We start from the raw sequence: 114,190 nt of genomic DNA, 5'->3' as shown, positions 1-114,190 counted from the left end.
GCCATAGCTCAATCCCAAACCTGCAAAAGCACAACGCTTAACCTCGCGTTAACGCAATTTCCCACTTAGGATGTAAAATTGAGTTAACTCGGCTCACCTTTTCGCCTTCCCCCTGCGGAACGCAACCCAAGGTTAACACCCATTCTGGGAGGAACAGCCATGCTGCGCAAATTCACACTTCTGTTTCTGGTCGCCTGCCTCACCGCCTGCGGCGGTGGCGTCATTGATATCCTAATTGGCAAAACGCTGATGATCTACTCCATCAACGCTCCCAGCCAAGCCCAAGTGCAAAGCATCGTCAACGTCACCGCCAAAGCTATCAGCAGCGGCGATATTGCAGACAACGACCTGGAATGGACATGGGACCAAAAAAGCGGCTCCGGCATCACAGAAGCCACTCAAGACCAAGTCGGCCACAGCTCCACCCTCCACTTCCGCGCACCTTCCTCCTCCGGCAACATCCGACTACGTGTCACGGTCAAGGGCAAAGGGCTTTCAGATAGCCAAGAGTTCACGATCTATGTATATGATTGATCAGACCTCTGCGTAAACACAATCTCACCACGACCATCCCACTCGCACACGCCCCTGCGAGCTACCGCCCCGCTCTCTGATTGCCTCAACGCCAAGGCGAAATCTTCCTAGGTCATGCTCAACCCACACGCCCGGACTCTTGTCATGCCCAACGCTTAGACCCACAGCCCAAGAATGGGATTCAGGAATCAGTGCCGATTCAATGGGTACATCAAGCGCGGTGAGGATCGCCCCTTCTGGACTACTGGCGATCACTCGGCGCCCGCCATCCTCATGCACCAGGGAGAGATTAACATCGAGGGGAGCCGGGTCACATCGGCAGCCAGTTTGGCTAGCGAAGGACGGAGGCTTTAGCTTGATGCTTACCCTGCGCTCTTCCGTCGCCCCAGCCGGGATCTTGTGTGGGGGCTTTGTGGGTATGGTCACGGATTTGCGTTCGGCAATCACTGAGCGATCGGATTGCCTCACTTGGGGGGCTGCAGTAACTGCCTCAGGCTTCGGTGCGGACACATGCAAAACAAATAAGAAAGCAGCCAACACCACGCCCAGCAGGAGAATCACCGCTCCGGCAAAATAAATACGTCGCAGGAGCTCAGAAGGCAAATTGAATATCATGACTGAGCCTTTCCACACCACGCGCGAAACTCACCCGCTTCTGCCTTGCGCCGTTTGATCAACCCTGTCCAGCGCCGCCCCCCTGCGTTATCCCACTTCTCGAACTGATCCGCCGCGCCCAGGCAATCGCCAGCGTTGAGCTTCTTCATCAGCGTGGAATAGCAGACATTCTGCGGGCCGACATTCCACGCGAAATCGACAAGCATTTCCCACTGGCGCTGGGTGATCGCCACCTTACGGCACTTATCGATCACTGGGGCAATGTTGGTCTGAATAATCTCAGCTTCTTCGTCCGCACACTCAGATTCTGTGTAACGGCGCCCCGGCTTCACCCAACCAGGCGCCGCACGATTTGTAACCCCACGGCATACCGTCCATAGCCCCGGTACAGCCGGGTCTTGGTAGGGCACATACCGCGTTCCTTCAAAATGCGCAGTGAAGGTAAGAAGAAAGGCAGAAACAATGCCGGTTACGCCTACTGCGATACTTACTGCGGGAGAGGCCTTGATCGCCACGCTAATCACCTCCCTTTTCTGAGTATTCAATGAAGTGCCCCTGCTCGGCGATATTCTTTGCCAATAGATAGGTCTTCTGCTTATAATACCATGTCATAATTAAACCAGCCACAGCAACCACCGCCCCCACCCCTCCTGCGTGATTGTCAAAAAACACGATGGTTGAATTCAATACCTCCGCGAACCATGTCAAAATAACACCAACCGCCATCGCCCATTTCGCCGCCAGCTCCTTCATATCCTTCTCCCGAAATAGCACATAACCCTACCCACCAATCACCCATCAAATGCCATCTAATTGTGAAACGATGCTCTGAATATATGCTGACACTTCATCAATAGATGTATTGTTTTCAATAATCAATTTTGCAGACACCCGTAAAGACTCTATTTTTGGGCTGACTACATTCAGCCATTGAGTGCCAGCGGCTACTATTTCAGACGCGCACTCTTTGTTACATATGCCTTTTGCATTTGACTCTGCATAAACATAGGGCCATGCTTCAGCGCTGGTCGGCGGATTGGAAGATGACAGTGCAGCCAGATAATCTTGCGCCTGAGCCAGCTTTGCCTGATACACCCACTCTTGCCCCACCCCTGTCGTCAAATAGCGTGATCTGGCACGGCTGGCGGCACCGTCGATGCGGCTTTTAGCTGCAGCTTTTGCTGTCTCAATGGAAACAATTACCGGACTGCATTCAGCTACAGTAGCAGCAATCCTGTACGAAACCTCACCATCATGTATCCCTACCTCTGCCTCATCGCCTGGAGCATTAACAGTGCGAGTTACATTTCCTGACGCATCTAAATATTCAATTTTATTCATCGCGCACATCCTGTGATATTAATCCAACCGTTAATAAGAATTCCCGTTATCAACGTGCCTCCAGGATACGTAAGTACCCCCCCATCAATAGATATGGATACAACATCGCCCTTTTTTAATACAGCAATCGCACTAAGAGTCAATGGAGATCCTATTTGCCCAAGAAAGCTGAACGAAAGGGAACCCACTGTAGATCCATTGACATTAATTCTTGCAGTACCCGATGTAATAGGATCTGTGTACAACACTTGTCCAGAGCTGGTATACCTGGTAGCTCCAGCACCTCCTATATTATATCCAGCAAGAATCGTGCAATTAATCGTTTCCCCGTCTGCCAATGAAGACGGCGCATAGGTAATTGACGTACCAATAACCGACCGAGGGACAACAATTTGTTCAGAGCCTATATTGATACGGTTTACCGCATTGATCGCATTGGCTGTCAAGCTCCCCGAGAACGTCCCTGTAGCAGCCTGGAGCGCACCGGCAAACGTACCCGTAGCCCCGGATAGAGACCCCGCAAACATCCCCGAATCTGCATAGACCGCGCCTTTGAATGTGTAGGTCGCATTGGCAGGATCAATCACAATCCGGTCAATGCCATTTGGATCACGCACTTGCAGGTAATACCTGAAGCCCGGCCCTACACCATTACCCTTTTGCTCCAGGATCAAGGCGCTATTACAGGTAGCACGGAATTCCTGGAAGTAGCCAGCGGTGGGGCTGGCGCACATAATGAACCCATCAACGCCATCACCCCACCATTTTGAGGATGTGCGGATGTAGTTCCAGCTTGACGACACAAGCTCAATCGCAGCGGCGGTGATCGTGCCTAGTGTTGCACTGATGGCAGACAGGGAACTCACTGCGATTTTGTCCGCAGAGACGGCCTTGGCCTGGAGCTTGTCCGTGGTCACTGCCCCTGCTGCGATCTGAGTGGCCGTGACACTGCCGTCGACAATCATGTCGGTGCCAGTGGCGCGGACAACCTCAAGCCAAACACTCGCAAACCCCGCTGTAACACTGGCAAATATGCAGGCGTTGAGATAGGAATAGCTTGGGTTGCCCGTCCAAATGCCTGTGTATGTTTGCAGTGTGCCCAAGCCCTCCGTATTAGATAGGCATGGGACATTGCCCAGCGATGTAGCGATGGTGTTGCTGCCCACCGGCCCAGGCTGCCCCCATGCCGAGCTTGGGAATAGCGCACAACACGCAAGCTTGCCCACAAAATCTGCACTACGGTAAATGCGCAACCGCACACGGTATGCTGCTCCAGCATCGGCAGGAATAGTCTGACTCACCGCCTCGACATAGGCGCCCGGTGTGATCTTGAGATACCGCCCCGGCATACCATCACCCGACGTGCTGTCACAAGACGTGCAGTTCGACGGCCATGCGGTCTGAGCACCGTGGAACCACCACGATGGCGAGTAAAACCCTTCATCGCGCACCATGTTGGAGGCGCCAATAAACACCTGATCGGCGGTCACTCTGAATTGTGACGTGCTCCCGTCGTTGTAGCTTTTAAGCCCAGAAATGTAGCCGTTTGATGAGAGCGTAACGCCGTAGCTCGCGGCAATCTTGCCTGCTGTCGCGTTCGCCGTCTGGGTCACTTGGCTGACCGCCTCCCATACTCCGTTTGAAGACGGTGCCCAAGGCGACGGCGCGGTTTGCGCATCAGCAGCACGCTCTAGCATCGGATGCACAACCCAACTATTGGCATCTGAATCGCCTGTGCCGTACTGGCGCAGGCAAACAACCCCATAAACGGCATTGGCGGGTGCGGTTGCGAATACCGAGACGCGTTTCCAGTTTGCAAGGCTCGTGCCTCCTATGGCACCTGCATTGTCTGGCGTGTGCGTCTCCGCAATCCACGCCCTGGATGCATCCAGCCATGAGATGTAGAGGTCACACTTCGAGCGGTGTGACGCCACCCAGCCTGATAGACAATAGCGTGCGCCAGGCTCAACACTGATAGTCGGGCCATTCACATCCTGTATGCCTGTCTGTACTCCGGGCCGCACGAATCCCAGGGAGTGCATGCCTGTCGGCAACCATGCTGGCGCAGACAAGTCACGGACTATCGTGGGCGTCGCATCTGTACTGACTTGCTTCCCCCCTACCACCCACCCCGCAATATCCACATCAAAACCAGAGTTGGGCAGCAGATTACCGCCACCGCTTAGGCTGGCCTGTACGGTGCTGATAGATGATGACAGCGCGGTATCAGCATTGGCTCGCGTGGTCTGTTCGGTCGTCAATCCCGCCTGTACAGTGCCGACCTGTGCGGCCAGCGTTGTGCGGGCGCTTGCCTCGGCTTGATCAGCAAACATACGAGCCAGCGTTTCAGTCTGAAGGCCAGCCATACTTGCGCCGGGGGCTTTGCGCCCGATGGCGATCCAGTCAAAACGCCAGGTGCTGCCTGTAGTGTCCTGAATCTTGATGGCGGTAATCGTGCTGTTGAGCCAGTCATTGCCACCGGCATCCAGCACCGAGGTATCCCACTCGATGACATTCACATCGCCCGTACCGGCAGTGACGACGGTAGAGTCTTTATCGAGTGGGGTGAAACCATGCGAAGCGGTTGAATAGTAGAGCGCCAGCGTTGCAGAACCCGAGCCTGTGACACGTTGCACACGTGCGCGGACGACTGAGTATTGAGCACCAGAGACAGAGATTGCCCCACTGGATAGATAGGTGCCATCCGATGTGCCGCTGGTCGAGGCTTGTATCCAGCCCCCTTGAGCGGTCAAATTGCTGCCTGTCCAGCCCTCGGCATCATTATCAAAATACCAGCATGCGCCTGGATCAAAGCCCCCGGCAACCCCTGCGGTCAAGGTGCTGATCTGCTGGGCAAGGCCTGTGTTTGCGGTTTGGCGCAGTGTGGCTTCGTTGGTGATGGCCGTGGCGCGTAGCGCCGCTTCGGCTGCCACCTGTGCGGCTACACTTCCGGCTGTGCTGGCCGGGGCATCTACGAGCGAAATACGATCCAGCAGAGTTTGATTGATCTGTGCATCGGCAATCTTGCCGGTAATGTCATCAGCATACACAGCAAAGGTGTATTTGCCTGTCGTAATGTCCCAAGTCGCCATCTTGCCGGTTTTGATGTCATACGCGGCCCAATAGGCGCCCCCCCCAGGTGGGTTTGATCCAGGGGCTGCAGTCACCGTGGATACGTCGGCAATCTTCTGTACGCCGTCTGCCTTGGCCGATACTGCCAGCGCGACCTCACTTGACCAATTGAGCGCATCCGGGCCGAACTGGTCATATTGGGTGGCACGCACATACCAAGTGCCTTTTGCCAGATTGACCGCTGATGCGGAAGTCTGCGGGCCGTCATAGATCTGTGTGGCGGCGGCAGGGTCAAATCCTTGGGTCTGGCTGATGCAGATGCGGGATGCCTTGTAGGCAGCATCCGTACTGGCGGCGAGTGACACGATCATGGAGGCCACCGTGTCTTGCACCGATACCGTTGGCGCGGCAATCTGCGCCTTAGTGGCGATCAGGACAGCGGCATCGGTACTCTGACCATTGACGGCCACCGCATACACCCGCAGTTCCACCGTGCGGCCAATGCCCCAGCTCACCAGCTCGGCAATCGTCGCAGAGAACCGGGTATTCGTGGTCGTGAGGCTCTTTTTGAGGGTGTTGTTCGACCACAGCTCAAGGTTGTAGTAGCTCGCTCCGGCGTAGGCGTTCCACTTGGCGGCAAAGGTAGTGCCAGTGAAGGGGGATTCCAGCACCAGACCCGCCACAGCACCCAGCGGTGCGCCTTTGACGACATAGGCCACGGGCGATACATCGGCCAGCGATTGCAAGGCAGCGCCATACTTGTTGTAGCTCAGGATCTTGATGTACAGCGTTTTGCCGATCATTCCGCTTTCATAGGGATAGCGGAATTGTGAGCCATCCAGGCGGGCGAACTGTGCGCCGGATTCGTGAGAGGTGATCTTTGATCCGTATGCGCCACGTCGGATGTTGGTGAGATCGTAGCGGCCCACTCCGGTGAGGTCTGCGCCCAGGTAGCCCAGCAGTTCGCCTCCCGCAGCGGTGCCCACATAGCATAGGCTTTGATACAGATCGCGCACGGCCTGAGTAACGGGCACCAACTGCCCACCACTGACCGAGATATCGATCGCCAGCGTGTTGGCGTTATCCGGGTCACTTGCATAGGGATAGGCCGCACTCAGAGTGCCGTGACGGGCTGCAGAGCTGACGGTGCCTGCAAGGCTGTAGGTAGCGTCATCCAGGCTCACCCATACCTGCGCGCCACCCCAGTTTGAACCGCCACTGGTCAGTAGCCAGACTTCAGGCTCGCCCGCCAGACTCACGGGCGGCTCAAAGATAACGGGCATATTGACATTGCCTGGGGCTACGTTGTAGTCTGTCTTGTAGCCCGATGTTGGCTGTGTCGTAATCTTCGTGCCGGTGGCGACACCAAAGGGCCATTCTTCTGCACTGATCGTCAGCTCGCCATCGTCTGATTCTTCGATGCTGGTCACGCGCAGTGGGTATTTGTCCAGATTCTGCGGGCCGAAAGTCAGCGTGATCAAATCCATGGGTTCCAGCAGACAAAAGCGCTGGTCTACGTGCAGCTCGACGGTACTGCGGATGTATAGATCACGGTTGAGTGTTGATGCTGCTACTGTTGCTGCAACGCTTCCGCGAGTGATGCAATGCAGGGTCATGCTATTGGTCTTGGCCCCATATTGATTGACATGCGTCAGATCAGAAGCCGTAACCGGCACCGTCGCATAATCCTTGCTGCGGTCGTAATACTCTACCGTCACCTTATTATTGGCATCACGTGGCTGGGCACGGGTAATGACTGGAGCCTCCAGCAAGTCATCTTCACCAATGTCATACACTGGTGTAACATTCGGCTTCCAATTGCCAATGGCCTCATCACCAATCGGCACAATCTTGACTACACCCTGTGAAGGTACAGCGACCGCCATCGTCGCATCTAATACTTGTTGAACATATTGGCGTGCCTCTTGCTGCGTATCCGCTACCAGAGAAATACTCAGGTCATTGGCCTCACACCACGCGCGATAATCGGTCAAGTCTGCCAAAGTATCAGAAGGCAAGCCCAAGCCTTCAACCGGATCAGTCCAGATATCCTGAATAACATCTGCAGGCGGCGCATCACCGTCAGTTGACGTAGCCCTTTCACCCACAATTTCAAAGGTCCATTGGGGCGAATTGTAGCTATCTCCCAAGTCATAATTGGCACATGCGGCATAGGCGATGCCAGAGTAACTAATCGCCTTGTTCTCATAATTCGAACTCAGGTAGCTCCAGGGCTTTTGCCCAAGCGCCCCCTTATTGAGAGAAAAGCCCAACTTGCTAGGCTCATAGCTTGTGTCATCAATCCATACCCGGCTCACACTGGCAATCGGGCCTGCACACAAGCCCAGGGCAAATGATGCAGAATAGGTATATGTAGACGTTCCACTGCCACCTCCACCCCCTTTACCTGCCTTAGACTTGTGCTCGTGGCCCTGAAAATCGCCGTACCACAACAAGTTGCTCGACACACGCGCTTTACCCCACACACGCGGAATCGTCGTACCGTAGGCAGACTGGGAGACGCGTAGCGACAAGACCTTGGAAGACTCATTGCTTGCTGCTGAAGAGCCACTATTCACAACGCCTCCTTAACTCTGAAAAATTTAACCTCACGGCCCGCAAATCGCCCTTGGTCAGCATCATCCATTGACACCCGTCCTGCATTGATATCCGCATGGATTACAGTAGGCCAATTCACCACAATCGCCCCATGTGCAAAACAACGTCCCCATTTGAAGAGTGCAATATCCCCCGCCTGTGGAGCATCCACTAGTTCAGCACGATTAAGCACATAAGACACAAAACGTTCTTCCGAACGGTGCATCATCCAGTCAGCAGGATAAGCATCTATCTCAAATTCAGGTACAAGGCCGAGCCCCTCGACAAACACCCCATATAGCAACTGCGCACAATCAACTCCTGCACCCATGATTCTGGCATGATGATGATAGGGCGTACCAAGCCACTTCGTAGCCTCCGCTACGATGCGATTCGCTTCACCCATCTCAATACGCAGTTTCTGGAGCTGGAATGAAAGGCTCCCCTCTGAAGTGGGCCGTATTGTCATACTTTTGGCAGCGAGCATAGGTCCCATCACACCCTGGCCAGATCACAAAGGAATCTCCTGGTGATACTGCGCGAGGCAAAGGATAGGCAAGCGTCATGACTCCACCCACAACATGCTGTTTCACCGTGCGCCGAGCACCCGCATTCAATCCCGAGGTAAATCGCAATTCTCCGCCATCAAAGTAACCTGCATCCTGTGTCAACGCAGTCAGGAGCCTTGACTGGGAACTCCCCGCCTGCAAAGCCCCAGTAACCTGATACTTTGTGCGAGACAAAGTACACCCCCCGTCAAAAATAGTACGATCACACGCAGGCTGGAACACAGCACGCGGAAACACCCGAGACAACTGTGCCAGCGTACTCTTCACCGTAATACTGATATCCTGCTCAATTTCCACCCCATCCACGGGGCCGGAAAAACGCATCACAGCACCAACAATCGACCCACCGGGTTGGGCGGCGTGGCCCCGATACAGCGTCACACTCGCCCCATCAAACGCACCATTCGCACAGGCTTCACGCCAGGGCAGGCCAAACAGAGTATCTTCATCCTTTGGGCGAATTTCCAGCTTCAAATCATCCGCGTCCAGGCCACGAGATACGCGCACACTGTCACGCTCAATCAAAGGACCACCGCCTTGATAAGTATTGCCATTGTATGAAACGGACAATCCAGCATTTGCATAACGCAGCACAGTGCCATCCATAAACAAAAATTCATACAAATCCACCGCCCAAAAATTGCGGGTTCCAAGCAAATCAATATGTGCCTTCGTAGTCGTAATCATGTTGGATACACCTTGCTGATAAACTCTACTTTCCCACTCTTCCACAATCCAGAGAAAATTTGCTCGAAGTCCAGCTTGTCGTCGGCAAACCGTACTGGAATCAGGTAATTTCCCGTCCAGCTCAACGCCGCTCCAGCTTCAGGAGCAGAGGTAAATTGCACCTGCCCCGTCGTGCCGATAACATAATCAGCTTGCTTGGTCAGTGCCACACCATCCTTCATGATCACAGGTGAGCCTGCTATTGCCCACACAGGCTCCAACCAAGTATTGATCGGGCGATTTAGCTGAAACAACGTGGCACTTCCGTCCCCCATGCCAAACTGTTGATTGCTTACCGAGTTGTACTCAGGATCCTGGAAAAGAAATGTGCCAAAACTACCCCGCTGGCTGTTGAAAAACGCCGCCAGAGTCGCCACTTCACCATCTGATGCACGTAGAATTTCAAATTGCAAAGAAAAGCGCCAACGTGGCCACGCCCGCTGCGCGATAGTGGTTTCAACTCCAGACCATGCTTCTTTGATACTTGTTTGCCATTCTGGCTGACGGTGAATAGCAATATCCATTCCTGGAAGTATAGGAAAAATGTTCATGCTCGATACCCATCCTTCACAGCTCCTTTCACGGCATCGGTAATTACTCGGCCATTATCGCGGAGCAGGCGTTTCACACTCTTGGCATCTACTGCAGAAATATGCACATGTGTATCTCCCCCCCCACCACCACCGTCACCCCCTGTTGCGATCATAGAACGCAGGGGATTGGCAATATGCGCAGGCAGCACCATTTCCTGCTCATGGAGTTGGGTCATGGGATTCACGCCAGCGGGAATGTCATACCCACCTGATGCGGACTTGACATTGCTGGCCAACGCAATAACGCCTGAAAACGCCGCCGCACTCGCTGCAATCGCCAAAACAGGACCTACATACGGTACCCCAACCATAGCCTTCCATGCCCCAGCCATCGCCTCCCAAGCAGAAGTAGTAATATTCTTGATCGCAGACGCAGCCCAGATAGCTACTGATTTTGCGGAAGCTGCAAGTTCTGCCGCCTCCCTGGTAGCAATCCCCGCCAATGTAGCTCCACTCTTGGATTCCTCACCCAACAACCACTCGACCGCCATTTTCTTGACATTACTAACAAACCATGAACGCACAGCAGAGACCGTATCCTTGTAAGCATTCTTCCACTTAAAATCACCCTTGATCATCTTATCGATGTGGGATTGCCACACGTTCCCTAGGTTCTTCTCCAAGTCTTTCATTGCTGTGGTAAGAAATTTGCCGCTGTCATTACTACCCTGCACCTTGATAGCTTTGAGCTTCTGCTGATGACCCAACTCCAGTTGCTCAACCTCTTTTGAAAGTTTATCGGCCTCCGCTTGATTACTATCCTTAGCCGCCAAGGCCATACGTTCCTTCAAACCTTTGAGCTTGATCTCATAGCGACGATTCTCAAACTGTTCCTCCAATTCAAGCATCTTTTTCTGATCAATGATTTTATTTTCAAGCTGAATTTTGGCAATACTCTCATCGATTTGAACTTCTCGTAAGGCATTTGCTTCTGCTTCAGTGGCCTTGCTGTCCTCGCCTTTATCGTCAGGCTGCTTCTTGCGGCCTGCAATTGCCTCCAATTCTTGCTTGTGGCTGATCTCCAGCAACATGATCTTCGCAAGAGCGCTCTTGTGGGCATCGGTCTTTTCCCCATATAATGCAGCTTCCTGCATGAGCGCCTTAAGCTCTATGGCATAACTCCGATTAGCAAACTCTTCTTTCTTTTCGAGAAGTTTTTCTTCAGTGATGAGTTTTAGCTCAAACTTCTTATTCTCCACTTCCTCTTCAAGCTTGATCTGCTTGAGAGAATCCCCCGTCTGAGCACTTTTTCCTCCCTCTCCTTTGCCACTTACCTTTTGCTTTTTGCCCTTGGTATTAGGCTTATCCGTAGGAGTAACAGTCGGCAGGAATACCTTTTCAATTTCACTATTAGTCTTTTGAGAGGATTCAACCATCTTTTTCATGGCTTCATCCCAGACTTGATTAATGCTATTGCAATGGCTCTGGAGGGCACTTTTAGCCCCAGAAAAATCGCCCCGAAGAGCCTTGCTAAAACTCTCTCCAAGCGCGACAAATATCTCCGACATGCTTTTGTTTGCAGCAACACAAACTTCCCATACCGTTACTACACCGTTGCGTAAATACCAGAACGCAGCAGTCAATCCACCCACTGCTCCACGAGTAACCGTCACTGCAGCCGGGCCAATAGAGGAAAACCAATCGCCCATTTCTGTCACAACAGGCATCACCACGTCCCCAATAGTCTTCTGAAGACCTTGGGTCACAGCATCCATGTTTTTCATGGATTCTTGATATTTCTCCTGCGCCTCAACATTTTCCTTCCCAACAACCAAGCCCAGACTTTCCTGCTGTTCACGAGCCTTCTTCAGGGTTTCATTGTTTAGCTGCATCAGACTGTCAGCTTCATTGATACTGATCCCGAGCAGCTTCTGGCATACTGCATTGCGATCCAGGCCCTCCTTATGCTGATTGATGACGGCAATAGCATCAACCAACACATCTTTCGCATCGCGCAAATGACCTGTCGAATCCCGAGTATGTATTCCCATGCCTTTCAAGGAAGACTCATTCTCATGAAGGGCCGAATTGATATTCTCTACTGACTTGACATAGCTTGATGAATCTCCATCAAGGCTTGAAATAGCAAACTTGAGTGTAGATGCCTCTGTTGTACTAATACCCAGCGTATGCCCAAGGTCAACCGATTCCTTAGTCATCTTCGCCGACATATCGGCAAACTGTTTCATGGCTTGATAAGCAGCCACAGCCATTTGTGCAAAAGCCGCGAACTGACCACCAACCAGCTTCAGAGCAGAAGATACGCCACCCGCAGCTGAACCGGTTTCACCCAATTGTGAACCAGCATTCCTCACGCCTGAGGCGGTAGACGTAATCTCTGTCCTTACCGATGTAGCCACCGTTTGTATAGAAGACAATTCAGTACTGCTCGACTGCGATGCTCTGCTCATAGTCGCCAACTGACTTGATGCAAGCTGTGCTGCATCACCAGCACCGGTGATCTGCCCTCGCGCAGATTGTGCACTTACTCCGACAGCACGCATTTGTTCGCTAGTTGAATTGGCCGTTGTCCGTGTAGACTCAAACTCAGTCTTCATGGTCACCACAGTCTGGGTCATCGTGCTCATCTGCGTTTTCGCCGCTTGTGCAGCATCGCCAGATCGGCGAACCCCTTCCGACAAATTGCCGGCCTCGCCACTGGAAGCTTCACCACAGGCCTCTGAGAAACTCTTGATGGACTCTACAAGCTCTCCGACCTTGGCTTCACTATCCCCTGAAACCACCTCAAATAGAGAGTTAAGTGACGAAACAACACCTTGGACAGACTCTCCAACTGAAGAACATGCTTCTTCACCAGCCTTGCCACCACCTTCAAGCGTTTCACCAACTTGGTCAAAAGCGTCTTTGACCTTGCCAGCCATCTCGGCAAATGATTCGTTAATGACGTCGTTGAGTTCTTTAACCTTTTCTCCAGCCTGTTCCAATGCCCCTTGTACTTCATTGGTATCCGCTGAAAGCTTAATCTCAATTCCGTTTTCTTCACTCATCAATTTTCAGCCCCTTAGCCTTCAACAAGGCTTCAAATGCATCGGCAGGCATCGGCGTGGCCGGGATCAAAGATTGATCCTGCAGGTCCTTGATGACAGGCTCCTGTTCTTTCGGCTTGATACCCAAATAGGCGGCCACCATCAGATGCAATGGTGGCAATTGCGCCCAATAACGATTCAATGCCTCCAGCCGAGGCAGATCGACGTTTTCGGCAACGTAATCCCACGTCCAGCCAGTCACGGCTATGACGTGGGCGTACAATTCACCCCAGTCCGTCAAACCCCCGGCTGAATTTCCCCCAACTTGTCGGCTTCCTCAGTACTGCGACGCTTCAGGCCGGAAATATCCATCACTGCTTCAAACACAATCGCCATATTGGCAACATCGATCAAATCAGCCACTTCATCACGCTTGAGATCCGGGTAGTTGCGACGCAGTGCAGAAAAAGCGGCATCAATCACAGTGGAAACCTGTGCCATATCGCTGACATCGCCACTAAAATTGGTAATGCGCGATTGCAGCTGTTCCAGAGCACCAAGCGCGATGGGTGGCACCACATAAGTTTGGCCACCCAACTCGACGGGAATCCCTTTTATTTTGACAATACTCATGAATTACTCCTGTACCCAGATAGTGCCAAGCTTGAAACCTGCTGCATCGGTAGAAGCGGAAAAATCAATTTCCGGAACACTGAAGTCATCGCTTTTTGCAGAGAACATATGCAACTTGGTTGATGTGATGGACTCCAACTCAACCAGACACTTCTTGCCCTGGTATTGTGCAAGGTAAGCAATCTTGATTTGCGGCGCCTGGCCCATTGCGATATTGTTAAGCGTAATCTGCTTGGCACTGGCCAGGGAATAGCTGTATGAATAGCTGCGATAGACCTGCAAGCCTGCATCGGCAGCGGCAAACACATAGTTACCGGAAGCATCCACACTGTACTGTCCGCTAACTGGCGAAGCTGCAACTTTCACCATGGTCTGACCATTGGCGTTGACTACACCCAGATCCTCGATGAAAGTACCGCTGTTCAATGGGGTAGTTGTAATCGTGTATGGCGTGGAGGAAGGAATAGCGATGCCGTTGGTATCAGCATACAGAGCTTTCATTGTGCCGGTGGCCATGTTGTTGCCAAAAAACAGGTTGTTCAAGGCCAGGCCATTGATCAAAGCGCCCTTCATTTTCCCGGTCGTCTTCACCTTGCCCATGGCCGTAGCAAGCGCATAACGATTCTGACCGTAAAATTCCTTGAGTTCACCCGAGAAGTCGAGCGAGAGTTCTTGCAGACCAGCAATGCGGATCGGCGTGGGATTAGTAATGACGTTACCCGCAGCATCGCGGATCATTTGGGCAAACAGCTCACCCGAGCCAAATGTCAATTGCATTGTATTACTCCTTGTAAGGAAAAATGTAGCCGCTGCATGCAGGTCAGCTAACTAGAATGACGACAGGCACAATGGCCACAGCCTGATCTCCCAGGCTACCTTCGTCGGTTTGGATTACCCCCTCGACCCGGCAGTGGGAAACACCCTCAACAGGCAAGGTACTGCGGCCTGTAATGGGGTTAAAATCACTTACCGCTACACATACTGAATCCAGCAGGGGATTAAGCACTACACCTGCCGGTATATCACCATCTGTACGCGCATAGAGATAGAACTTGGCGGTCATCCGCCAACGCGAAGGCTCACCAGTCAGCGTCACGACTTCTTCGCTGCCTTGCACCATAAAGAGAGCCGGTTGCGCAAGGCTATCCACATCGGCCCAGTGACGAAGACGTCGGCTGGCTGTCACAAATCCAGGGAGTTGTGACACACGCGACCATAGTGTGGAATAAATTGCTTCACGATTCATGATGAAATCACCTCGGCAATCCCCTCCTGCAAGGCATTAGTGAATATGCTTCGGGCCTGAGTCAGCGATACAGAAACGTCATTGGCAATACCTTTACCCTGCAAGCCCCGTCTTGCTTTGGCTTGAGCAAGTTTAGATTCCGGAGACTCCGCCGCTACAGCTTCCAGGCTGACAGGCAAGCTCAATTCACCGCAAACTTGGCTATGATCTGCGGCAACGCTTCGCAATTGGCTATCAAGGCTTGATGCTGTCTGTTGCATGCAGGCCTGTGAAATCTCCTGGATTCGTGAAGGTAGTTGCGCCAATCGCTCCAAGACCGCGTCATTTCCTGTAATAGATACCTGAATCATGTTTAGAACGCTGCGACAATACGATAGTTAGAAAGAATCCTGCGCGCAGAGGGTGTCAATTCATCGACAATATAGTTAATGGTCTCCCCAGCAAGTGCTTTGCTGCTGACATCCAGGTGATCACGGCGGCGAAACATCAACGCTACAGTCTCAATACACGCTTGCTGCATATCGGCAGGAATTGCTTCAAACCCTGCGGTGTAATCAACGCGCACGTTACTTATGCCAGATCGAAACACTAGATTTGTGAGTCGTATGGTGCGGCCGACAAGAGAAATTGCTTCTACAGGGGTCGATTGACCATCAATCGACACAGCCTCGACCGACTGAATAGGCGCATCTCGCAGAATCATGCAATTCGAGTTGTTTCCATTACGCCATTCGGTACGTGCCTCAAGCGTCAGCTTCCGCTGGCAGTAGTTCTCAATAGCCGCACTAGCACGCTCAATCAAGGCAACCAACAAAGCATCCTGAGACGCATTGGGCACAGCGCCCAAGCCCAGATAGGCCTTGACAGCATCCAAGGTGATCAGTGCAGTCATCGCAATCAGTCCGAGTCCGTCGATGCGGTTTTACGGGACCGGCTACGCACCGGTTTGTCTTCTGGTGCATTACCATAACCAAAGCCATACAATGTCAACGCAGCTTCGACAGGAACTGTAACAACGCCTTCTGCATCAACGAGGTATTCCTGCCCACCAAATGAGGCTGCGGTTACGCCATCTGGTGCCATCAGTTTGATAGTTTCCATATTGATCCTTACTGAAATGAAAACCCCGCACACGGCGGGGTTTATGGTTTAGACAGACGGCAATCAGCCGCCAATATTGGTGATCACACCGAGAGATGGCGGGAAATAGTGCTGCAGGACTTCATCTGCATAAACTCCATATTCATATTTTCTAGTCCGCAGAGGCCATTCAATCTGGTAGTAATCACGTCGGGTACGCACGCGACACATGTCCTGTACGCCATCCAGATACGCAGGCACGCGCGTGGTACGGAACAAAATGGTCCCCGAAGGCAGGTTCGGATGCACAATCAGATCAAGTACTTCACCGGTAATCGGGGAAAGATACTTACCCACATTGCGACCTGCCACTACATCGACAGCCGTGGCAGAATCCACCGTAAACATCACGTTCGGGTTGGCCGAACCCAGCACAAGATCCGTGATTTTCTTGAATTGACGCAAGTTCAAATAGATCTTGTCCGGTTGCAGGCGATACTTGTCATAGAAATTTGCTAACGCAGCATCGATTTCCACCACACGGCCGCTGCCAGCAGTAAGCGAAGTCCCAACACCGGGTGTGCCAGTAGAGAAGGTGTTGTAATACCCCCCGAGGTTGCTCTTACTGGCAATCGTCAACAAGCCATCAAACTCCAATGAACTGGTTGAGAAATCCGCAGCAGGCAAAGATGCTGCGGTCTGTGTACCAGTTGCCGGGGAATTTATGACAATTGAATTGATAGTAGTCACGGCTCCCAGCACCTCAGTCCCCGCCGCACCCCAATACCAAGCATAGGCTACCGCACCGCGCACCGGGGTGACAGAGGCTGAAACGGAAGCATTTGAGCCACTCACAGCCACGCTGGCTGCAGCACTCTTCTGTGCAGTACCCGCCCCTACCGTATCAGTACTGCCATCAGCATTGGTGCGCACAATCTGAGTACGGATCTGCGCATTGGCGGCATTGAATGCCCCCCCACTTTGTCCATTGTTGATGCCAGCGACATCCCAATAGGATTGCAACCCCAAAGCCACGCAGATCACAGACAGCGTTTGGGCACCGAGTGCCCCACCACTTGTGGAGGCACTCAGAGTTGGCGTGGGCGTTACTCCAAGCATGTTGGAGGTATTGCCTCCGAGCAGCAACATCTCCTCTTCAATCATCAAGCCTTCTAGCGTTTGGGCCACAGCCAGTGCTTTCACATCTTCAAACCCTTGTGCAGCATAGTCGGCCTCAAAGCTCACCGATTTTTCCAGACCAATCCCACGATAGGCGGCGAAATATTCCGCGCTGCTGTGTTGGGTTTGTGCACCTCGCTGCCCTTCACTGACCCCCGCACGTACCCGCGTGGTATTGATGCCGGTAATCGCCCGCCAGTTTGCCTGCGATGAGAACCCGCCTCCCACGCGAGGAATGGTATTACGTAGTGGGCATAGGACTGGGTAGAGCTTTCGAGACGGGGCTTCCAAGTCATAGCCCTGAATACCCGCCGTTGCGCTTCCAGGCTGGGTAAAGTTTTTGGCAATATCATTTGTTGCGTGAGCTTGAGAGGTTTTCACCAATTCCAACAGCTCATTCATCTTGATGGCGCCCATTGTTTCTCCTTTAAGTTGCCATTTGCATTTTTACATGCATCTGCCGGAATGCTCCGACGTTTGATCTCCCTCATGCAGACAGAAGGCGTTTCCCACTCTCGCAGCAATCACCAGCGGAGTGTGAAATCTCTTATCCAAAGCTTACCGGCCTTGCCTGCGCAGCCTTGACCAAAGTAGCCACCTCATCAGCCACACCATCGCTCTTCACGACCGGACGCGGGCCACGCGCCAGACCTATGCCATCTTCTGACTTACCCACGGCTACACCATGCAGTGCTACACGCGGTGACTCTGCCTTGGCGAGTAGATCGCTATGTTGCTTACGCAGTGTCATCAGCTCGGCAATAGAGGCTTTAAGCAAATCGTCCGCATCTGCATTGCGCGGCACGGCAATCGCTGCGGCCTTGGCAATCCGGGCTACGCGCTGGCGCTCGATAAGCGCACTTTTGCCAGACACTTCTTCCTTGACGTCCGGATCTTCCTGGTCTTGGCCTTCAGCACCTATGTCGTTTTCATCCTGTCCGATGTCTTCACGATCACACCCCAGCTCGGTCAGCGCATCCTGTACGCTTTGGCATGCCGCCATCAGCGCTTTCAATGCCTTTCGGGTTGAGCTGGACAATTCGGCCTGCGTATCGTCCTCGTTATTGACGGGCTCGGAATCTTTTCCCGCTACCTGTGTATCGGCCTTGAACATGGTGAATACTGCCTCGGGGTTGGCCGGGCGATCCACCAGCGAGACTTCGACCAAACGCAAACCAGTAATCAGATTTTTGTTGATCTCATCACGTGCTGTCACCTTGCCGCCAATCGAAAAACCCTTATACACACCGGATTCGACCTTCTTGACTGCAACGGGATCTACTACATGGGCGCCGAACCAAGTGCGCCCATCAGCCAGGACTTCAGCCTCAATCGCAGTACCCGCTGCAATCGGCTGATGCATTTCGCGTACTGCTCCGAACTTGAGATACTCTGGCAAAGCCGCTTTGATGGCCAAGGCACTGACTACTTCGCCGTCGGAATCGACCGTCTCTGTACTGGCATAACCCCAAACCTTAAGGGTGCCATCGTTCTGTTTCTCGGTTTTTTCAATTTTTGCGTATAAACGCATTTTCTATCTCCTAAATAAATGATGGAGTCAGGCTACAGCCTTAAATCTTTTTTGGCATCTTGTGGATACATCTTTGCCCATTGTGCGTCAGTCAGTGGTGGCAAGCCGATTTGGCTACGGGCTTCATCCGGATGCATGATTTTGGCACCCACATAACCAGAGAGAACCTGTTGTCGAACTTGTGGGCTGACGATGTCACCTTCTTGCCAAACGAATTCCAAATCCGGCTCGTCCAGACATTGCGCCAGCAGGCGATCAATGAGTGACTTTACCCACTGCTGCATCGGTGCAAGACCTTCCGCCAAGGATTGCTCACGATTGGTTTCTGCTACGGAACGATTGACCTGTGCTACAAATGGTGTGGCATCAATTGCAAAACAGTAGCAAACCACTCGGGCCAGCCATTCATCAAACATATCCTTAAGTGGAGGTTGTTTGACTTCATGGAAGTTCCTAGCTATTTCGCCGGGAACGAATTTGAGCTTACGACGGCTGGCCATGTCATCTGTGAGCAGCATATCCCAGTAATCTTGAAACTCACGAATCTGCTGTACCGACCAATCGCTCGGAACACCAGCCAGGGCATCCGGTACAGTGCCCTCGGTAAAGTAGTTCAGTGTGGAGATTTGACGCCGTAACGCAATATTGACGGTGTTGATCACCTGCTCCACAGGCGAGTATCCATATACCTTATGGGTACGAAGATTGCGGGGCTTGTAAATAAGTTCTTCTCGACTGTAGTCGACGACTGGCACACCTTTGAGGACTTGTTGGTAGGCAGCCCCTTCTTGCGGAGTACGCCCGGTGGCATCGATAATGCGCTTGATTGTTGCACCGTCAATCGGTTCCAGCGCATACAAACTACCACCATTCGTGCGCCTTACGTACACTGTGGGGGCATCAAGCACAAAGAGATCTTCAAGCAGCATGCGCAACCATTCGTCCCAGGTATGCTCACGGTCTGGCATCGAGAAAAACGTCTCTGCTTTACGGCAACGCGCATCTCCATGACTGCCGTCTTGGCGAACCCGGATCGACCACGGCAAGGCACAGAGTTGATCCTTTCGGGTCTCGATGACCAAACGTAGCAAATCGAAGTTATCGGCCAAGGCACGCAGTTGATCAAAACCAACAGCCTCTTCCGAACGAGGACGTATGCTGACGTTGTAACCTGTACGATAATCAAACTGCCGCCCCGCCACGCCTGCTTCCTCAGCCTGTTGCATATTCAATGCGGGGGCCATTGGCTGCATTGGGCCGAACCAGTCATTTGGTGCGGCACCTGTCAGGGCATAGCGCAGCCCGGTTGCAATGCGCGTAACAAGGCCTGGCTCAATGTTGGAGCCTTGTGTGTTGCGATATGTCATCTATCAATCCCTTCGTGATTGCGCCCGAATCCAGTCGAGCATGCCTGTGTTGGCGCCGATCAGTCCTGAGAATGCGCGGGCTAGTGCGTCTATCTGGTCGTCATGATTTCCATTCGGGAACAGCCGCATCTCGTTAATCAGCGCATCGTTCCACGCCGCACGCAGCATCAATACGTTGCCGACATTGATCTGAGCCGCCAGCGGTGTAGCGCGCGTGAATTTATCGCCACTCTCGGGCGAGCATTGCACTGTGTAGCCTGCCAAGGCACGCGTCAGGTAACGCACCTGTGTCTTGCCGGCTTGACCAGGATCTTGCGGAAGACTAATCCGTACTGCATAGCCATCGCGTTTGGCAGTAGCCAGCAACATGGCATCACGCTCTTCCGGCCCGCAGCGCACGCGCACCATGTCTGCAATCAGGTAGCGGCCATCGGGCAAACATCCAAGTTTGGCACCCACGGTGTAATCTCCCTTGGGACTGGCCGCCAAATCCCATCCGCGTAGCCATTCGATACGCTGAGCCGGCAGGGCATCAATGACTTCGATACGCTCGGGCTTGATGACTCCACCCTGGGGCGGCGCCGGTTGCTGCCGATATTGTCCGGCAAACGTGTAGGGCGCAACCTCTTCCATGCGCTGCAATGTCTCAGCGTCGTGCTTTTCTGGCCAGAGTGGAGTGCCATCGTCATTCCACACAGGCAAGCACAGATGTTCCCACACTTCACCATTGCCGCCTGCCAAAAGCCAACCCGCCAGATCGCGCTCATGCAATCGCTGCATGATTACGATGATGGGCATCTGTGGGCTATTCTTGCGGCTTTCCAGTGTATTTTGAAACCAGTCAATCACGCCTTGACGAATGACATCGGAACGTGCCTCATCCGCTTTATGCGGGTCATCTACAATGATTGCGCCGCCAAAACCTTCACGATGCTTGCCTGCACCAAATCCGGTAATTGCACCGCCTGCGCCGGTGGCATACATCACCCCACCCGCAGTGGTTTTCCAATGGTGCTGGGCGTGGCTGGAAAGTTGAAGATCAGGGAATATATCTGCATACGCCTCGTGCTGTACTAACTCGCGTATGTTGGCGCTGTTATGGATAGCCAATGGTGCAGAATAGCTGGTGTGGATGAATTCCGCATCCGGTGCCTGCCCCAGTGCCCAGGCGATAAAGTTGACAACAGCCAGCTCAGTCTTGGAGTAACGCGGCGGCATATTGATGATAAGACGCTTGCACTCGCCACGAAACACCCGCATGAGTGCATCGCACAAAATGCGATGATGCCGTGCACGCTGCCAGCGGTAACCCTTACGGCGCCAAAACATCCAACGTGCAAACTCATACAGATCTTGCCGCGCCCAGCCAATGGCGGCGAGCTGATCGGCGGGGCTAATACTTGTCGCGGACATTACGCACGGCCGCTTCCAGTTGTTCGGGGGTTACCATCGCATGTAACACCGCAGCTCCGCCCGGCCCACTCATTTCCACCGCTTGCATGACTTTGCCATAGCCACGGTCTAGCAGCTCACGTGCAGCGGCAATCCTTGCTGTCTCGCTCTCGGCGTGCGTCATCAGCTCGACCAAACGGGAGATAGCTTCTGCGCCATGCGTCTGGGCAAGCATGCGCAAATCTGCGCCAACGCTCTGCGCCACGCCCGCCGCGCGGCAGGTGGACTTTTTGCCTGTTGCCATGAGAATGCCTTGTTCTGGAAATGGAATCGGGGAATCAAACACCCGGCTACGCCGGGCGGGGTACGCTCTTTGGAACCCAAACAGCGTTAATAAAACAGACGTACAGAGATATGCGCGGAATCGCGCACAAAAGAAAACGCCCGGAACTCACAAGAGGTCCGGGCGCATTGATTAACACTATGGAATGAAGTATATCAGCGTACCTGGAGGGTAGCAAGAACTTTTAGGCGTTTTAAGTACGACATCCGATTAGCATCGCTAATAATACTTGGCCGCCCCTGCTATGTGTGGCTTCTGAAATTTCAGTCTTAAACGCATCACAGATGCGTGCTTGTGGTTAATCGATTAACCATCTACAGTGTAAACCTCATCGTTGGTCCACGAGGTAACTGAATGCTGTGGCTTGGAATTGTGATCGTCATGCTTGCAGGTTTTGTGCAAGGTGTAAGTTGTTTTGGCTTTGCACTGATTTCGCTCCCCATACTGAGCCAAATCTACCCTTTACAACTGGTCGTCCCACTCATTGTCTGCCTGAGCGCAGGAACGAATATACTGATCTTGAAAAACTGCTGGCGACAGATTGGATTGCAAACCATCCATCTACTGATAATCTCCAGCCTGCTTGCGGCCCCACTTGGCACACACCTTCTCCTCTGGATGAAAGCAGATGCGCTCAGGCTTGCAGCTACCACCTGTATCGCAGGTTTTGCTCTATTACAATTGCGCGGCAAGCAATATCCCATTCGTCGCCCGCGCCTTGCGCTTCTGAGTGTAGGTGCCTTGAGTGGCGCTTTGAATGCCAGCATCTCGCTGAGTGGCCCACCTGTGGCACTATTCCTGAACAATCAGGACACACCCAAAGACCGCTTTCGTGCATGTATCACTGCCTACGCATTGATTCTAAACTTGGTCACACTTGCCAGCTATCAATTCAACGGGCTACTCACTCCAGCATTTTTTGAACAGTTGAAGTGGTTGATTCCAAGCATGCTGCTTGGCACCTTCATTGGAGGAAGATGTGCCAGTTACTTCAGCGAGGCGTGCTTTAAACGCAGTGTATTAATGATGGTTATTCTTTTAGCAATTATCGGAATGAGTCATGCGCTCTATTCCCTGCTACCCAGCCTATTGAGCACCCACTATGGGTAATCATCTTGTGCTTATAGACGAGCGGCCAAGACAGCGGATAGATTGTCAAAACTTTGTATCTGCTTTAGCAGACTCTGCGCATCTTGGAGAGCGATGAGGTTCTTGCTTACGAAACTTTATGCCAGCGAATCATTCATCAGCGTGTCCAGCAACAAAAACTCATGTTTACATGCCGGGCAAGTCGCTTTGCCGAAAAGTGCCTTGACGCCCTCCTTCAAACTGAGCTGATTGGGAATTTTACCCAGTACTTGCACCACCCATTGATACGCTTCGTGATACGTGGACTCAGCGGGTTCGCCAGCAACAACCGGCAGACGTTCTGTGTCGGGAAAAACCACGGGGTCTTCTGCTGCCACCGTCAGCCCGTGCAATGCAGGCCAGATGTAGAGGTCCACCTTACATGTCGGGCAGGAAGTGGAGAATTCCTCGTCGGCAAATCCATCCAACACTCGTGCCAATCCTGGGTGACCAGCAAAGGCTGCCGCTGCTTTGAGTAGATAGAGGGCGCAGGAACTATTGCTGAATTCTCGTAGCGTGGCCAAGGTAAGCACTAATGCTTCTTCAAAAAATGCCTTTTTGATGTATGGAGTGTAAAACTCTGGAGTAAATTCCGCACTCTCACAAATAGCCCCCGCAAGCGTGAGCACGTCCACCTTGAATTCGGGCAAATCCTCGATTTGTACAGCCTGGGCAATTTTCAGCAGATGCGGGAGCGCCGCCACCGACCCTGTATAGATGGAGCCCTGGTGGCAGATGTAGGAAAATAGGTCGTCCAGCGGCTCGGCACGCCCAGCGTAAAGTTCCTCCAGCATGGCCGGCACTTCACTCGCCGTGCCATATGCTGTTTGCAGCTCAGCCCATTGGGGTGAATCCAGATCGATCATCTCAAAGGCCCTAACAAAGCAATCCTGGCACTGCAACGCGCTGGGCGCATCACAGACATGGAATTGATTTTGCGGGGATACCGAATTTTTGTCCATCCCCCGATTGTCGGCCAGCCAAAACCACAAGAAAAAGCGCCAGGATTTTTTGGAGCAATCCGGGCGCAGCGTCATATGCTATGCCCATTACTATAGCAGGCTTTTGTTCAAGACACGCCCTGCTGATACTTGTGCCAAACGTACAGCCCGCTTCGTTTGCGTCGAAGCGGCGCATCACCTAGGGATTGGCGGATCACCCACCCCAAAGGACAGTGATTCCCTAGCAAACCAGTATAAGATTCAAAGGAAGTGGATTCCACCCTAAAGGGCGTAACCGCCCCGCAAGACCAGTCTGAAAGGATTGAGGAGAGCCCGATGAAACCGTGGTCCATTCTAGCCTTTCTGCTGCTGTTGCTAGCACCGCCAAGCGTGCAGGCACAGCGGACCTTAGAATTGGTCACCTTCGACTACCCACCTTACATCATAGAAGAGAATGGCCAGGCCAAGGGCCCGGTGGTAGACGCGATCCGGGAAATCTTCAAGCGCATGCACCAGGGCACAACCATCCGCTTCTACCGTAGCCAACGTGCACTGTTGCTGATGGAGATGGCCAAAGTAGACGGGATGTTCACACTCAAGAAAACGCCTGAACGCGACCAAAGCATGCTATTCCCGGGCGAGGCTCTATTGGAGCAAGAGTATGTCATCTTCGTACCCCGTGACTCCAAACTGAATTTCGATGGCAATCTCGCTTCGCTCCAGAACATTACTTTGGGCGTGGCTGAAAAGGTTTCCTACGGCGCACGATTTGACACCGCAGTAGCCCAAGGAGCCTTCCCGCACCTGGAGGTGGCTTACAGTTTCGAACTCAATTTCAAGAAGCTGCTTGCAGGCCGGATGGACGCCCTGATCAGCAGCCGTACCATGGGTACGGCAATGTTGCGGCGCCTGGGCGGGCTTGAGCAATGCAAGGTCATAGGGCCACCTGTCGAAGTCGTTCCCAGTTACTTCGCGTTCAGCCGCAGACTTGGCAACGAAGAGCTGGCCAAACAATTCGACACCGTTGTACGGGCCATGAAAAAGGATGGCAGCCTCAAGCAGCTCCTTGAACTGCAATAAACGGTACGCACCAATTCTGAGAAGACCCAATCGCGGGCTCTAACCCCTACCATTTGTCACCCACGCATGAGATCATCTCCTCATGCGTCCAGAACCGGGACTCAACGCTCCTGCTGGCACGCATCAAAGGCCCACCCACTCAGCCCCCGGGATGAAACGCAGCATGAAGACGCGGCCATTGATCGCATGTATCGCCCTGTTCGGCGCTCTTGTGGCGCCTTGTACCCTGGCACAACCGCTGGAACTGGCCACGTTTGATTACCCTCCCTATATGGTTGATGGGAACGGCGGCCACAAAGGTATGGCCATTGATATCGTCAACGCAGTCTTCAAACACATGCAGCTCAATACTCACCTGCAGTTTTTCCCTGCACAGCGGGCAATGATGATGGAGATAGGCAAGGTCGACGCCATCTTCACCATCAAGAAAACCAACGAACGGGAAGCCATTTTGTATTTCCCCCGTGAGCCACTCTTCACGCAGGACTTTGTCATTTTTGTCCACAAAGACTCCACACTGAAATTCACGGGAGACCTGGCCTCCCTTAACCAAGTATCCATCGGCATCGTCAACAATGCCTCCTACGGCCCACGCTTCGATGCCGCCGTTGCCAAAGGCACTTTCCCCCGCCTGGAACTTGCCAACGACTTTGAACAGAACTTCAGAAAACTCCTCGCCCACCGCATGGAGGCAGTCGTCAGTAGCCGCGCTGTGGGCATCGCCATGTTACGCAAACTTAGGGCGCTTGATCAGGTCAAAGTCAGTGGTCCATCGGTGGAAGAACTCCCCAGCTATCTGGCTTTTCGCCGCACGCCCGTCAACAGCACGCTATCAAAACGCTTTGATGAAAGCATGCGTATCATGAAGGAAGATGGCAGCCTTGCCAAAATCCTCAAGCGATACGGGCCCCTTGGCTAACGATGTGCATTGGGCCACACGCGGGCCATACCCACATACAGGATAAGTTGCAAGGTGCCCAGGGCTACATCGCCCACTATGGCAAGTGGGTACAGCGCATAAGCGCCGATCTTCTTACCTGTATTGGAGTATTCCACCACAACCCTACCCGGCATGTTCAGGCGTGAAGAAGAAATAATACCTTTGTCATCCGCCATATAAAGCATCGGGCTGTGCTGTGCGCCCCCCGGCACTTCACTGGCAGGGGTGACAAAAATGTAAGCGCGTCCGCCTTGCGGCCCCAGTTGTGCCAACACTTCAGCGTTGCTGAGTGCATGCACATTCTGCTGCTGCAGCACGATAATGCGATGCCCTGGCCCGCCGGGTTGCGGGCGTACCTGTGCCGTGCACGGGGCTGCCAGGCGCGCGTCAGCAACCTTGTCTTCCACGCTCACTGGCTGCAGATTCTGCTGGGGCAGGCGAAAATCCACCATTGCGTAATACAGGCGCTGGCGCCCTACCTCCTGTGGCGAATCACCTGCATACACCACACACAAGGGCTGCACGGGTGCATCGTCAAACACCGGCATCGTATAGCTATACAGCATGTAACTTTCGCGCCGCTGGCTCTTGTTGATCATCTGCTGCACATTCCCACTGAAGCCTTCATCCATGCTGGCACAACCAGCCAATAGCGTGGCAAGGCAAAACACGACAACAGCGAATATAGGCACACTGCGAGCAAGACGCATCAAAAGTTCCACACCAGTACGGTACGCAAACGATCATCCCCGCCGATGCATGGGGTGTCAAGGCTTGCACGAGCAGCTTGCTCCACTGATTCAAGACCTAAACCGCTATCTACCAACACAAGCACCTCCACTCATCCATTAGCACGTAAAAAATATAAATAGGACTTGATGTTACCGATATCACAACTAAAATATCTTGGCCAACATGGCAAACAATAACCAGACAGGAGACATCCATGTTCCATGCACCAGCCCGCCAAGGGTTATGGGCGCTTGCGCTCGCCTGCTCGCTCTACAGCCTGCCCGCGTACTCGGTCAGCAGCACCGCGACCCGCCCGCAATTGACCAGTTCCAGCGCAGCCAACTACACCGTGGCCAAGTACATGGCCCAGGCAGGCACGCTTGGCTCACTGACTACCGACAACTGGGACCCCAGCAGCGGCGTGGGCGCCATCAGCAGCTTTACCGCCAACTATGCCGTTGCGGCGGACGGTAGCGCGACCTACAAGACAATCCAGGCAGCCATCAACGCAGCCGTATCGGCTGGGGGCAGTGCACGCAAATATATCAGTGTGAAGGCAGGTACCTACAAGGAAGTGGTCTGCGTCCCATCCTCCGCACCGCCCATCACGCTCTATGGCTTGGATGCCACCTCCGGCAACACCGTGATCGTATTTGGCAACGCCAACCTCACCCCAAAGTCCTCTGGCACGTCCACCCACGCCTGCGTGGGCAACGCCTCGGCTACTACCGTAGGAACATTGGGCAGCGCCACTTTCAATGTGGCGGCCTCTAATTTCCGGGCCCGTAACCTCAGCTTCAAAAACAGCTACGTAGAAGGCACCTACAGCGGCAGCAACCAGTCTGCACTCGCCTTGGCTGTTCGGGGTGACAAGGCCATCTTCGAGAACGTCAGCATCACTGGCAACCAGGATACGCTCTACATCGGCGGCTCCAGCTATACCACCGTCATTCGCGCCTACTTCAAGAGCAGCTTCATCCAGGGCGACACCGATTTCATCTTCGGCCACGGCACCGCCGCCTTCAATGGCTGCACTATCCAGTACACCGGCGCCCGGCTAGGCTCTGGCACTGCGAGCTACATCTTCGCCCCCAGCACTCGACCAGCCAACACCTACGGCTTCCTCGTCATCAACAGCACGCTCAACTACGCCGGCAGCGTTGCCAGCAGCAGCATCTATCTTGCCCGTGCATGGGATGAGGGCATTGGCAGCCTTTCAAATTATGTCAATGGCGCATCACCCAATGGTCAGGTCACCGTTCGAGACAGCAGCATTGCCGGCCATATCCGCCTGACTGCCCCATGGGGTAGCTCCACCGCCGGGCGCGCCTACTGCTCCAGCGGGTGCACCTATTCACCCAACCGCTTCTACGAATATAACAACAGTGGTGCGGGTAGCGGCAACTGATATACAGACTTGAGCAACACCCAATCAATGCCAACAGCATTGATTGGGTGATCTGCCACTAAACAGCCAGCGCAGCAATTTCGCTGGCACTCAATGCGCCACTGTAGATCCGCAAATCCTGCATACGGCCGTTGAAGTACGGGTCCGACGCATACTGCGCACGCCCCAGCCAGTTCTGCGTAGTATTGCCCAGTTGGAAGGGCGCCAGATCAATCGCCGTATTGATCGCAGTCGCAGCCGCTACCCCATCCACATACAACGTCCCAGTCGTACCCGACAATGTCAGCACCAGATGCACCCATTTGCCTGCGCTCAACGCACTGCTTGCCGTGATGCTCTGCTCACCAAAATTGGTCGTCCCCGTCACCGTCGCCCGCAGGGCCCCGGACCAATCGGCTGCGAACAGGCACCAATAGGCAATATCGCTGGAACCAAAATCAAAGATGCGGGAGCCTTTTGTCACACTGTTGGCATACACCCAGAGTGCCACTGTAAAATCCCCCAAGCCGGATAGCACACCATTTGGCAGCGCCAGATAGCCGCTACTACCATCCAACGACAAGGCTTTACTAGTGCTGCGCCCAGCCCCCCAAGCGGCTCCCCCGTTGAGCGTGGCATTCAGCCCGTTACCACTGCTATCGGCAGCAGTTGTGCCACTCCCTTCATTCAACGGCAAATGGAGAATCAACTCGCCCGGCAAAACCACCCGCACAACATTCGATGATCCGGTCTCGCCACTTGCAGTGCTACCCGTCACCACATAATACCAAGTGCCCTGACCCGGTGAATCCGTATGAGTACGCGGATCAGTATTGCCATGAGCAACCGTGGTAAACGGCCCGGCAGCAGACACTCCACGTTTGACATTATATGCTGTCGCGTTGGCGCAGCCCCACCACGACAGCAGCACCGCTCCCGCAGTGGGATACGCCCTCAACCCGGAAGGTGGCATCTGGGTAGCAAGCGCATCACGCGAATAGGCCAAGGTGCCAAAGCTGAGCTGATCACCATTCGTATTATTACCTTCAGGGCGCAAGTGAGCTGCCATTGTCGCCACCCAAGGTGCATCAACGCCCTTGCGGTGCACATAATGGTTGTAGATCGACTCCCAGCACGGACGCAGATTCGGTTGCCCCGAAGAGGATACCGATGTCATCGTTCCCTGCCGATTGCTATACGTAGAAAACGGTAATGTATAGTAGGCGCCGCTGGCATCCTGCAAATTGGATTTAGCCACGTACTCTGCGCCTGCCAGAAAACGGTTATTATCATAACCATACAAATCATCACCCTGGTTCCAGGCCATTTCGCACAGAGCAGCGCAGCAACTGATACTCAAGGTGGAATGCCCCTGGTCACGCCCACTTTCCTGCCACTGGCCAACATGCCCCGGATGGAACCTGTAGACCATGTGTGCGGCTGCACCATTGCCACGGCCCGTTTTGAAATAGCTGATGGCTTCGTTATAAATATCGCGCCGGTCGCAAAACACACCCATTGCCAAAATCCCGGCCATGGTCAGCAGATCCCATGATGCCCAGTAATTCGTGATGTTTGAGCCATTGTGGTTGAGCAGGAAATCATGGCTCAAAGGGTAGAAAAGTGTCAGCAGCCATTGCTGGAATTTCGTCACATCCGCAGTGGCCCAACCTGAATAGCTGCGCATGATTTCCGCCGCGTTGGCCCACTGATAACCATACAGACCCGCCGCAATGAAACGGTCTGCATTACCGGTGAGCGTCGTCATTGTTGAAGACCATGCATTCAGAAATTTCACTGCCTGCTCGGCATAAGCAGAATCCCCCGACACCTTCCAGCGCAATGCGGCCTGATAGGTACGCTCCATGTCATACACCATGGTGGCAAAATTCTGATCTGTACCGCCCCGGATAATGGTGACCTGCGGATTGGGGCTTTGCCCCAAGGCAGAATAACCACTTGAGGTCAGCGCGGCCCAGCCCTGTGTCCACGGCTGCTCGCCTGTCGCAATCTTGGCACGCATGCGGGTAAAATCAGCCTCAGTATGCAACAAGCCTGGATGGGTGAATCCTGCCGAGGAATCCAGACTCAGTGATGAACCGTCACTGCTTCCACCGCCACCGCAACCAGGCAACAACCCCAGCCAAGGCAGACTGACAAGCCCTTGCAACAACAAACGGCGCTGTGCAGAAGAGGGTGAAGCGTTTTGGGGTAATTCTGAATGAGTCATTTTGTTTACCGGCAAAGAATGCATAGGCAGGCCAGTTGCAGCCCGGCTGACAGATCGGTGACAAATATAAGCGATCAGTCACGCATTTGCCCCTAAGGGTATATTTCTACCCGACAAGCGGTGCCCACACATACAGCCTTCACACGGCGACACACATTGCCCACAAAGCGGTATGGCAATTATGGATAGGCGGCCTAAGCTGATTTGAGGAACGCTACAGCACCTTGCATTCAGCATGTCTATTCGTGTTACCGCCTCTGAAATCCACGTAAAAGAAAGGATAGCTTCCACCATGCACCTCAAAACCCTATTCACTGGCCTCTATCTTGGCCTACTCACCCTCATCTTGCCAGCATCAGCCCAAAACAAACCTCTGACTCTGGTCAGTTTTGACTACCCACCCTTCATGAACGTGCAAGAGGGCAAACCAGCCACAGGGTTAATGATTGAGGTTATCAACGAAGCCTTCAAGCGCATCGGCAAACCTTATAAAATGGAGTTTTACCCGTTGGCACGAGATTTCCAGATGCTGGATGCGGGTGAGGCCGATGCGCTTTTCACCGTGAAGAAAACTCCAGAACGCGAAACCAACTACCTGTTCCCAAAAGAATCGGTACTCTCCCAGGACTATGTGTTCTTCGTCCTGAAGGATTCTCCGGTAGAATTCAAGGGTGATTTGAAATCGCTGGCCAATGCTTCAATTGGCGTAGTCAACAAGGTCTCTTATGGCAGCGTATTTGATGCTGCCGCCCAGCGCGGGGACTTCAAAAAGCTGGAAGTTGCCCCCACCTATGAGGCAAACTTCAAAAAGCTCCTGGCCAAACGCATGGATGTAGTCGTCTGTAGCCGCATTCCGGGCTTCGCCTTCCTCAAGGAATTGAATGCCACCCAGCAGGTCAAGGTCATCGGCCCACCGATTGAAACCACGCAAAGCTACATCATGTTCAGCAAAAAAGCGGGGCCGGCCCTTGTCGCCGAGTTTGACAAGGCCATGGCTGCCATGCGCAGTGATGGCACCAGAGCAAAACTGGACAAGAAATATTCCGAATAGATTTCTCCTTTACAGGCCATCATACTTTATGGCAAAGAATCGTTCCTGCATCCAATATGCAGGAACGATTCTTCGTCTAGGCAGCACGCGGGCGCAACCAACCCCACACGTTATACAGCCAACCTCTCTCTGCTCTGCTGCTTGACTCATGCGTCCGGCGAGCTGATGACAACGCATCTTGCATATACAATTCAAGCAGGACGGAAAGATCTTCGCCACAACGCGGGCAACATGGCTCCGAACACACTTGAAACGCTGAGACCCCAACGGCAGCAGTAGAGGGCGCGGCAAGCGCAATCGGGGGCTCTGCCACAGCCGGGTTCTTTGCAAGCTCAGGCACAGCCAGCGCCAAAGCGGGGGCGGATACAAAAGCAGTCCGCACATCCCCAACTACTACCGGAGTGGAGGCTGCAGACAGATTATCATTGGAATCATTCACCGGCTCTCTCACCGCTTCACGTTGCGGGACCTCCTCCACCGTGGATACCGCCACACGGCTGAGCAACTCTTCCGCACGGGCGAGGTTGATATGGGTTTTATGCGGATCGAATTCCACGACAGGCTCTGGCGCAGGGGGAGCAATTCCCTCAGGGACAAGCACAAGCGGGTTGGTTACCGTGGAAAGCGCATCAAAGGCAGCTTGCTTCACCTCAGGCGCAGGGGACGCCGCCAAGGGGGGCTGCTCTTCGACGCCCGCCTGCATGCCGATCTGTCGCAAAGCACCCAGATAGCGTTCGGCTGTGACCCGATCCAGGTTCTTCTTGAGCACGGCCCTGCGCCCACAGAACACTCTTTCGATGGCATCGCCTTCCAGCTTCAAACGCTGCGCAGCAGCCCGTTTGACTGTTGCAGGATCGAAACCTTCAACAAGCACACCTTTGAAAACGATCCGGTACTTCGTTTCCATACCCAACTCCTTCACTCTGTAAGGGCCTGATTGCGATCAGGCTCAATTGGGCACAGTGAAACTGCTCCAAAGCTGCTGCACTTTTGCAGCCAGCCTCTGAACAGCCCTTGAACGGGGCCCCGTAATTTTCTACGCTTATTCTATAGGGGAGCCTCATTCAAACAGCGTAAATGATTGTTACCGACACGCCTGCACCAAGATAGTGTTCAGCCTCGCCCCATGCGTACAACCCTGCCTTTGGGCAGATTTTTGCCTGTAAAGGGAATGGCTACACCTACATAGTGGGCGCGAGGGCGGATGAGTTGTTCCTGTATGCCCTGCTCCAGCGCATGCGCCATGCAGAAACCTGGTATGCCCCCGATTAACTTCGGCCTCACTACACAGAATTATCGCCGCCACCGCACAGATTTTCTGGATTCGTTCTTCAGCCGGTTGGTTGAATATGACATATATATTGAGAACCAAAGCTTGGACGAAGCTTTTCCCGACGCGGCTGCCGAATCACAGGCATGGCCCCCTGTTTGAGCAAGCCCGTGATCTGGACAGGCGCAGCCGCCAGCCTGAGGCCGTAACTCGTTTCGATGCCGAACATGCCACCATGCTCACTACGTGCTTCCCTGATGAGCCCCTGCGAACCCCACACCGCATCTTTGCGCTAATAGGTAGAAAGCCCTACACCCCCGCCTGATTGCCTGCACGTTTTTCCTGTTCCGGTGGGGAACAATTCGCCATAACGGCACTCCATCCATACATTGCGCGATGTACCATCTTCCCCACCTGCGGACTATTTACCTGGCCCGCGACACGAAAGCACTGCATGGAGCACAACATTTCCCTGATCACCACGCTGGTAGCCGGTTTCGGCGTGGCCCTTGTTTTTGGTTTCATTGCTGAGCGCATCAAGCTGCCCGCACTGGTCGGCTACCTGCTGGCGGGTATTGCCATTGGCCCGGCCACACCGGGCTTTGTGGCAGACATGCACATTGCATCGCAGCTATCGGAAATCGGGGTTATGCTCCTGATGTTTGGCGTGGGCCTGCACTTCTCGCCTGCCGATCTGCTCAGTGTGCGCCGCATCGCCATCCCTGGCGCAGTGGTACAGATGGGTTTGACCAGCGCCTTGGGTACCGGCCTTGGGCTGCTTTGGGGCTGGAGCCTGGGAGGAGCGCTCGTCATGGGCGTCTCGCTGGCTTGCGCCAGCACTGTTGTGCTGCTCAAAAGCCTGGAGGCTACCAAGCAGCTTGACACCATGAATGGGCGCATCGCTGTCGGCTGGCTGGTGGTGCAGGATCTGGTCACAGTACTTGTACTCGTTCTCCTGCCACCACTGGCTGGGGTGTTGGGTGGTCATGCGCCTGTCGTTGCTGTGCCCGAGCCACTCTGGGTCACCATCTGTAAAACACTGCTCCAGGTCTCCGCCTTTATCGCCCTCATGCTCATCATCGGTCGCCGCGCCCTGCCCTGGATGCTCTGGCAGGTTGCCCGCACCGGCTCGCGGGAGCTTTTCACCCTGGCGGTTATTGCCAGCGCAGTCGGCATCGCCTATGGGGCCGCTGCGCTTTTCAGCGTTTCCTTTGCGCTGGGGGCCTTCTTTGCAGGCACGGTGATGCGCGAATCGGAATTCAGCCACCGCGCCGCGCAAGAATCCCTGCCGCTACGCGATGCATTCTCTGTGCTCTTCTTCGTCTCGGTCGGCATGGTTTTCAAGCCCACCATCCTGCTTGAACATCCCCTGCACGTACTTGCCGTCGTGGCCATCGCCATTCTTGGTAACGCCATCGCCTCCCTCTCCCTGGTCATAGCGTTACGCTACCCGCTGAACACAGCCCTCTCGGTTGCCGCAGGGTTGGCACAGATCGGTGAATTCTCCATCATCCTGGCCGGGCTTGGCCTCACCTTGGGACTACTGCCCGCAGAAGGAATGAGCCTGATCGTCTCCGGCGTGCTCATCTCCATCGCCCTGAATTCCCTGCTGTTTGCTGCTATCCAACCTTTCCGCCGCTGGGTGATCCAGTACTCGGAGCTTGCCCGTCGTGTCGAGCAACGCCAAGACCCCTATGCTGAATTACCCACCAGCACCGAACGCAAATACCTCGAAGGCCAAGTCGTTCTCATCGGCTATGGCCGAGTCGGGCGCAGAGTAGCCCAGGCGCTTGAAGGTCAGCACATTCCCTATGTGGTTGCTGAAGAAAACCGTGAACTGGTCGAGGATCTGCGCAAACAAGGCATCCCCGCCGTATCAGGCAATGCTACCGACCCGGCGGTCCTCATCCAGGCCCATGTTGCCAAAGCCGCCATGCTCGTGATTACCACGCCGGACGCCCTCAATGTGAGGGCCATGGTCGAGACCGCCCGCACCCTTAACCCCGACATCGAAGTCGTGCTGCGCACCCACAGCGAAGACGAATCGCAGTTGCTGCGCAACGAAAACCTCGGCACAGTCTTTTTTGGCGAAGAAGAACTGGCCCGGGGCATGGCCAGCCACGTCCTCCAACGCTTCACACCACCAGAGCCTCAGCAAACGCACTGACGGCCACCTCACCCAGAAATCAATCAAACTGCATCAATCAACAACCCTATGATCGTCCGCAAACTCGCACACATCTGCATCCACTGCCCAGACCTGCCTGCAGCACTGGATTTCTACACCAGGGCCCTCGGTTTCAAAAAAGTCTTTAATTTCACAAAAGAAGGAAAAATAACAGGCGCATTTTTAGAAATCGCTCCGCAAACTTACATGGAACTCTTCGATCATGCCGTCGCGCCTGCCACTCAGCTTCGCCTGAACCACTTCGCCCTGGAAACAGACGACATTTACGCTGCCCAACGCCACCTGCACAGCCACGGCGTCCCCACCACCGAAATCAAGACTGGCAGTGACGGCACGCTGCAATTCTGGATCACCGACCCGGCTGACACCGCCATCGAGTTCCATCAATACACTCCCGTCAGCAGCCAATACACCGGGCAGGATGTTGAAATGGATTGGGATTGGTGATCCATGACTTATGCATGCACCAAGCAAGCATGTGCAAAATATGCTGCATAGTCACTCACGTTTTTCCTGAAGGAGAATCCAGTGTGTTTGCCTTGGCCTGTGTAACAACTCCGCTGCAGGTCAGGTAGGATTACCTCCTCATCAACATATATCAGCTTCTATCTTCATATGGCTCCACTTTGGACCTTGGCTTTCTCGTAAAGGGTCTTGCCATTCGGTAGTGTGAAGTCTGGGTCAGCGGATCAGCGCTTCCACCGCGATTACATCCGGTAGCGCACGGATAAATTAGGCGCGACACTCATCTCGGCACATCCTGATCAATCGTCATGCCTCATCAGGCAACGGACATCTGCCTTGAAGGCAATCAGACATGACTTTCAGATTTCATCCCCACCTGTATCACCTGCTCCCTACCCGCATGGGGCGAACAGTTCCTTCTGCTCCGCAATCGTCTATCTTGAAACATTGCGCGTTTGAAACAGCTGGCGGCCTCATGCAAAATTGCCAATCTATAAATATGGATTTTTTTGCAGTACACATGGACTAATTACAATAATTGATTTTTGGATTTATTTTGCAACCGCTTGCATTTCATAAATTCGACTAATAAATTGGCAATTTGCTCATCCACGTGCTTGTTTGAGCGTCTCGCAATCAGATAGGGTGCATTCCATTTTTTGGAGTTTGGCTGATCTTTACGGAGCCAAATTACCAGGAATCACGCTTCACCCTGGCTATTCCCCTGTAGCGGCTGTGGTTAAAAGTTCCTGTTTTATTTGGAATTTCCCACTTTGTGCATGATTGGGAAAGTTTTTCTTCTGGGGTTTACCCTTGAACAAACATTTGGCTTGATACGCAACAAAAGACTTGAACATGTTCAAAAAAATAACGACTATAAAGATCAATTTTATTGATTGATTTTGTTAGACTACACAACTAATGAAGGTCGTCGTATTTCAGCTTCGTATTACTGATTTCTGTCGAAGGAGTTCCCATGAATGCACCCTCAGGCCGACTCGTGGTCATGGCGCCACTCTCAGGGGTTTTAACGCCCCTGGAGTTGGTTCCCGACCCCGTATTCGCCCAGAAGATGGTGGGCGATGGTGTGTCGCTGGACCCCACCTCCACCGAGATGCTGGCCCCGGTGGCGGGCCGCGTCAGCCAACTGCATGATGCGCACCACGCACTGACTATTACCACGGCCGAAGGTGTCGAGGTGCTGGTCCACATTGGCGTGGATACCGTGTTGCTCAAGGGTGCTGGTTTCACGCCCTTGGTGCGCATGGGCGATGTGGTCACGCAAGGGCAACCGGTGATCCGCTTTGATGCGGATCTGGTGGCACTGCGCGCCCGTAGCCTGCTCACCCAGATCATCATTGCCAATGGCGAAAAGATCACCCGCCTGCAACAGGCACACGGCAAGGTCGTGGCAGGCAAAGATGTGGTACTGACACTGGATCTGGCTAACGCAGCCACCGCCCAAGGCGGTAGCGTTGGGGGTTCAAGTGTAAGTTCCGACACCGTCACGCTGCCCAACCCGGCTGGCCTGCATGCCCGCCCGGCTGCAGTGCTAGCGGCCGAGGCAAAGAAATTTGTCTCCGATGTCCGCTTGGTGCTGGGCTCGCAAGAGGCCAACGCCAAATCGGTCGTGGCAATCATGGCGCTGTCGACCAAGCAGAATGACGCTGTCAGCATCAAGGCGACTGGCGCCGATGCCGCCCAGGCTACCGTGGCACTGGCCCGCCTGCTCGCCAGCGGCTGTGGCGAAAAACCGGGTGAAGCCCCCGCTGCAGCACCCGCCCCTGCTCCCGTGGCCACAGTGAAGTTTGCCAGCAGCAACCCCAATGAACTGGCAGGGGTTTCCGCCTCCCCTGGATTGGCTGTGGGCCGCATTGCCCATTTCCGCCAGAACGTGATTGAAGTGGCCGAATTCGGTGGTTCTGCCGAGCAGGAGCGTACCCGCTTCCAGGCCGCGCTGCACGACGCCCATCAGCAGATCGACACACTCAAGGCCGAATTGGCAGCCCCCTCCAAGGCGCAGATTCTGTCTGCCCACCTTGAGCTGCTGGAAGACCCGGAACTGCTGGACGCCGCCATTGCAGGCATCAATGCAGGCAAGAGCGCTGGTTTTGCCTGGCGTGCGGCCTTCACGCAACAAGCAGCCTCGCTTGCCAGCCTGGACAACGCCTTGTTGCGCGAGCGTGCAAACGACATCCGTGACGTCGGCCAACGCGTGCTGGCGCTGCTTGCTGGCGTTACCCAGGCACAGATCAGCGTGCCGGAAAACTCCATCCTGATCGCCGAGGAACTCACCCCGTCCGACACTGCCTCGCTGGATCGCAGCAAGGTACTGGGCTTCTGCACCACCACTGGTGGCGCCACCAGCCACGTGGCCATCCTCGCCCGCTCCTTCGGGCTGCCCGCCATCTGCGGCATTGATGCTGCCGTGATGGGACTGGCAGACGGCAGCGAAGTCGTGCTTGATGGCAGCAAGGGCGTGCTGTATGCCCGCCCCAGCGCTGAAGACATTGCCAACGCCCGCACCCGCATGGCCCAACAGGCCGAGCGCCGCGCGCAGGAAATGGCCCAGTCTGGCGAACAGGCCATCACCCGCGATGGTCACCGCGTGGAAGTGGTTGCCAACGTGCGCAATGCAGCCGAAACACGTGATGGCGTCACCAAGGGTGCCGAAGGTGTTGGCCTGCTGCGCTCCGAATTCCTCTTCGATGACCGTGAAACGGCTCCCTCCGAAGATGAACAGGCCGCTGAATACATGGCCGTGGCAGAAGCGCTTGGCCCAGACCGCACCCTGGTGATCCGAACCCTGGACGTGGGTGGCGACAAGCCCCTGCCCTACCTGCCGCTGCCCAAGGAAGACAACCCCTTCCTCGGCCTGCGTGGTGTGCGCGTAAGCCTGGATCGCCCAGACATGTTCCGCACCCAGTTGCGCGCCATTTTGCGTGCTGCACCGCTGGGTAATCTGCACATCATGTTCCCGATGATTGCCGACGTGGCCGAATTCCGTGCCGCCCGCGCCATCCTTGCAGAAGAGATGGCAGCCACCGGGCATACCGCCAAGGTAGGCGTGATGATTGAAGTGCCCTCTGCTGCAGCCATGGCCGACGTACTGGCCCGTGAAGCAGATTTCTTCTCCATCGGCACCAACGACCTCACCCAATACACCCTGGCGATGGACCGTGGGCACCCTCAGCTTGCCAAGCAGGCTGACGCCCTGCACCCGGCTGTGCTCAAGATGATTGCGATGACTGTTGAAGGTGCCCACAAGCATGGCAAATGGGTAGGTGTGTGTGGTGGCATGGCCTCCGATGCAATCGCCGTACCCGTGCTCATCGGCCTGGGCGTGGATGAATTGTCGGCCTCCGTGCCGGTGATTCCCTCCATCAAGGCACAGGTCAAGCGGCTGTCATACACCGAATGTCAGGCCCTGGCAGCTGAAGTATTGCAAATGGGCACCGCCGCCGAAGTGCGCGCACGCCTGGCTGGATTCGCTGAGTAACCTCATTTTTTCTGGAGTCGTACTGTTATGTTCAACAACCTGTTTGCGTTCCTGCAAAAGATCGGCAAATCGCTGATGCTGCCGGTCGCGGTGCTACCAGTGGCCGGGCTGCTGCTGGGGATCGGCGCTGCTGATTTTTCCTGGATTCCCCACATCGTCTCTGAGCTGATGAAAAACTCAGGCGATGTCGTCTTTGGCAACATGCCACTGTTGTTCGCCATCGCCGTCGCCCTCGGGCTGACGGAAAATGACGGCGTCTCTGCAGTCGCCGCACTGGTCGGCTACACCGTCATGCTCGCCACTATGGGCGTCATGGCAGGGGTGTGGGGCATTGATCCCAAACCCATCATGGGCATCCCCTCCATGAACACCGGCGTATTCGGCGGCATTCTCTCCGGCGGCCTGGCAGCATTCATGTTCAACCGCTTCTTCCGCATCACGTTGCCCCCCTACCTGGGCTTCTTTGCTGGTAAGCGCTTCGTGCCCATCATCACGGCACTGGGCGCCATCGCGCTGGGTATTGTGCTGTCCGTCGTGTGGCCCCCGATTCAGAACCAGATCAACGTGTTCTCCCACTGGGCTGCTGTGAGTGACCCGCGTATGGCCGCCACCATCTACGGTTTCGTGGAACGTATGCTTGTGCCATTCGGTCTGCACCACATCTGGAACGCCCCGTTCTTCTATGAAATCGGCTCCTACACCGATGCAGCCGGCCACGTTGTGCACGGCGACATCCAACGCTACTTCGCAGGGGATCACACCGCCGGTATCCTGTCTGGTGCCTTCCTCTTCAAGATGTGGGGTCTGCCTGCTGCTGCCATTGCCATCTGGCATTCGGCCAAGCCTGAAAACCGTGTCGCCATTGGCGGGATGATGATCTCGGCCGCGCTGACTTCCTTCCTCACCGGGATCACCGAGCCGATCGAATTCGCCTTCCTCTTTGTAGCCCCGGTTCTCTACGGCATCCACGCCGTACTGGTCGCCAGTGCCCAATTCATCATGGCCACACTCGGCGCCCACATGGGCTTCACCTTCTCGCAAGGTGGCATCGACTTCGTGGTGTTTAACGTCATCAACCCCAACTCGCAAAAGTGGTGGCTGGTGCTCATCCTGGGCCCGATCTACTCGGTGATCTACTACACCACCTTCCGCGCTGCCATCAAGTGGCTCAACCTCAAGACCCCCGGACGTGAAGACACCCCCACCGTCGTCGTCGCCACCAGCTCTGGCAGCAGTGACAAGCACAGCAAGGCGCGTGAGCTTGTGCTCGCCTTCGGTGGCCGCAGCAACATCACCAGCCTGGACGCCTGTATCACCCGTCTGCGTGTAGCCGTTGCCAATCCCGCCAATGTCAACCAAGCCCGCCTCAAAGCACTGGGTGCAAGCGGTGTCGTCGTCGTAGGCAAGGGCATTCAGGCCATCTTTGGCCCGCTCTCCGATATCCTCAAGACTGACATTCAAGATTACCTGAAAGTCGCAGGCCCGGAAGCCGACGCTACCCCCGGCAACGCAGCCCCGCAAGCCGCACCCGCTGAAGCCGCCCCGGCCAGCAGTGGCGAAATCGAAGCCTGGGTGCGTGAAGCAGCCACCCCGCTGCTCGCCGCGCTCGGCGGCAAGGCCAACCTGCGCAAGCTCGAAGCCGTCGCCTACACCCGCTTGCGCGTCGAACTGGCCGATCCGGCCCAGTTCAATGAAGCCGCTGCCGCCAAGGCTGGCGTGAATGCCTCAATGAAGGTCGCCAACGGCACCTACCACCTCATCCTCGGTGCCGCCGCAGACCAGTTCGCAGCAGCCATGCAGTAAGCACACCTACCTCCCCCAAAAGCAGCCTTCGGGCTGCTTTTTTATTGTTCCTTTCCCGCGCAGAACTTATGCTTTAGCATCATGACTACAGCAAACTAACGGAAAGTCTGAACAAAGCGCTCACGATGAAAACCCTTCTTGTCACCTTCCTCATCCTCTTCGCCGCCTACTACGGCTGGACGCACTACGCGAGCAACGGTGTAAGCACAGCCGAACTCAGTGAAGCCCAAATCCAGACCTTGGCAGCCAGCGTAAAGCCTGAAGAGGTCATCATGTATTCCACCAACGAATGCTCGTATTGCGCCCAAGCCAAGGGTTGGCTACAGCAATATGGTTTCGCTTTTACCGAATGCAATATGAGCGTAGATCAGCGCTGCGAAGCGGAATTCAAGGCATATGGCGCCGATGGAACACCATTCTTGGTAATCCGCCGGGGTGGCAAAGAATATCAAATGAAAAATGGGTTTGACTCTGACGAGTTTTTAAGCGCCTTAAAAGGGTAATGCGAATCCAGATAAGGCACTTACGGAAGAACCATACATATGCATATTGAAAAAGCCACAGCAAAAGATACTTGTTGCGGCTATTAAATTTGAGCTAATTACCAAGTAAGATTTTAAAAACCTTCGCAGAGAAGCGCCTCACATTGCGTACCGCAACGGTTTAATCCTCCTCAATCGGGATGTCTTTCTCATGCAGGTAGTCAACAAACTCCTGGTCGACATCAAAGGCCACGGTATTACCAATTTGGGGATGTGCTACCCACTTCAGAATCGTGTCGGCGATGGCTTCAGGCTCTCGTTGCAAGGTACGCAACCACTCACGTTGCGCATCCATCACCACACTTTTCAACTCGACATCAAATTGAATGACTGTCATGACACACCTCCTTGCCAAACCTGTGCGCAGCAGACAAACAGGCACCACGCAGATCTCCTGATTTCATTGTAGTCAAGAGAATGGTGTGCACATAGCTGCAACAAACCTTTCAGGCAAAGGTATCCAACACACCGCCTGCGCTGCCGGGCAGGGCATTACGACTCGTTTGCGCGGCCTGCTGCTGGGTGCTGCCCTGCGCTTGCCGGGCTGATTGAGCAGCCTTGGCCTGCTGATCCTGCTTTTCTTTTCTCATGGCTTCCGCGATTTGCTGCTGTACCTGCTTGATGGCTTCCTGCAGGATTTTCACCATTTTGTCCTTTTGGGCAGCATCCATATCCGAGGCCATCGTCTCCTGAAGTTGCTTGGTAAGTTCCCGCAGGCGACGCTGCAGCATATCCAACGTACTGCCCTTGCCCGCCCCCGTGTCATCAGCTTGCTTGGCTGTGGCTGTGCGTGTGACGGCAATCGTGTTGGCAGTGGCAGTAACCGGCATGACAACCCCCATGTAGGTTTAGAAACTTGATGTACCCCATTTCGGCATATTTGTAAAAATCTTTATAGCCGATGTGAAACAATGTAACCTGGTTATTTGGCAACACAGAACTCCAGATAAGCGAAGACGCCAAAAGCGACTTTGAGACTCATTACGCTATATACACTCCTGCACTGCTCGCCATGGATCGGGAACAACTGATCACATGGCTCAAGGAAACGCTTCAGGAACATGAATACATTACCATCCTTGGTATTTGACACGACAGTGCGGCAAAGGCGGCATTTAGGAATGCTGGTCGCAGTCATTTGCATCTGGCATGCACAGGATGTACTCGCCGCAGATGCATGCAATAAGCTGCTTCCAATTCCTCTCCAGACCAGCTTGGCGAAATTCTTCCCTGCCTTTCACCTGCCGATTGCAGACAATAAGTTGAACGGGCGTACCTGCCCCGATATCGCCCATGGGGATTTCAATGGCGATGGCAGGCAAGATTTTCTACTCAACTTGAAAACGCGTCGTGGCGATGACGCCCTGGTGGTCATTGCACTGACGCATGGCAAAGGCTGGCAGTTCAAAACGTTAGGCGAGTTTCCGGGGGAACACGCTCGACTCTATGTGCAGACAGGCAAACCGGGTATCTATCGAAGGACAAAGGCACTGGATAGCCCTTTACAATCCGGCGAAATGCGCACAATGAAATGCCCCTACCCCGCTGCAATCTTTGGAACGCCAGAATCCTCGGGAGTTGCGTATTGCCATATCCATCAAAATTGGAAACATGTCTGGATATCCGATTAGTGTGGGCCAAAAGCACGCTATGCCACGGCTAAAACCGAGCTTTCTCACATCCCAATCTAGACCCCCTCTACACAGCCCCCACAGCGAGGGGAAACACACACACCCGAGTTCATGCCGAAACATCATCAGAACTTGTAATCACGGTTGCCAAAGCGCGATTGATGCTCGTCCTGCAATCGCATCAACAGCGACATTACTTCCAGGCTGAATCCAGCACGGGCGGTGTAATGGTGATTCTTGTCCATCGCCCGTTCATCAAAGAGGATCGAGGCCATGTATTGGTCATAGCTCTGCGATCCCCAAGTTGCTGCAATGTTTTCAGCAATACGGGGGTGCCGCTCGGCCAATTCCTTCAGCATTTCATTGATCACAGGATCAATCCGGTTGGCTTTGGGGACTTCAGAATGATAACCGTTACGCTTTGTGCCATCAGGATAAGCGATAGTAGTCGTGAATTCTTCAACGGGCTGATCAAGCCCAGGATCTTTACGCCTGCCAAACAAAGTCTGAATAAATCCAAGCATGGCTGTACTCTTGCTCTAATAAAGAGGTTGGCATACGCACCGCGCACCTCTTGACGGATGGCTGGACACGCATACATCGATATAGACCACTTTATTATCAGAACAAAAGCAGAAAATCTGTGATCTTCTTCACATATGGGCATACATTGCAGATGTACATCACCCCACACTAGGTAATACGCCGCAGCCAAAAGGGCATATGACATATGCGCCACAAGCCACGCAAAGCAGTTATTTCAGGATATGGCATGATGTTTTGCAACCCATGAGCTTCGCACAACATCATCTTATCATTTGAATGAAAACGTTTTCATAGCAGATGTGTTTTCAAGGGCAAACCAACACCACCTCTACACGGAGGTGACGCTAATTCCCACAGAGAAACACCAAATTCCAATCAGATATCCCGAAAAATGCCGTTAAGACAGGATAAATTCCGTACATTCCGATTTTTTGTCGCCTATCCAGCCATAGTGTTCATGGCTCACAAGGCAGCAGCAGGATATTTCTCCCCGCAAGCACTTCAACTGCTCCGCGTTGTGCAAACATTGCTGCATCAGGTCCTACCGGTTTGAGCGATATCAAGCACGTCTGGAAACGGCAACCGCCTCATCCCCACCGTCTGCCCTTTGGCGGATGACGACTACACAGCATCCGGGCGCTGTGGCATGCTTATCCCAACTCTAAAACCTATCAGTCGAGGCACTAGATGAACCAACGTGATCGGATGCTTGCAGCCCTGCCTTACAAGGCTTGGCTGGACGGCTTGAGCGAAGAGCGCATGCGTGCCAAGGAGATCCTCTTCGATCACAACAACTGCCGTCCCAGCCAGGTGGAAGAACGCCAACGCCTGCTGCGTTTGCTGCTTGGCAAAATCGGGCAGAACTTCAATATCGAACAGCCTTTCCGCTGCGACTATGGCTACAACATCGAAATCGGTGAAAACTTCTACGCCAACTACGGCTGCTTGATTCTGGATGTAGCCAAGGTCACGATTGGCAACAACGTGCAATTTGCACCGAATGTTTCGATCCTCACGGCGGGGCACCCATTGCATCCGCAATCCCGCAATTCTGGTTATGAGTACGGCATTCCAATTCAGATCGGCCACAACGTCTGGCTTGGTGCCAATGTCATTGTCAATCCAGGCGTCAGTATCGGCGAGAACACGGTAATAGGCGCTGGCAGCGTAGTCACCAAAGCTATGCCTGCCAACGTGGTCGCAGCAGGCAATCCCTGCCGAGTGTTACGCTCCATTACAGACGAAGACCGAAAATACTACTATAAAGACCGTATATTTGATGTTGAAGACTATTGAACTGTACCCTGGTTCCGAAAGGCCCATCATGAGCAAACTTCACACTGCCCTCCCCGCACTGGCGCTGGCCTGTGCGATGTTGCTTGCCTCACAGAGCGCAAGTGCCGAAATCTACAAGTACAAAGATAAAAACGGTGTCATCCATTATTCGGACAAGCCACCGGAAAATCAAAGCGGCACACAGCAGATCAATTTCTCCAGTACCCAATTGCCACCCAGCGACAACGATCCAAAGAAAAACACTGGTACCAGCGAACTGGCCAAGCAGGCTGACGAGCGCTTGGCGCGCGAGAAAAAAGAACGCAGCGCTGGCAACACACAGAAGCAAGAAGCCGAAGACAAGTGCAAAGCCGCACAAAAGAAATATCAGGAAACCGTAGACGGTTCCTACAGCAACCACGCCGCCCGTGCTGCGGCGGTGGATGCGGCCGACCAGGAGAAACGCAAGGCTTGCAGCAACTAGGTAGGCAGACGCTCCACGCGGAGCGTCTGTACCCTTCACACAGCCCACAACGCTGTTGGCATCAGCCCTGCAACAAAGCTTCGAGCTGGGTTTCTTTCTCTGAGTACGGCGCACGTAGCCGCAGGTTGGACTCGCCCCCCTCGCTTTGCACCACCACCGCACGTGCATGGCTGAAGCGGCGGAAACCATGAATACCGTGATACGCACCGATGCCTGATGGGCCTACGCCACCGAAAGGCACCGTTTCCACTGATGCATGCGTCATCACATCATTTACAACCAACGCCCCTGAAACAGTGTGATCAGCAAAATTCCGTTGACGTTGCGCATCCGTGCCAAAATAGTACGCCGCCAGCGGACGTGGATGGGCATTGATATAGTCAATCGCCTCCGCCGGGTTTTGATAGGCCACCAATGGCAGGATGGGGCCAAAGATTTCTTCCTGCATCACGCGCATATCATCGCGTACACCCAACACCAGCACCGGCGCAAGCTTGCGCGTGGCGGGGTCCACTTCTGCCTCACCTGCGGGAGCAAGGCTCACCACCGTCGCGCCCTTGGTGCGGGCGTCCTCCAGCAGGGCTTGCAGGCGCGCAAAATGGCGTTCATTGATGATGCTGGTATAGTCCGGATTTGCTTGCAGCTTGGGGAAGGCCTCGCTCATGAATAGCCGCGCCTGTGCCACAAAGGCATCCTGCTGCGCAGCAGGTAACAACACATAATCGGGAGAAATGCAGATCTGTCCGGCATTGAATGTCTTCACCGTCAGGGTACGGGCGGCGGCGATAGCAATATCCGCATCTGCATCGATCATGACAGGTGATTTTCCACCCAACTCCAAGGTCACAGGTACGAGATTTTCTGCCGCCGCCCGCATTACATGCCGCCCCACTGCGGTACTGCCGGTAAACACCAGATGATCAAACGCCTGGGCACTAAACGCCGCGCCTACCGCCGCATCACCCAACACAGCGCCCACTTCCATCGGGTCAAAGTAACGTGCAATCAATTGACCAAGCAATTCTGCTGTGCGAGGAGTCAATTCCGAAGGCTTGATAAGCGCACGATTGCCCGCCGCCAATACTCCCGCCAAGGGGCTGAAAGCCAGATTGAGCGGAAAATTCCACGGACTGATAATTCCGACCACACCCAATGGCTGATATTCCACGCGGGCCTGCATCCCTGGCGCAGGTGGTGCCTGCACTTCAGGCTGCATCCACGCATCCAGATTCGCTTGTGCGTAGCGGATTGACTTCAGCGGCGTAGCAATATCCGCTGCCAAGGTCTGATATCCGGCACGATGACCAAAATCCGCATCCACCGCAGCCACCAGTGCGGTACGGTTCTCCAGCAGCAGGCGGGCCGCCCGCTCCAGGCGATCACGCCGCAAAGCTGCATCCGCCGGGCCAGCCGCCAAATGCGCCTGCTTCATCGAAGCCACAATCAAGGGGAGTTGGGAAAGGGGGTCTAGAGCACTCATCGTCTAATCCTTTGTTTTTGTTGCCAATAAGAGCATAAACCCGAATGGTTTGCCCTCTGCATGGGAAACAGTATCTCAAATATTAGACCGGTCGTCTAGCAACAAATCACGAGCAGTGATGGTTCTTCTCCACCAGCATGCAGCCCTATCCCCGATACGCCAACACTACATGCTCGACCCCGTTGAACATAAAGCAGGCAACCTCGCGCATATCCATTTTCTGATGCGCGCGTAGTGAAGCGGGGTTGTCGCCACGCACGAACAGAAGACCTTCCCGCCCTGGCAATTGACGGCGCAGTTCATCAAACATGGCCTGCGCAACGCCCTGCCCACGCAAGGCTTCGTCCACACAGATTGGGCCATAGATGTAAGCATCTACTGCGCCAGGATATGCCTTCAACATCGCTTCAAGAATCGGAACACTGCCACCGGCTTTGCGCAAGGTGGTAAGCAGAAAGCCCACCACCTGATCACCGCGCCGCGCCACGATCTGCGGCAATTCGCCCATAGCCGCCATGATCTGTTCTCTTGATCTACATGCCGATAAACGCCCGCCATTGTCAGCATGGTTGATCTGTTGCAACAACCGTATGCCATCCAGATCATCCATACCTGCCCGCCCAATTTCTATATCAACATGCATTTTTTCAACCTTTTTCACCATAACTTGATCCGGCTAACACGTACCCCCATTCCGAATCTGCAAACCAATACTGCGGGTACACAGCATAGGCTTGAAATAATCATATCAAACAGGGCACATCATGTTACATGGGAAATGCAGGCATGAAAGCAAGGATTATTACAACAGAAAAGCCCTCACAAAATCACCACGGTCTATTGCACCCTCCGCCAATCGGATTCCGGCAAACCAGAGCGAAAGTGTAGAATAGTCGTTTTGCCACATCAAACTAGTTGGCCTAGCCGATGGGCAGCCATCGCTCAACATACCATGGACAACCCCTCTCGCTCAGAACGCTCACGCAAGGCGATCCTCCAGGCAGCGCTGGCCATCATCGCCCGCGACGGTCCGCGTCAGCTTACCTTCGATGCGATTGCACGCGAAAGCGGCATCAGCAAAGGCGGAGTGATGCATCAATTCCCCACCAAGATGGCTGTGCTCAAGGGGCTGCTGGACTACCAGATCGAGTATTTTGAGGATTTCTCGCGCCAGTATCGGGCAAGCCTGGAGCCAACACAGGCACAAGCCAGCTTGGCCACACAAATCGCCACCATGAGGGAAACGGTGATCAATCCGCACTCCGTCGCATACGCCATTATGGCTGCGTTGGCGGAAGACCCCACGCTGATGTCCATTGTGCGTAGCTCCAGTGCCGAGAAAATTCAAGCAATCAAAGCAGAGACTACAGACCCCGATCTAGCCTTGCTACGCTGGTCTGCCGCCATGGGGCTTGCCCTGAGTACCATGTTCGGCATGAGTCCATTAGACAACCAGGATTGCGAACGCCTGTTTAAGCGACTGCATGATGACAGCCAATGGCCTCCTGCCTCCACGCACTAAACAGCTGAATCCTGCCGCCTGCTAAAAGTAATACGGCGCACCCGTAGCGGTGCGCTGCCCTGTTTCCACGCGCCTCCCCCTGCCCCCGCCAATCCCTTACACGTTCGTGTAAATCTAGATTAACAAACAAACCGTCCAGACGGTTTACTTTAAAAGCAAGCTCCGATATAGTGGCTCGCACATGAGTTGCACCCCCTGCCCTATCACCACCCCATCCAACAACCTTCTACGTGGAGAGTCTTATGAAACCAACAATCAAGCTCCGGCAACTGTCCGTCATCATTCTTCTGGCATCCCTGGTGGGATGCGCAAGCGTACAGCCCACCGCCTATTCGGAGCTTTCTTCAAGCGCCCAGATGGCCCCCAACCCCAACGGCACCTCAGATCGCAAGCCCTATCGCTACACCACCCAGTTTGATCATCAGAAGTACAAAAGCATCATCATTGACCCTGTTACAATCTACCATGGAGCAGACCACCAATTTGCCGACATGGATGAAGTGGACAAAATCGAACTCGCCCAATACATGCAAAGCACTTTCGCAGACACACTGGGCAAACGCTTCGAACTCGTCCGCACCCCCAGACCAGACACATTACGCCTCAAACTGGTTTTAACGGGTGCAGACACCAGTACGCCCGTACTCAGCACACTGCTGCACTTTGACATTGGTGGAGGCCTTTATAACGTTGTGCAATCCGTGCGAGGCAGAGAACCGCTGCTGACGGGCTCCGTCATGTATGCCGTGGAGCTTTACGATGCGTCCAACAACCAACTCCTGAACGCTTACCTCACCAAGCAGTACCCTCGCGCCATGAATATCACAGCCAGCTTTGGTTCCCTGCACGCAGCAAGAACCGGTATTGAGAAGGGCGCAAACGCACTACTTGAAGAAATCAAGTAAGCGCAGGCACATACAAACGGCATGAACAAATTGTGCATGCCGTTCTGCTTTTTGTACACCACCCAATGCCTGAATGGAAGCCAACCCATGGGCTGGCTTCCACCTCAGTCATCCATTTACGGCATTAACAACTGGATTCAGGTACTGGCCTGGCAAATACATCTTCCACACTCAACGCTTAAATCCAGCCCCGCGCGATCATATCCCGCTCAACCTCCGCTTCTGCAATCAAGCCCATGGCATCGAGTTTTTCGGCAACGGTTTTAAGGTATTCGCTGGCAACTGCTTGCCCGGCATGGAGTTCTTGCTTGAAGGCACGGATACCAGGGCCAAGACCAGCGGTTTTGAGAATGGCGTCCCGCATGGCGCGTTGGGAGTGCATCCCCGTTGGCATGTGCCGGGCGACATAGGGGCCAAGGTAGGCAGCCAGAGCCTGCATCACATCACGCGGGAGTACCCCTGTGCGGAACCAGACAACCGCCTGCTGCACTTCGGTGAGGCGCTCAACCACACCAATAATGAAGGTGGCTTCGCCGTGTCGCTCCATTTGCGATAGGCCGACATTAGCGGCCCGCCCAGCGCCCATCAAACGCGAAAGGCTGGGGGTGATGTAGCCATCCCGCGTAGCAGTGGCTATTGCCCAGGCTAGGGCTTGCCGCACACCGCCAGGGAAACGGACTTTTTCAACCACGTTGCTGCGTGCCATAGAGCTGTTCCCCTATCTGTTTGATGAATTCGCGTTGCATCCAGTCCAAGCGGATGTCTTCGGGTGAAACGACGAGGATGCCGTGCCGTTGCCAGCCTTGCCGTTTGGTGTCTTCCGGGTCTTCTTTGCTGGTCTGCATGCGGGCCAGCGGAGTAGGTTGATATGCCATTGCGTTTCTCCGTTTTCTTATTTATGTCATCAGACTTCCGAACTCCGGTTTGGTGGAATGAATGGACGGGATCTCAGCTCCCACCTTCCTGCACGACGGCCTTACGTGCCTCAAGCTCACGGCGAAGCACGACAGATAGCTCTGGCCAGATCAACGCCCAGTCGGTACGTAACTCCTGACGCGTCACAACGCCGCCAGTGGCCTGCTCAATCTCCACACAACGCTCGATGGGAATGGGCCTTACCCCCTTGAGCCACTGGCTCACCGCCCCTTGGGTCACCCCCAGACGCCGAGCCAACTTGCCTTGCGTCCAGCCATGGCTGGAAAGATAGGATTGTAGTTTCATAGGTATTATTTGTGCGTTTCTATGAGACAAATAATATCATTAGTATTTAATTAGTTCAACACAAAATGCTTGCGCTCAAATAGCAGCTCTAATAAACTAAAAACACTATGAAAAAACGTACCCTCACCGACGAAGACCTAGCTGCGGCCAAGAGGCTGCGTGCAATCTGGGACGAAAAGAAGTCCGCCCTCGGGCTGACGCAAGAGAAGGCCGCCGGCATCCTGGGTTTCAGCACTCAGGGCGCGGTGAGCCACTTCCTCAATGGCGTCATCCCCCTCAATACCGACGCTACCCTACGCTTTGCCGCCATGCTCATGGTCTCTCCCACCGAGATCCGGCCAGCGTTGCAGGGCCTGTTGGGGGTGCCGGAAGGCGGCAACCTCTCGCACGAGGCACGCTCCGTCAAAATGGTGGATGACGATGACCCGGTTGAAGAGGACGAAGTCGTCGTCCCCACCCTGGAGCTCAAACTCTCCGCTGGCACCGGGCGCCTACAATGGGAGATCGAACCTAACGGCAAGCAGAACCGCTACCGCAGGGAATGGATACAGCGCCGTCACCTGAGTGCCGAACACCTGGTCACCATGAAAGTCGATGGCGATTCCATGCTTCCTGGTTTGCCTGATGGCTGCTCGGTAACGCTGGACACCACCATGACCCACATCCGTAGCGGCAAACGTCACGCCATCGACTACATGGGCGAATTCTTCATCAAGCGCCTGTTCCGCCAGCCTGATGGTTCGGTGACGGTACGTAGCGACAACCCGGACAAAACCCGCCACCCTGACTGGAGCATCCCCTTGGAGCATATGGATGCACTTCGCGTACTCGGCGCCATCGTTCACTTCCAGGCCGATACCGACGACTGACGCCTCTCTCCCATCCGCCCATGCCAAACGGCGGGCGGATGGCCTCTCCCCCTCAGCACCTCACCCAAGGCGTATGCAGACGCCGTAAAGCCACCGTCATTCCACAAGCCGAGAGAAGGCAAAGCAATTCTCGCAGCCACCACGTCCCCCCAGCGGCAGACTCAAAGTAAGTTCCACTTTCCTATTGCATAAGTGGATTCAGGCAGCATTCAAATACTTTTTTGATTTCCACGCGCTTGGTATAAGTCAATTTTATAAACATACCGATTATCGGTAGTAAGAATACTCTGATTGACTTTAATATCGTTAACAAGTTATATAGTTTCATCAATCTATTAATCGTTTAGCAGGGAGCGAAACGACTTTGGCCAGAAACGCTGATCACCAGACTGTTCCGCAGCAATTTTTGCAACGGCAATCCACCCGATGCGGTATGCGGCACAGCACTGAAAGCATGGGCGGCGCTGCCATGGCAGTTTGAGTTTTGCAGTATGACACCCACCGATATGACGGAGCATCTGAAGAAAAAGGGGAAAGCATGATGCCTTACAGATTACCAATGCGGTTACGCACCCAGACTCAGTTTTTGTCGCTCGTCGCGGCCCTGATGCTGGCTGGCTGCGGCGGCGGTTCTACCAACAGCAGCTCAACCGTCAGTAGCTCGGCCGCCACTGACACCTCCATCACCAACAGTACGCTTGCAGCGAGCAGCACCACGCCAACGTATTCGGTCTTGGCTTGGAACGATCTTGGCATGCACTGCATGGATGGAAAAGACTACTCGGTCATGTCTATCCTGCCCCCGTACAACAACCTGCACGCACAGGTCATCAACACCTCAACCGGTAAGCAGGTCAATTCAGGAATCTCCCTGACCTATGAGGCTCTGGCAGACCCTTCGGGCTCGATCAATACGGTATCTTCCACCAAGACCAATTTCTGGCAGTATGTCAGCAGCCTGTACGGAGCGGCTCCAAAGGCTGATCACGGCCTGAATCTAAACGATGCGAGCATCAGCAACCCGGTTCCCGGCAAAACGCCGGCTGCAATGACCTACAATGCCACGCAGAAGTGGTTTGCTGCCGAAGGCATCCCCTTGACGCCCTATGACGATAGTCTGAACAAGAATTACTATCCCATGGTCAAAGTCGTCGCCAAAGATAGCGCAGGAAAAGTGCTGGCCAGCACGCAGACAGTATTGCCTGTCTCCGACGAAATGAGTTGTAAGAGCTGCCATGCCAGCAATTCCAACGCTTCGGCACGGCCCCCTGTTCGCGGCTGGGCCAACTATACAGCCGACGTAGAGAAGGATTGGAAAAAGAACATCCTGCGCCTGCATGATGACAAGCATGCCAACGATGCCGTCTATCAGGCGGCACTGGCCAAGCTCAGCCCCTCCGGCTCTGGTGCCAATGGCCTTGCCGCACGGGCAGAAGCTGGCACACCCGCACTCTGTGCATCCTGCCACGGCTCCAATGCGTTGAATTCCCCTGGATTTACGGTAACGGTCGGCGGAAAATCCGTCACCATCTCCGCCATGACCGCCGCCATGCATCGTCTGCATAGCACGGTGACCGACCCGGTAAGCAAACTGAAACTCGATGCAATCGGCAACCGCAGCGCATGCTATTCATGCCATCCGGGTTCAGAAACCAAGTGTTTGCGTGGTGCCATGAGCAATACCACCGGGCTGGACTGCCAAAGCTGCCATGGCAATATGGCCGCAGTGGGCCAATCCACCCGCACAGGCTGGTTACAGGAGCCTAATTGCCAAGCCTGCCACCACGACGGAAAACGCGAAACCACAGCCGTGACTAATCTGGCAACCGGCGAACTACGCTCGGTAACCGACACCCGCTTTGCCACAACGGCCAACACCCCCCAGGCAGGCTTCTCGCTTTTCCGCTTCAGTACCGGACACGGCAACCTGCAATGTGAAGCCTGCCACGGCCCCACACATGCCGAGTATAGTGCCGACAATAACACTTGGAGCAGCTCGCATGACAATGACAATCTGCAATCCAAGCAACTCCAGGGGCATGCCGGGGTGATCATCGAATGCACGGTATGCCATGCCACCGTCCCCATGACCCCCAATGGAGGCCCGCACGGCATGCACACGGTAGGCCAGTCATGGGTCAGCGGCCACGGGGATCGCGTCAAGAACTCAACGGCAAGCTGCACGGCCTGTCACGGTGCCGATTACCGTGGCAGTGCGCTGTCGGAAACCAAAACCAGCCGCAGCTTCAAGATTGAGAACAAGACTATCAACCTCGCAGCAGGTACTGCCATCGGCTGTTATACCTGTCACAATGGCCCCAAGCCGTAACGCCTGAACTTTGGATGCCATGATCTCGCCCAGGCAGATCGATCTGTCTGGGCGAGATCGAAGCCCTAAGTGACAAGCTTCATTCCCAGTTGGTCGTGTTCTTGGCTTTCACTTCACGCACAATCCTCAATGCGCGTTCCGCAATCGGCTTGGGAAGCTTTGCCCAGTTGCGTCATATTCCAAATGATATCCGCCATCCTAGTTTCCGGCGGGATAGTAAGCCGTCCCCATCGATACCGCACAATGCAATAAGGCGCACTATTGCCCACCCCGGACGCGATAGGCGCGGATTTTAGGGAGCAGAATCGCTGATCTGGCAAGGCTTTGCGGCGACCAGTATTGCTCGCGCTCATAGTATTCTGGCACCGTGGGCACATCCGTAGGCAATTGCAACCATGCCTGTTTGCTGGAGGTGAAAATATGTATATCAGGTGGAAACAATCCAGGTTGATCCAGCGTACCCACGCGTACAAATTTCACCAACGGCCCCGACCCGGCATAATAGCTCCACACTGCAATACGACAATGAGGACAACGCGCAATGCCCTGTCCCTTGCCACTGGCCGAAGGGGTGTGCACCACTTCTGGCTCACACCCCAGATTGGTGACATATTCAGATTCAATCATTGCATTCAGGGCAAAGGCAGCTCCGCTCTCACGCTGACACCATGTGCAATGGCAGCAATGCACAACAAGCGGCGCGGCCTCAATACGGTAGCGCACCGCCCCGCAATCACAACCACCTTCAACGGGAAAAGATTGGGATGGAAGCATGGGCAAGACCTTTCATGAGACTGAGATCCCACTGTGGCACCAATCAGCAGCCCGCCACAGCATCACATAAAATTCCAATGGTATTTCAACAGCATGGCGCCCCGGCTATGCCTGGATATATCGCACCAGGCCGGGTTTTTACGGCACATTTCCGGGCAACAGTCCGATTGCTCGCTGAAGACACCCATATCCGCGCGTCTGTCACCAAATGTTGGGTCACTATACTCCAACTCGCTATCTGACCACTTCTCCAATTCATTGTGCCCACCCCTGGTATGACAAAGCCGGTGTGCATTGTCCCCCTCCCCACCTTTGCGCTAGGATAGAAAGCACTACGTGACCCAGCACTTGTCACACACAACAAACACAAGCGGTCCCCTAATGCACAACCCCCTCTCCCTACGTCACTTCCTGCTCGCCCTGGCCGTGGTATTCGTCTGGGGCACCAATTTTGTCGTCATCAAGGTCGCACTCATCCACTTGCCGCCCATCCTGCTTGCTGCACTGCGCTTCACCCTGGTACTGCTACCCGCCATGTTTTTCCTGCCACGCCCGGCAGTCCCCTGGCACAACCTGGCACGCTACGGCATCTTCATCGGCGTGGGCCAGTTTGGCTTGCTGTATCTGGCCATGAATGGCCACATCTCGCCGGGTATCGCCTCCCTGGTCATCCAGACCCAGGTTTTTTTCACCATCGGGCTTTCCATGTGGCTTGGCGGAGAACGCCCACGTCCTTACCAATGGCTCTCGCTACTATGCGCCAGCAGTGGCATCGCCCTGATTTTCACCCACGTCAGCGGTGCCATCACCGGGCTGGGGCTTGCCTTGGTACTACTGGCCGCACTCTCCTGGGCCGGGGGCAATATCACCGCACGCGCCTGCCCCTCCGCACAGATGCTCGCCTACGTGGTATGGTCCAGCGCCTGGGCCATTCCCCCACTCTTCGCCCTGTCTTTCATCATGGAAGGTTGGCACGCAGATTTGGCAGGCATGCAGCAAGCAACGTGGCAGAGCTGGCTCGCCGTCGTCTGGCAGGCCTGGGGCAACTCACTATTCGGCTACGTCGCCTGGGGCTGGCTGCTTGCAAAACACCCGGCCACTACCGTGGTCCCCATGGCACTGCTTGTGCCCGTATTCGGCATGGGCGCCTCCGCCTTACTATTGGGTGAGTCCTTCCCCGCCTGGAAACTCATCGCGGCTTTCTGCGTCATGGCCGGGCTTGCTGGCAATATCCTCTGGCCCCATCTTATCGTTTGGGCAAAAACACGATATTAGCCACACGGAATGCCCACACATTGACATCCAGCGAATCCCCACTGCAGTATAAGCACTTTGAACCAGCATAACGACAGACATGGGGCTTGAAAGCGTCGAACTCATTCTCAGCGTTGAAGAAGAATTTGGCATCCGGATTGAGGATTCCTCCATGGAACACCTCCTCACACCCCGCTTGCTTGCCGAATACATCATCAGTCAGCTCGGGGCGGTCGCACCAACCGACAAACCTTGCGCCTCCCAAACCAGCTTCTACCAGATACGCCGCGCACTCATCCGTCAACTCGACATACCGCGCAAGGACGTTCACCCCGATACGCTGCTCCAAACCATTCTGCCAAGACCGATCAGACAGCAATGGCATCAGTTGAAAATCGCCATCAACGCGAAAAAACTTCCACCGTTGCAATGCCCGCGCCAATATGCCTACGCAATTTTTATTGTCTTGTCAATGATTATGCTGGCAGCTTGCTTACTCGCACAAGTACCCGGCTGGGTCATCATACTGGCGCTGCTGATCTCTTTCTATACTGCCACCCTGATATGTGACCGGTTCGGCACCCTCATCCCCGCCAACATAAGCAGCGTCGCCCACCTTATTCCCTACGCCCGCCTCACCACCCCACCACTTTGGACCCGCGAAGCTGTACTACACAAAGTCATGCAACTTACCGCAGAAATAACAGGTACCTCATTTGAACTGATTCAAGCTGATCATCGTTTCGCTCAGGATATCGGAATGGACCAATAGCACCGCCATAGAGTCCCCACCTGTCAGTTGGGGGCACAGAAACTGGAAAATACTGTGCGAGCGCGGCAGAATGCGGCTCAACTGGGTCAGTTGTATGGCCCACAGACTTTGTTGCAAGGAGAATTTATGCTCGCACGTTCAATCAAATTGGCATTTTTTGCATCTTCAACATTCTTTTGGGCATCTGTGTGTCAGGCGGCTTCGTTTAATGCAATCGATGAAATGAGTGTGAAAGGAGCCGACGCGCTTGCCCCGATGAGCAGGGAATTGATCGAAAAAACTTTTGAGACAGACTTGTCTGCCACAAAGTATGAATTCTCTGAATGCACGGCTAATTATGACGCGAGCTTCAAGAAAGCAGGTAGCACGTTTGCGATTGAAATCTTTGCTGAAGACAACCCAAAGGTGAAATTCCCAAGTAGGAACAAGGGGAAATTGGGGGAACTCAAAAGTTTCAAAGCCCGCATTTGGATGAATCTGGTGGCGGATTTCTCCACCTTTTACCCGATCAAGGTGGGAGGCAAAGAGATCATGCAGAATATGACATTTGAGGATTTCAAAAAACTCTTCCCAACCAGCGCAAAAAATGAGGTGGCCAGCGAGACAAAGGGAGAAAAGCGTTATGTCGTATTGGTCAATGATCCATCTGACAAGACCCAGAGACACGCCTTGGTACGCGAAGCCGACAAGGGTGACATGCCGTATCTGACGCACATAGAGTTCGTCTTCAGTGCCAACAAGCTGACCGCAGTAGTGGTGGCGCAAGGTGTCGCCTGCTGATTACCAGGGTGGGTGTTGCGCCAACTGCGTCACGCCCGGCAAACTATTTTACAAACGAATGGGCGCATTCATGCTAAAAATCAAAACCTTACGCTTTTCACGCCGGACATAGCTCGGCTCACTTTGTTTGGAGTCCGGTGGATAAGCCGTGTTTTTGACATGTGCAGACCATGCCCCCAATTCAAGCTCGCGGTTTTACCCTGATCGAACTCGTTGTTGTGCTGGCGGTAATCGCTACATTGGCAGCCGTAGCTTTGCCCAAATTCGTCAACATGCGCCAGGAGGCACGCGTCGCCACGGTCAATGCGTTGTATGGTGCCGTAGGTTCGGCAGCGAATGAATTGCGCCTGAAGTGCCGCCTGACCCCTTCGTGCAACCCGAACCTGGGCAATAGCTCACTCACGGTAAATGGGGTGGCCTATCAGATGAATTACGGCTGGCCAGATGGGGGCAATGCTGGATATGGCATCGACATGGCCGTGGAAATCTCTTCGCAATACGCCATCGTCTTCACCGCGAGTACAGAAACCACCTCATTCCAACTCGCCGCCGCTGCAGACCCCGCCAATTGCGCTGTAGATTACGTGGGGGCATGGTATGGTGCCAGCAATTTTGCGATCAACAAGAAGACTTCTGGCTGCTAACGCCTGAGTGCACTCAGCACTCAAAACCTGTTCAGATTCCATAGCATGAGGCCGTCAGCGGTGTGAAGATCAGCGCATGAACCTTGATCATGGCCTCGCTAAGATTATGATTATGCACAGGTTCTCAGTCCTGCCCGGTTTCTTTGTCGTGCACCTTGCCCGCGCCATATGTGGCGATCTCCTGATGCAACTGCCTGGAAGACGCCTCCGACACCCCATAACTCACACCCGAAACAGGCTGCGGGTTCGTCACCCCAGTCACCCCAAGTAACCATTCCCGTACCGCCTGTGGCAAGCGCGACAGCGCCGCAAGCTGCGACTCCTGCTCCACACCCAGCAAAGCGCCGGAGCGCCTGCCCGTAACGATATAAAGGATATCGGCCCCGCGCTCGGCAATTCGCGCCAGGAAATCTGCATCCGGCGAGCGCACGCCCTTCTCATAATTAAACAAGGTATTGCGCTGCACACAACCGAGTTCCGCCAACTCCGTCTGGCTCATGCCCAGACGGGTACGCTCTTCCTTAAGGCGCTCACCAATTTCCATTTTTTGATTACACCGTTATTTACTTACCATTTTTTGATGGCAATAATGGGTACATTCCAACCAATCTGCTGCACATCGTACAACATGGAAAAACATATAACGCTGCAACCGTTATCTCGCGCGCCGAATGGCATGGTTCGCACCCGCGTGAACATGCCCCTGACAGAAGCAGAATTAGCCGACCTGCTCGCCCTGGCCCAGCAGGAAGCCCGCTCCGCAGGCTCCATGGCCCGGCTCCTATTCCTGCGTGGGCTGGCCGCCTACCAACAACAGGCCCAGCAACCCCAAGTCACCCGTTCCTCCACCGCAACCCCCGGCACAGATCATGACTGAGCCCCCTTCTCACAACCTGTTCCATGAACCCCGCCGCACCCATGAACTGCTACTTGGATGCACTCTGGTGCGCATCGACAGCCAATTCGGCCAATGTACACTCCAACTCAGCCTCTGCGGGCAAAGCCTTCACCTGGATGCCGAAGAAAGCATGACACTGGCGTCCGCCCTCATCGCCCATGCAGAACGCCTTGCCTCAAACAACTGAACATGCCATGACAATAGGCTTTGCACACGTAGCTCAATCAAGGGACAATTCATACATTCCTGAAGCCCCGGTTAGGTAATATGAACTTCAGTTTCCACTACAAAGCCTGCGGCTAAATCCACGAAGGCACTCCTTGCCTCGACAACATTGCGCCATTCAGCTATTACGGCGGTTCACGGCTAAGGTGGTAGAATGGGTAAGGGTGTAGAGAAGGTGAAGAGGTAATAGGCAGCAGCAGTTTCCCCTGCAGTCAATTCTTTCCTCATCCAGCCTCAAACGAGAATTCCTTTGAGCTGCACACCTATACAAAGCCATCTGCATCCAACAAAACCATTTTATGGAGTACCACCTTGACAGGCCTGATCCACTGGATTGAAAACGAACAAGCGTTTTCCGCACGCTGGCAGTCTGAAAGTGCTACCCCAGCCCCGCGCCGGGTGATGGTGGCTGACGACCGCATGACGGCAGACGACGCCTGGCGGCTGGCTTGCAGCGGCACAGCTTTGTTATGGCGTGGAGATTTCCAGAATGCACGGCAGCTTTTGCAAGCCATGGGACGGCGTATCGAGCGCAAAGGCCGCAAGAAAGGCTCGACACCACTGGAGGCTTTCAACCTGCATCGTCTCGCCCAGTCGCAACGCGCCCGCACGCTTGGAATGCTGCTGATTCCATTCCAGCCCGGCCACCTTATTCCTCTGCGTCGCGCACCCGATGTGGTACAGGCCTGCACCCAGGCATACGGCCCGAACAACGATACCTATGTATGCTCGTTGCGTGAATTACTGGGCTTGATTGGCGCATACGAGTGGCGCAAAAACGGAGTAGAAATCTCTGCCCTGCAAGCCCGTATTCATCCGCATTACGGGGTTTTTTCACCTTTACGTGGAGAATACCTTGATCTGATCGAAAATGCGCCCTTGCCTGCTACAGATCTTGCTTATGACATAGGCACAGGCACAGGTGTGATTGCCGCATTGCTCGCCAAACGCGGCATTAAACATATTATCGGCACAGACACCAATCCACGCGCACTGGCATGTGCCGAAGATAATCTTCAAAAACTCGGGTATGCGGATAGTATAAAACTTGAGAACACAGATCTCTTCCCCGCCGGACAAGCCGGGTTGATTGTATGTAACCCGCCCTGGCTCCCTGCCCGGCCCAGCTCTCCCATCGAAAACGCGGTGTATGACCCGGACAGCCAGATGCTGATGGGTTTCCTCAATGGCTTGGCCGCTCATCTTGCGCCTTCTGGCGAAGGCTGGTTAATCCTCTCGGACTTGGCCGAGCACCTGGGACTGCGCAGCCGGGAAGCACTGCTCAAGGCTATTGATGCTGCAGGCCTCACAGTATTGCAGCGGCTCGATATCCGCCCCCGCCACCCCAAGACAAACGACGCCGACGATCCTTTGTACGAGGCGCGCAAGCAAGAAGTCACTTCCCTCTGGCGCCTGGGTGCGCGCCCAACCTGAACCTGGAAATCATGGCCAAAACAGAGGGCGAACATATCGTCGAGAGCTTTCCGCCTGTTGCGGAAAAAGATGCCCGTATCCTGATCCTGGGCAGCATGCCCAGCCTCGCTTCTCTGCGTGCGGAGCAGTACTACGCCCATCCGCAAAATCTATTCTGGAAGATTCTGGGCGAGGCTTTGGGCTTTGATCCCCGTGCGGAATATTCAGAACGCATTGCCAGTTTGCAAGCACACCAGATTGCTGTGTGGGATGTGCTCGCCCGCTGCCATCGCCCTGGCAGCCTGGACGCAGATATTGATGCGGCCAGTGCAATCCCCAATGACCTCCCAGGCTTCCTCGCCATCCACCCGCACATCCAACGAATCTGCTTTAACGGTGCGGCAGCGGCGCAGCTCTTTCAGCGTCATATTCAGCCGCAATTGAGCCACCCAGGCATCGAATACCTGCGCCTACCCTCCACCAGCCCAGCCAACGCATCCATCCCCGTAGCAGAGAAGAAAAACACCTGGGCGACTGCGCTCAAAATACCTGAGTCTGATCACTGACATGTGGTCACGTCGAATCGTGGGCTACCACGTCCACGACACGCTGCAGACCCGACAGGTCAGCCAAGCCTTGAAGATGGCGCTCAAAACACGTCAAACCCGGCAAGCATTGATTCATCACTCTGATCGAGGAATCCAGTATTGTTCGGATGAGTATCAACATCTGCACAGTAGCCATGACATCACTTGCTCAATGACTGATGGCTATGATTGCTACCAGAACGCCTTGGCAGAGCAAGTTAATGGCATCCTGAAAAACGAATTCCTGCTGCATCGACCAGCCGATCTTGAACAGCTCGACGTATGGTTAATGAATCAGTAAAAATCTATAACCAGCAAAGACCGCATTTGTCCTTGAAAATGAAAACGCCCGATGAGGTTCATCGGGCATCTATTGTGAAGATCAACCAGAGCGAAAATCTACGCTCGTAGGTGGCAACCTAATTCAGGACGGGTCACACCCAATAATTCATCCAAGCAATGCACATCAACTTATCAATCTCTGTCACTCAAACCTATCGAAGCCGATATGAAAAGCCCAAACCAATAACAGCCATAGGCAGCGTCGTTGTTGCGTTGAAGAGTAGAACTTGCCAAAACGAAAGTAGTCCCTATCGCTTATTCGTGACGCCTGTGTGCCTAAGAAGCCGGATTGATCAGATTGATGTTCAGCCCCATGATCAGCGCCGCCTCTGATGTTGAGCTACCGGTGAATGTGCTTGTCGCCGCATTGGCCGTCCAGCCGGAAGAGGAACTTCCGCCGCCACCGCTGAAGCTAAATGGGCCGATGCGCAGCCCCGCCGAGACGTTCCATTTTTCGGAAAAGGATTTAAATGAGGAAGAGCTGACCGTAATAGCAAAAGAAGGCTTATAGCAAACAATCATCCCCACTTTCTGAACCGACATAATTCCAGCTGGGCCCCAGACCGCTTTTGCGCTTGCGTCGCCATAGGGGGAATAACCGCGGATGAATGGGCCATTTTTGATGGCCGAGACGAATGCTCCGTTATACCAGCGTTCTGCTTGAATGGAGATCTGATCCCAGGCCTGGAAGCTGACCACTACTTTCAATGACGAGTCGGAAGAGAACTCATCTATCCTTTCCCAGGAACCCCCAACATTTACACTCCAGAAGAAATTACCAACTGATGCGCTGCCGCCAGCCCAAGTCTTGGTGTAATCGTAATCCGATTGCGAATTTGAAAAACCAATCGTCCCCGCACTCCCGCCCGTTCCAGATTGCACCTTTTGCAACCAGGTCGTTGCATCCATGGCAAGCGAATAGGCGGGAACCTTCGGGAAAGACGACAGCGAAGGATCTTGGAATTGGGTGTAATAGTCAGTGTTGTTCAGCCTGCTCTGGGCGTCTTTGAGGCCCGGAGTGGTCGTTTCCGAAAGCAGTTGGTTGTAGACGGCTTGCTGCGCCTGGACATTGATCCATGCCGAATCCAGCTGCGCTTTCCACGACCGCCCCCCCATACTCCCGAGCCATTCGGTGTAGACAGGGTTATTGGCGCTCCCAGTCTCCTTGAGGTAGGCTAAGCGCGACTGTGCATAGATCGTGTCGTAATTGTTGCTCGCAAGCTGCAACATGTTGCGAGCTTGTTCAATTTGCGCGGCTAGTTTGGGGTCCGATGTCGCGGCGCTGACGATGTTGAGCATAGAACCATAGGCATCGTTGAATGCTGTTCCTGCTGAAGTGTACGCACCCGTTGCACTGAACTGCGGCACCATGGAACAAAAGTCCCATTGTGCGGCAGAGGTATAACCATTCGGTGTAATAGGCCAATCCCAAGTTGTGAACGGATAAATCAACTGGAAATTTTGCGGGCTTACGCCCAAACCATCAATGATGGCGCCATACAAGTGGTTCCAAGACTTGTCATTTTCGTCATTGAGCGCTACTGGCGCAAGAGGAGCTTCACTTGTGGTTGCCAAGGGATGCTCATTATTATTGATATACAATGCAGATGCGAGTTTGGGATCAAGTGTTGGGTTAGATAGTACTCTACGCATTTTCTTCTCCAAATTTGCTAGGCTGTCACATTGGTTTTACCATTTGACTTAAGCCGATAACAAATAATCAAAAACGCAATACACAACGCCGCGCAGGGGACAATATGCATCGCTCCCAAACGACACCATTCTCATAACGCTTATGGGTTACTGCTTTGATATATAAATAAATACAGCCCAACAGAGATCACAGAGCCTCACACGCAGCACCCGCCTGATCTCGCCAGCTTTTACCATTAGACTTTACTTTACAGTTGTGTTTATCCCTGTTGCTAAGAACTTTACCTTCACATTTTCTGGCGGAATAGCAAAGATGCGGGCCATTTGCAGCAAGAGCATCTGAACTAGCCCCTTTTGGCATTTCAACATTTTCCTTTTTAGGTTGTTCTTTAGCATCAGCCCCATATACGGAAACACTCAAAAAAGCACCTACAGTGAGAATCAAAAGGTTACGGTATATCATTAAATATCCTCCATATTAAAGTGGGTATTTTTTGTAAAAGACATGAACTATTTCACAGGCACGATACAACCCACAACAAAAAAATTCTTAATGATTATGCAAAATAAAAATCAAAACCCAACCTACATATAAAATCATATTTTCTTTAAGGGTTAAGTAAAAATTTATACCCATTTAGGCACTACCATATTTTCTCGATATGTTTTGTTACCGCTTCAATCCTTCTTTTTTGTCAGCACAACAGAAAATCCACACACTATTCAAGTAGAAGCCTGAGAATATATTTGTATTTTGATTTGTGCATACACTTGTGTATATGCAAATTGAAGCTACGCTGTGAAGCACAGAGCAGCGCATCCAACCCCTCCCCTGGAAGGTAAAGATCAACTAATTTCAGCACGTAATCCAGTCAGAGAACGCTGCGCTTTCCTTCGTCGATCCGTTTAAATCTCGAATCAGGCTCGCATTAATAACGATTAGTTGCAGTGAAAAACAATTAGCATGGCAGAAGGTTGGCTGCCGTTGTGGCACACGGTGCATTTTGAGGATGAGGGCATTGAGGTGGTACGGATCATCAGTGCCCGTCGTACAGACCGAAAGGAACGGAGGCGTTATGAAGAAGGTTAGATACAAGCAAGGTGAGTTGCTGCCTCTGACCGAGGAGCGCAAGGCAGAGCTCAAAACACTGGCAGAGAAGCCCGATAGCGAGATCGATTACAGTGACATCCCTCCGCTGGATGAGGCGTTCTGGGCGCATGCAAAACCCAATCCGTTTTTCAAGCCAGTAAAAACGCACGCTTCTGTGCGGATTGATTCGGATGTACTAGCCTGGCTCAAGAGTCAGGGCAAAGGCTATCAGACTCGCATGAATGCCATCTTGCGTGAGGCCATGTTGCGTTCACAGAATCATAAGGCATAAGCAGCAAGGGGCGGCTGAGCTTTGTGTGAGTTCACCGCCCCTTGCAAATCGCTTATATCCACCCAGGCCATAGGCACCTAAACCTCAATCTCCACCCCCGGCAAATCCGGCACTGTCCCCTCAATCAAACCATCCCGCACAAACGCCTTCTTACCGCTGGCCACGCTGGTACCGCGCACGGTGAGCGTGCCCCACCAATGAGCTGAACAATGCTGGAGCCGGTCTGTCGGTGGAGAGCACCGTGCCGATCTTGAGCTGGGCATCAGGAAACAGGCGCTTAAAACGCGCCCAGATTTTTGCGACATGGTTGGCTGCTCCTATGCAGAGTGAAAAGCCCAGATCCGGGCTGACCTGCATAGAATGCCAACTTGAATGACTTTGCGCCTGCGGGTGGATTTCCGCGAGAGCTGATATCAATACCATTCAGGAAACAAAAATTACGGTCTCTTGTACTATAAGCTAAAAGTCATAGAACCACATGCGGATAAACACCACGACCATAACGGCTATTGTAGTACAACGAATTTCAGGTTCATAAGATAGTTCAAACACCGATTTATCTACACTACTTTGCATGATGAAAACTGGTACGACAGCGTTCATTTTGATACGTGTTCCTCAGTCGCCTTGATTATGAATCGCCCGTATACAAATACGCTGGTAATTCAAATTCTGAATCCAGACTATCGGGCAAATGACACTCCACTTCGGCTTATTCATCTGCGTACCCATTTTATCAATGCTAAGGTTATTTGGCATGGACTAACATGCGCTCTAACAGGGGACTGCAATGAATACCAACAAATCAAAATCATCAAAAATATCAATTTGTATTATTTCAGTATTTTTGCTTATGGGATACCACTTTGGTGCTTCTGCACAAGACATATCCCCTAAGAATTCTGCGCCTGCAACTGAACTACGCGCAATTGAAATGCCCGAAGCAGCTCAAGCTGTAACACCAAAGCAAAGTGAGGTCTGGCGTAGAGCAATCATCAAAACAAAACCTCAAGGAGGTTGCCATCGGGCAATGTACCCTAAATTGGAGTGGGAACCGATATCATGCGTAACGCCTCCTAATCGGCCATACCCCCCCAGAAAGGGGCCGAGAGGGCAAACAGTTGGAAATGGAGTAGATTATTCCGCCAACACAACCGGCGCAACCACGCAAGCTGAAGGTTCTTTTGTAAACATCACCGGAGTAACCAGCGAATCCACGGTGCAACCTGGAGGAGCCAGTTCCCCGAATAATTTTTCCCTACAACTAAATACTCAGTTCTTTCAGACACAAACTTGTAGCGGGGCGAGCAATCCTGGCAACTGTTTAGGCTGGGAACAGTTTGTGGTGTCAAATGATCCAGCGGGTGGAACAAATGGCTCTTTTGTCTTTATTCAATATTGGCTCATTAATTACAATGCAACGTGTCCAGCTGGATGGTGGTCTTACGGTGGAGACTGCTACACCAACAGTACAAATTCAGTACCTTATACAGGCGTCGCCATTGCTCAGCTCGGGCAAATGACGGTGATTGGATCTGCTGGCAATAATTCTGGTGCAATGGATTCAATTGGATTGAGTATTGCTGGAGTTGTCTATTCAACTAACGGCAATAATTATTTCCCTGACCTCGGGCAAAAATGGAATCTCTCAGAGTTTAATATTGTGGGTGACTGCTGCGGCTCAAGTGCAGTCTTCAACGCTGGTTCGACTATCACCGTACAAACCGCCGTCAACTACGGTTCTGCCGCAGCCCCTAGCTGTTCACTGCAGGGGTTTACCGGGGAAACAAATAGTCTGACCTTGTCAGGCACGCCAAGCGCTGTGCCGAATCAGAACTGGCCCTCTATCACATTCACGCAGACCAATGTTTCACCAAGCACTGCGTCATGTGCCACTGCAACAAGCTGGGGGGATACCCATATCATTACATTCTCCGGGCAAACTTATGATTTCCAAGCGGCCGGGGAATTTACGCTGCTCAATGACGGAGCGGGTTTTATAGTGACCGCAGCACAGACCTCTGGTGCGCCGAGTTGGCCAAACACGTCAGTTAACAACTCAATTACCGTACAAACCCAAGGCATGCCAGTTGTCATTCCATCGTCTGGCTCGACCATATGGGTCAAAGGAACACCATTTGTCATTCCAAGCGGGCAAACCAGAAGCTTTGGTCAGGATGTCCAGATTACTCATAACGGGACTGGCTACAAGATTTCTGATCCGAACGGAAATCAGGTTCAGGCAGATGTCATCAGCGCCAACCCACCCTATGTCAATGCTTACGTCCTTCCAGGAAAGAGTTTAACGTCAGCTGCTTTTGGCGCTTTGATCGGTAGTACCTCAAAAGGCCAAGTATTACCCGCCAAACTAGCCTTTAGAGATTTAAACAATGTGTTTGGTAAGTCCTGGCAGGTTAATCCTGGCACGTCTAGATTGCCAGCCAAACTAAAAGTTGGCAGCAGCTTTACACCAGCCAAGAAAGTATTCCTAGCTAAACATTTGAGCCCCATGCAACGCCAGCACGGAATGACCGTTTGCAGAAATGCGGGAGTTGCCGAAGTTTGGCTGGAAGCATGCACTCTGGATGTTGTAGTCATCGGGAATGATAGCGCAGCAGAAGCATTTACTCACCTTCCTGCGCCAAAATCCGTAATTACTATCGAATAATCTGAGCAATAGCACTTACGTGGCAGGTTAATTATAGATACAACCTGCCCCGTAACTTTGCCTCAGATCTGAACGTTTTAGTCGAATTTTGCCCAGGAGCCGTGCAATTTTTACTATGTAGGGCACCGACAACAGATCCTTCAGACTATACAAAGAACCTTGTCAGGCTGTAACTTCTTTTCCTGAGTGAGTTACAGTTCCCCAAAATCCTCCACAAACTCCGCTTGCACCTTGACCTGTACCCCCGCCCGATTCGCGTGGCTCGACATCAAGGAAGCCTTGCAGGCGCAGTTCGAATTCAGAAGGCTTGGCCACCACCACCTGGGCGAGGTTCTACCCATAGGTAGCACGGCACCGGGAGGCGGCTTCCTTGGTGTCCGACTTGGGGTGACTTTGAGGGAATCAGCTTCCAGCGTCTGGAAACCGGTGGTTTTCCATTCTCATCGAGAATATCGACCGACAGATCCCCGGACAGCAGGATGGCATTTTGCGACATGGTTGGATGCTCCTATGCAGGGTGAAAAGCCCTAATCCGGGCTGACCTGCACGGGATGCCAACTTGTGAAAAATTCCCCTGTGGGTGGATTTCCGCGAAATTATCAATAGTCTTTTATACCGGTTTTTTGACATTGTTATAACTTGGCGGCAATACTAAGCTCTGCTGAGAACCGTCCCATTTCAGCTGGCTAGCGTATAGACCAAGGAAACGCCCGGCAATTATTGGCGTCCGCGATGGGGAACTCCCCAAAAGCGCCCAACGAAAAGGCAGGCTGAAAACGAAAAAGCCCTAAGTCATTGAGACTTAGGGCTTTTTACCTACCAATTCTGGTAGGCGCGATTGGACTCGAACCAACGACCCCCACCATGTCAAGGTGGTGCTCTAACCAGCTGAGCTACGCGCCTGAAGAGCTGTGCATTATAGAGATTTTTTTGAATCTGTCAAAGCTTTTTTGCTACCCGCTTCAAAACTCTGGCCGGGGCCAGAGGTCTCTGTGCAAGCTGGGGCGCAGTTTGGCACAATCTTTGGCACCCGCCTAGTGCTTTTTGCTATCTCACATGGCTGTGGTGGAATGTACAGTGTGCGCCATCTTGGTATTCGGGGATAGAATTCCCAAAAAAGCAGGTCATAGGCTTTACGATGACGCCTATGCGTAATCACTTACCATTCATGGAGCCCCCTCATGAAAACCATACTCAAATTGTGCCTGATTGTTCTCTGCCTGGGACTAGGGGCCTGTGCTACTTCTCGCTTCTATGAACACGAAGGACGCGACAACAGCTTCCAGGGGCGAGGTGGCTCTCGCTTCACTGTGGAGGGTATTGACGTCTGGTTCATTGGTGAGCCCGATCGCAGATATACCATCCTGGGGTACATCGAAGAGCCATTTGGCGCCCAGATAGATGAGAACCATAAGCGTGTGGATGCTTCGGTACTGAAAAAAGCGCACGAGGTGGGTGCCACCGCGTTGATAGAGGTTGTCACCGAAACCCGGCCGGATTCGAGCATCACCACCGGGGGTATGTTTGGTGACCGTCACGGTTTTGGCCTGGGGCTGGGCTTTGGAGTGCCAATCTCGACCCATCAGGTGGCCCGCTACACAGCTATCAAATATCTGGACAAATGATCCGTCTGGCAAGCGGTAAAAGTGAAGCACTCTTCTACCGCTTGCCGTAAAACAGCGCCTTGCCTTATTTGACCACCACCAAGGTAGAGGCCATCATGTCGTGCAGTGCCTGCTTTTTCTGGGTGAAACCAGCCATCATAAAGCCGATCATCAGAATGATGGCAGATGCGATCTTGGAGAAATAGCGGCCACTGGCACGCGCGAACGAAATTCTGTTGTGATCCACATCGGTCACTTGAATTCCCAGGGCGAGCTTGCCTACTGTCGCTTGCTTGGCGGAGGATTCCATCAAAGCGAAGTAAAGCCAGTTGATAACAAGGCCAACACCATAGTCGGCAGCAAAAACCACCATGCTGGCATCTGACGAAATCTGATCGCCTGATCTTTTCATAGCATGAAACCCCAAGATCAATACTGTGCTCACAATGAGCTTGACGACAAACATCAGGACGCCGTCGATCATGGACGCCGCTACGCGCCGCCAAAAACCTGCGTATTCCAGAGGCGTTTGCAAGACACGCCCATCATCAATTCGGCCCCCACATTTGTCGCAAAACGCTCCGCCTACAACAATCGGGGCGCCACAGTTCCCACAACACAGCATTTTCACTCCCCCTTTAAGAAAAAACACCGGCAATCATACTTTATTTATTCCTCATAAGGGCCCAGCTAATTGCCCCTTGCATCTGCTACCTGCTCAGGCAGGCAAACGCAGGAAGTACTGCCGATAGTGGCGCAGCTCCTCAATCGACTCACGAATGTCAGCCAACGCAGTATGGGCTTCGCTCTTTTTGAAGCCGTTGAGAATCTCCGGGTTCCAGCGGCGAGCCAGTTCCTTGAGGGTGCTGACATCAATACTGCGATAGTGGAAGTAGGCTTCCAGCTTGGGCATGTAGCGCGCCATGAAGCGGCGATCCTGCCCGATGGTGTTGCCACACATCGGGGTGGTGCGCTCAGGGACGTATTGGGCCATCCATTCCAGGTAAAGTGCTTCGGCAGCAGCTTCATCCGTGGTGGAGGCTTTGACGCGCTCAATCAGGCCGGATTTGCCGTGGGTGTTCTTGTTCCAGTCGTCCATTGCGTCCAGCACTGCATTGGTCTGATGCACCACGACCACCGGACTTTCAGCCAGCACGTTGAGATTGGCGTCGGTGACGATCATGGCGATCTCAATGATACGGTCGCGGTCCGGCTCCAGCCCGGTCATTTCCATGTCCAGCCAGACGAGGTTGTTCTTGTCCTGTGCCATATAATCCCCTGCTTGCGTTCAAAACTGGTATTTTCGCACGCTGACACCAGCTATAACTTTATTTCGCCCCATACGGCACCCAATCAATGACTGCATCCCTGATCACCACCCTATTCCTCGCTGCCATCGCCTTCAGCGCGGCTATCCGCTTATGGCTCAATTTCCGCCAGAGTGCCCACGTCCGGGTACACCGCGCGGCTGTTCCCGCGCCGTTTGCAGGCAGCATTGAGCTAGCTGCACACCAGAAGGCTGCCGATTACACCCTGGCCAAGGGGCAATTTGGGCGTGTTGATCTGCTCTGGGGCGTCATCTGGCTGCTCCTGCTCACACTTGGCGGGGGCTTGCAGTTGCTGCATGAGGCGCTGGGCCATGTCATCAACCCGAATAACCTGTGGCATGGGGTGTTGATGTTTGGCGCTTTGAGCGTGGTGGGCTTTATCTGGGAATTGCCCGGTTCGTTGTACTCCACCTTCGTGCTGGAAGAGCGTTTTGGCTTCAACAAGACCACCGTCGCCATCATGGTGAAGGACACAATCAAGAGCGCGCTGCTCTCCGCTGTAATCGGCGCACCGCTGCTGTGGTTGATCCTATGGCTGATGCGCAGCATGGGTACTGGCTGGTGGGTATGGACCTGGGCGGTGCTGATTGGCTTCAACCTCGCGGCCATGGTGATCTACCCTCTCTTCATCGCGCCTCTGTTCAACAAATTCGAGCCCCTCAAGGACGAGGCGCTGGCTGCCCGCATCAATGGCCTGCTGGGGCGCTGTGGCTTCAAATCCAAAGGCTTGTTCGTAATGGATGGCTCCAAGCGCAGCGGCCATGGCAACGCTTACTTCACCGGTTTTGGTGCGGGCAAGCGCATCGTTTTCTTCGATACCCTGCTCGCCACTCTTTCGCCTGAGGAAGTGGAAGCCGTGCTGGCCCACGAACTGGGGCACTTCAAGCATCATCACCTCTGGCAACGGGTGGCTGTGTTTGCCCTCATCTCCCTGGCGCTGCTGGCCTGCCTGGGCTGGCTGAGTCAGCAGGGTGCCTTCTACACCGGCCTGGGCGTACAGGCCCATAGTGAAGCACTTGCGCTGATTCTGTTCTCCACCGTGCTGCCCGTGGTGCTCTTCCCTTTCACGCCCTTGATGAGTTTCTGGTCCCGCAAACATGAATTCCAGGCGGATGCTTACGCAGTGGCCCACGCGCAGGCCGGCGATCTGGTGTCTGCCCTTGCCAAGCTGTATCGGGACAACGCTTCTACCCTGACGCCAGACCCCATCCATTCGCTGTTCTACGACTCCCACCCGCCTGCGGCCATCCGCATCGGCCATCTGCGCTCAGCATGAGTACGGGTGTCGTCATCGCGGCGTTTGGCCGCCAATACATGGTGCGTCTGGCAGACGCTAGCGAGGCGCTGTGTTACACCCGCGCCAAGAAAAGCGAAATCGCCTGTGGGGATCAGGTTGAAGTACAACTGAGCAGCCCGGACCAGGGGGTGATCAACAAGATCCTGCCGAGAAAGAGCCTTTTTTACCGCGCAGACCAGTGGAAAGAGAAGTTGATCGCGGCCAACGTCACCCAGGTGGTCGTAGTGGTCGCCACCGAGCCGGGCTTTAGCGACGATCTGGTTTCACGCTGTCTGTGTGCGGCGGAGGCACAGGATATCGCCTCGCTGATTGTGCTCAACAAGTGCGACCTCACTGCCCAGCTCGGGGTTGCGCATGCCCTGCTCGCCCCGCTTCAGGCTGCCGGGCATGAGGTGATGGAGTTGAGCGCCAAGCAGGATGTCAGCGCGCTGTTGGCCCGCCTGCAAAACCATACCAGCCTCTTCGTGGGACAATCCGGGATGGGCAAATCAACACTCACCAATGCCCTAGTGCCGGATGCGGAAGCCCGTACCCGCGAAATCTCAGAGGTGCTGGATTCGGGCAAGCACACCACCACGCACGCGCGATTGTATGTGCTCCCCGGCGAGGGAGCCTTGATTGATAGCCCCGGCTTGCAAACCTTTGGCCTTGCGCACCTGAGCCGGGATGATATTGAAGCGGGCTTCCCGGAAATCCGCCCCCTGCACGGCCAATGTCGCTTCCGGGACTGCCGCCACCTCAAGGAGCCGGATTGTGCCATCCGGGCTGCCGTAGAGGACGGGCGCATGCACCCACGCCGCTACGACACGCTATGCCAGCTGATCAATGAACATCTGGTCAAAAAGGCAATGTACTGATCAATGCTGGGTGGAACGTCGGGCGTCCTGCCAATCTCGCACCGCCTGGGCGGCATGGGCAAACACGGTACGGTTGTGCTCGTCAGGCAGATTATGGGTCAGCCCGGCAAACAGCGCTTCCGTCAATTCCTGCTCCTGACCGCTGGCTGCCAGGCCATGCTGCAGGCAGCGGATCTGGATTGATGCCAGGGTATCGGCCACCAGACGCCAACCCAATGTGGGCATTGCCTTGGGCAGAGCCAGCAGCAAACCGCCCAGCAGGTTGAGGATGACATCGCCTTGCTCACGGCGCTCCGCAGCAATCATGCTGTGCCAGAGTGACAGATGCAATTCGCGGCGCATGGCAATCTTGAAGTCCAGCGCACAAGCTTCGTCCTGATGCAATTCATCCAGATAGCGCTGGCAGATGCCTTCAGACGATAGATCCAGCCCGCCACGCAGATCCGCAAGTAGCATCGACACGCCTTGCAGAATATGGGCGCCAAAACCCTTGGCGTAGGCAAGCCCCCACTGATCCAGACCGTGCATGAGCAATGCCAGACGCAGGTGCGTGCCTTCGGTGGTGCTCATACCCGACCACTCGCGCAGCCGGTCCGCCAAGCGAACCAGCGCCATCTCCATGGGCTGGCCTTCGGCCTCGTTACCCAGACGCACAGCGGCGCCAAAGGCTTCTTGTACCAGGCGGGCGGCCTGAAGTTGAACCTCACGGTCAGCAATATCAGCAAAAACATCTTGTGGCAGAGGTAAGGTCTTGGACATGGCAAAGTATAAAAAATCGAATAGTGCGCCATTTTGCCGCAAAAACAGCAAGGATGCGCCTTCGCAGATCTTTGCCCGCGCAGATTGCCAAGCCGGCCCTTTTGGGCAGGGCATGGAAGCGTTTGCGCAGGCATACACTGCGACCCTTGAAACGTTTAAGCACGTTTCCAAAAACACCCACAGGAGTGCATGTTCGTGAAACACGGCCTGGGCCGCACACTAAGTTTTGGCATTGCCCTGCTTTCCTTTGCGCAGAAAAAGCGCAAAGCAGGGCTACCAACAACAACTGGCGGCCAAGCTCATCTCCCAGACTACGGCTCTGTTTCCTCACCCAGGGAAGCGCCCTTCCCTGGTTTGCGCAGCAAGATCATCCTGATTACCGGCCTCGTCATCATCACCATCTGTGCCTGTATCACTTGGCTGAATTCGGCCTACTACAGCAACGTCTATATTGAAACGCTTCAATCGAGGTCCATGACCATTGCCAAGGGGCTGGCCCTGCGTGTGCAACGCATAACCAGCCTGGGCTTTCCCATCAACACCATCAATGGTTTTGAAACTCAATGCGCCGAGGCCAAGCAAGCCGACCCAGATATTGATTATGTCACAATCATCTCCCCCGACGGTACAGTCCTATCCCATAGCAATCTGGATGTAATCGGCAAGCACATCACACTACAACGGCTCACGCCTCCACCGCTGCGAGGCAGGCTGAATCTTTTCCCGGATAGCAATCAGCATTACTACGTCATGGAGCCCCTCTACGCCCCCGATGGCGATCTGGCGGCCCAGATTGTCGTCGGCTTTTCCCAGCATCACGTGGATGACCGACTGCAATTGCTGCAACGCTCCATGCTGCTTGTCAGTCTGGGCGTCGCCATCTGTGGTCTGGCTGCGCTGACCTTGATGCTGAACTACTTTGTCATGCGTCCCATCAAACGCCTGATGCAGGTCATCGAGCATATCCACACCAATCCGGGCGATTACTCGGTGCGCGCCGAACCTGAAAAGCGCGATGATGAGATTGGTGCGATGTTACAAGGCGTCAACAGTCTGCTCGACGAAATCCAACAACGTGAGCAGGAACTGCTCCGGGCCAAGGAAGATTCAGATCGGGCTGCGCGCAGCAAAACCGAATTCATGGCTGCCATGAGCCACGATCTGCGCACCCCCATGCATGCCATCCTGAGCATGAATGAACTGATGCTCAGCACCCAGCTGAATGATCGCCAGCGTCGTTATGCCAACAATCTAGAACGTGCCGGGCGCTGGCTACTGGGCATCATCAATGATGTGCTGGAGTTCTCCAAGATCGACGCCAACAAGTTTGAGTTGCGCATCGCGGAGTTCGATCCGCGCCAACTGGTCGACGATGTCATTGGTCTGCAGGAGGAAATTGCTCACGGCAAAAAGCTGGAACTCAGCTTCCGGATCGACCCTGCACTCCCCGACCGGGTTATGGGTGACGGCCCGCGACTGATGCAGGTGCTCACCAATCTGGTCAGCAATGCCATCCGCTATACAGATCAGGGGTGTGTGCTGGTTGAAGTCATGTACACTGGCGAATACACGGTATTCTCTGTAACCGATACCGGTATCGGCATTGATCCAGACAAGATCCACCTGCTCTGGGAGCCCTTTGTGCAGGTTGCCTCTGCCGATGCCCAGCGCCGTAGTGGCACCGGCCTGGGGCTGGCGATCGTCAAATTGCTGGCTGAAGCCATGGGCGGATCGGTAGGCGTAGATACCTCGCTAGGCAGCGGGGCCACGTTCTGGTTCACCGCCAGGCTGGCTACACCTGCGGAGAGCAATCCCAAGCTTGCGCGATACCCCTTCAAGCATCCACGCAACCTGAAACAATATCAGGAAGCGTCGGCAGCTTAAGCCTTCCGATGCACTATCAGTTGACGCGCTTTTTCTTCTCGATGATCCGGGCGACTAACAAGCCCGTTTCAAAGAGCAAGCACATCGGGAAGGCCAGCATAAGTTGCGAGGTGACATCCGGCGGGGTCAGTACGGCGGCCACGACAAAAGCACCGACGATAATGTAACGGCGCCATGCCACAAAACGCTCCACCGATACCACGCCCATTGCCACCAGCAACACAACCACCACGGGCACTTCAAAGGTGGCGCCAAAGGCCAGGAACATCCCCATCACAAAACTTAGGTATTTGTCGATGTCGGTCATCCAGGCCACGCCTTCCGGGGTGAATTTGGCCATCACCTGGAACATGGACGGGAAAAATACAAAATAAGCGAATGCCATCCCCAGCACAAACAGGATGACGCTGGCCACCAGCACCGGCAAAGCCAGTCGCTTCTCATGCGCATACAGCCCTGGTGCCACAAAGGCCCAAGCCTGGTAGAGCACATAGGGCAAGGTGATGAGTAGCGACACCCAGGCAGTCACTTTCATCGGGACCATGAATACCCCCACCACGTCGGTGGCAATCATTTTGCCGTTCTGGGGCAGCACCGACAACAGGGGGGCCGCCAGCAAGGCATACAGATCCTTTGCCCACCACACGAGACAGATAAATACCAGCAGCACGGCGGCCAGCGCACGCACAAGGCGGCTACGCAACTCAACCAGATGCGAGATGAAAGTATCCTGCTGATCCACGCGGTTTATTCCTTGGCAGGCTTGGCGAGTTCGACAGGCATGCCGAACAGATCAAGCTGGTTATCATCTTTGTCTTCAACGGCCGAAGAACGGGCGGCCTCGGCGGCTTCATCCGTTGCCGGGGGTTCGGCAAAAAGATCCAGGGTATGGATGTCCCGTTCCGGCAGGTCCGTTTCCGGCCCACCTTCCTGAGTCACTAACGGTACCGAGGCGTCTTCGACAGGGGCGGAAATCTGTTTGGCGGCTTCGCCTTCTTCCTGCGCGGGGGCGGGTTCCAAGGTTTGCGTCAGTTCCTGCCGCACCTCTTCCACGCTACCTTGCAACTCGGCCTGCAAGGCATGTGCATGGTCCTGCACAGAGGATTGCAGGCTTTGGGCAGAAGACTGAACATCGTCATACAGACGCTTGAGGTCAGCCGCCTCCATCTCCTGAGCGATCTCTGACTTCACATCGGCCACATAACGCCGGAATTTGCCCAACAGGTGGCCGACCGTGCGCGCCACACGAGGCAAGTCCTCAGGCCCGAACACCACCAGGGCGACAACGCCGATTACAACCAGCTCGGAGAATCCAACATCAAACATGTTTGCTCAGCAAAAGGCAGAAAACAAAAGGGGCGCAAACATGGCGCCCCCTGGCCGGACGGAATAGCGCACGGGGCGCACTCAATCCTTCTTCTCGTGGATCTGACCATCCACCGTCTGGTTGTTTGCAACCTGCGGCGGGGCAGACTTGTCGTCGGCACCATCCTTGATGCCCTGCTTGAAGCCCTTGACTGCGGCGCCCAGGTCTTCACCCAGGTTGCGCAGCTTCTTGGTACCAAACACCATCATCACAACCACCAGCACAATCAGCCAGTGCCAAAGACTTAGACCACCCATATGTTTCTCCTCAATGTTTCAGCATGGCTGGCAACGGGAATTCTCCACCGACCACGTGGATGTGTAAATGATACACCTCCTGCCCACCAACACGACCAGTATTGATGATAGTGCGAAAACCCTCTTTCAAGCCTAGGTCAGCCGCCAAACGGGGGGCCAAGGCCAGCATGCGCCCGAGCAATGGCACGTCGTCTGCCTGCACCTCGGCCAAAGAATCGATATGGCGCTTAGGAATAATCAGGAAATGGACCGGAGCCTGGGGGTGAATGTCCTTGAATGCCAGAATCTCATCATCTTCATAAACTTTGGCACTCGGGATTACTCCCTGGGCAATCTTGCAGAAAATACAATCACTCATGACAGATTCTTTCAAGACTTGGCGCGGGACTTCTTCTCTTCAATGCCGGAGATGCCTTCACGACGGTGCAACTCACCCAGCACATCATCCACCGACAGGCCGAAGTGGCTCAACAGGATCAAAGAATGGAACCACAGATCGGTGACTTCGTACACAATATGCCGCAGCTCACCATCCTTGGCAGCCATGATCGTTTCAGCAGCCTCTTCAGCCACTTTTTTGCAGATTGCATCCGTCCCCTTGGCATACAGGCTGGAGACGTAAGAGGATTCTGGCGCGGCCGATTTGCGCTGCTCCAACGTGGCGCATAGGCGTTGCAATACTTCTGAATCAATCATTGGGTATTCCCTTGTTCAAGGCTTGCGGTAAATCTCGGCCGGGTCTTTGAGCACAGGATCAACCTCCACCCAGCCAGCATCCGCATCCAGACGCGAGAAAAAGCAGCTCCTGCGCCCAGTGTGGCAGGCAATCCCACCGATCTGCTCAATTTTGAGCAGCACGACATCGGCATCGCAATCGATACGGATCTCACGCACCTTCTGGGTATGGCCGGACTCTTCACCCTTATGCCAGAGCTTGCGACGCGAACGCGACCAGTATACCGCCTCCATGCGGGTGGCAGTCAGTTCCAATGCCTCGCGGTTCATCCACGCAAACATCAGCACCTCGCCCGTCTGGGCGTCCTGCGCAATGGCAGGCACCAAGCCCTGCTCATCCCAATGGACCTTGTTCAACCAGGAAGCGCTCACAGTCGTACCTCAACCCCACGCGCACGCATGTATTCCTTGGCTTCGCGCACGGTATGCTCGCCATAATGGAAGATGCTTGCCGCCAGCACCGCATCAGCGCGGCCTTCAATCACACCATCGGTCAGGTGTTGCAGATTGCCCACACCACCGCTGGCAATCACCGGGATATTCACTGCGTCTGAAATCGCACGAGTCAACGCCAGATCAAAACCAATCTTGGTGCCATCCCGATCCATACTGGTCAGCAGGATCTCGCCCGCACCAAGCTTTTCCACGCGCTGGGCCCACTCAATGGCATCCAGCCCGGTGGGCTTACGCCCGCCGTGAGTAAACACGCCCCACTTGCCGGGTTCGGTCTGCTTAGCATCAATGGCCACCACGATGCACTGGTTGCCCACCTTGCCGGAGGCTTCTGCCACCAGTTCGGGGTTGCTCACCGCTGCACTGTTGATGCTGACCTTGTCCGCCCCAGCATTGAGCAGGCGGCGCACGTCCGCCACGCTACGCACCCCTCCGCCCACGGTAAGCGGGATGAAAACCTGATTGGCGACCTGCTCGACAATGTGCAGGATGATGTCCCGCTCATCTGAACTGGCGGTGATATCCAGGAAGGTCAGTTCATCGGCCCCCTGATCGTCGTAACGGCGGGCAATCTCGACTGGATCGCCCGCATCGCGCAATTCAAGGAAGTTGACACCCTTGACCACGCGCCCGGCAGTCACGTCCAGGCAGGGGATGATGCGTTTTGCGAGCATAGGTCAGGCGGTCTCACCATTGAGTTCGTCGGCACGTGCCTGGGCGGCTTCAAAATCCAGCGAGCCTTCGTAGATAGCGCGACCGGTAATCGCCCCCATGATGCCTTCGTGCTCAACGGCGCACAGTGCATCGATATCCGCCAGGTTGGTGATGCCGCCACTGGCGATCACCGGGATGCGCAAGGCACGTGCCAGCGCCACGGTCGCATCGATATTCACCCCACTGAGCATGCCATCACGACCAATATCGGTGTAGATGACCGACTCCACGCCGTAGTCTTCAAACTTCTTGGCCAAGTCGACCACATCATGGCCGGTCAGCTTGGACCAACCATCCACAGCCACCTTGCCATCCTTGGCATCCAGGCCGACGATGATGTGGCCGGGAAAGGCGCTGCAGGCATCATGCAGGAAGCCGGGGTTCTTCACCGCAGCCGTACCGATAATGATGTAGGAAATACCATGGTCCAGGTAACGTTCAATGGTATCCAGATCACGAATCCCCCCGCCTAACTGCACGGGGATCTCGCCATCCACCTCGGCAAGAATCGCCTTGATGACAGCTTCATTCTTCGGTTTGCCAGCAATGGCGCCGTTCAGGTCGACCAGATGCAGGCGGCGTGCGCCCTTGTCGAGCCAGATCCGGGCCATGGCCCCCGGGTCTTCGGAGAAAACGGTGGCATCGTCCATATCGCCCTGACGCAGGCGTACACAGTGGCCGTCTTTGAGGTCAATAGCAGGAATCAGCAGCATGATAATGATGTTGAGATATTGATTGGGCGATCAAGGTCGCAAAGGATATTGGGGTATCAGAATCGGGGTCAATCTCACGGCCACGCATTGTGTGCGCAGCCTGCCACATAACACCTTTCAGATTTTCCAGCCCACAAAGTTGGAGAGCAGACGCAAACCGGCCTCTGCACTCTTTTCCGGATGGAACTGTACTGAAAAGATATTAGCTTGGGCCACCGCAGAGGTAAAGCGCGACCCATACTCTGTAACAGCCGCTGCTGCCTGCGCGTGATCAGGCTGGCAATAGTAGCTATGCACAAAGTAGAAGCGTGCGTCCGGGGCAATGCCTTGCCACAAGGGGTGTTCGATGCAGGCATGGACTTCGTTCCAGCCCATGTGCGGTACTTTCAGGCGGCTACCATCCTGCCCGATCATGCCGTCGGCAAAGCGTCTGACCCGGCCTGGAATGAATCCCAGCCCCGGTGTGTCGCCCTCTTCGCTATGATCGAAGAGCATCTGCATGCCCACACACACGCCCAGGAAAGGCTTGGTCTGTGCGGCCCGATGCACCGCATCGCGCAGGCCACGGGCCAGAAATTCGCGCATGCAGTCATGCATGGCCCCCTGACCGGGAACCACCACACGATCAGCAGATTCAATCACTGCCGCGTCTGACGAAATTACAACACTTGCCTGGGGGGCGACCTTTTCAATCGCCTTGGCAACCGAGCGCAGGTTACCCATCCCGTAATCAACAACTACGATTTTCATCTCTAGAGGTGAATCGCCAAACGTGAAAACAAGGTCATGGACGCACGAACTGTGCCTGCGCCCACACGATCAGGATATCAGAGTACACCCTTGGTCGAGGGCATTCTGTCTGCAATCCGGGCATTGAGCTCCACCGCCGCACGCAGCGCCAGGCCAAATGCCTTGAACACGCTCTCGCACTGGTGGTGTGCATTGACGCCACGCAGATTGTCGATATGCAGCGTGACGGCAGCATGATTGACAAAGCCTTGGAAAAATTCGCGCACCAATTCAGTATCGAAGGTGCCGATCTTTTCACGGGTAAATTCAATATTGAAAATCATCCCTGGGCGGCCAGAAAGATCCACCACCACGCGGGAGAGTGCCTCATCAAGCGGCACATAGGCATGCCCGTAACGGTACAGACCTTTCTTGTCCCCCACCGCCTTGGCAAACGCCTGCCCCAAGGTGATGCCGATATCTTCCACCGTATGGTGGGCATCGATCTCAAGGTCTCCCTTGGCCTGGATGTCCAGGTCAATCAGCCCGTGGCGGGCGATCTGGTCGAGCATATGGTCAAAGAAGGGGATGCCAGTCGAGAGCTTGGAAACGCCTGTGCCATCCAGATTGATAGACACACTGATCTGCGTTTCAAACGTGTTGCGGCTGACTTCTACTTGCCTCATGACAGAACCTTGGTGAGATGACAAGCCGACACACCACACCCCGTGTGTGGCAGCGACAACGTATGATAGCATCGGTCTGGCTTTGCACCACGAGCCAACTGCGATAAACATCCGCTGCCCTGAGAAACTGCAATGAGCATCTACTGGAGCGACCTCGTTGGTCGCCTGACGCCTTACGTGCCCGGCGAACAGCCCAAACTGGCCAAGCTGGTCAAACTCAACACCAACGAAAATCCTTACGGCCCCTCGCCCAAAGCCTTGGCAGCCATTGCAGCAGAGGCGGGAGACACCCTACGGCTGTACCCTGACCCGAATTCGGATCTATTCAAGCAGGCCATCGCCCGCCATTTTAAGGTAGAGGCCAACACCGTCTTTGTGGGCAATGGCTCGGACGAAGTGCTCGCCCATACCTTCATGGGGCTGCTCAAGCATGATCGCCCCCTGCTCTTCCCGGACATCACCTACAGCTTCTACCCCGTCTATTGCGGGCTGTATGACATTGCCTTTGAGACGGTGGCATTGGACGCAGACTTCGCCATCCAGGTCGATGACTATCTGGCGCGTGACTGCGGTGCGGTCATCCTCGCCAACCCAAACGCCCCCACCTCCCGCCTGTTACCACTCGCGGAAATCGAGCGTCTGGTAGCGGGCAAACCGGATGCGGTTGTCGTGATCGACGAGGCGTATATCGATTTTGGTGGTGAAAGCGCCGTGCAACTCACCCGGCGCTACCCCAACCTGCTGGTAATCCACACCCTTTCCAAGAGCCGCTCGCTGGCCGGGCTACGTGCCGGGTTTGCCATCGGCCACCCGGTGCTGATCGAGGCGCTGGAACGCGTGAAGAACAGCTTCAACTCCTACCCGTTGGATCGGCTGGCAATCGTCGGCGCGGCAGCGGCCATGGATGACGTGGAATGGTTCGAGCATACCCGCCAGCATGTGATCGCCAACCGCGAAGCCCTGGTTGGCCGGATGCAGGCACTCGGTTTTGAGGTGCTGCCCTCTGCCGCCAATTTCATCTTTGCCTGCCACCCGCAACATGACGGCCTGGCCCTCGCCCAAGCCCTGCGTGCGCGCGGCATCATCGTGCGCCACTTCAAGCTGCCACGCATCGACCAGCATCTGCGCATCTCCGTGGGCACAGAAGAGGAATGCCAATTGCTGACCACCGCACTGGCGGAAATCCTCGGTCATTAATACCTCCTGGCACCCCTTCGTCAAAAGGCGAGGGGGCGCGTAGCCTCTGACATACTCATCGGTTAGCATTCAGGCACCATTCTCTGCCTGCATGAAGCACGCATGATGCGCCCCCTGCTTTGTTTTGCACTTCTGCTTGCCAGCCCAATCTGCCACGCCGATACACAGTTGGCTTGCCGCCTCAGCCTTGAGCAAACCCGGCCAATTCGCAACTGCCTGAGCCTGTATGCGGAAGGCTCCCCAAAACACGCCATCGCAGACGGCACGCTCCACCCCCGCGTTACACGCAAACTCTGCTATGACAGGAACGATTTATCCCTTGTCATAACAGAACAAGGCTACTTCTACGTCAACCGCAAAGGCATGGTGCGTTCCACCATCATGTTTGATAACGGCGAGGATTACTTTGAACAGGGTTTGGCCCGTACCCGGCAAAACGACAAGATCGGCTTTTTCGACAAATCGCTCAAAATCGTCATCCCTGCTGCCCACACTTTTGCCTTCCCATTTGAGAGTGGCCGTGCCGTTGTCTGTGATGGCTGCGTCAGCCGAGCCATTGATGGCGGCGAACACCACATCATGACGGGTGGCACATGGGGATGGATCGACCGCAAAGGTCGTTACCACCCCACAGAAGAAGCGGCCCCCTAACACTGATATTGAATACCCCCCTCTGCTGCCCCCACCCGTCTTGCCGGATGTAAGTGCAAACAGGTGTGGATGCGCCGGGGTTTAGCTGGACAGCCCAGCGCTTCAGTTCTATAGCTCAAGTACGGCCTGCTCTGCTCATGGCAGGGTGAAGCCTCGTTGATGACAAGAATGAAAGCAGCCTCTATGGGCAGATGACTCAAGGGCAAATTCCACCCCGCCGATAACGGGCAGAGCAGAATCAAATTTCCCCAGCCAACGTGCGCGGCTAGGTGGAAAACGAAGCACAGCCGGGCAAGAATCTGTATCACGACCTCAATAATCGCCACAAGGGGACTGTAATGAAGGTACATAAAAGCATCCGAACCCGCTTAAATGTCATTTTCGTTATAGCAACAACAGCCCTGCTCACTTTATTTGGCTCCTTCAACTATTTCACGACCAAGAGCGACATGGAGCATGCCTTGGTTGCAGAGGCCCAGGCGCTTTCCAGCCGCCTGCAGACCGGCTTGCCGATCCCGCTGTGGAACCTTGATCTGGCCCAGGCGGAAACACTGCTCAATGCGGAACTGTCGGCAAACAATGTGTCGGCCATCGTCGTTCGCAATAACGACAAGATTGTGACCGGCAGGATGCGGGATGCCAGCGGCCAAGCGGTACCGCTCAAACCCGATGCGGCGCTGAAGGGCGAGAAGACCACCGTTGAACTCAAATACAAGGATGGCAATGACCTGAAGCCGGTCGGCTCGGTCGACATCTATCTGTCCCGTGCAGCGATTGAAGCGGCGCTGAGCCGTTCAATCTGGCTGATCATTGCTCAGGTTATTCTGCAAAACATCGTCCTGATCACCATACTGTCGCTCACCATCAACACCGTGGTGCTCCGTCCTTTGAACCGTGTACGCAAGGCATTGGAAGAAATCGCCAGTGGCGAGGCGGATCTGACCCGCCGGCTCACCGTCAGCAATGATGATGAAATCGGTGAAGTCGCCCGCTGGTTCAACGTGTTTGTCGGCCACCTGCAGGAAGTGGTGCAGCAAATCGTCAGCAGCGCCCAAGGGCTGGCAGACGCGGCGGAAGAATTATCGCTGGGCTCACAGGACATGGCCAAACGCTCCGGCGAACAAAGCGAGGTGGTATCCGCCATGGCGGCTGCCATGCAGGAGATGACGGTCGGCATCAATCACGTCTCGCAACATTCCAATGACGTGCGTACCGTGTCGGTCCGCAGTGGCGATCTCTCCAAACAAGGCAGTGCCGTCATGGGCTCACTCACCCAAGGCATGCACCGGATTTCCGAGTCGGTCAATCAATCCGCTGAAACCATTGAAGCACTCGGCAGGGAGTCTGAAAAGATCAACACGGTTGTCAATGTCATCAAGGACATTGCCGATCAAACCAACCTGCTGGCCCTCAATGCCGCCATCGAGGCCGCCCGTGCGGGCGAACAAGGGCGCGGGTTTGCCGTGGTGGCCGATGAAGTACGCAAGCTTGCCGAGCGCACCACCAAATCCACCTTCGAAATCAGCTCCACCATTGGCGTGGTGCAATCCGGCATACGGGAAGCCGTAGAACGTATGCATAACGGCGTGGAACGCGTCAACGAGGGGCTTGTCGAAGCCCGTCATGCAGGGGAAACCATCTCGGATGTGGAAAGCTGCGCCAGCAATCTGGTCAGTTCGGTGGGGGATATCGTCAATTCCATCAGCGAACAAAGCTCAGCCAGCACGGACATTGCCCAGCGCGTAGAGGAAATTGCCACCATCGTCGATGAATCCGACCATGCCATGCAGGGTGTGGCGCAGAGCGCCAAACAGGTCAGCGACTATGCTGAAAGCCTGAAACAGGTTGTTGCCGGTTTCCGAGTCTAGGCTTGCATCCGCCGCTCCACCCTTGCATGGCGAGGCGGCGGGTTATCATCAGCTCTTGCCCAGCAGGCCGATCAAGCCAATGATCACCATGATCAGCGGCCACCATACCCGCAGCGGCCCCCCTACATGCACAAACCCCAACCAGCCCAGGTTGCTCATCAGCAAGAGCAGGCCAATGATGAACAGGGTAATCGCGCTGAGTCGGGACATTTCTTGTATCTCCATGCAGATTGAAAAACTCAATCCTGCACTGTGCCAGCCTTGGCGCTGGTGATCAAGCACTGCGACCTATTCAATCGTAATAAGCCCCGGCAAACCAGTGTCGTGCGCACGCCCCACCCCCGTTCCAAGGCGACCTTCTGTCGCCTTGATGAAACCTATTCCCCGCAACACAGCCCAATGGCCAACGCCAATTCCCCCTGAGCCATGCGTCTTCACTACCCTGTCTCCTTCCTCAAACTTTTGCTCGCCGGTTTCGCCCTGGTAGCTCTTCCCTTGGCACTTGCCTTGCTAGGCGCGTTTTTCTCACTTGACCGCCTTGGTCAGCAAAGCGCCATCGCCATCAATCGCGCCACCACCATCACCCGCGACAGCCGTGCTCTGCGCGAACACCTGACGGCACTGGAACGCCTGGCTCGCCAGCAATTGGTGCTCAACGACCAGACTGGCCTGGACGCCTATCGCCGCCGTCGTCAGGACCTGCTGGATACCATTGCGCACCTGAGCCCCCATTCCAACTCGCTGGCGATCCGCGCAGACCTCACCAATCTTCAGCGCACGGAAGCCAAGGTATGGCAACTGCTGCAACTAGGGGAACTTCCCGTCACCAGCCAGAAGATCATCATTACCAGTTTTGCAGAGATGGGGGAAACTACTGCACGCATCGTGGACCACGCCGATGCCAGCATTGAAGGAGATATCACCAAACTCTACGCAGACTCTGCTTCTGCCCGCCGCCAACTGCTGCTGCAACTCTGGGCCTTACTGCCTGTCGGCTTGTTGCTCATCGGCGGCACTCTGCTATTGATCCGCCGTCCGGTACGCCAGTTGGAGGTCGCTATCCGTGGGCTGGGCGAGGGGCGGTTCGACAAGCCCATTGATGTGGATGGTCCAAGGGATTTCGTAGCACTCGGCCAGCGCCTGGATTGGCTGCGCCAACGTCTGCGTGAACTGGATGAGCAGAAGACGCGGCTCTTGCACCATGTTTCGCATGAACTCAAAACACCACTGACCGCCTTGCAGGAAGGCAGCGCCTTGCTGGCCGACCGGGTTGCCGGTCCGCTAAATACGGAACAGAGCGAGATCGTCAGCATTCTGCGCAGCAACTGCCAGCGTCTGCGCAAGCTCATCGAAAACCTGCTCGACTACAGCAGCATCCGCTTTCAACCCAGCACCTTGCGCCTGGAGCCACTGGATTTAAGCAAGACCATCCTCCAGGTACTCGAAGACCAAAAGCTCGCGCTGACGGCACGCAATATCAGTGTCACCCAGGCGCTGCTGCCGCTGCATATTCAGGCGGATCGGGAAAAGCTCCGCGTCGCACTGGACAATCTGCTCTCCAATGCCATCAAATACACCCCGGAAAACAGTACGATTACAGTGCGCTGCCAAACCGAACGCAACCGTGCAGTCGTAGAGATCTGCGATCAGGGCACCGGAGTACCTGCCGAGATTGCACCGCGCATGTTCGAGCCATTTGTCCAAGGCCCCGCGCCCGCAGGCAGTCCAGTCAAAGGTAGCGGACTGGGCCTTTCCATCGTGCGTGAGTACATTGGTGCTCATGGTGGAGATGTTGCGCTATTGCCCAATCATCCATGCGGCACCTGTGCCCGCATCCAATTGCCTCTTTCCATGCCCCAATCATCATGAGCAAGCTTTCCTTCTATTCCTTCGTTCTATGCCTGGCACTGGTCTCCATGACCAGCGGCTGCGCGGCGGCCAACCCGGCCCGCCTGCTCCACCCGGCCACCCAAGGCAGCGTGAGCTGGGAGACTGAAACCTTCCGCTACACCGCCCGGCTACGAGCGATGAGCGTGGCCGAACTGAGTGCGGAGAGCGAAGCCTTGCAAAAGGCCTACGCCAACCGCCGCAACGAAGACAACCGTTTACGTCTGGCACTGTTCCACGCCATCTCCCCATTGGGAGACCGCAGCCGAGCCCTGAATCTGCTGGATGTGCCGCCAGGAGACACCAACGGGCGCGGCCGCAACCACCCGCTGGCCCAGCTCCTGCTTCCCCTGCTGCAAGAGAACCGTCATCTGGATGACGCCCTGAGCGCAAGCCAGGCCAAGCTGCGCGATGAACAAAAGCGCAGCGAAACGTTGCAGCAGGCCAACGAGCAGATGCGCCAAAAGCTCGAAGCCATCCGCGATATCGAAGTCAAAATGCTGGACCGCCCCACGACCAAATGACCACCACTCCCATCCGCGTCCTTCTTGTCGACGACGACCCTGACCTGCTCCGCCTGCTCTCCATCCGACTCAAGGCGAGCGGGTTTGACATCCGCTGTGCCGATAGTGGCGAAGCCGCGCTGGCAGCGCTGGCGTCCTGTCGCCCTGACATTGTTGTCACAGACCTGCGCATGCCCGGCATGGATGGCATGGCGCTGTTTGACGCCGTGCGCCAGCAACACATCTCGCTGCCAGTCATCGTGCTGACAGCCCACGGCAACATCCCCGAAGCGATTGAAGCGACCCGGCGTGGCGTCTCAGGCTACCTCACCAAGCCTTACGACGCGGCTGAACTGGTTGAGCAGATTCAACGCGCCATCGGCGTTTCCGGTGGCAACATCGACAAGCAGACGAATGCCGCATGGCGCAGCGAGATCCTCACCCGCAGCGCGGTGATGGAAGACTTTCTGCAACAAGCCAAGCTGGTGGCAGACAGCGAAGTCAGCGTATTCATCACCGGCCCCAGCGGTGCGGGCAAGGAACTACTCGCCCGGGCCATTCACAAGGCCAGCCCACGCGCCGATAAACCCTTTATTGGCATCAACTGTGGTGCCATCCCTGAGCAACTCCTGGAGTCTGAGCTCTTTGGTCACGTCAAAGGGGCATTTACAGGCGCCCACCGCGACCACGATGGGCTGTTTCAGGCTGCGCGGGGTGGTACCTTGTTTCTGGACGAAATCGGCGACATGCCCACCCCGCTACAGGTCAAACTGCTGCGCGTACTGGAAGAACGAGAAGTACGCCCGGTGGGAGCCACCCGCAGTATCGCCGTAGATGTGCGCATCATATCCGCTACCCACCGCGACCTGGACGCAGCGCGGGCCGAAGGGCGTTTCCGCGATGACCTGTATTACCGCCTGAATGTGGTCAGCCTAGCCATCCCCTCGCTGGCCGAGCGCCGAGAAGACATCCCTCTTCTGGCACAAAACTTCCTGCAGAGGCTCGCTACCCGCTACAAGCGCGAAGTCAATGCCTTCGCACCTGAATCGATCGAGCTTCTGGTGGCTGCGCCCTGGCCGGGCAATGTGCGCCAATTGCTCAACGTGGTGGAGCAGACCGTAGCGCTTTCAACCACCCCGGTCATCCCCGCCAGCCTTGTGCAACGGGCTTTGCAGGGAGATGGCGCAGCGATTGAATCATTTGAAGAAGCTCGCCACCGCTTCGAGCGCGAATACCTCATCCGCCTGTTGCGACTCACCGAGGGCAACGTCAGCCAAGCGGCCCGGCTGGCAAAACGCAACCGCACAGAGTTCTACCGACTGCTCTCCCGCCACCAGCTGGAAGCAGGCGCATTCAAGGAAAACTCCTGAAAAAAATCGCACAAAACGAGTAAAGCGACACTCAACTACGCAAAAAGTTCGCGGCAAATTGATCAGATCAGCGTTTTTAGCGCACAAAATCTTGGTAGAGTGACAGTTTTTCCGGGGCTTTCGTCTAACTATCATGATGAATTTGATCAAAGCGTATCTGCGGGTGTCGCTCGTCACCCGCATCATCGTCGGATTCCTGCTGGGGGCAGCCGTGGGGGGCTTCCTCTGGTACTTGTCCGTCACCCATGGCGTCAAGGCTGAAGTCCAGCAAGCCATGCGTTACTGCTCGCCTTTTGGCAGCGTCTTCATCAGCATGCTCAAGATGATCGTGATCCCGATCGTCTTCTTCTCGCTGGTAGGCGGCTCAGCCTCCCTGCCGCTCAAGAAACTCGGGCGCGCCGGCGGCAAAGTCATCGGCTGGTACTTTGCCACCATGGCATTTGCCGCCATGATGGGGATCACGCTTGCCCGCTTCGTCAATCCCGGCTCCGGCTCCTCGCTGGAAGGCTGGAAGGATCTGGTCAAGCAGTTCGGCTCCCAGGCGCCCAGCGCCGCCACAGCCCCTGCATCGCTGGTCGACATTCTGGAAAAGCTCCTCATGGACTTCTTCCAGAACCCGTTTGCAGCGCTCTCGCAAGGCAACTTCCTCGGTGTGATCGTCTTCGCCATCCTGTTTGGCATCAGCATCCGTCTGGTTGTGGAATCCACCGACGACGAAAAGGTGCACGCCAAGATGCAACTGGTGATCGACTTCTTTGACGCCTGTATGCTGGCCATCAACCGGATCATCGACTTCGTGATGAACTACTCGCCCATCGGCGTGTTTTTCCTCGCCATGGTGATTTTCTCGGTTTATGGCCCCGTCATCATCGGGCCCTACGTTACAGTACTGGTTGGCGTGGCTTGCGGCATTCTGGGCATGCTCTTCATCGCCTACCCCATCCTGATCGCAGTAGTAGTGCGCAAGAACCCCTACAAGGTCATCAAGGCCTCGCGCGAAGCCATGCTGATGGCATTCGTCACCCGTTCCAGCGCCGCCACCCTGCCCGTGTCGATCCGTGTGGCTGAAGAAAACCTCAAGGTCAACCGTGAACTGGCCAGCTTCTCCCTGCCGCTGGGCTCCACCATCAACATGGATGGCGTGTGTATCCACCTGCCCATGTTCGCCATTCTGGCCGCCAACATGTTCGGCATCCACCTCAGCTTCGGTGACATGGCCCTGATGACCATCACCACCGTGCTAGCTGCAGTTGGTACAGGCGGCGTACCGGGCGGCAGCCTGATGTTGTTGTTCATCATTCTGGGCGGCATCGGTCTGGATTCCTCACAGATCGCCGTGATCGTCGCACTGGCCATCGGCATCAACCCGATTCTGGACATGTTCGAAACCATGGCCAACGTCACCGGCGACATCCTCTGCACCTACTCCGTCGCCTCGCTGGAAGGCTTGGTAGACGGCGAAATCGAAGACAAGGCCCCCGAGCCCAAACCTGCTCTGGCAACCAGGAGCTAATCTGGGGAATCCCAAAAAGCACAAAGCCCGGCCTGTACAGGTCGGGCTTTTTTCGCTCTATCAGATGCACAACGAATACGCATCTACTCAAGGGATTTCCATCTCCGCAGATCCAGCTCATAGTAGATCAGCGCATGCAACTTGTTGGCAGCCTTGTCCAGATCATCCCGACCACACTCCCTGAAACCTGCTGCCTGATACATTCTTTGTGCTGGCACAAAAAAATCCAGCAAGCCAGTGGACACGGCAACCGTTTCAAATTTCTTCTGCTTCAGGATATCCAGGGCAGCATTGAGCTGCGCTACCCCTAATCCCTTACCCCTGAACCGAGGGATGATGCAGTTATGTCCAATGATTGCTTTAGGGAGACCTCTCGGGTCCCAGCAACACATCCCACACAATTCACCATCAAACTCGCTTACAAACGAACAGCTCTTCCCAATATCCGGGTGATCATAAAACACTGAATCACATTCAGAAAAGCTGACGAGATTCTCATCTTCATACTCAGGGCAAGCGAGATGAAAATCGGCATAGGCTTGAATCAACAATGATTTAATCGTACCCCGTGGATAGCTTGTAGTTTCTTTTACGTTCAGCACAAGACAGCTCCCATGAATAGCCATTCACTTTCAAAGCAACTCTAGCAGCACATTTTTTTGGGGGCGTATTCAAAAAATACAACCCCCCAGAGGCGTAGTTTAATCCCCCGTCACAGAAATAGCATAATCGCTGAGCTTCTCTTTTACCTTGCGCCCATTATCAGTCATCGGGAACTGAACGCCAATCGTCGCTCCCGCAGGTGCCTGGAAGCTTGCCGCAAGGCTGGCTGGCGCCACGCGGGTGGAGAGTTTGGCTTCGTAATAGACTTTAGCCGTATCAGACAGAACGATCATATCGACCTTGGGCGTTTTCTTGGTCCAGCCACGTGTGAAAAGCCCCGCTGCATCATCATCGTTATACCAGAACAATTGCAGGGAAACTTCATTCACCGCGAGCCAGTCAGTCGTCAATGCCCACTTCGATGCGTTGGCGGCATTCAGTTTTGATGCACTGCTACTCGCCACCGTCATGGCCTTACTGTTGGTAATCACGCTGGTCTTGACGGTATTTGCTGCCGTACTATTGGGGGCGCCAAAAGCCTGGCTTTGGAAATTGACCAGTGCACCGCTGGTGGCAATTGCGCCATCCAGAACCGGTAGCAATGCAGGCGAATACTTCGCCAGGGGATTTGACAAGGTGGTCTTCAATGATTTCAATGCCGTGACTGCGCTAGCCTTCATGGACTTCTTGACCTCCAGCTTCGGAATTGCAAGGCTGATATAGCGCAACTGACAACTGCTGCGGGTCACCGCACAACTGATATTGAAAGTGACCTCCACCGCACTTGCAAGCTTCGTAGCGAGCGCTCCGATCGGATTTTTTGTCCCGACACCTACCAGCGCGCTGACGCTGAAGTTGACGCGGTCTGCATTGTATTTCTCCAGCGCATTATTCACCGTGCTCGCACCTCCCCATACCAGCGGAAACGTGACGGCGGTATTCTGCTTGGCCTCCATCAGCCCCAACGAGGTCGGGATCGGTATGGCAATTTCATCCGCCACTACTTTTGTACCAACGGACCACGAGAAGTAAGCCCCATCCGGCACAGCAAATGGCAGGATAGCCTTCAACTGCGGGCCATATGCCGCACTGCTCACGATGCTGGTACGGGTAGGATTGAATGCTTCCAGGCTACTGCCAGCCTTGCCCCAGTTAGCCATGACTGTTTGAGTGATGGACCACAGTTTTTTCCCGCCAGCGGCTGCGCCAAAAGGGTCGACTACAGTCGGGGCTCCCAGAAATTCATCTATAGCCGCATGCGCCGCATCTGCTGCGTCCGGGACGGAGTATGTCGCCACCCTGGGTAAGGCAGTCGCGGTATAAGCGGTCATCCACAAATCAGGATCGGCCAGATTTTGTGTATCACTCAAAGCCTGCATGCCTTCTGCTTGCAAGGCACCCTTTGTGGCGTTCATGGCGGTATTGAATGCAGCAGCCGCTGCCTTGGCGGCAGCCTCGGCCTCCGCAGCTGCTTTGGCAGCGGCCTCCCTCGCCTTACACACCAGATCGAATGTGGAGCATGCCTGAGAGAGCGGCGCAAACCCCATCAGCAATGCCACCACCGCAACAATTTTAAATTTCATTCTCACTTCGAAATCCCCCGAAAAAGGTATGCCAGAGATCGGCGCCTCGAAGTGTGTGTGGCAGGTGTTACAAACATTCGCGCTGCATTATCAGAAAAAATTGATAAGCATTTAAGATTTATTTAAAATTAAAAGAGACAATTTCATTACAAATATGAAATACAATTTTTATAAAAATAGATAAAACGACTTCGGCCAAGTAGGACGGATTGGCTTCATCAACCCACACGGGGAAATCGCCCAATGAAAAATATGTGGGTTACAGCTTCGCCTAACCCGCCCTACCCGGCTATACCCTTGGTCTGTTAGCAGGCCCTTTCATTTGGCGTCAGCGCAAAAATATGGGCATCAACGGGCTGTCCATGAAGAAAGATCCGATTACGCGCTACGCATTCACGCGTTGCACCAGCGGCAACAGCCACTTCTTCACTGGCAGCATTGCCAAGCGCCACAACGATTTCCAGCCGAAAAAGGCCGAGTTGCTCAAAACCGAAATCGCAGAGCATGGCTACAGCATGACTCGCGATCCCTTGCCTCTGCCTGGATTGACGAACCCAATAACCGATGTTGCCATAACGATGATTCGAGGAAAGCTGATTGATACTCGCCCCGCCTAGAAAACACCCCGAGACAGGGCAAAACATCCCCATATCATAAGCGCGACCTGCTTCTCTTTCCCGGTCGCACGTAGCGAACCATTCAAGCGCGTTTTCTTGCGTGAAAGCCGGGCTGCACCAGGACATCCAGGCACCTACGGTCTGCACAGACTCCAGCACTGCCAAAGTAAATTCGTGCGCATCGGCAGCAACAAAGGGGCGGATAGTAAGCTTTTCAGTAGTGAGAGGTAAAATTGACGTCATTTCTACAAGCAGTCAGTTTTGTCTTGTGCTCAGGCTCCGGCTTCATGCAACCACGGGGCATAACTCAAGCCAATCAATACGCCTTCGGGGCTCATGAATCTTGCTACAGTCTGCCCCCAAGGCTCCTTCCTGGTTTCATGAATAAACACTTGACCACGCTCTTTCAGCTCTTGAACCGCTGACTCGACCGCTTCGACATCAGCCAATTCGAACTCAATCGTTGCTGTTGGTGCGGGTATGTGCGCTGGCCAATCGTCTTGTCCAAAACAAGACTGTGCAGCCATTGCCAGCGGCCATAGCCCGAAATGATTGGCGCCGGGAAATTTATCCATGAAGCGGTAATCGTCTTGCTTCTTGAGGGGAAGCTTGAGTACATCCTGATAGAGCGACGCACTTGCAGCCGGGTCCTTGGTGATTGAAGCAAAGCCAGCAATACACTCGATTTTCAATTATTCCTCCGTAGTCAGCCGAACAAGGTGGCAGGCTGAGTTCACTCCCTACAAGGTATAGCCAAACCGCTCAGGGAGACGATGCACTGGACATCCTTGCCCGCCCCTCGTGATCTCAATCCTTTATTTTTGGTTACCAATCACATTTCCTTCCGAGTCAGTCAACAGCAGCCCACTCGAAAAATCCAGTATTGGCAAGGGATTGCCCCACGGATCATTCAGCAGGGCATATTTCCCAACCTTGATTTGTATGGGCCCAAAAACAAGTTTGCCGCCATTGCTGACGATGGACTCAATGGCCGAATCAACGGTATCAACAAGAAGGCAGGTTTCAAATGGTCGATTATCGGTATGCAATACCAACTCACCATCCGAATCCGGCATGGAAAGGCCTGCCGAATGCTCACCATCACGCCAGACAAGGTCATGGCCAAGCTTTTTGTAAAAAGCTATTCCTGCATCAAGGAAGTCAACGTGAATACTATAACAATCAATTTTCTTGAAAACAGAATCAGTCATACATCACCATTCTCTACAACAGCGCGGTATTTCTCAAAATAAAAAGAGAGCTTTGTAGCACCTCTTTGAACATCCTGATCAAGGCAGAATCCGACCAGAAAACTTTCATTTCATAGCATATCATCATACTTACATGACTGCATCAAGCCTCCGCAACTCGGCCTTATAGACTCCAGACCACTCTAAGCCTCTTATGCTTAGCTGCACACCTGAAGAGTCAACAACCCCTGTTATCGGAAGTATTTAACAGCCAAGCAGGAACGTTTTGCTGTAGTTTCACCCCAGAACCAGCCGCCCCGCCCACGTCTCTGCTATCATAAAGGGTTACGGTTTTAACACTCATCCCCTTCTGCCATGCTGCGCCTGACTGATATCAAACTGCCTATTGACCACCCGGATTCTGCCTTGCAGGAGGCGATCCTCCACCGCCTTGGGGTGGGTGCGGGAGATCTGGTGCGTTTTGCGGTGTTCAAGCGCAGCCCGGATGCGCGCAAGAAGCACGCTATCCAGCTGATTTATTCGGTGGATGTGGAGGTGCGTGATGAGGCGAAGCTGCTCAAGCACCTAAAGAACGCTTCGAACGTAGCCCCCAGCCCTGATATGCAGTACCGCTTTGTAGCAAAGGCACCTGCGGGGCTACAGGAGCGCCCTGTGATCATTGGCTTTGGCCCGTGCGGGATTCTGGCGGCGCTGACGCTGGCGCAGATGGGCTTCCGCCCCATTGTGCTGGAGCGTGGCAAAGCGGTGCGGGAACGCACGCAGGATACCTGGGGGCTGTGGCGCAAAAATACCTTGAACCCGGAATCCAACGTGCAGTTTGGTGAAGGAGGTGCGGGAACGTTCTCTGACGGCAAGCTCTACAGCCAGATCAAAGACCCGCGTTTTCTGAGCCGCAAGGTGCTCACGGAATTCGTGAAGGCAGGCGCACCGGAGGAAATCCTGTGGATCAACCGCCCCCACATCGGCACTTTCCGGCTGGTAGGGATGGTGGAGAAGATGCGCACGGAGATTCAGGCGTTGGGCGGGGAAATCCGTTTCCAGAGCAAGGTAGAAGAGATCGTGATCGAGCAGGGCCAGGTGCGCGGCGTGCGGGTGAACGGGGAACTCCTCCCTTCCTCCCACGTGGTGTTGGCGGTCGGCCACAGTGCGCGGGATACGTTCAAGATGCTGCATGAGGTGGGCGTATATGTGGAGGCCAAGCCTTTCTCGGTGGGCTTCCGCATTGAGCATCCCCAGAGCATGATTGATGAATGTCGCTATGGGCCGTTTGCGGGCCACCCAATTCTGGGTGCGGCGGATTACAAGCTCGTACACCATTGCGGGAACGGGCGCTCGGTATATAGCTTCTGCATGTGCCCAGGTGGCACGGTGGTGGCAGCTACGTCGGAGGAAGGCCGGGTCGTGACCAATGGCATGAGCCAGTATTCACGTAACGAGCGCAACGCCAACGCGGCACTGGTGGTGGGGATTTCGCCGGAGGATTATCCGGGCTACCCGCAAAACCCGCTGGCGGGGATCGACTTCCAGCGGCATTGGGAATCCCGCGCTTTTGAACTGGGCGGCAAAACCTATAATGCCCCCACGCAATTGGTGGGGGATTTCCTCGCCGGGCGGCCTTCTACTGCACTAGGCAGCGTGATGCCCTCTTACAAGCCGGGCGTGACGCTGACCGATCTTGCCACCGCCCTGCCCGATTACGCCATCACGGCGCTGCGCGAAGCCATCCCCGCGCTGGCGCGCCAGATTCGCGGTTATGACATGCCGGACGCAGTACTGACCGGCGTGGAAACCCGCACGTCCTCCCCCATCCGCATCCGCCGCGATCCGCAGACCTATCAGAGCGTCAACACCGTGGGGCTGTACCCCGCAGGCGAAGGTGCGAGCTATGCAGGCGGTATTTTGTCAGCGGCGGTGGATGGGATCGAGGTTGCGGAAGCTGTGGCGTTGAGTATGGTGGCGCAAAACCATGATTAAGGTTTTGCTTGATGCAAACATATATGATCAATTAGAGAAAAATCCAGACACTAGGCAGGCCATTGCTCAGCTTATTAACGACCAAGCAATCACCGTCATGATCAGTCGCTCAGTTGCAGAAGAGCTTTATAAGTCGCCTTTTAAAGGAATACCTAATTTTTTCCCCTATAAGCTAGTCAGAAATACAGTCGCTAGGGCTGGGCTTATGTGTGCAGGGGATTCGCTTGGCTCTGGAGAAGTTTACCAAGCCCACCTTGGAAATTCAAAAAAGAAAAACGATGCACTTATCGTAGATGCAGCATCATGGCATGCAGATTGGATCGTGTCTGAAGATAGCCGCCTACGACATAGAGCACAAGTAGTGCAACCCAAAAGGGTATTCAATTACACAGAATTTGAACAAGAAATTCAAACGCTTAAGTCAGTAAAATAATCTCCATAAATCTGGCCGACCACCGGAACCCCCGGAATGGTCGGCCAGCTTTCGTTCGCTCGGTCAAAAGACTGCTACGCGCACATCAAGGCTGGTAAGAGCACTTTTTGCTGGAGCCAACCAACGGATCGCTACCAAAAGCGGCCACCGTGCAGGCGATGCTTTTACTCACCGTCACGGTCTTGTACACCCATTTGCCTTTGGCGCCGAAGGCAACTGAGCCCGTACCGCTTTTCACCTTGCAGGAGCTGCCTTCATTAGCACACTTGGCATATCCGCTTGGGTAATCGCTTGTGCTGGTCGTCGTCGAGCCAGAGTTGCTGCTTGATGCGCCACTGGTGCTGACACCCTGCATGATCGCCGTCACAATATCCGGATATGCCCAGGTCAAGGAGCTGCGATTGATCAACCCAAACGATTCACCACCCGAGGTATAGATATTGTTATCCCAGACAATGGTCGGAATGCCGAGCTTGGCCGCCGCCTTGGTATAGTAGCTAGCGAACTTGATGCGCTCTGCGGTATTTCCCTTGTTGGTTGCTCCCCACTCTCCGATCACCACCGCGATCCCCTGGGACAAGAAACGCGTATTCAGGCGGCTGAACAAAGAATCAATCGTGGCTGTATCGGTAAATTGTGCAGTCCCGCTACCATCCAGCGCGAAGGAATAAGGCACATAGGCATGTACCGATGCAGCAACCATGCTGTCGCTCGGAATTTTCAGCGCATTGATCTGATTATCCCAAGGCCCCGCCACGTATCCAGGAAGCATCACAAGTCGCGTGGCATTATTGCCTCCTGTTGCGCGGATTGTGCTCAACGCTGCGGCATCCATATTATTGACAACGTTGTAATACTCGGTGGTTCCCGTCCAGTCACTGCCAACAATCGGCTCATTCATGACTTCGAAAATCAAATGATTGTTGTAGTTCTTGAAGCGCGTGGCAATCTGCTGCCATAGCTTGGTCAGCCGGTTTTTGGCTGCTGCTTCATTGGCATAGCTAGGGGCCTCCCATCCATCATTATGATGCACGTTGATGATGACATACAGGCCATCATTCAAGCCGTAATTCACCACTTGTTCAACGCGATCCAGGCGTGTGCTGACAATCGTGAAGTTGCTGCCAGAAGTGTAGTAATCCCAGCTCACCGGCACACGCAGGGTTTTGAAGCCTGCGCTTTTGATCTTGTCGATCAGCGCTTGCGTAATTACCGGGTTACCCCAATTGGTCTCCCCTCCTCCCGTAGAATCCAGGGCGTTACCCAGATTCCAGCCTGGCATCATCTGGCTGGTGATGTCAAAAGCAGTCCCGGCATGCGCTGCCGAAGATACGCAAAAAAGGCCTGCAAGCAGGAAATTACGGAACTTGGTATTCACATTGATTCTCCCCGGTGCAAAAGAAGTGTTGTACGAGGCATTCTAGATACATTTTTGTATACTAAAATAATCAGCCGACTAACGGCACAGAGCGGGCAAATAGCAGCCCAATAGCGCCACAAGCCAACACATTACCCGAAAAACATGTTTTATACTCTATGTGAATATGCCAATTTCAACTAAACACAGAGCCCATTAGGGCATGTTTTTACCTCAACTTCATTAGCACTAAAAACCAATTACAATATTTCAATAGATTCCATCCTGAGCTGCAGTGATACGCCCGCCACAGACCAATGCAATCAGATAGACAAGCTTAGAAGTCTATTGACATAGCCATAATCTACTCTTCGTCGTTCTGCTCATCTTGAGTTCTGAGTTCAAGACAATCAGACATTTTCTTTTCCTGTTGCGCAGTAAAGACGGGGTTTTCGCCTCCTGCCAGGAGTTTGGCACATGCCTCGACTGGGAAAGGCCGCGTTTTTTGCAGGCATGCCACTCCTTTTGGCGAAAAAGTAGCTTCCAATCCGTGCAACATATTGTCTTTTTCTGATTGGCTCAATCCGGCCAACTGCTTTTCCAAGGATGGGGACCCCCAATTGTTGGCTAGACAAAACTGTGCAATAGCCATATCGACTACCGCCTTGACTTGCGCCGAGGCAGGTAAGGTCTGTAAGCCAAGTATGGAACCGACAAATAGCAGCAGGTAGCGTTTCACGCGTCACTCCTTATGAAATAAACCAAACGTATCCCATGATCGGATACAACTTTATGGATGGATGTGTCGTCCATCATACCGAAAAGGTTTTATTCCACTCACACAAGCTGTCGCCCATTGGCGACGGGCCACAACCGCACCATCAGCCACTTGCTGCCATAGGCGCCAAAACATGTCGCCAAGCGGCGACACATCACCCAAACCGCAAGCACACAGAAAAAGCAACAACACGCTGTTTATATTGAACATTTTTAAACTGGCATGACTCGTGCGCTATAGCTCGCATGGCAGGCAAGACATACACCCCGCCGGAATCGAACCAGGAGAAACAATGTTCAACAAGAAACCAGAGCCAGCAAAAACGCCGGAACAGCCGGAGCGCACACCCCGCGTGGCGCATACGCCGGGTGCTTATCCCGCACTTTCCCCACGTCAAGATGTACGCAATGCCGCCCCCACCCCAACCGCCAATGCAGCCCTGGCAGCACGGCAACTAGCCACCGCACCTGTGGAGACTCCGATGAACATCAGCGCGCCCGCCCCTGTCAATGAACCCAGCAGCCGCCTGATCGTAGGCCCGGAGGTCAAACTCAAGGGGGCTGAAATCCTGGATTGCGACACGCTGGTCGTAGAAGGCCGGGTTGAAGCCACGATGGATAGCCGGGTGATCCGCATTGCCGAGAACGGCTCTTTCTCCGGTAAGGTAGGCATTGATATTGCAGAAATCCATGGTCAATTTGAAGGAGAACTGACAGCACGCACACAACTGATCATCCACGCCAGTGGGCGAGTGAAGGGCAATATCCGCTACGGCAGCATATTGATTGAAGCTGGAGGCCAGATCAGTGGCGATGTACAGGCCCTGGCGGACAAAAGTAACCACAGCACTGAGCAACGAGCAACAAATGGAAAGGAGACTGAGCGCAACGCCAACATCACGGCCCTGATCAGCACCGCAGCATAATGGGTCGTCTCCCGGTGCGTGCGCGGCTCCGCCGACAAGGCCACGCACGCACCGGGGGAAGCCCCTACCGCGTGTGCCCGCAACTGCCTGTAGTGCCAGAAGGGCTGTCTAGGCCGATATATTCAACTGACGGCTCGTTCCGGGCTGGCGAAGCCCCGCTTCCCTTTGCCAGTCCGGCCCGACCTTTTCTGCAAGCCAAAAATATCTGACCCATCTCCCCAAAAAGTAAATCCACAGGAGGCCGCCATGTATGAGCCTGTCGCCTGGGACGAACCTTGTTCGTGCCTGGGCGGCTTCCCTGCCCATCCTGCCAAAAGCACGCAATCAGATCGCTCATCCGGGTTAAACTCACACCTTTGCATTCCACCCCGGACAGAAGCTCTATGGCACAGTACGTCATGTCGATGCTGCGCGTGAACAAGGTTGTTCCGCCCAAGCGTCAGATCATCAAAGACATTTCCCTTTCTTTCTTTCCAGGCGCCAAGATCGGCCTGCTGGGCCTGAACGGTTCCGGCAAATCCACTGTGCTGCGGATCATGGCGGGCGTAGACAAGGAATACGATGGCGAGGTGCAGTGGCAGCCGAACATGAGTATCGGCTATCTGCCGCAAGAACCTCAACTCGACCCGGAAAAGACCGTGCGCCAGGAAGTGGAATCCGGTCTGGGCGAAGTGATGGAAGCCAAGCAGAAGCTGGAAGAAGTCTATGCCGCCTACGCTGAGCCGGATGCAGACTTCGACAAGCTGGCCGAGCTGCAGGCCAAGTATGAGAACATCATCAGCACCAGCGGTGCGGATGTGGAAACCCAGCTTGAGATCGCTGCCGATGCACTGCGCCTCCCCCCGTGGGATGCCAAGGTCGGTCCGCTCTCCGGTGGCGAAAAACGCCGCGTAGCACTATGCAAACTCCTGCTCTCCAAGCCGGACATGCTCTTGCTGGATGAACCCACCAACCACTTGGATGCCGAATCGGTCGAATGGCTGGAGCAATTCCTGGTGCGCTTCCCCGGCACCGTGGTGGCCGTCACCCACGACCGCTACTTCCTGGACAACGCAGCAGAGTGGATTCTGGAACTCGACCGTGGCGAAGGCATCCCCTGGAAGGGCAATTACTCGTCCTGGCTGGAGCAGAAGGAAGCCCGTCTGGCGCAGGAAAGTAAACAGGAAGACGCCCACCGCAAGGCCATGAAGCAGGAACTGGAATGGGTACGCCAAGGCGCCAAGGCCCGCCAGTCCAAGAGCAAAGCGCGTCTGGCCCGCTACGAAGAGATGAGCAATGTGGAATACCAGAAGCGTAACGAAACGCAGGAAATCTTCATTCCGCCGGGCGAGCGCCTGGGCAATCAGGTCATCGAATTCAACGGCGTCTCCAAGGGCTTTGGCGACCGCCTGTTGATCGACAATCTCAGCTTCCAGATTCCGCCGGGTGCCATCGTCGGCGTAATCGGCCCGAACGGCGCGGGTAAATCCACCCTATTCCGTATGATCCAGGGAATGGAAAAACCGGATGCAGGCGACATCGTCATCGGCCCGACGGTGAAGCTCGCCGCCGTCAACCAGACCCGCGAAGGGCTGGACGGCACCAAAACCGTGTTCGAAGCCATCGCTGATGGCGCCGATGTGCTCACCGTTGGCAAGTTCGAAATGCCCAGCCGTGCCTACATCGGGCGCTTCAACTTCAAGGGCGGCGACCAACAGAAGATCGTAGGCAACCTCTCCGGCGGTGAGCGCGGGCGTCTACATCTGGCAAAAACCCTGATCAGCGGCGGCAACGTGCTGCTACTGGACGAACCTTCCAACGATCTGGACGTGGAAACACTCCGCGCACTGGAAGACGCGCTGCTCGAATTCTCCGGCTGTGTAATGGTCACCTCCCACGACCGCTGGTTCCTCGACCGCATCGCCACCCACATCCTGGCCTGCGAAGGCGATTCGCAATGGACCTTCTTCGCCGGCAACTATCAGGAATATGAAGCCGACAAGAAGCTGCGCCTGGGCGAAGAAGCAGCCAAACCGCATCGGATTCGCTATCGGCCAATTTCGCGCTAATTTCTGAGTCTTACAAAAAACCCGCCGATTGGCGGGTTTTTTTTATCACATCCTAATCATAAATAGCGTGATCAACAGGATTGTCGAGCCAGTCTACAATTTTCTCAACCAATTCATCCGACATTGCCTTCAACTGACTACATGTCGTCCATTTTCCAAGCTTTGTAGAATATTCAGCTGAAAAGCCACCCAAACGCAGCCCCCCGTCATACAACACACCTTCCATCTGAATCCATTTAGGTCCGCTAAACCCTGCACCACCGATGACATGCAGATCATTAACGGTCAGGTAAAGTCGCCTACCGGTCTTGACCCCTTCCGTCTTTCCCTTTTGCAACAAAGCACGGGGGCGCGGATTTTGAGCATTGAAGCGCGATATGATGTCACTAGGCATATACGTCTGCCAATGACACTCGCTTTTTATCTCATCTGCAAGCACATCAGCCTTCGCTTCAACAATGGTGTCCACCACAATCGGGTCATCCGGATGAATGCCTACGCATCCTTGATGGCAAATCGGGAACTCACCCTCTGAGAGCCAATTATACATATCGTCAGAAACGGGCTGTACCAATTCATTCAAAGCCACACAATCTGATTTGCTGGATGAGAATTTGTCTTCCGCTCTAAAATCTTTCGAGGCAATCAGCACACCATTTTCAAGCACATTGGCTCGCACGACCAGATGGATTTTTCTCTTGCTGTCTTGAGGCGGCAAATCGAGCTGAATAACCTCCCAGGTTAGTGATTTTGCGTTCTTATCAAGCAATTCAGGTTTGACCGCAATTTTCCCTTTTCCACTCTTGACAAGGTTATCAATAACCTTCGCGCTCCACCCGCACTCCTGGCGTGAAACAGACTCTAATTTTAAACCAGAGGCATAGCTCGGTTGCGCCACCAGGAAAGAATCGTCTTCCGACGCAAAAGCCCCCTTCGAAAACATCAACGCAACAACAATGACAAAACCGGTCTTGATATTCATGGAATTAATTACCGTGTTACTGATCAAACATAAATATATCATGTGCGGCACACAAGCCTGCTTACATCACCCTTGCCGACTCCCCTCATAAATCTTGACGTGCGCATACGCCGTGCGTAACAGCAGGCACTTGCCAGCATCCTCGCCACGCTTGATCAGCTCACCAATAATGTGTTCAGCCTCGGTTACGGCACCGCGTTGCATGTCCTTGAACATTGACGCGGTCAGCAAAGAACCCGGTGTGGTCAGTAGATTGCGGGCACGCTCAACCCCCGCTGCGCTGGGTGCATGCCCGTTGTGGGCGGCGATTGCACAACACTCTTCATACAATGCCAAAGCAATATCTCCGGCACCTGCTTCAACAATTGCCCCGATGCTGCCCCGCATCAAACAGGTGATACCGGCCAAGGCTGCGATTGAAATCCACTTCTCCCACATGGCCTGGAGGATGTCCGGGCTCAACTGGGCCGTGAAGTTAACTTTGGCAAAAGCCGATTCAAGCGCTTCAATGCGCGGTGTGCGCGAGCCATCGATTTCGCCATAGCACAGGATGTGGTAGTCACCAAGGTGCTGGATCACCCCACTGCTATCCAGCGCGGCGGAGATGAAACAGAACCCGCCTAGCACACGCTCATGCCCAAATCGCTGTGCAAGTGCGTCTAGATGGCACAAGCCATTCAGCATGGGCAGAATCATGGTATTCGGCCCTACGGCTGGGGCGATGCTATCCATGGTGGATTCAAGGTCATAGGCCTTGCAGCCAATCAGGATCACATCAAAATAGCTGTTCAGATCCTTTGCCAACACCACAGGCGGATTGGGGAAGTGCGCATCACCCAAGCCACTTTTGATCACCAGGCCGGTTTGCGCAATCTGCGCGGCACGGCGCTCACGCAGCAAGAAGCTTACATCCTGCCCGGCAGCCAACAGCCTGCCGCCAAAATACCCACCAAGTGCCCCTGCCCCAACAATCAGAAAACGCATCACGAATCCTTTCTGGATCAATTGCCTGAACGCTGCTGCACGTAATCATAACCCCAAGTGTGACCCATGCAGCTGCTATGCTCAATTGAGGTTTCCTCAACAATGCAGGAGGGCGAACATGGCCAAACGGAATTTCCCTTTGTCAGAGGTCTACACACTGCTGGAACCGGGCCCGGTGGTCTTGCTGACCACCATACGGGGCGACAAGCCCGATGTCATGACCATGTCCTGGCTGACCATGATGGAATTCACGCCGCCGCAGATCGGCTGTGTGATCAGCAATCGCAACTACAGCTTCAAGGCATTGCAGGAAACAGGGGAATGCGTCATCAACATCCCCACAGCGGAGTTGGCGCAAGCCGTGGTGGGCTGCGGCAACACTTCCGGCAGGCATATCGACAAGTTTTCCCGCTTTGGCCTCACCCCGGAAGCAGGCAAACGGGTTCGGGCTCCATTAATCAAGGAATGCTTTGCGAGCCTGGAATGCCAAGTCGTCAATACCGATCTGGTCGCGGCTTACTGCTTCTTCGTTCTGGAGGTGTGCAAGGCGTGGCGGGATGCGAAGCTCAAGAACGAGCCGACATTGCATCACCGTGGCTGGGGAACTTTCGTGCTGGATGGGGAGACGATCACCCTGCCATCCAAGATGCTCTGAAAAGAGGACGGAAGACATCCCGAATCCCCATTCTGCATGGAGATTCGGGAAGAGCAATACAAACTCAGCGCGCCTGTTCAGCCAATTGTGCGCTCTTGGATGTACTCAACATCTTGTAGCCGATCGTCAGCAGGATGAACCAGACCGGAGCCACGTAGAGTGCCACACGGGTACTGGCATCCAGCGCCAGGAAGATCAGCACCAAGGCCAGGAAGATCAACACGAACCAGTTGGAAAACGGTGTGCCGGGCATGCGGTAATCCACCCCTTCCACCTCACCGGCAGCCACGGCACGGCGATACTTCATATGCGCCCAGACGATGATGCCCCAGGTCCAGATCGAGCCAACAGTCGCCACACTGGTCACGTAGGTAAAGACTTCTTCTGGCACCAGATAATTGAGCACCACGCCAAGCAGCATACAGATCGCAGAAATCGTGATGGCCGTTGCGGGAATATGCCGACTGCTTACCTTGCCCACCATGGCCGGAGCCTGCTTGGATTGCGCCAGGGTATAAAGCATGCGCCCGGTGCTGAAGATACCGCTGTTGCACGACGACGCGGCGGCGGTAATCACCACAAAATTGATGATGCCGGCGGCAAGCGGGATGCCGATCTTCTCGAAGACCTGCACGAACGGACTCATGCCAGGGTTGATTTCGTCCCAGGGCATCAGGGACATGATGATCGCCAGCGCACCAATGTAGAACACCAGGATACGGTAGGTCACGCTATTGGTCGCATGCGGCAGCACTTCTTTCGGGTTCTCCGCCTCGCCCGCCGTCACCCCGATCAGTTCCACACCGGTGTAGGCAAAACACGCGATCTGCAAGGTCAGCACGACCCCCACCATGCCCACGGGCGAGAAACCGCCATGCGACCACAGGTTGGAGAAGCTCGCCGTCTTGCCCAGGTCACTCACGCCAAAACAGATCACGGCCAAGCCAAGGATCAGCATCCCGACGATAGTCACCACCTTGATAATGGCAAACCAAAATTCCAGCTCGCCAAACACCTTCACCGCGATCAGGTTAACACCATAGAGCAGCACCAGTGCCACCAGGGCCGGTGCCCATTGCGGTACCTGCGGAAACCAATAGTGGACGTACACGCCAATGGCAGTGAGCTCGGCCATAGCCGTCACAATCCAGGTGAACCAATAGGTCCAGCCCGTCACAAACCCTGCCCAGGGGCTGACGTAGGCATCAGCATAGGTAGCAAACGAACCGGCCACCGGGCGATGCACCAGCAACTCACCCAAAGCGCGCATGATGAAAAACACCGCCAACCCGGCCACCGCATAGCTCAGGATCAGCGCCGGACCCGCCTGATGAATAGCCTTGGCCGACCCCAGAAACAAGCCGACACCGATAGCCCCGCCAATGGCGATGAGCTGGATATGGCGATCTTTCAGCCCCCGTTTCAGATCCTGGGCTTCATGCCCGGCTTCCTGGTCGATCACGTCGTCGACAGATGGTTTCACAGCATATTCTCCTCATTCTGGATATTTGATCGGGTCGTCAAAATCGCTTTCTACCGCTACTTCACAGCCAGGTTCGCCCCCAAACCTGTGCCAAGGCAAGCCCCACTATTGCCAGGAGCGAAAACACAAACGCCTGACTGCCAGGCAGCCAGGCGCATACATCGCGTCCAGATGAGTTTGCCTTGGGCAACACGGCTCCGCCTTTGACGCCCAACGGATCATTATGGCACGAACCACCACCCCATCAACAGAACGCTGGGGGAAGAAAAACGCGGAAAGCAGACCAAAATCAAACGCGGTTCGACACCCAAGCCCAGCTAGCCGCTTCCGCTCCCCCTCCAGCGCCCGCAATGAAGCAGCAGAGCCCCCTCGGGCACGGCAAGCGGAGAAGCCGAAATCGGTAAATATGCGTTAACATCAATGCATTGCCATCCTCTTTCGCGTTGACTCCATGTCCCGACTCCAGGCGACTCTGCGCATCGTAGCGCTCATCTTGTTCTGCGCATTGCCTTCCCTCCCTGTGCCTGCCCAAACACAGGATGCTGCCTCACTCCATGAAGTCACCCTGCCCGACACGGCATTGCGTCGTGATCCGCACCGCCCGGACTGGGACGATCCGCTCAGCCCTGCCGCCAACAAACCCTCCGCTGCGGTTTATCTGCGTCTGGCAGACACCCAGATTCACGTCGACGCCACGCCCACCGCGCTGATCCATCGCGTGATTGCCGCCAATGATTCATCCGTATTGAGCGCTATCGGTCAATATAACATTATATTTCAACCGGATTACCAGCAGGTGGTTGTACACACCATCAACATCCTGCGTGGCGAGCGTTCTATCAACAAGCTTGCTGATGCCAAAATCCGGTTTGTGCAAAAGGAACGCGACGCAGATAGTGCCATTTTCACAGGTTGGGTCACGGCGACCGTGATCGTTGATGACATGCGGGTGGGAGATTCGCTGGAGGTTGCCTATTCCGTGATCGGTGAAAACCCCGTGTTCAACGGCCACTATTTTGATTCGGGCAGTTGGGATGCGAATGTGCCCGTTGCGCTGCGCCGATTCTCGGTCGACGGCCCAGGCACATTACGCTACAACCACCGCATCATCGGTGGTAACGCCACAAATATTGAGCCAGAAATCATCAATCGTAATGGGCGACGCATCGAACGCTTTATTGAGCGCGATCTGCCCGCCGTGGAAATTGACCAGTTCAGCCCAACCGATACCAGCCCGCTACGCTGGCTGCAACTATCAGAATTCTCAAGCTGGCGTGAAGTGGTGGGCTGGGCACTCGGTTTGTTCAAAACCGGCCCCTTGCCCAAAGAATTTGCCCCCATTATTGCTGATATCCGCGCGGGCAAAACTGATGATGAACGCATATTACGCGCCATCTCTTTTGTGCAGAACGACATCCGCTACGTATCCATGTCGTTGGGAGAGCACTCTCACCGCCCTTTCCTCCCCCAAGAAGTGCTGGCACGCCGCTATGGCGACTGCAAGGATAAAACCCTGCTGCTCGTCTCCCTGCTCCGGGAGATTGGCATAAAGGCTCATCCGGTATTGGTCTCCACCGGCAACCGCCGCAACCTGGATACCCTGCTACCCAGCCCGCTCGATTTTGATCATGCCATTGTCAAAATCGTACACAATGGCAAAAGCTGGATTGTAGATCCCACCCTGCACAATCAGCTCGGCTCACTGGAAGTGTTTGGCGACGCCCACCCCTCCACCTGGTTGCTACCTGTGGAACCGGGTAATGACAAGCTTTTCCTCACGCCTCCGCCCAAGGACGCGCTGATTACCGTCACCCGTAGGGAGCACGTCACACTCACCAAAATGGATGGCCCCGCCAAGATGGATGTGGCATTGGAGTTTTCCGGGCTCAATGCCGAACAGCTCCGCAATGTGTTGCACAGCGCCCCACCAGGGCAAATTCGCCGCTATTACGCCGGTTTGCTGGATCGCCGCTACAACGGTGCGGAACTGTTGCAAGAACCCGTGTTTGACGATGACACGCAAAACAACCGCATGACCGTGCGCATGCAATACAAGATTCCTCAATTCCTTGAACGCTCCGACAACACCTGGGGCTTGCGCTACCAAGCCTCCAACCTGCTGGAACAATTCCATGTGCCCAACAGCGCGCAACGTAGCACCGCACTGCTCATTCCCAGCTATCCATTTGTTGGAACCTATGAATTCACGGCCACCTTGCCAGAGGAATTCAGGCTTTCCCGCAAACCTTATGCCAAATCACTGAAAAACGAGGGTTTCAGCCTTGATCAAGAATTGGCAATGAGCAAGCGCAACATTTCCGCCAAGATCACCATGCGTATCTTGGCAGACCGAGTTGCCACCAACCGCGTGGCCAGCTTTCTGGATGACCTGCGCGTCACCAACACCATGTTGGGCGGCACGCTCTATGTCGATCAAAGCGATCTGGTCAGCAGCGCAAAAAGCAACAAATCGCTTAAGGAAAACAGCCAGGAACAATTGGAGAGCAATGTCAAGGCCGCTAGTAGCGAGATTGAAAATACCCGCCTGATGGGGCAAGAGGCTTCAGCCGCCTACTGTGAGCGCGCTCAAGCCCACGCTTACCTGAGTCATACCCAACAGGCATGGGCAGATGCCGAAGCGGCAATACGAGAAAAACCTGGCACCGCAACGCTGTTGCGCTGTCAGGCGCTGGTGCAACTGATCACGGGCAACCTGCCCGCAAGCGAGGAAAACCTGACCCGCGTTACAGGGCTTGGCCAGGGCAATTTCAGCGTTTTCTATCAACGTGGTATTGCGCGCTACTATCGACGCAACTATGCGGCAGCAGTCACCGATTTTGCCCAGGCAGAAAAACTCGCCACAACCCCTACCGATAAAGCCTATGCAGAATACTGGCGGGTACTGGGTCTGATGCGCAGCAAGCGCCCCGCGTCATCTATCCAGCATTTCAATGCGTGGCCGGACGCAGCTGTCTCCATGCTGGAAGGCAAGCAGAGTCCTGAGGAAATCGTCAAGAATCTTCAGGATGAAAAAGTCAGCAACGCATTGGATACAGCTCTGACCGAAGCCTATCTATTCATCGCCCAGTATTATCAATTGAAGGGTGACACCATCAAGAGTCGCGCCTATCTGCAACAAGCGGTAGATAAAGGGGCATTCTTCAACCTGATGCACCACTTGGCAAAGCTGGAACAACGCCCTTAATTATTGGCCTCGATTATCGAGCACTGACATGAACATCATCCGCTATATCCTCACCTGCCTGGCCCTCTGTATATCCATTGAGGCCATCGCTGAACCTGGACAAAACCTGCCCCCCGCCTATCAGCGGGATTTGGACACGATCATCAGCCTGACAGCGCTTGACCGCACCCTGATCGAGTCCTTTCAGAAGGGCTTAAGAGAATCAATCAACTATACCGAGGAGCAACGCGCAGCTTTACTCCGTCTCACTTCAGGCAAGGAGTTTTCAACTCGCCTACACGCAGTATTGTTTAACTATCTGGCCAAAAATACACCACAAACAGAATCTGGGAATCTGGTCAAACTGCTACAGCAACCGGGCATGACCAAATTGTTTCTCCCTCAGCAAAACACTGCCGATTCAGCGGCACAACCCACCCAAATGACCGAGAAAGAAAAGAGAGACCTCCGGAAACTGGAAAATGACAAAAGTCAGGTCGCCTCGTTGCGTTTGCTCAGTACCATCCTGAATGCCCCAAGCCTGACATCCACCATACAGGCCTTCTGCCTTGCGGAAATGCTGCCTGTTTTGGGGACACCTGCGGAACAATTGGCCCTGGAGCTTGAAGGCAAGCCTCAATCAGAGGCTGCGCGCGATGCCTTCATGGCATTTTTTCTGCGGACCAAACAAGCCAACACCGAAATCAATCAACGCTATGGCGAAGCTTTAAGGCAGACCCATATTGGCCGCATCATCAACCTCGATACTTTGACATCCCTAAGCGCAATTGACGCTGCACTCAAGGATCTTGACACAGCCGAACATGCATTGCAGCAGTACAAAAAAGACGCGGATGCAGAGCTTGAGCAAAGTACAAGAGAATTCCAGAATCTTGAAATGTTCAAAAACGCCGCATCGGAAATTGCCACAAGCTGGGAAGCAGGCGTATCACAAGGGTACGCCAGAAGAATAGTCTTCCAGGAGAATCAGCAGAAAATCCTGGTTCTCTATCGCCGAATCCTGCAATTTGCACGCGCTAACAACGGAACATTCCATAAGCAGGACAATCAGCTCATCTTTGATTCAACTGACAATGTCGCCATCTATAACGCCTTACTACAGCAGGTCAAAGATGCAGGGGCAGAAGAGAGCCAGATACTGAAACAATCCACCGAATTGCTCCACGATCTTACCCAAGACTTAAAAAATAACTGAGGCACTTCATAAAAAAACCGCAAAACACACGGGATTGTGTTTTGCGGTTTTTTATTGCTGCAACAGCTAGCGTCGTACTGTTCCTAGTTGTATCCCAGGATCGCCACGCTCTCAAGTTCAGCATCCAATTGACCTTGCGAAGCCAGCTTTGCTTCGCGGGTAGCCTTGGCACTTGGCGTTGCGGCGGTATCAGCAGTCACAACCTGTTCCATTGTCGGAACACGTTTGCTGGCGCTGTGCTCGGCTACAGCATGATCCAGATATCCCATCTCATCCTCCTGATTGCACGAGGCAGACCTCGGCACTCCAATGCGGTCACATTCGGGGGCTGCCCGTGTGCTACATCACATTGCACAGCCAGACAACCAATGGCGCACAAGTTAGCACCAGGGATGATGGGAAATCTGCGTTTAATCAAAAACCGAGCACTGTTTATATGCTTTTTATTTATCAAATTAATCGATAAAAATTACTTCTTTTAGTGTTTTTAATGATGCAACTATTTGTATTTTAAAAACAACAACTTACAACACAACAACAGGAGAATCGCGATTTTTGCAATGCATCAACCGTGATTCTCTGCATCACCTCGGCCGATCAACGGCACATACAAAAACAACGCTCACTTGGTCGTGACGATCTTCATGATCATCTCAAGATCTTTTGTATTACGCACGTATTTGGTGTAACTCTTGACGGCCTGCGCTTCAATAGCCGTCATCGCCATCTGCTGCCGTCCGATCACCGTCACCCCGGCCTTCTTGGTGGCAGCCAGGGCAGCAGCCTCCTGGTCATGCCAAAGTTTGCGCATGTATTCCGAACTTTCCTTGCCTGCCGCGAGCAGGATAGTGCGTTGCGCCTGGGGCAGTTTGTCCCATATTTTCTTGGATATGAGCAGCACATCCGGCATCAACAAATGTTCGTCAGTCATCAAATAGGGCGCAAACTTGTTGTGCCCTGAACTCATATAGTTGACTGTGCCACCATCGGCACAGTCAATCTGTCCATTCTTGAGTGCATCCCCCACTGAGTTGAACGGCATTGAAACAGGTGTCGCGCCCAGGTTTTGGATAACATCCTCCAGTACCTTGGAAGACAGAACGCGTACCTTGAGCCCCTTGAAATCGGCCTGAGTACGTATCGGGCGGCGACAATAGAAATTGCGCGAGCTACTCTCCAGATACATGATCCGCACCAAGCCAAGCCCGGCCAGTTCCGCGTCAATCCGACGCCCAAAATCACCGTCCAGAATTTTGTGCAAATGCTCACTGGAGCGGAACAGATAAGGCAAACTGGCCAATTCGGCGCTGGGCATCAGATCCCCCAACAGGCCAAGATTGACGCGTGCCATAGCTTGCCGACCATCGCGCACATTACGCAGAACATCCGTCTCGCTGCCCAAGGCACCACCCGGTTTGACCACCACATTCAACTCGCCCTGGGTGCGTTGGGAAACAATCTGCCCAAATTGCTCAACGGCACGCACTACCGGGTGGCTGGCTTCTTGCTGATCAGAGGACACCAGGGTCGTGGCCCCCATGGAGGCAGGGCTCGCCCCGGCAGTCATGATGACTGCGCACACGCAGAACGCGATTTTCATATTACACATAATATTTATGATCCATTCGCAACAGATGAAGGGGGGAAGAAGACGCTGCATGCAGAAACCAGACTACTTGTTAAAGTATTACGTCAATATCAAGACAATACCAATAACATTCATTCCATTAACATTATTTTTAATTTCAACACGTCACACAATTCAACAAAAACAATAGCGCTTTTTACAAAAATTATATGATTTTTGAAAATGACGTTAGAATTGATTCGTTCCACTTGCCGAATATGCCTAAAAAGGTGCGAGACATCCAAATCGGCAGGCTTGTGAAGTAGTCTCTCCCTCCGGGAGTCTTTCTTCGCCTCGCGGGCAGTGGCATCATTTGATGAACCGGGGCATTTGAAGCTTGCGCATAAATTTGTACAATCAAGCCCCATGAGCGACACAGAAGATTCCAACCCCTGTATCCGTTGCGGTGGCTGCTGCTGCAACTTCCGCGTATCTTTTTATTGGGGCGAAGCCGATGACGCCCCAGGCGGTCAGGTGCCGGTCGGCCTGACCGAACACGTCAGCATCTACCTGCGTGCCATGATCGGCACGCATCCACACCCCAAACGCTGCATTGCGCTAGAAGGTGAATTGGGCAAATCGGTGGGCTGCAGCATCTACCCGCAACGCCCAAGCCCATGTAGGGATTTTCCAGCCTGGGAGGAAGATGGAACCCCCAACCCTTCCTGCACCCAGGCCCGTGCCAAGATAGGTTTGCCCGCCTTGCCCAAACGCCCGCCCTTCACCAAGGAAGATGACGCAACAAAGGGCTGACACAATCCATGCACATAGCTGCTTTTGGCGCCAAATTTGCCGCAATAATGCAACAATTTGACGAAGATAATCCGGCATGGCCATGGTGATGTTTAGCCGGCTGCCCTTAACCTTGATCAAGACATAAGGGCTGAAAAATACCTCGGCAGCGCTCAATAAGCCTATACTGGGCTGGCCTGAGGTTCAACTCCGGCCTATTCGTCGCTGTCGTAACGCTCAGACCTCATTCATCCACTCTCATGAGGATCACAGCATGAGCCATAAGACTCAAAAAAGTAACAAGGAAACCAAGAAACCCGCAGCGCTCACCTTGAAGGAAAAACGCGCGGCCAAGCATCAGAAGAAGGACGAACGAACTTCTGTTCATCCGCCTATCATCGTGCCGCATCAATAGCATTTAAGGCTGACCTGACCCAACCCATCCGCCCGGAAAAGCACTTCATGCTGCGATCCGGGCGCATGGTGCAAAGCGGCGCCCCGCTCTGCACCACGCTACAGTAACGTCATTTCCCAAAACAGCACTCCATGCGGAAATGCTACGCTCGTCGGCACACCTTCACGCCCCACCTCCAAGACGCATCTCTGGCCAGAGTTTGTGGTTAGAATAGCGCCTGCATGTCTGCATATCCTTTAAGCATCCCTCCCCGCCACATACAGAAGTCGTACCCACTTTGCGTCTGGAGTCGTTTATGAGTGACAACACACTGGGGCGCGGCCTGTTTGCCCTCGGCATTTCTCTGGCTATCGGGCTGATCCTTGCTGCTTTTGTGCTGGGCTATCAAGCCAGGCAAGCAGCCGAGCAACGCCAGACCATCACCGTCAAAGGGCTCGCGGAAAAACCCGTGCGCGCCGATCACGGCCAATTTGGCATGAACTTGCAAGCCACCGGGAGCGACCCAGCACATGCGCTGGCCAATCTGCGTGCGCAGCAACCCCGCCTGCAAGCCTTCTTCAAGGAACAAGGCTTCTCTGGCAAACAGATTGAAATTGGCAACGAGGATTTTGCCCCGGTGTTCAAACCCGCCAAACAAGGTGAGGAGCGCACCGAAATATCCCATTACATTGCCAGCCAGAACTACGTGCTCCAGAGCAACGACGTCCAGCAAATTGCCAAAACCGTAAAAGCCAGCTTGGGGCTACGCGAAGCAGGCATGTTGCTAGAGGCGCATACGCCCCTCTATCTTGTATCCAATCTGGAGGATATCAAGATGTCGCTGATTGGCGCAGCCACCCAGAATGCGCAAACCCGCGCCAACGAATTCGCCAAAAATGGCAATGCCCACATCGGGGTGATGAAATCAGCTTCACAGGGGGCCTTCTACATTCTGCCAGCCAATGGCGAGAGCGATACAGACAACGACTATGGTGGCGCGTATGACAAAAGCACCATCGAAAAACGGGCACGGGTAGTCGTCACCATCCAGTACAGCATCGCTCCGTAGAAAGTGCTGGAAAACGACCATTGCGTCAGGGTCGCCCGGATGGAGGCGGTTCACCTTATTTTTGGCACCTCAAAGGGGCTTACACTACCCCTCAAAGCCCTCAAGTACGGCTGCCACATTTGCCCCCATTTCGGCCACAGCGTAGCCCCCTTCGAGCACAAACAGGCAAGGTAGCCCCATCTTGGCTAGTCGTTCGCCCAAGCGTTGGTAATCTACAGTTTGCAGCAGGAATTTACTGATCGGGTCGCCCGCAAAGGCATCAACGCCAAGTGAAACCACCAGTGCTTCAGGCGCGAACCCGTTGATACGCGCCAATGCAGTCTCAAGCGCGGTAAACCAGTCCGCCACTGCTGCCTTGGCAGGCAAAGGCAGATTCAGGTTGAAGCCTGCTCCCGGCCCCTCGCCCTGCTCATCGGCATAGCCCAGGAAGAATGGATATTCCGTGCGCGGATCGCCATGAATGCTGGCAAACAACACGTCATTACGGCGATAAAAAATTTCCTGCGTGCCATTTCCGTGATGGAAATCCACATCCAGAATAGCCACCCGTGCGGCTCCGCGATCCCGTAGTGCCTGGGCGGCAATCGCCGCATTGTTCAGGAAACAATATCCGCCAAAGAAGCTCGGCCCGGCATGGTGCCCTGGCGGGCGTGTCAGGGCAAAAACACTACGTTCGCCACTGGCAATCCAGGCCGCGGCAGACAGGGGGCGGTCTGCTCCGGCACGTGCTGCCGCCCACGTACCAGCAGTCAGCGGAGTGCCCGTATCAAAAGAAAACAGCCCCAGGCGCGCAGCGAAATTATCGGGTATCACGTCGCTACGCATGCCACGAATCGCCCACACGCTGGGGAACGCATCTCCTTCATTTCCCGTGGCCAGCCACTCATCCCAGGCAGAAGCCAGAAACGCCAGATAGCGCGGTTCATGCACCGCTTGCAGACAGGCATCCGGATGCGCCAATGCTTCCTCCATCGCCCAGCCCTTAGAACCTGTTCACGATCTTTTGAGCAAAAGCGCCAGGAATGCAAGATGTATGAACTGCAAGCTTGTGTTGAGTTTGCGCTCGCAGTTCTTCCACAAACGCCTACATTTTTCGATCCAGGCAAATGACCGCTCAACCACCCAGCGCTGGGGTAGGACAGCAAAGGTATGCAACTGGTTGCGTTTGGCGATTTGAACCTTGGCGCCCAGAAGTTCTTCAACGGCCTTGGCAAAGGGGTGGCCGACATACCCTCCATCCGCAAGAAT

At 54.4% G+C, this 114,190-nt stretch carries 117 protein-coding genes, 1 tRNA gene and 1 pseudogene (1 of these 119 cut by a window edge); 51 read left to right on the top strand and 68 right to left on the bottom strand.

Annotation, left to right across the window (positions count from 1 at the left end; genetic code table 11):
* Both B145_RS0121975 and B145_RS0121970 read left to right on the top strand, forming a co-directional pair.
* Positions 1-7: the 3' portion of an endo-1,4-beta-xylanase gene (locus tag B145_RS0121975; protein ID WP_018610266.1), read on the top strand. 1,094 nt of this gene lie to the left of the window's left edge; only the last 7 of its 1,101 coding nucleotides appear in the window; its start codon lies off the left edge, out of view; it ends in the stop codon at positions 5-7.
* Between the two features lie 152 nt (positions 8-159).
* Complete coding sequence (locus B145_RS0121970) at positions 160-534, top strand: TRIC cation channel family protein (protein WP_018610263.1); 375 nt, start codon at positions 160-162, stop codon at positions 532-534.
* A gap of 611 nt (positions 535-1,145) precedes the next feature.
* On the opposite strand, the gene B145_RS26680 is transcribed toward B145_RS0121970, so the two are convergent.
* The 20 genes from B145_RS26680 to B145_RS0121865 all read right to left on the bottom strand — a co-directional run bounded on the left by B145_RS26680 (position 1,146) and on the right by B145_RS0121865 (position 21,767).
* The gene (locus B145_RS26680; RefSeq protein ID WP_051082646.1) at positions 1,146-1,664 is read right to left on the bottom strand and encodes a lysozyme; all 519 of its coding nucleotides are present in this window, start codon (positions 1,662-1,664) and stop codon (positions 1,146-1,148) included.
* A 1-nt stretch (position 1,665) separates the two neighbouring features.
* Positions 1,666-1,902 carry a hypothetical protein gene (locus tag B145_RS0121955; RefSeq protein WP_018610259.1) on the bottom strand — a complete coding sequence of 79 codons (237 nt, stop codon included), beginning with the start codon at positions 1,900-1,902 and terminating at the stop codon, positions 1,666-1,668.
* A gap of 45 nt (positions 1,903-1,947) precedes the next feature.
* Positions 1,948-2,490 carry a hypothetical protein gene (locus B145_RS0121950; RefSeq protein WP_018610258.1) on the bottom strand — a complete coding sequence of 181 codons (543 nt, stop codon included), beginning with the start codon at positions 2,488-2,490 and terminating at the stop codon, positions 1,948-1,950.
* Positions 2,487-8,141, bottom strand: coding sequence for a phage tail protein (locus tag B145_RS0121945; RefSeq protein WP_018610257.1), 5,655 nt, complete (start codon positions 8,139-8,141; stop codon positions 2,487-2,489). Before B145_RS0121945 ends, B145_RS0121950 begins: the two co-directional genes overlap by 4 nt.
* On the bottom strand, positions 8,138-8,566 hold the full coding sequence (locus tag B145_RS0121940) for a C40 family peptidase (protein ID WP_018610256.1): 429 nt from the start codon (positions 8,564-8,566) through the stop codon (positions 8,138-8,140). The genes B145_RS0121945 and B145_RS0121940 overlap by 4 nt, the downstream gene beginning before the upstream one ends.
* Before the next feature lies 1 nt (position 8,567).
* Complete coding sequence (locus B145_RS26675; protein ID WP_018610255.1) at positions 8,568-9,416, bottom strand: DUF2163 domain-containing protein; 849 nt, start codon at positions 9,414-9,416, stop codon at positions 8,568-8,570.
* Positions 9,413-10,006: a DUF2460 domain-containing protein gene (locus B145_RS0121930; protein ID WP_026259378.1), complete on the bottom strand. Its 594-nt coding sequence runs from the start codon at positions 10,004-10,006 to the stop codon at positions 9,413-9,415. Before B145_RS0121930 ends, B145_RS26675 begins: the two co-directional genes overlap by 4 nt.
* On the bottom strand, positions 10,003-13,056 hold the full coding sequence (locus tag B145_RS0121925) for a phage tail tape measure protein (RefSeq protein WP_018610253.1): 3,054 nt from the start codon (positions 13,054-13,056) through the stop codon (positions 10,003-10,005). Before B145_RS0121925 ends, B145_RS0121930 begins: the two co-directional genes overlap by 4 nt.
* Positions 13,049-13,336: a hypothetical protein gene (locus tag B145_RS0121920; RefSeq protein ID WP_018610252.1), complete on the bottom strand. Its 288-nt coding sequence runs from the start codon at positions 13,334-13,336 to the stop codon at positions 13,049-13,051. Before B145_RS0121920 ends, B145_RS0121925 begins: the two co-directional genes overlap by 8 nt.
* Positions 13,333-13,668: a hypothetical protein gene (locus B145_RS0121915; RefSeq protein WP_018610251.1), complete on the bottom strand. Its 336-nt coding sequence runs from the start codon at positions 13,666-13,668 to the stop codon at positions 13,333-13,335. Before B145_RS0121915 ends, B145_RS0121920 begins: the two co-directional genes overlap by 4 nt.
* Positions 13,669-13,671: 3 nt before the next feature.
* A complete protein-coding gene (locus B145_RS0121910) occupies positions 13,672-14,445 on the bottom strand; it encodes a major tail protein (RefSeq protein WP_018610250.1) in 774 nt (257 codons plus the stop codon).
* A 43-nt stretch (positions 14,446-14,488) separates the two neighbouring features.
* The gene (locus tag B145_RS0121905) at positions 14,489-14,914 is read right to left on the bottom strand and encodes a hypothetical protein (protein WP_026259376.1); all 426 of its coding nucleotides are present in this window, start codon (positions 14,912-14,914) and stop codon (positions 14,489-14,491) included.
* A complete protein-coding gene (locus B145_RS26670; RefSeq protein WP_033407906.1) occupies positions 14,911-15,264 on the bottom strand; it encodes a hypothetical protein in 354 nt (117 codons plus the stop codon). Before B145_RS26670 ends, B145_RS0121905 begins: the two co-directional genes overlap by 4 nt.
* A 2-nt stretch (positions 15,265-15,266) precedes the next feature.
* The gene (locus B145_RS27870; RefSeq protein ID WP_018610248.1) at positions 15,267-15,806 is read right to left on the bottom strand and encodes a phage head-tail connector protein; all 540 of its coding nucleotides are present in this window, start codon (positions 15,804-15,806) and stop codon (positions 15,267-15,269) included.
* Between the two features lie 5 nt (positions 15,807-15,811).
* Positions 15,812-16,015, bottom strand: a complete 204-nt coding sequence (locus B145_RS26660) for a hypothetical protein (protein ID WP_018610247.1) — start codon at positions 16,013-16,015, stop codon at positions 15,812-15,814.
* Positions 16,016-16,078: 63 nt separating this feature from the next.
* Positions 16,079-17,590 (bottom strand): hypothetical protein, encoded by a 1,512-nt coding sequence (locus B145_RS0121885; protein WP_018610246.1) that lies wholly within the window; start codon positions 17,588-17,590, stop codon positions 16,079-16,081.
* Between the two features lie 130 nt (positions 17,591-17,720).
* Positions 17,721-18,704, bottom strand: a complete 984-nt coding sequence (locus B145_RS28895) for an HK97 family phage prohead protease (protein ID WP_018610245.1) — start codon at positions 18,702-18,704, stop codon at positions 17,721-17,723.
* Between the two features lie 32 nt (positions 18,705-18,736).
* On the bottom strand, positions 18,737-20,071 hold the full coding sequence (locus B145_RS0121875) for a phage portal protein (RefSeq protein ID WP_018610244.1): 1,335 nt from the start codon (positions 20,069-20,071) through the stop codon (positions 18,737-18,739).
* 3 nt (positions 20,072-20,074) lie between these two features.
* Positions 20,075-21,484: a phage terminase large subunit gene (gene terL / locus B145_RS0121870; protein WP_018610243.1), complete on the bottom strand. Its 1,410-nt coding sequence runs from the start codon at positions 21,482-21,484 to the stop codon at positions 20,075-20,077.
* A complete protein-coding gene (locus tag B145_RS0121865; protein WP_018610242.1) occupies positions 21,465-21,767 on the bottom strand; it encodes a hypothetical protein in 303 nt (100 codons plus the stop codon). The genes terL and B145_RS0121865 overlap by 20 nt, the downstream gene beginning before the upstream one ends.
* Before the next feature lie 393 nt (positions 21,768-22,160).
* Here B145_RS0121865 and B145_RS0121860 point away from each other — a divergent pair, with 393 nt between their 5' ends.
* Positions 22,161-22,916 (top strand): sulfite exporter TauE/SafE family protein, encoded by a 756-nt coding sequence (locus B145_RS0121860; protein ID WP_018610241.1) that lies wholly within the window; start codon positions 22,161-22,163, stop codon positions 22,914-22,916.
* Between the two features lie 116 nt (positions 22,917-23,032).
* Here B145_RS0121860 and B145_RS27865 read toward each other — a convergent pair whose 3' ends face one another.
* Positions 23,033-23,971, bottom strand: coding sequence for a hypothetical protein (locus B145_RS27865; RefSeq protein ID WP_018610239.1), 939 nt, complete (start codon positions 23,969-23,971; stop codon positions 23,033-23,035).
* A gap of 240 nt (positions 23,972-24,211) precedes the next feature.
* Here B145_RS27865 and B145_RS0121850 point away from each other — a divergent pair, with 240 nt between their 5' ends.
* Together B145_RS0121850 and B145_RS0121845 are read left to right on the top strand one after the other, a co-directional pair.
* Positions 24,212-24,955: a substrate-binding periplasmic protein gene (locus B145_RS0121850; protein WP_018610237.1), complete on the top strand. Its 744-nt coding sequence runs from the start codon at positions 24,212-24,214 to the stop codon at positions 24,953-24,955.
* Between the two features lie 163 nt (positions 24,956-25,118).
* Positions 25,119-25,874, top strand: coding sequence for a substrate-binding periplasmic protein (locus B145_RS0121845; protein WP_018610235.1), 756 nt, complete (start codon positions 25,119-25,121; stop codon positions 25,872-25,874).
* Here B145_RS0121845 and B145_RS0121840 read toward each other — a convergent pair.
* Positions 25,871-26,605 carry a hypothetical protein gene (locus B145_RS0121840; RefSeq protein WP_018610234.1) on the bottom strand — a complete coding sequence of 245 codons (735 nt, stop codon included), beginning with the start codon at positions 26,603-26,605 and terminating at the stop codon, positions 25,871-25,873. The genes B145_RS0121845 and B145_RS0121840 overlap by 4 nt on opposite strands.
* Before the next feature lie 236 nt (positions 26,606-26,841).
* Between B145_RS0121840 and B145_RS0121835 the strand changes: the two genes are divergently transcribed.
* Positions 26,842-28,035 carry a putative acyl-CoA thioester hydrolase gene (locus tag B145_RS0121835; RefSeq protein WP_018610232.1) on the top strand — a complete coding sequence of 398 codons (1,194 nt, stop codon included), beginning with the start codon at positions 26,842-26,844 and terminating at the stop codon, positions 28,033-28,035.
* Positions 28,036-28,093: 58 nt separating this feature from the next.
* Here B145_RS0121835 and B145_RS0121830 read toward each other — a convergent pair whose 3' ends face one another.
* Positions 28,094-30,244 carry a LamG-like jellyroll fold domain-containing protein gene (locus tag B145_RS0121830; protein ID WP_157288582.1) on the bottom strand — a complete coding sequence of 717 codons (2,151 nt, stop codon included), beginning with the start codon at positions 30,242-30,244 and terminating at the stop codon, positions 28,094-28,096.
* Positions 30,245-30,536: 292 nt separating this feature from the next.
* On the opposite strand from B145_RS0121830, the gene B145_RS0121825 reads away from it, so the two are divergent.
* Positions 30,537-31,295: a substrate-binding periplasmic protein gene (locus B145_RS0121825; protein WP_018610228.1), complete on the top strand. Its 759-nt coding sequence runs from the start codon at positions 30,537-30,539 to the stop codon at positions 31,293-31,295.
* 76 nt (positions 31,296-31,371) lie between these two features.
* Here the strand turns inward: B145_RS0121825 and B145_RS27860 are convergent, their stop codons facing one another.
* Positions 31,372-32,202, bottom strand: a complete 831-nt coding sequence (locus tag B145_RS27860) for a hypothetical protein (RefSeq protein ID WP_018610227.1) — start codon at positions 32,200-32,202, stop codon at positions 31,372-31,374.
* A 206-nt stretch (positions 32,203-32,408) separates the two neighbouring features.
* A complete protein-coding gene (locus tag B145_RS29550) occupies positions 32,409-32,540 on the bottom strand; it encodes a hypothetical protein (protein ID WP_281167677.1) in 132 nt (43 codons plus the stop codon).
* A 479-nt stretch (positions 32,541-33,019) separates the two neighbouring features.
* On the opposite strand from B145_RS29550, the gene B145_RS0121810 reads away from it, so the two are divergent.
* The 5 genes from B145_RS0121810 to B145_RS0121790 all read left to right on the top strand — a co-directional run bounded on the left by B145_RS0121810 (position 33,020) and on the right by B145_RS0121790 (position 41,023).
* Positions 33,020-34,732, top strand: a complete 1,713-nt coding sequence (locus B145_RS0121810; protein WP_018610224.1) for a cation:proton antiporter — start codon at positions 33,020-33,022, stop codon at positions 34,730-34,732.
* Positions 34,733-34,780: 48 nt separating this feature from the next.
* Positions 34,781-35,200 carry a VOC family protein gene (locus tag B145_RS0121805; protein ID WP_018610221.1) on the top strand — a complete coding sequence of 140 codons (420 nt, stop codon included), beginning with the start codon at positions 34,781-34,783 and terminating at the stop codon, positions 35,198-35,200.
* A 994-nt stretch (positions 35,201-36,194) separates the two neighbouring features.
* Positions 36,195-38,717 (top strand): phosphoenolpyruvate--protein phosphotransferase, encoded by a 2,523-nt coding sequence (gene ptsP / locus B145_RS0121800; RefSeq protein WP_018610218.1) that lies wholly within the window; start codon positions 36,195-36,197, stop codon positions 38,715-38,717.
* Positions 38,718-38,744: 27 nt separating this feature from the next.
* Positions 38,745-40,520: a PTS glucose transporter subunit IIBC gene (ptsG, locus tag B145_RS0121795; protein ID WP_018610217.1), complete on the top strand. Its 1,776-nt coding sequence runs from the start codon at positions 38,745-38,747 to the stop codon at positions 40,518-40,520.
* 125 nt (positions 40,521-40,645) lie between these two features.
* A complete protein-coding gene (locus B145_RS0121790; protein WP_018610215.1) occupies positions 40,646-41,023 on the top strand; it encodes a glutaredoxin family protein in 378 nt (125 codons plus the stop codon).
* A gap of 160 nt (positions 41,024-41,183) precedes the next feature.
* On the opposite strand, the gene B145_RS0121785 is transcribed toward B145_RS0121790, so the two are convergent.
* Positions 41,184-41,399 carry a hypothetical protein gene (locus tag B145_RS0121785; protein WP_018610214.1) on the bottom strand — a complete coding sequence of 72 codons (216 nt, stop codon included), beginning with the start codon at positions 41,397-41,399 and terminating at the stop codon, positions 41,184-41,186.
* Between the two features lie 109 nt (positions 41,400-41,508).
* Positions 41,509-41,892 (bottom strand): FlxA-like family protein, encoded by a 384-nt coding sequence (locus B145_RS0121780; protein WP_157288581.1) that lies wholly within the window; start codon positions 41,890-41,892, stop codon positions 41,509-41,511.
* A 231-nt stretch (positions 41,893-42,123) separates the two neighbouring features.
* Between B145_RS0121780 and B145_RS0121770 the strand changes: the two genes are divergently transcribed.
* Positions 42,124-42,693 carry a hypothetical protein gene (locus tag B145_RS0121770; RefSeq protein WP_157288580.1) on the top strand — a complete coding sequence of 190 codons (570 nt, stop codon included), beginning with the start codon at positions 42,124-42,126 and terminating at the stop codon, positions 42,691-42,693.
* A 125-nt stretch (positions 42,694-42,818) separates the two neighbouring features.
* On the opposite strand, the gene B145_RS0121765 is transcribed toward B145_RS0121770, so the two are convergent.
* Positions 42,819-43,217 (bottom strand): hypothetical protein, encoded by a 399-nt coding sequence (locus B145_RS0121765; protein ID WP_018610210.1) that lies wholly within the window; start codon positions 43,215-43,217, stop codon positions 42,819-42,821.
* Between the two features lie 709 nt (positions 43,218-43,926).
* Between B145_RS0121765 and B145_RS0121760 the strand changes: the two genes are divergently transcribed.
* Together B145_RS0121760 and B145_RS27855 are read left to right on the top strand one after the other, a co-directional pair.
* Entirely contained in the window at positions 43,927-44,535 is a 609-nt protein-coding gene (locus B145_RS0121760; protein WP_018610209.1) for a sugar O-acetyltransferase, read from the top strand.
* Between the two features lie 28 nt (positions 44,536-44,563).
* Positions 44,564-44,998: a DUF4124 domain-containing protein gene (locus B145_RS27855; RefSeq protein ID WP_018610208.1), complete on the top strand. Its 435-nt coding sequence runs from the start codon at positions 44,564-44,566 to the stop codon at positions 44,996-44,998.
* A gap of 61 nt (positions 44,999-45,059) precedes the next feature.
* On the opposite strand, the gene B145_RS0121750 is transcribed toward B145_RS27855, so the two are convergent.
* A complete protein-coding gene (locus B145_RS0121750) occupies positions 45,060-46,478 on the bottom strand; it encodes a coniferyl aldehyde dehydrogenase (protein ID WP_018610207.1) in 1,419 nt (472 codons plus the stop codon).
* Between the two features lie 145 nt (positions 46,479-46,623).
* Positions 46,624-47,121 (bottom strand): GNAT family N-acetyltransferase, encoded by a 498-nt coding sequence (locus tag B145_RS26635; RefSeq protein ID WP_157288579.1) that lies wholly within the window; start codon positions 47,119-47,121, stop codon positions 46,624-46,626.
* Positions 47,122-47,430: 309 nt separating this feature from the next.
* On the opposite strand from B145_RS26635, the gene B145_RS27050 reads away from it, so the two are divergent.
* Together B145_RS27050 and B145_RS0121735 are read left to right on the top strand one after the other, a co-directional pair.
* A complete protein-coding gene (locus B145_RS27050) occupies positions 47,431-48,000 on the top strand; it encodes a TetR/AcrR family transcriptional regulator (protein WP_018610205.1) in 570 nt (189 codons plus the stop codon).
* Between the two features lie 242 nt (positions 48,001-48,242).
* On the top strand, positions 48,243-48,905 hold the full coding sequence (locus B145_RS0121735) for a DUF3313 domain-containing protein (protein ID WP_018610204.1): 663 nt from the start codon (positions 48,243-48,245) through the stop codon (positions 48,903-48,905).
* Positions 48,906-49,083: 178 nt separating this feature from the next.
* On the opposite strand, the gene B145_RS0121730 is transcribed toward B145_RS0121735, so the two are convergent.
* The 3 genes from B145_RS0121730 to B145_RS26630 all read right to left on the bottom strand — a co-directional run bounded on the left by B145_RS0121730 (position 49,084) and on the right by B145_RS26630 (position 50,126).
* On the bottom strand, positions 49,084-49,611 hold the full coding sequence (locus B145_RS0121730; protein WP_018610203.1) for a hypothetical protein: 528 nt from the start codon (positions 49,609-49,611) through the stop codon (positions 49,084-49,086).
* Complete coding sequence (locus B145_RS0121725; RefSeq protein ID WP_018610202.1) at positions 49,589-49,780, bottom strand: hypothetical protein; 192 nt, start codon at positions 49,778-49,780, stop codon at positions 49,589-49,591. The genes B145_RS0121730 and B145_RS0121725 overlap by 23 nt, the downstream gene beginning before the upstream one ends.
* A 73-nt stretch (positions 49,781-49,853) precedes the next feature.
* Positions 49,854-50,126 carry a transcriptional regulator gene (locus tag B145_RS26630; RefSeq protein WP_018610201.1) on the bottom strand — a complete coding sequence of 91 codons (273 nt, stop codon included), beginning with the start codon at positions 50,124-50,126 and terminating at the stop codon, positions 49,854-49,856.
* Between the two features lie 107 nt (positions 50,127-50,233).
* On the opposite strand from B145_RS26630, the gene B145_RS27850 reads away from it, so the two are divergent.
* Positions 50,234-50,995 (top strand): LexA family transcriptional regulator, encoded by a 762-nt coding sequence (locus B145_RS27850; RefSeq protein ID WP_018610200.1) that lies wholly within the window; start codon positions 50,234-50,236, stop codon positions 50,993-50,995.
* Positions 50,996-51,554: 559 nt separating this feature from the next.
* Entirely contained in the window at positions 51,555-53,324 is a 1,770-nt protein-coding gene (locus B145_RS0121705) for a cytochrome c3 family protein (RefSeq protein WP_033407903.1), read from the top strand.
* A gap of 258 nt (positions 53,325-53,582) precedes the next feature.
* Here B145_RS0121705 and B145_RS0121700 read toward each other — a convergent pair whose 3' ends face one another.
* Positions 53,583-54,098, bottom strand: a complete 516-nt coding sequence (locus B145_RS0121700) for a GFA family protein (protein WP_018610197.1) — start codon at positions 54,096-54,098, stop codon at positions 53,583-53,585.
* A 381-nt stretch (positions 54,099-54,479) separates the two neighbouring features.
* On the opposite strand from B145_RS0121700, the gene B145_RS0121695 reads away from it, so the two are divergent.
* The 4 genes from B145_RS0121695 to B145_RS0121680 all read left to right on the top strand — a co-directional run bounded on the left by B145_RS0121695 (position 54,480) and on the right by B145_RS0121680 (position 57,548).
* The gene (locus tag B145_RS0121695; protein WP_018610196.1) at positions 54,480-55,373 is read left to right on the top strand and encodes an EamA family transporter; all 894 of its coding nucleotides are present in this window, start codon (positions 54,480-54,482) and stop codon (positions 55,371-55,373) included.
* Positions 55,374-55,452: 79 nt separating this feature from the next.
* Positions 55,453-56,124, top strand: a complete 672-nt coding sequence (locus B145_RS0121690; RefSeq protein ID WP_018610195.1) for an acyl carrier protein — start codon at positions 55,453-55,455, stop codon at positions 56,122-56,124.
* A 126-nt stretch (positions 56,125-56,250) separates the two neighbouring features.
* On the top strand, positions 56,251-56,904 hold the full coding sequence (locus B145_RS0121685; protein ID WP_018610194.1) for a hypothetical protein: 654 nt from the start codon (positions 56,251-56,253) through the stop codon (positions 56,902-56,904).
* A gap of 170 nt (positions 56,905-57,074) precedes the next feature.
* Entirely contained in the window at positions 57,075-57,548 is a 474-nt protein-coding gene (locus B145_RS0121680; protein WP_018610193.1) for a type II secretion system protein, read from the top strand.
* A 124-nt stretch (positions 57,549-57,672) separates the two neighbouring features.
* On the opposite strand, the gene B145_RS27845 is transcribed toward B145_RS0121680, so the two are convergent.
* Positions 57,673-58,092 (bottom strand): helix-turn-helix domain-containing protein, encoded by a 420-nt coding sequence (locus B145_RS27845; RefSeq protein WP_018610191.1) that lies wholly within the window; start codon positions 58,090-58,092, stop codon positions 57,673-57,675.
* A gap of 132 nt (positions 58,093-58,224) precedes the next feature.
* On the opposite strand from B145_RS27845, the gene B145_RS26615 reads away from it, so the two are divergent.
* The 5 genes and pseudogenes from B145_RS26615 to B145_RS27045 form a co-directional block, all read left to right on the top strand.
* A complete protein-coding gene (locus B145_RS26615; protein WP_018610189.1) occupies positions 58,225-58,425 on the top strand; it encodes a hypothetical protein in 201 nt (66 codons plus the stop codon).
* Positions 58,418-58,633, top strand: coding sequence for a hypothetical protein (locus B145_RS0121665; protein WP_018610187.1), 216 nt, complete (start codon positions 58,418-58,420; stop codon positions 58,631-58,633). The genes B145_RS26615 and B145_RS0121665 overlap by 8 nt, the downstream gene beginning before the upstream one ends.
* A 350-nt stretch (positions 58,634-58,983) precedes the next feature.
* Complete coding sequence (locus tag B145_RS0121660; RefSeq protein WP_018610185.1) at positions 58,984-60,105, top strand: methyltransferase; 1,122 nt, start codon at positions 58,984-58,986, stop codon at positions 60,103-60,105.
* A gap of 11 nt (positions 60,106-60,116) precedes the next feature.
* A complete protein-coding gene (locus tag B145_RS0121655) occupies positions 60,117-60,650 on the top strand; it encodes a DNA-deoxyinosine glycosylase (protein WP_018610183.1) in 534 nt (177 codons plus the stop codon).
* Positions 60,631-61,082 (top strand): annotated as a pseudogene (locus tag B145_RS27045) (IS3 family transposase); the annotation flags it as partial. The gene B145_RS0121655 and the pseudogene B145_RS27045, both read left to right, overlap by 20 nt.
* A gap of 207 nt (positions 61,083-61,289) precedes the next feature.
* Here B145_RS27045 and B145_RS26605 read toward each other — a convergent pair.
* Positions 61,290-62,666: a hypothetical protein gene (locus tag B145_RS26605; protein WP_018610181.1), complete on the bottom strand. Its 1,377-nt coding sequence runs from the start codon at positions 62,664-62,666 to the stop codon at positions 61,290-61,292.
* A 187-nt stretch (positions 62,667-62,853) separates the two neighbouring features.
* On the bottom strand, positions 62,854-63,129 hold the full coding sequence (locus tag B145_RS28890; RefSeq protein WP_157288578.1) for a hypothetical protein: 276 nt from the start codon (positions 63,127-63,129) through the stop codon (positions 62,854-62,856).
* A gap of 613 nt (positions 63,130-63,742) precedes the next feature.
* Here B145_RS28890 and B145_RS0121630 point away from each other — a divergent pair.
* Complete coding sequence (locus B145_RS0121630) at positions 63,743-64,048, top strand: BrnA antitoxin family protein (RefSeq protein WP_018610176.1); 306 nt, start codon at positions 63,743-63,745, stop codon at positions 64,046-64,048.
* A 77-nt stretch (positions 64,049-64,125) separates the two neighbouring features.
* On the opposite strand, the gene B145_RS0121625 is transcribed toward B145_RS0121630, so the two are convergent.
* Positions 64,126-64,353 (bottom strand): hypothetical protein, encoded by a 228-nt coding sequence (locus B145_RS0121625; protein WP_157288577.1) that lies wholly within the window; start codon positions 64,351-64,353, stop codon positions 64,126-64,128.
* Positions 64,354-64,838: 485 nt separating this feature from the next.
* On the opposite strand from B145_RS0121625, the gene B145_RS28885 reads away from it, so the two are divergent.
* Positions 64,839-66,716, top strand: coding sequence for a hypothetical protein (locus B145_RS28885; RefSeq protein WP_157288576.1), 1,878 nt, complete (start codon positions 64,839-64,841; stop codon positions 66,714-66,716).
* Between the two features lie 298 nt (positions 66,717-67,014).
* Here the strand turns inward: B145_RS28885 and B145_RS28880 are convergent, their stop codons facing one another.
* Positions 67,015-67,212 carry a hypothetical protein gene (locus tag B145_RS28880; protein ID WP_157288575.1) on the bottom strand — a complete coding sequence of 66 codons (198 nt, stop codon included), beginning with the start codon at positions 67,210-67,212 and terminating at the stop codon, positions 67,015-67,017.
* A 330-nt stretch (positions 67,213-67,542) separates the two neighbouring features.
* Positions 67,543-67,619: transfer RNA gene (locus tag B145_RS0121620), tRNA-Val, on the bottom strand.
* Positions 67,620-67,897: 278 nt separating this feature from the next.
* On the opposite strand from B145_RS0121620, the gene B145_RS27840 reads away from it, so the two are divergent.
* Entirely contained in the window at positions 67,898-68,341 is a 444-nt protein-coding gene (locus B145_RS27840; protein WP_018610173.1) for a hypothetical protein, read from the top strand.
* 64 nt (positions 68,342-68,405) lie between these two features.
* On the opposite strand, the gene B145_RS0121610 is transcribed toward B145_RS27840, so the two are convergent.
* Together B145_RS0121610 and orn are read right to left on the bottom strand one after the other, a co-directional pair.
* Positions 68,406-68,945, bottom strand: coding sequence for an RDD family protein (locus B145_RS0121610; RefSeq protein ID WP_083917846.1), 540 nt, complete (start codon positions 68,943-68,945; stop codon positions 68,406-68,408).
* Between the two features lie 93 nt (positions 68,946-69,038).
* Entirely contained in the window at positions 69,039-69,590 is a 552-nt protein-coding gene (gene orn / locus B145_RS0121605) for an oligoribonuclease (protein ID WP_018610171.1), read from the bottom strand.
* An 86-nt stretch (positions 69,591-69,676) separates the two neighbouring features.
* Here orn and B145_RS0121600 point away from each other — a divergent pair, with 86 nt between their 5' ends.
* Together B145_RS0121600 and rsgA are read left to right on the top strand one after the other, a co-directional pair.
* Positions 69,677-70,924 carry a M48 family metallopeptidase gene (locus B145_RS0121600; protein WP_018610169.1) on the top strand — a complete coding sequence of 416 codons (1,248 nt, stop codon included), beginning with the start codon at positions 69,677-69,679 and terminating at the stop codon, positions 70,922-70,924.
* Positions 70,921-71,802 carry a ribosome small subunit-dependent GTPase A gene (rsgA, locus tag B145_RS0121595; protein WP_018610168.1) on the top strand — a complete coding sequence of 294 codons (882 nt, stop codon included), beginning with the start codon at positions 70,921-70,923 and terminating at the stop codon, positions 71,800-71,802. The genes B145_RS0121600 and rsgA overlap by 4 nt, the downstream gene beginning before the upstream one ends.
* Here the strand turns inward: rsgA and B145_RS0121590 are convergent, their stop codons facing one another.
* On the bottom strand, positions 71,803-72,561 hold the full coding sequence (locus tag B145_RS0121590) for a hypothetical protein (RefSeq protein ID WP_026259369.1): 759 nt from the start codon (positions 72,559-72,561) through the stop codon (positions 71,803-71,805).
* Between the two features lie 195 nt (positions 72,562-72,756).
* Between B145_RS0121590 and B145_RS27835 the strand changes: the two genes are divergently transcribed.
* Positions 72,757-74,445: a sensor histidine kinase gene (locus B145_RS27835; protein WP_169558565.1), complete on the top strand. Its 1,689-nt coding sequence runs from the start codon at positions 72,757-72,759 to the stop codon at positions 74,443-74,445.
* 16 nt (positions 74,446-74,461) lie between these two features.
* Here the strand turns inward: B145_RS27835 and tatC are convergent, their stop codons facing one another.
* From tatC to hisB, 10 genes are all read right to left on the bottom strand, one after another.
* Positions 74,462-75,187, bottom strand: a complete 726-nt coding sequence (gene tatC, locus B145_RS0121580) for a twin-arginine translocase subunit TatC (RefSeq protein ID WP_018610162.1) — start codon at positions 75,185-75,187, stop codon at positions 74,462-74,464.
* A 5-nt stretch (positions 75,188-75,192) separates the two neighbouring features.
* Positions 75,193-75,771, bottom strand: a complete 579-nt coding sequence (gene tatB, locus B145_RS27830; RefSeq protein ID WP_018610159.1) for a Sec-independent protein translocase protein TatB — start codon at positions 75,769-75,771, stop codon at positions 75,193-75,195.
* 81 nt (positions 75,772-75,852) lie between these two features.
* On the bottom strand, positions 75,853-76,068 hold the full coding sequence (gene tatA, locus B145_RS0121570; RefSeq protein ID WP_018610158.1) for a Sec-independent protein translocase subunit TatA: 216 nt from the start codon (positions 76,066-76,068) through the stop codon (positions 75,853-75,855).
* A gap of 10 nt (positions 76,069-76,078) precedes the next feature.
* Positions 76,079-76,426, bottom strand: coding sequence for a histidine triad nucleotide-binding protein (locus B145_RS0121565; protein WP_018610156.1), 348 nt, complete (start codon positions 76,424-76,426; stop codon positions 76,079-76,081).
* Between the two features lie 11 nt (positions 76,427-76,437).
* Positions 76,438-76,764 (bottom strand): phosphoribosyl-ATP diphosphatase, encoded by a 327-nt coding sequence (locus tag B145_RS0121560; protein WP_018610154.1) that lies wholly within the window; start codon positions 76,762-76,764, stop codon positions 76,438-76,440.
* Between the two features lie 15 nt (positions 76,765-76,779).
* Positions 76,780-77,175, bottom strand: a complete 396-nt coding sequence (gene hisI, locus B145_RS0121555) for a phosphoribosyl-AMP cyclohydrolase (RefSeq protein ID WP_018610152.1) — start codon at positions 77,173-77,175, stop codon at positions 76,780-76,782.
* A complete protein-coding gene (gene hisF, locus B145_RS0121550) occupies positions 77,172-77,930 on the bottom strand; it encodes an imidazole glycerol phosphate synthase subunit HisF (RefSeq protein ID WP_018610150.1) in 759 nt (252 codons plus the stop codon). Before hisF ends, hisI begins: the two co-directional genes overlap by 4 nt.
* A 3-nt stretch (positions 77,931-77,933) precedes the next feature.
* Positions 77,934-78,683: a 1-(5-phosphoribosyl)-5-[(5-phosphoribosylamino)methylideneamino]imidazole-4-carboxamide isomerase gene (hisA, locus tag B145_RS0121545; RefSeq protein ID WP_018610148.1), complete on the bottom strand. Its 750-nt coding sequence runs from the start codon at positions 78,681-78,683 to the stop codon at positions 77,934-77,936.
* Between the two features lie 117 nt (positions 78,684-78,800).
* A complete protein-coding gene (hisH, locus tag B145_RS0121540) occupies positions 78,801-79,433 on the bottom strand; it encodes an imidazole glycerol phosphate synthase subunit HisH (protein WP_033407901.1) in 633 nt (210 codons plus the stop codon).
* A 77-nt stretch (positions 79,434-79,510) separates the two neighbouring features.
* Entirely contained in the window at positions 79,511-80,098 is a 588-nt protein-coding gene (gene hisB / locus B145_RS0121535) for an imidazoleglycerol-phosphate dehydratase HisB (protein ID WP_018610145.1), read from the bottom strand.
* 132 nt (positions 80,099-80,230) lie between these two features.
* Between hisB and hisC the strand changes: the two genes are divergently transcribed.
* From hisC to B145_RS27825, 3 genes are all read left to right on the top strand, one after another.
* Entirely contained in the window at positions 80,231-81,295 is a 1,065-nt protein-coding gene (gene hisC, locus B145_RS0121530) for a histidinol-phosphate transaminase (protein WP_018610144.1), read from the top strand.
* Between the two features lie 102 nt (positions 81,296-81,397).
* Entirely contained in the window at positions 81,398-81,946 is a 549-nt protein-coding gene (locus tag B145_RS26580) for a WG repeat-containing protein (RefSeq protein WP_018610142.1), read from the top strand.
* 269 nt (positions 81,947-82,215) lie between these two features.
* A complete protein-coding gene (locus B145_RS27825) occupies positions 82,216-83,814 on the top strand; it encodes a methyl-accepting chemotaxis protein (RefSeq protein ID WP_018610140.1) in 1,599 nt (532 codons plus the stop codon).
* Between the two features lie 48 nt (positions 83,815-83,862).
* On the opposite strand, the gene B145_RS28465 is transcribed toward B145_RS27825, so the two are convergent.
* Positions 83,863-84,024, bottom strand: coding sequence for a hypothetical protein (locus tag B145_RS28465; protein ID WP_018610135.1), 162 nt, complete (start codon positions 84,022-84,024; stop codon positions 83,863-83,865).
* 216 nt (positions 84,025-84,240) lie between these two features.
* Here B145_RS28465 and B145_RS0121510 point away from each other — a divergent pair, with 216 nt between their 5' ends.
* From B145_RS0121510 to B145_RS0121495, 4 genes are all read left to right on the top strand, one after another.
* Positions 84,241-85,683, top strand: a complete 1,443-nt coding sequence (locus B145_RS0121510; RefSeq protein WP_018610132.1) for a sensor histidine kinase — start codon at positions 84,241-84,243, stop codon at positions 85,681-85,683.
* A complete protein-coding gene (locus B145_RS0121505) occupies positions 85,680-86,225 on the top strand; it encodes a hypothetical protein (protein WP_018610130.1) in 546 nt (181 codons plus the stop codon). Before B145_RS0121510 ends, B145_RS0121505 begins: the two co-directional genes overlap by 4 nt.
* On the top strand, positions 86,222-87,574 hold the full coding sequence (locus B145_RS0121500) for a sigma 54-interacting transcriptional regulator (protein ID WP_018610123.1): 1,353 nt from the start codon (positions 86,222-86,224) through the stop codon (positions 87,572-87,574). Before B145_RS0121505 ends, B145_RS0121500 begins: the two co-directional genes overlap by 4 nt.
* A 133-nt stretch (positions 87,575-87,707) precedes the next feature.
* Positions 87,708-89,087 carry a dicarboxylate/amino acid:cation symporter gene (locus B145_RS0121495; RefSeq protein WP_018610121.1) on the top strand — a complete coding sequence of 460 codons (1,380 nt, stop codon included), beginning with the start codon at positions 87,708-87,710 and terminating at the stop codon, positions 89,085-89,087.
* A gap of 83 nt (positions 89,088-89,170) precedes the next feature.
* Here B145_RS0121495 and B145_RS0121490 read toward each other — a convergent pair whose 3' ends face one another.
* The 5 genes from B145_RS0121490 to B145_RS0121470 all read right to left on the bottom strand — a co-directional run bounded on the left by B145_RS0121490 (position 89,171) and on the right by B145_RS0121470 (position 93,101).
* Entirely contained in the window at positions 89,171-89,689 is a 519-nt protein-coding gene (locus tag B145_RS0121490) for a GNAT family N-acetyltransferase (RefSeq protein WP_157288574.1), read from the bottom strand.
* A gap of 99 nt (positions 89,690-89,788) precedes the next feature.
* Positions 89,789-91,273 (bottom strand): hypothetical protein, encoded by a 1,485-nt coding sequence (locus B145_RS0121485; RefSeq protein WP_018610117.1) that lies wholly within the window; start codon positions 91,271-91,273, stop codon positions 89,789-89,791.
* 305 nt (positions 91,274-91,578) lie between these two features.
* Complete coding sequence (locus B145_RS28335; RefSeq protein ID WP_083917845.1) at positions 91,579-92,133, bottom strand: GNAT family N-acetyltransferase; 555 nt, start codon at positions 92,131-92,133, stop codon at positions 91,579-91,581.
* A gap of 29 nt (positions 92,134-92,162) precedes the next feature.
* Positions 92,163-92,582 carry a VOC family protein gene (locus B145_RS0121475; protein ID WP_018610107.1) on the bottom strand — a complete coding sequence of 140 codons (420 nt, stop codon included), beginning with the start codon at positions 92,580-92,582 and terminating at the stop codon, positions 92,163-92,165.
* 123 nt (positions 92,583-92,705) lie between these two features.
* On the bottom strand, positions 92,706-93,101 hold the full coding sequence (locus tag B145_RS0121470) for a VOC family protein (RefSeq protein WP_018610106.1): 396 nt from the start codon (positions 93,099-93,101) through the stop codon (positions 92,706-92,708).
* A 354-nt stretch (positions 93,102-93,455) separates the two neighbouring features.
* Between B145_RS0121470 and B145_RS0121460 the strand changes: the two genes are divergently transcribed.
* Both B145_RS0121460 and B145_RS26570 read left to right on the top strand, forming a co-directional pair.
* Complete coding sequence (locus B145_RS0121460; RefSeq protein ID WP_018610104.1) at positions 93,456-95,075, top strand: NAD(P)/FAD-dependent oxidoreductase; 1,620 nt, start codon at positions 93,456-93,458, stop codon at positions 95,073-95,075.
* Positions 95,068-95,508, top strand: coding sequence for a hypothetical protein (locus tag B145_RS26570; protein ID WP_018610103.1), 441 nt, complete (start codon positions 95,068-95,070; stop codon positions 95,506-95,508). Before B145_RS0121460 ends, B145_RS26570 begins: the two co-directional genes overlap by 8 nt.
* A gap of 85 nt (positions 95,509-95,593) precedes the next feature.
* Here B145_RS26570 and B145_RS26565 read toward each other — a convergent pair whose 3' ends face one another.
* Both B145_RS26565 and B145_RS0121445 read right to left on the bottom strand, forming a co-directional pair.
* Positions 95,594-96,886, bottom strand: coding sequence for a glycoside hydrolase family 5 protein (locus B145_RS26565; protein ID WP_018610101.1), 1,293 nt, complete (start codon positions 96,884-96,886; stop codon positions 95,594-95,596).
* 343 nt (positions 96,887-97,229) lie between these two features.
* Entirely contained in the window at positions 97,230-97,604 is a 375-nt protein-coding gene (locus tag B145_RS0121445; protein ID WP_018610099.1) for a hypothetical protein, read from the bottom strand.
* Positions 97,605-97,935: 331 nt separating this feature from the next.
* Here B145_RS0121445 and B145_RS28330 point away from each other — a divergent pair, with 331 nt between their 5' ends.
* Together B145_RS28330 and ettA are read left to right on the top strand one after the other, a co-directional pair.
* Complete coding sequence (locus B145_RS28330; protein WP_018610097.1) at positions 97,936-98,568, top strand: bactofilin family protein; 633 nt, start codon at positions 97,936-97,938, stop codon at positions 98,566-98,568.
* Positions 98,569-98,951: 383 nt separating this feature from the next.
* Positions 98,952-100,616, top strand: a complete 1,665-nt coding sequence (gene ettA, locus B145_RS0121435; RefSeq protein WP_018610096.1) for an energy-dependent translational throttle protein EttA — start codon at positions 98,952-98,954, stop codon at positions 100,614-100,616.
* A 52-nt stretch (positions 100,617-100,668) separates the two neighbouring features.
* Here the strand turns inward: ettA and B145_RS0121430 are convergent, their stop codons facing one another.
* Positions 100,669-101,598, bottom strand: a complete 930-nt coding sequence (locus tag B145_RS0121430; protein WP_157288573.1) for a hypothetical protein — start codon at positions 101,596-101,598, stop codon at positions 100,669-100,671.
* A gap of 66 nt (positions 101,599-101,664) precedes the next feature.
* A complete protein-coding gene (locus tag B145_RS0121425; RefSeq protein ID WP_018610094.1) occupies positions 101,665-102,582 on the bottom strand; it encodes a ketopantoate reductase family protein in 918 nt (305 codons plus the stop codon).
* 118 nt (positions 102,583-102,700) lie between these two features.
* On the opposite strand from B145_RS0121425, the gene B145_RS0121420 reads away from it, so the two are divergent.
* Positions 102,701-103,237: a flavin reductase family protein gene (locus B145_RS0121420; protein ID WP_018610093.1), complete on the top strand. Its 537-nt coding sequence runs from the start codon at positions 102,701-102,703 to the stop codon at positions 103,235-103,237.
* Between the two features lie 64 nt (positions 103,238-103,301).
* On the opposite strand, the gene B145_RS0121415 is transcribed toward B145_RS0121420, so the two are convergent.
* On the bottom strand, positions 103,302-104,720 hold the full coding sequence (locus tag B145_RS0121415; protein WP_018610092.1) for an amino acid permease: 1,419 nt from the start codon (positions 104,718-104,720) through the stop codon (positions 103,302-103,304).
* A 451-nt stretch (positions 104,721-105,171) separates the two neighbouring features.
* Between B145_RS0121415 and B145_RS0121410 the strand changes: the two genes are divergently transcribed.
* Positions 105,172-107,925: a transglutaminase family protein gene (locus B145_RS0121410; RefSeq protein ID WP_018610090.1), complete on the top strand. Its 2,754-nt coding sequence runs from the start codon at positions 105,172-105,174 to the stop codon at positions 107,923-107,925.
* A gap of 28 nt (positions 107,926-107,953) precedes the next feature.
* Positions 107,954-109,120: a hypothetical protein gene (locus B145_RS0121405; RefSeq protein ID WP_018610088.1), complete on the top strand. Its 1,167-nt coding sequence runs from the start codon at positions 107,954-107,956 to the stop codon at positions 109,118-109,120.
* An 83-nt stretch (positions 109,121-109,203) separates the two neighbouring features.
* On the opposite strand, the gene B145_RS0121400 is transcribed toward B145_RS0121405, so the two are convergent.
* Together B145_RS0121400 and B145_RS0121395 are read right to left on the bottom strand one after the other, a co-directional pair.
* The gene (locus B145_RS0121400) at positions 109,204-109,389 is read right to left on the bottom strand and encodes a hypothetical protein (protein WP_018610086.1); all 186 of its coding nucleotides are present in this window, start codon (positions 109,387-109,389) and stop codon (positions 109,204-109,206) included.
* A gap of 353 nt (positions 109,390-109,742) precedes the next feature.
* Entirely contained in the window at positions 109,743-110,729 is a 987-nt protein-coding gene (locus B145_RS0121395) for a TRAP transporter substrate-binding protein (RefSeq protein ID WP_157288572.1), read from the bottom strand.
* 384 nt (positions 110,730-111,113) lie between these two features.
* On the opposite strand from B145_RS0121395, the gene B145_RS0121385 reads away from it, so the two are divergent.
* The 3 genes from B145_RS0121385 (at position 111,114) to B145_RS0121375 (ending at position 112,942) form a co-directional block, all read left to right on the top strand.
* Positions 111,114-111,500 carry a YkgJ family cysteine cluster protein gene (locus B145_RS0121385; protein WP_018610081.1) on the top strand — a complete coding sequence of 129 codons (387 nt, stop codon included), beginning with the start codon at positions 111,114-111,116 and terminating at the stop codon, positions 111,498-111,500.
* Positions 111,501-111,753: 253 nt separating this feature from the next.
* Positions 111,754-111,894: a hypothetical protein gene (locus tag B145_RS28965; protein ID WP_018610080.1), complete on the top strand. Its 141-nt coding sequence runs from the start codon at positions 111,754-111,756 to the stop codon at positions 111,892-111,894.
* A gap of 295 nt (positions 111,895-112,189) precedes the next feature.
* Positions 112,190-112,942, top strand: coding sequence for an SIMPL domain-containing protein (locus B145_RS0121375; protein WP_018610079.1), 753 nt, complete (start codon positions 112,190-112,192; stop codon positions 112,940-112,942).
* Between the two features lie 84 nt (positions 112,943-113,026).
* Here the strand turns inward: B145_RS0121375 and B145_RS0121370 are convergent, their stop codons facing one another.
* Both B145_RS0121370 and B145_RS0121365 read right to left on the bottom strand, forming a co-directional pair.
* The gene (locus B145_RS0121370) at positions 113,027-113,914 is read right to left on the bottom strand and encodes a histone deacetylase family protein (protein ID WP_018610078.1); all 888 of its coding nucleotides are present in this window, start codon (positions 113,912-113,914) and stop codon (positions 113,027-113,029) included.
* A 21-nt stretch (positions 113,915-113,935) separates the two neighbouring features.
* On the bottom strand, positions 113,936-114,190 hold a 255-nt coding region (locus tag B145_RS0121365), incomplete at its 5' end, for a transposase (RefSeq protein WP_018609422.1).

The organism is Uliginosibacterium gangwonense DSM 18521, assembly GCF_000373965.1.
Lineage (GTDB): Bacteria > Pseudomonadota > Gammaproteobacteria > Burkholderiales > Rhodocyclaceae > Uliginosibacterium > Uliginosibacterium gangwonense.
Note: the sequence above shows the minus strand (reverse complement) of the source record. Positions and strands in the feature narration are given on the sequence as shown.

What these genes read in the sequence shown, in the direction of transcription:
- B145_RS0121970 (WP_018610263.1), top strand. Translation starts at nt 160, where the DNA reads ATGCTGCGCAAATTCACACTTCTGTTTCTGGTCGCCTGCCTCACCGCC.
- B145_RS0121955 (WP_018610259.1), bottom strand. Translation starts at nt 1,902, where the DNA reads ATGAAGGAGCTGGCGGCGAAATGGGCGATGGCGGTTGGTGTTATTTTG.
- B145_RS0121950 (WP_018610258.1), bottom strand. Translation starts at nt 2,490, where the DNA reads ATGAATAAAATTGAATATTTAGATGCGTCAGGAAATGTAACTCGCACT.
- B145_RS0121940 (WP_018610256.1), bottom strand. Translation starts at nt 8,566, where the DNA reads ATGGGTGAAGCGAATCGCATCGTAGCGGAGGCTACGAAGTGGCTTGGT.
- B145_RS26675 (WP_018610255.1), bottom strand. Translation starts at nt 9,416, where the DNA reads ATGATTACGACTACGAAGGCACATATTGATTTGCTTGGAACCCGCAAT.
- B145_RS0121930 (WP_026259378.1), bottom strand. Translation starts at nt 10,006, where the DNA reads ATGAACATTTTTCCTATACTTCCAGGAATGGATATTGCTATTCACCGT.
- B145_RS0121925 (WP_018610253.1), bottom strand. Translation starts at nt 13,056, where the DNA reads ATGAGTGAAGAAAACGGAATTGAGATTAAGCTTTCAGCGGATACCAAT.
- B145_RS0121915 (WP_018610251.1), bottom strand. Translation starts at nt 13,668, where the DNA reads ATGAGTATTGTCAAAATAAAAGGGATTCCCGTCGAGTTGGGTGGCCAA.
- B145_RS0121910 (WP_018610250.1), bottom strand. Translation starts at nt 14,445, where the DNA reads ATGCAATTGACATTTGGCTCGGGTGAGCTGTTTGCCCAAATGATCCGC.
- B145_RS0121905 (WP_026259376.1), bottom strand. Translation starts at nt 14,914, where the DNA reads ATGAATCGTGAAGCAATTTATTCCACACTATGGTCGCGTGTGTCACAA.
- B145_RS26670 (WP_033407906.1), bottom strand. Translation starts at nt 15,264, where the DNA reads ATGATTCAGGTATCTATTACAGGAAATGACGCGGTCTTGGAGCGATTG.
- B145_RS27870 (WP_018610248.1), bottom strand. Translation starts at nt 15,806, where the DNA reads ATGACTGCACTGATCACCTTGGATGCTGTCAAGGCCTATCTGGGCTTG.
- B145_RS26660 (WP_018610247.1), bottom strand. Translation starts at nt 16,015, where the DNA reads ATGGAAACTATCAAACTGATGGCACCAGATGGCGTAACCGCAGCCTCA.
- B145_RS0121885 (WP_018610246.1), bottom strand. Translation starts at nt 17,590, where the DNA reads ATGGGCGCCATCAAGATGAATGAGCTGTTGGAATTGGTGAAAACCTCT.
- B145_RS28895 (WP_018610245.1), bottom strand. Translation starts at nt 18,704, where the DNA reads ATGCGTTTATACGCAAAAATTGAAAAAACCGAGAAACAGAACGATGGC.
- B145_RS0121875 (WP_018610244.1), bottom strand. Translation starts at nt 20,071, where the DNA reads ATGACATATCGCAACACACAAGGCTCCAACATTGAGCCAGGCCTTGTT.
- terL (WP_018610243.1), bottom strand. Translation starts at nt 21,484, where the DNA reads ATGTCCGCGACAAGTATTAGCCCCGCCGATCAGCTCGCCGCCATTGGC.
- B145_RS0121865 (WP_018610242.1), bottom strand. Translation starts at nt 21,767, where the DNA reads ATGGCAACAGGCAAAAAGTCCACCTGCCGCGCGGCGGGCGTGGCGCAG.
- B145_RS0121860 (WP_018610241.1), top strand. Translation starts at nt 22,161, where the DNA reads ATGCTGTGGCTTGGAATTGTGATCGTCATGCTTGCAGGTTTTGTGCAA.
- B145_RS27865 (WP_018610239.1), bottom strand. Translation starts at nt 23,971, where the DNA reads ATGACGCTGCGCCCGGATTGCTCCAAAAAATCCTGGCGCTTTTTCTTG.
- B145_RS0121850 (WP_018610237.1), top strand. Translation starts at nt 24,212, where the DNA reads ATGAAACCGTGGTCCATTCTAGCCTTTCTGCTGCTGTTGCTAGCACCG.
- B145_RS0121845 (WP_018610235.1), top strand. Translation starts at nt 25,119, where the DNA reads ATGAAGACGCGGCCATTGATCGCATGTATCGCCCTGTTCGGCGCTCTT.
- B145_RS0121840 (WP_018610234.1), bottom strand. Translation starts at nt 26,605, where the DNA reads ATGCGTCTTGCTCGCAGTGTGCCTATATTCGCTGTTGTCGTGTTTTGC.
- B145_RS0121835 (WP_018610232.1), top strand. Translation starts at nt 26,842, where the DNA reads ATGTTCCATGCACCAGCCCGCCAAGGGTTATGGGCGCTTGCGCTCGCC.
- B145_RS0121830 (WP_157288582.1), bottom strand. Translation starts at nt 30,244, where the DNA reads ATGACTCATTCAGAATTACCCCAAAACGCTTCACCCTCTTCTGCACAG.
- B145_RS0121825 (WP_018610228.1), top strand. Translation starts at nt 30,537, where the DNA reads ATGCACCTCAAAACCCTATTCACTGGCCTCTATCTTGGCCTACTCACC.
- B145_RS27860 (WP_018610227.1), bottom strand. Translation starts at nt 32,202, where the DNA reads ATGGAAACGAAGTACCGGATCGTTTTCAAAGGTGTGCTTGTTGAAGGT.
- B145_RS29550 (WP_281167677.1), bottom strand. Translation starts at nt 32,540, where the DNA reads ATGGCGCATGCGCTGGAGCAGGGCATACAGGAACAACTCATCCGCCCT.
- B145_RS0121810 (WP_018610224.1), top strand. Translation starts at nt 33,020, where the DNA reads ATGGAGCACAACATTTCCCTGATCACCACGCTGGTAGCCGGTTTCGGC.
- B145_RS0121805 (WP_018610221.1), top strand. Translation starts at nt 34,781, where the DNA reads ATGATCGTCCGCAAACTCGCACACATCTGCATCCACTGCCCAGACCTG.
- ptsP (WP_018610218.1), top strand. Translation starts at nt 36,195, where the DNA reads ATGAATGCACCCTCAGGCCGACTCGTGGTCATGGCGCCACTCTCAGGG.
- ptsG (WP_018610217.1), top strand. Translation starts at nt 38,745, where the DNA reads ATGTTCAACAACCTGTTTGCGTTCCTGCAAAAGATCGGCAAATCGCTG.
- B145_RS0121790 (WP_018610215.1), top strand. Translation starts at nt 40,646, where the DNA reads ATGAAAACCCTTCTTGTCACCTTCCTCATCCTCTTCGCCGCCTACTAC.
- B145_RS0121785 (WP_018610214.1), bottom strand. Translation starts at nt 41,399, where the DNA reads ATGACAGTCATTCAATTTGATGTCGAGTTGAAAAGTGTGGTGATGGAT.
- B145_RS0121780 (WP_157288581.1), bottom strand. Translation starts at nt 41,892, where the DNA reads ATGCCGGTTACTGCCACTGCCAACACGATTGCCGTCACACGCACAGCC.
- B145_RS0121770 (WP_157288580.1), top strand. Translation starts at nt 42,124, where the DNA reads ATGAATACATTACCATCCTTGGTATTTGACACGACAGTGCGGCAAAGG.
- B145_RS0121765 (WP_018610210.1), bottom strand. Translation starts at nt 43,217, where the DNA reads ATGCTTGGATTTATTCAGACTTTGTTTGGCAGGCGTAAAGATCCTGGG.
- B145_RS0121760 (WP_018610209.1), top strand. Translation starts at nt 43,927, where the DNA reads ATGAACCAACGTGATCGGATGCTTGCAGCCCTGCCTTACAAGGCTTGG.
- B145_RS27855 (WP_018610208.1), top strand. Translation starts at nt 44,564, where the DNA reads ATGAGCAAACTTCACACTGCCCTCCCCGCACTGGCGCTGGCCTGTGCG.
- B145_RS0121750 (WP_018610207.1), bottom strand. Translation starts at nt 46,478, where the DNA reads ATGAGTGCTCTAGACCCCCTTTCCCAACTCCCCTTGATTGTGGCTTCG.
- B145_RS26635 (WP_157288579.1), bottom strand. Translation starts at nt 47,121, where the DNA reads ATGCATGTTGATATAGAAATTGGGCGGGCAGGTATGGATGATCTGGAT.
- B145_RS27050 (WP_018610205.1), top strand. Translation starts at nt 47,431, where the DNA reads ATGGACAACCCCTCTCGCTCAGAACGCTCACGCAAGGCGATCCTCCAG.
- B145_RS0121735 (WP_018610204.1), top strand. Translation starts at nt 48,243, where the DNA reads ATGAAACCAACAATCAAGCTCCGGCAACTGTCCGTCATCATTCTTCTG.
- B145_RS0121730 (WP_018610203.1), bottom strand. Translation starts at nt 49,611, where the DNA reads ATGGCACGCAGCAACGTGGTTGAAAAAGTCCGTTTCCCTGGCGGTGTG.
- B145_RS0121725 (WP_018610202.1), bottom strand. Translation starts at nt 49,780, where the DNA reads ATGGCATATCAACCTACTCCGCTGGCCCGCATGCAGACCAGCAAAGAA.
- B145_RS26630 (WP_018610201.1), bottom strand. Translation starts at nt 50,126, where the DNA reads ATGAAACTACAATCCTATCTTTCCAGCCATGGCTGGACGCAAGGCAAG.
- B145_RS27850 (WP_018610200.1), top strand. Translation starts at nt 50,234, where the DNA reads ATGAAAAAACGTACCCTCACCGACGAAGACCTAGCTGCGGCCAAGAGG.
- B145_RS0121705 (WP_033407903.1), top strand. Translation starts at nt 51,555, where the DNA reads ATGCGGTTACGCACCCAGACTCAGTTTTTGTCGCTCGTCGCGGCCCTG.
- B145_RS0121700 (WP_018610197.1), bottom strand. Translation starts at nt 54,098, where the DNA reads ATGCTTCCATCCCAATCTTTTCCCGTTGAAGGTGGTTGTGATTGCGGG.
- B145_RS0121695 (WP_018610196.1), top strand. Translation starts at nt 54,480, where the DNA reads ATGCACAACCCCCTCTCCCTACGTCACTTCCTGCTCGCCCTGGCCGTG.
- B145_RS0121690 (WP_018610195.1), top strand. Translation starts at nt 55,453, where the DNA reads ATGGGGCTTGAAAGCGTCGAACTCATTCTCAGCGTTGAAGAAGAATTT.
- B145_RS0121685 (WP_018610194.1), top strand. Translation starts at nt 56,251, where the DNA reads ATGCTCGCACGTTCAATCAAATTGGCATTTTTTGCATCTTCAACATTC.
- B145_RS0121680 (WP_018610193.1), top strand. Translation starts at nt 57,075, where the DNA reads ATGCCCCCAATTCAAGCTCGCGGTTTTACCCTGATCGAACTCGTTGTT.
- B145_RS27845 (WP_018610191.1), bottom strand. Translation starts at nt 58,092, where the DNA reads ATGGAAATTGGTGAGCGCCTTAAGGAAGAGCGTACCCGTCTGGGCATG.
- B145_RS26615 (WP_018610189.1), top strand. Translation starts at nt 58,225, where the DNA reads ATGGTTCGCACCCGCGTGAACATGCCCCTGACAGAAGCAGAATTAGCC.
- B145_RS0121665 (WP_018610187.1), top strand. Translation starts at nt 58,418, where the DNA reads ATGACTGAGCCCCCTTCTCACAACCTGTTCCATGAACCCCGCCGCACC.
- B145_RS0121655 (WP_018610183.1), top strand. Translation starts at nt 60,117, where the DNA reads ATGGCCAAAACAGAGGGCGAACATATCGTCGAGAGCTTTCCGCCTGTT.
- B145_RS26605 (WP_018610181.1), bottom strand. Translation starts at nt 62,666, where the DNA reads ATGCGTAGAGTACTATCTAACCCAACACTTGATCCCAAACTCGCATCT.
- B145_RS28890 (WP_157288578.1), bottom strand. Translation starts at nt 63,129, where the DNA reads ATGATATACCGTAACCTTTTGATTCTCACTGTAGGTGCTTTTTTGAGT.
- B145_RS0121630 (WP_018610176.1), top strand. Translation starts at nt 63,743, where the DNA reads ATGAAGAAGGTTAGATACAAGCAAGGTGAGTTGCTGCCTCTGACCGAG.
- B145_RS0121625 (WP_157288577.1), bottom strand. Translation starts at nt 64,353, where the DNA reads ATGTCGCAAAAATCTGGGCGCGTTTTAAGCGCCTGTTTCCTGATGCCC.
- B145_RS28885 (WP_157288576.1), top strand. Translation starts at nt 64,839, where the DNA reads ATGAATACCAACAAATCAAAATCATCAAAAATATCAATTTGTATTATT.
- B145_RS28880 (WP_157288575.1), bottom strand. Translation starts at nt 67,212, where the DNA reads ATGTCGCAAAATGCCATCCTGCTGTCCGGGGATCTGTCGGTCGATATT.
- B145_RS27840 (WP_018610173.1), top strand. Translation starts at nt 67,898, where the DNA reads ATGAAAACCATACTCAAATTGTGCCTGATTGTTCTCTGCCTGGGACTA.
- B145_RS0121610 (WP_083917846.1), bottom strand. Translation starts at nt 68,945, where the DNA reads ATGCTGTGTTGTGGGAACTGTGGCGCCCCGATTGTTGTAGGCGGAGCG.
- orn (WP_018610171.1), bottom strand. Translation starts at nt 69,590, where the DNA reads ATGGCACAGGACAAGAACAACCTCGTCTGGCTGGACATGGAAATGACC.
- B145_RS0121600 (WP_018610169.1), top strand. Translation starts at nt 69,677, where the DNA reads ATGACTGCATCCCTGATCACCACCCTATTCCTCGCTGCCATCGCCTTC.
- rsgA (WP_018610168.1), top strand. Translation starts at nt 70,921, where the DNA reads ATGAGTACGGGTGTCGTCATCGCGGCGTTTGGCCGCCAATACATGGTG.
- B145_RS0121590 (WP_026259369.1), bottom strand. Translation starts at nt 72,561, where the DNA reads ATGTCCAAGACCTTACCTCTGCCACAAGATGTTTTTGCTGATATTGCT.
- tatB (WP_018610159.1), bottom strand. Translation starts at nt 75,771, where the DNA reads ATGTTTGATGTTGGATTCTCCGAGCTGGTTGTAATCGGCGTTGTCGCC.
- tatA (WP_018610158.1), bottom strand. Translation starts at nt 76,068, where the DNA reads ATGGGTGGTCTAAGTCTTTGGCACTGGCTGATTGTGCTGGTGGTTGTG.
- B145_RS0121565 (WP_018610156.1), bottom strand. Translation starts at nt 76,426, where the DNA reads ATGAGTGATTGTATTTTCTGCAAGATTGCCCAGGGAGTAATCCCGAGT.
- B145_RS0121560 (WP_018610154.1), bottom strand. Translation starts at nt 76,764, where the DNA reads ATGATTGATTCAGAAGTATTGCAACGCCTATGCGCCACGTTGGAGCAG.
- hisF (WP_018610150.1), bottom strand. Translation starts at nt 77,930, where the DNA reads ATGCTCGCAAAACGCATCATCCCCTGCCTGGACGTGACTGCCGGGCGC.
- hisA (WP_018610148.1), bottom strand. Translation starts at nt 78,683, where the DNA reads ATGCTGCTGATTCCTGCTATTGACCTCAAAGACGGCCACTGTGTACGC.
- hisH (WP_033407901.1), bottom strand. Translation starts at nt 79,433, where the DNA reads ATGAAAATCGTAGTTGTTGATTACGGGATGGGTAACCTGCGCTCGGTT.
- hisB (WP_018610145.1), bottom strand. Translation starts at nt 80,098, where the DNA reads ATGAGGCAAGTAGAAGTCAGCCGCAACACGTTTGAAACGCAGATCAGT.
- hisC (WP_018610144.1), top strand. Translation starts at nt 80,231, where the DNA reads ATGAGCATCTACTGGAGCGACCTCGTTGGTCGCCTGACGCCTTACGTG.
- B145_RS26580 (WP_018610142.1), top strand. Translation starts at nt 81,398, where the DNA reads ATGATGCGCCCCCTGCTTTGTTTTGCACTTCTGCTTGCCAGCCCAATC.
- B145_RS28465 (WP_018610135.1), bottom strand. Translation starts at nt 84,024, where the DNA reads ATGTCCCGACTCAGCGCGATTACCCTGTTCATCATTGGCCTGCTCTTG.
- B145_RS0121510 (WP_018610132.1), top strand. Translation starts at nt 84,241, where the DNA reads ATGCGTCTTCACTACCCTGTCTCCTTCCTCAAACTTTTGCTCGCCGGT.
- B145_RS0121505 (WP_018610130.1), top strand. Translation starts at nt 85,680, where the DNA reads ATGAGCAAGCTTTCCTTCTATTCCTTCGTTCTATGCCTGGCACTGGTC.
- B145_RS0121500 (WP_018610123.1), top strand. Translation starts at nt 86,222, where the DNA reads ATGACCACCACTCCCATCCGCGTCCTTCTTGTCGACGACGACCCTGAC.
- B145_RS0121495 (WP_018610121.1), top strand. Translation starts at nt 87,708, where the DNA reads ATGATGAATTTGATCAAAGCGTATCTGCGGGTGTCGCTCGTCACCCGC.
- B145_RS0121485 (WP_018610117.1), bottom strand. Translation starts at nt 91,273, where the DNA reads ATGAAATTTAAAATTGTTGCGGTGGTGGCATTGCTGATGGGGTTTGCG.
- B145_RS28335 (WP_083917845.1), bottom strand. Translation starts at nt 92,133, where the DNA reads ATGACGTCAATTTTACCTCTCACTACTGAAAAGCTTACTATCCGCCCC.
- B145_RS0121470 (WP_018610106.1), bottom strand. Translation starts at nt 93,101, where the DNA reads ATGACTGATTCTGTTTTCAAGAAAATTGATTGTTATAGTATTCACGTT.
- B145_RS0121460 (WP_018610104.1), top strand. Translation starts at nt 93,456, where the DNA reads ATGCTGCGCCTGACTGATATCAAACTGCCTATTGACCACCCGGATTCT.
- B145_RS26570 (WP_018610103.1), top strand. Translation starts at nt 95,068, where the DNA reads ATGATTAAGGTTTTGCTTGATGCAAACATATATGATCAATTAGAGAAA.
- B145_RS28330 (WP_018610097.1), top strand. Translation starts at nt 97,936, where the DNA reads ATGTTCAACAAGAAACCAGAGCCAGCAAAAACGCCGGAACAGCCGGAG.
- ettA (WP_018610096.1), top strand. Translation starts at nt 98,952, where the DNA reads ATGGCACAGTACGTCATGTCGATGCTGCGCGTGAACAAGGTTGTTCCG.
- B145_RS0121430 (WP_157288573.1), bottom strand. Translation starts at nt 101,598, where the DNA reads ATGAATATCAAGACCGGTTTTGTCATTGTTGTTGCGTTGATGTTTTCG.
- B145_RS0121425 (WP_018610094.1), bottom strand. Translation starts at nt 102,582, where the DNA reads ATGCGTTTTCTGATTGTTGGGGCAGGGGCACTTGGTGGGTATTTTGGC.
- B145_RS0121420 (WP_018610093.1), top strand. Translation starts at nt 102,701, where the DNA reads ATGGCCAAACGGAATTTCCCTTTGTCAGAGGTCTACACACTGCTGGAA.
- B145_RS0121410 (WP_018610090.1), top strand. Translation starts at nt 105,172, where the DNA reads ATGTCCCGACTCCAGGCGACTCTGCGCATCGTAGCGCTCATCTTGTTC.
- B145_RS0121405 (WP_018610088.1), top strand. Translation starts at nt 107,954, where the DNA reads ATGAACATCATCCGCTATATCCTCACCTGCCTGGCCCTCTGTATATCC.
- B145_RS0121400 (WP_018610086.1), bottom strand. Translation starts at nt 109,389, where the DNA reads ATGGGATATCTGGATCATGCTGTAGCCGAGCACAGCGCCAGCAAACGT.
- B145_RS0121395 (WP_157288572.1), bottom strand. Translation starts at nt 110,729, where the DNA reads ATGTGTAATATGAAAATCGCGTTCTGCGTGTGCGCAGTCATCATGACT.
- B145_RS0121385 (WP_018610081.1), top strand. Translation starts at nt 111,114, where the DNA reads ATGAGCGACACAGAAGATTCCAACCCCTGTATCCGTTGCGGTGGCTGC.
- B145_RS28965 (WP_018610080.1), top strand. Translation starts at nt 111,754, where the DNA reads ATGAGCCATAAGACTCAAAAAAGTAACAAGGAAACCAAGAAACCCGCA.
- B145_RS0121375 (WP_018610079.1), top strand. Translation starts at nt 112,190, where the DNA reads ATGAGTGACAACACACTGGGGCGCGGCCTGTTTGCCCTCGGCATTTCT.
- B145_RS0121370 (WP_018610078.1), bottom strand. Translation starts at nt 113,914, where the DNA reads ATGGAGGAAGCATTGGCGCATCCGGATGCCTGTCTGCAAGCGGTGCAT.